General features: G+C 33.4%; 117 protein-coding genes and 2 pseudogenes (1 of these 119 running past the window's edge). 56 read left to right on the forward strand and 63 right to left on the reverse strand.

The window, feature by feature from the left end; genetic code table 11:
* Positions 1-281 precede the first annotated feature (281 nt).
* From secA to ACIQ2J_RS03295, 4 genes are all read right to left on the reverse strand, one after another.
* Positions 282-3623 carry a preprotein translocase subunit SecA gene (gene secA / locus ACIQ2J_RS03280; protein ID WP_396166671.1) on the reverse strand — a complete coding sequence of 1114 codons (3342 nt, stop codon included), beginning with the start codon at positions 3621-3623 and terminating at the stop codon, positions 282-284.
* A 115-nt stretch (positions 3624-3738) separates the two neighbouring features.
* Positions 3739-3960, reverse strand: coding sequence for a DUF2795 domain-containing protein (locus tag ACIQ2J_RS03285; RefSeq protein WP_022828503.1), 222 nt, complete (start codon positions 3958-3960; stop codon positions 3739-3741).
* A gap of 215 nt (positions 3961-4175) precedes the next feature.
* Positions 4176-4745 (reverse strand): cob(I)yrinic acid a,c-diamide adenosyltransferase, encoded by a 570-nt coding sequence (locus ACIQ2J_RS03290; RefSeq protein ID WP_396166673.1) that lies wholly within the window; start codon positions 4743-4745, stop codon positions 4176-4178.
* 224 nt (positions 4746-4969) lie between these two features.
* Entirely contained in the window at positions 4970-5668 is a 699-nt protein-coding gene (locus ACIQ2J_RS03295) for an ABC transporter ATP-binding protein (protein ID WP_396166675.1), read from the reverse strand.
* Positions 5669-5821: 153 nt separating this feature from the next.
* Between ACIQ2J_RS03295 and ACIQ2J_RS03300 the strand changes: the two genes are divergently transcribed.
* The gene (locus ACIQ2J_RS03300) at positions 5822-6130 is read left to right on the forward strand and encodes a nucleotidyltransferase family protein (protein ID WP_396166677.1); all 309 of its coding nucleotides are present in this window, start codon (positions 5822-5824) and stop codon (positions 6128-6130) included.
* Positions 6131-6149: 19 nt separating this feature from the next.
* The gene (locus ACIQ2J_RS03305) at positions 6150-7514 is read left to right on the forward strand and encodes a T9SS type A sorting domain-containing protein (RefSeq protein WP_396166679.1); all 1365 of its coding nucleotides are present in this window, start codon (positions 6150-6152) and stop codon (positions 7512-7514) included.
* A 2-nt stretch (positions 7515-7516) separates the two neighbouring features.
* Here ACIQ2J_RS03305 and ACIQ2J_RS03310 read toward each other — a convergent pair whose 3' ends face one another.
* The 4 genes from ACIQ2J_RS03310 to recF form a co-directional block, all read right to left on the reverse strand.
* On the reverse strand, positions 7517-8347 hold the full coding sequence (locus ACIQ2J_RS03310) for an O-methyltransferase (protein ID WP_396166682.1): 831 nt from the start codon (positions 8345-8347) through the stop codon (positions 7517-7519).
* An 11-nt stretch (positions 8348-8358) separates the two neighbouring features.
* Complete coding sequence (locus ACIQ2J_RS03315; RefSeq protein WP_396166685.1) at positions 8359-9033, reverse strand: DUF2461 domain-containing protein; 675 nt, start codon at positions 9031-9033, stop codon at positions 8359-8361.
* Positions 9034-9216: 183 nt separating this feature from the next.
* On the reverse strand, positions 9217-9912 hold the full coding sequence (locus tag ACIQ2J_RS03320) for a thioredoxin domain-containing protein (protein ID WP_396166687.1): 696 nt from the start codon (positions 9910-9912) through the stop codon (positions 9217-9219).
* A 54-nt stretch (positions 9913-9966) separates the two neighbouring features.
* Positions 9967-11046, reverse strand: coding sequence for a DNA replication/repair protein RecF (recF, locus tag ACIQ2J_RS03325; RefSeq protein ID WP_396166688.1), 1080 nt, complete (start codon positions 11044-11046; stop codon positions 9967-9969).
* Between the two features lie 144 nt (positions 11047-11190).
* On the opposite strand from recF, the gene ACIQ2J_RS03330 reads away from it, so the two are divergent.
* The 6 genes from ACIQ2J_RS03330 to ACIQ2J_RS03355 all read left to right on the forward strand — a co-directional run bounded on the left by ACIQ2J_RS03330 (position 11191) and on the right by ACIQ2J_RS03355 (position 17427).
* A complete protein-coding gene (locus ACIQ2J_RS03330) occupies positions 11191-11985 on the forward strand; it encodes a tetratricopeptide repeat protein (RefSeq protein ID WP_396166692.1) in 795 nt (264 codons plus the stop codon).
* A 77-nt stretch (positions 11986-12062) separates the two neighbouring features.
* Positions 12063-12560 carry a 6,7-dimethyl-8-ribityllumazine synthase gene (ribH, locus tag ACIQ2J_RS03335; RefSeq protein ID WP_396166695.1) on the forward strand — a complete coding sequence of 166 codons (498 nt, stop codon included), beginning with the start codon at positions 12063-12065 and terminating at the stop codon, positions 12558-12560.
* 159 nt (positions 12561-12719) lie between these two features.
* Positions 12720-14573, forward strand: a complete 1854-nt coding sequence (gene mutL / locus ACIQ2J_RS03340; protein WP_396166697.1) for a DNA mismatch repair endonuclease MutL — start codon at positions 12720-12722, stop codon at positions 14571-14573.
* A complete protein-coding gene (locus tag ACIQ2J_RS03345; protein WP_396166701.1) occupies positions 14570-15331 on the forward strand; it encodes a rhomboid family intramembrane serine protease in 762 nt (253 codons plus the stop codon). The genes mutL and ACIQ2J_RS03345 overlap by 4 nt, the downstream gene beginning before the upstream one ends.
* A 13-nt stretch (positions 15332-15344) precedes the next feature.
* Positions 15345-16208 (forward strand): rhomboid family intramembrane serine protease, encoded by an 864-nt coding sequence (locus ACIQ2J_RS03350; RefSeq protein ID WP_396166703.1) that lies wholly within the window; start codon positions 15345-15347, stop codon positions 16206-16208.
* Positions 16209-16380: 172 nt separating this feature from the next.
* The gene (locus ACIQ2J_RS03355) at positions 16381-17427 is read left to right on the forward strand and encodes an endonuclease/exonuclease/phosphatase family protein (protein WP_396166705.1); all 1047 of its coding nucleotides are present in this window, start codon (positions 16381-16383) and stop codon (positions 17425-17427) included.
* Between the two features lie 48 nt (positions 17428-17475).
* Here the strand turns inward: ACIQ2J_RS03355 and ACIQ2J_RS03360 are convergent, their stop codons facing one another.
* Together ACIQ2J_RS03360 and ACIQ2J_RS03365 are read right to left on the reverse strand one after the other, a co-directional pair.
* The gene (locus ACIQ2J_RS03360) at positions 17476-17856 is read right to left on the reverse strand and encodes a RidA family protein (protein WP_396166707.1); all 381 of its coding nucleotides are present in this window, start codon (positions 17854-17856) and stop codon (positions 17476-17478) included.
* Positions 17857-17861: 5 nt separating this feature from the next.
* The gene (locus ACIQ2J_RS03365; RefSeq protein ID WP_396166711.1) at positions 17862-20615 is read right to left on the reverse strand and encodes a putative LPS assembly protein LptD; all 2754 of its coding nucleotides are present in this window, start codon (positions 20613-20615) and stop codon (positions 17862-17864) included.
* A gap of 83 nt (positions 20616-20698) precedes the next feature.
* Between ACIQ2J_RS03365 and ACIQ2J_RS03370 the strand changes: the two genes are divergently transcribed.
* From ACIQ2J_RS03370 to ACIQ2J_RS03410, 9 genes are all read left to right on the forward strand, one after another.
* The gene (locus ACIQ2J_RS03370; RefSeq protein ID WP_396166713.1) at positions 20699-21859 is read left to right on the forward strand and encodes an N-acetylmuramoyl-L-alanine amidase; all 1161 of its coding nucleotides are present in this window, start codon (positions 20699-20701) and stop codon (positions 21857-21859) included.
* 33 nt (positions 21860-21892) lie between these two features.
* Complete coding sequence (locus ACIQ2J_RS03375; RefSeq protein WP_396166715.1) at positions 21893-22846, forward strand: MlaD family protein; 954 nt, start codon at positions 21893-21895, stop codon at positions 22844-22846.
* A 13-nt stretch (positions 22847-22859) separates the two neighbouring features.
* The gene (locus tag ACIQ2J_RS03380; protein ID WP_396166717.1) at positions 22860-24194 is read left to right on the forward strand and encodes a 4Fe-4S dicluster domain-containing protein; all 1335 of its coding nucleotides are present in this window, start codon (positions 22860-22862) and stop codon (positions 24192-24194) included.
* An 82-nt stretch (positions 24195-24276) separates the two neighbouring features.
* Positions 24277-24717, forward strand: coding sequence for a phosphoheptose isomerase (locus ACIQ2J_RS03385; protein WP_396166719.1), 441 nt, complete (start codon positions 24277-24279; stop codon positions 24715-24717).
* Between the two features lie 67 nt (positions 24718-24784).
* Entirely contained in the window at positions 24785-25576 is a 792-nt protein-coding gene (locus ACIQ2J_RS03390; RefSeq protein ID WP_396166722.1) for a (Fe-S)-binding protein, read from the forward strand.
* Between the two features lie 36 nt (positions 25577-25612).
* A complete protein-coding gene (locus tag ACIQ2J_RS03395) occupies positions 25613-26095 on the forward strand; it encodes an ABC transporter ATPase (protein ID WP_396166724.1) in 483 nt (160 codons plus the stop codon).
* A 15-nt stretch (positions 26096-26110) separates the two neighbouring features.
* Complete coding sequence (locus tag ACIQ2J_RS03400) at positions 26111-29110, forward strand: glycoside hydrolase family 3 N-terminal domain-containing protein (RefSeq protein ID WP_396166726.1); 3000 nt, start codon at positions 26111-26113, stop codon at positions 29108-29110.
* 45 nt (positions 29111-29155) lie between these two features.
* Complete coding sequence (bshA, locus tag ACIQ2J_RS03405) at positions 29156-30298, forward strand: N-acetyl-alpha-D-glucosaminyl L-malate synthase BshA (protein ID WP_396166728.1); 1143 nt, start codon at positions 29156-29158, stop codon at positions 30296-30298.
* Positions 30299-30304: 6 nt separating this feature from the next.
* Complete coding sequence (locus ACIQ2J_RS03410; RefSeq protein WP_396166730.1) at positions 30305-30724, forward strand: protease complex subunit PrcB family protein; 420 nt, start codon at positions 30305-30307, stop codon at positions 30722-30724.
* 58 nt (positions 30725-30782) lie between these two features.
* Here the strand turns inward: ACIQ2J_RS03410 and ACIQ2J_RS03415 are convergent, their stop codons facing one another.
* On the reverse strand, positions 30783-31277 hold the full coding sequence (locus ACIQ2J_RS03415) for a hypothetical protein (protein ID WP_396166732.1): 495 nt from the start codon (positions 31275-31277) through the stop codon (positions 30783-30785).
* Between the two features lie 132 nt (positions 31278-31409).
* Positions 31410-32246, reverse strand: coding sequence for a hypothetical protein (locus ACIQ2J_RS03420; protein WP_396166734.1), 837 nt, complete (start codon positions 32244-32246; stop codon positions 31410-31412).
* A 113-nt stretch (positions 32247-32359) separates the two neighbouring features.
* Here ACIQ2J_RS03420 and aroC point away from each other — a divergent pair, with 113 nt between their 5' ends.
* From aroC to fsa, 5 genes are all read left to right on the forward strand, one after another.
* Complete coding sequence (gene aroC / locus ACIQ2J_RS03425) at positions 32360-33424, forward strand: chorismate synthase (RefSeq protein ID WP_396166736.1); 1065 nt, start codon at positions 32360-32362, stop codon at positions 33422-33424.
* A complete protein-coding gene (locus tag ACIQ2J_RS03430; RefSeq protein WP_396166738.1) occupies positions 33425-34681 on the forward strand; it encodes a dicarboxylate/amino acid:cation symporter in 1257 nt (418 codons plus the stop codon).
* A gap of 64 nt (positions 34682-34745) precedes the next feature.
* A complete protein-coding gene (locus tag ACIQ2J_RS03435) occupies positions 34746-36284 on the forward strand; it encodes a T9SS type A sorting domain-containing protein (protein WP_396166741.1) in 1539 nt (512 codons plus the stop codon).
* 354 nt (positions 36285-36638) lie between these two features.
* Positions 36639-37442, forward strand: coding sequence for an SDR family oxidoreductase (locus ACIQ2J_RS03440; RefSeq protein ID WP_396166744.1), 804 nt, complete (start codon positions 36639-36641; stop codon positions 37440-37442).
* Positions 37443-37896: 454 nt separating this feature from the next.
* On the forward strand, positions 37897-38553 hold the full coding sequence (fsa, locus tag ACIQ2J_RS03445; protein WP_396166747.1) for a fructose-6-phosphate aldolase: 657 nt from the start codon (positions 37897-37899) through the stop codon (positions 38551-38553).
* Between the two features lie 133 nt (positions 38554-38686).
* Here fsa and ACIQ2J_RS03450 read toward each other — a convergent pair whose 3' ends face one another.
* The 3 genes from ACIQ2J_RS03450 to ACIQ2J_RS03460 are packed head-to-tail and all read right to left on the reverse strand — an operon-like array spanning position 38687 to position 41158.
* The gene (locus ACIQ2J_RS03450; RefSeq protein WP_396166750.1) at positions 38687-39973 is read right to left on the reverse strand and encodes a cryptochrome/photolyase family protein; all 1287 of its coding nucleotides are present in this window, start codon (positions 39971-39973) and stop codon (positions 38687-38689) included.
* Positions 39974-39985: 12 nt separating this feature from the next.
* Positions 39986-40684, reverse strand: coding sequence for an SDR family NAD(P)-dependent oxidoreductase (locus ACIQ2J_RS03455; RefSeq protein WP_396166753.1), 699 nt, complete (start codon positions 40682-40684; stop codon positions 39986-39988).
* A 6-nt stretch (positions 40685-40690) separates the two neighbouring features.
* Complete coding sequence (locus ACIQ2J_RS03460) at positions 40691-41158, reverse strand: cell division inhibitor (RefSeq protein ID WP_396166756.1); 468 nt, start codon at positions 41156-41158, stop codon at positions 40691-40693.
* A 207-nt stretch (positions 41159-41365) separates the two neighbouring features.
* On the opposite strand from ACIQ2J_RS03460, the gene ACIQ2J_RS03465 reads away from it, so the two are divergent.
* Positions 41366-41878 (forward strand): hypothetical protein, encoded by a 513-nt coding sequence (locus tag ACIQ2J_RS03465; RefSeq protein ID WP_396166758.1) that lies wholly within the window; start codon positions 41366-41368, stop codon positions 41876-41878.
* An 89-nt stretch (positions 41879-41967) separates the two neighbouring features.
* Here the strand turns inward: ACIQ2J_RS03465 and ACIQ2J_RS03470 are convergent, their stop codons facing one another.
* On the reverse strand, positions 41968-42192 hold the full coding sequence (locus tag ACIQ2J_RS03470) for a hypothetical protein (RefSeq protein ID WP_396166761.1): 225 nt from the start codon (positions 42190-42192) through the stop codon (positions 41968-41970).
* A gap of 369 nt (positions 42193-42561) precedes the next feature.
* The gene (locus tag ACIQ2J_RS03475; RefSeq protein WP_396166764.1) at positions 42562-43377 is read right to left on the reverse strand and encodes a T9SS type A sorting domain-containing protein; all 816 of its coding nucleotides are present in this window, start codon (positions 43375-43377) and stop codon (positions 42562-42564) included.
* A gap of 221 nt (positions 43378-43598) precedes the next feature.
* Between ACIQ2J_RS03475 and ACIQ2J_RS03480 the strand changes: the two genes are divergently transcribed.
* On the forward strand, positions 43599-43784 hold the full coding sequence (locus tag ACIQ2J_RS03480) for a hypothetical protein (RefSeq protein ID WP_396166766.1): 186 nt from the start codon (positions 43599-43601) through the stop codon (positions 43782-43784).
* A 299-nt stretch (positions 43785-44083) separates the two neighbouring features.
* Here the strand turns inward: ACIQ2J_RS03480 and ACIQ2J_RS03485 are convergent, their stop codons facing one another.
* From ACIQ2J_RS03485 to ACIQ2J_RS03510, 6 genes are all read right to left on the reverse strand, one after another.
* Positions 44084-45802, reverse strand: coding sequence for a sodium:solute symporter (locus ACIQ2J_RS03485; RefSeq protein ID WP_396166768.1), 1719 nt, complete (start codon positions 45800-45802; stop codon positions 44084-44086).
* Between the two features lie 164 nt (positions 45803-45966).
* Complete coding sequence (locus tag ACIQ2J_RS03490; protein WP_396166770.1) at positions 45967-46212, reverse strand: hypothetical protein; 246 nt, start codon at positions 46210-46212, stop codon at positions 45967-45969.
* Between the two features lie 36 nt (positions 46213-46248).
* The gene (locus ACIQ2J_RS03495) at positions 46249-46836 is read right to left on the reverse strand and encodes a Maf-like protein (protein WP_396166772.1); all 588 of its coding nucleotides are present in this window, start codon (positions 46834-46836) and stop codon (positions 46249-46251) included.
* Positions 46829-47755 carry a geranylgeranylglycerol-phosphate geranylgeranyltransferase gene (locus ACIQ2J_RS03500; protein ID WP_396166774.1) on the reverse strand — a complete coding sequence of 309 codons (927 nt, stop codon included), beginning with the start codon at positions 47753-47755 and terminating at the stop codon, positions 46829-46831. Before ACIQ2J_RS03500 ends, ACIQ2J_RS03495 begins: the two co-directional genes overlap by 8 nt.
* A 192-nt stretch (positions 47756-47947) precedes the next feature.
* On the reverse strand, positions 47948-48475 hold the full coding sequence (locus ACIQ2J_RS03505) for a KdsC family phosphatase (protein ID WP_396167149.1): 528 nt from the start codon (positions 48473-48475) through the stop codon (positions 47948-47950).
* A complete protein-coding gene (locus ACIQ2J_RS03510) occupies positions 48459-49217 on the reverse strand; it encodes a Rossmann-like and DUF2520 domain-containing protein (RefSeq protein WP_396166777.1) in 759 nt (252 codons plus the stop codon). The genes ACIQ2J_RS03505 and ACIQ2J_RS03510 overlap by 17 nt, the downstream gene beginning before the upstream one ends.
* Before the next feature lie 438 nt (positions 49218-49655).
* Here ACIQ2J_RS03510 and ccsA point away from each other — a divergent pair, with 438 nt between their 5' ends.
* From ccsA to ACIQ2J_RS03590, 16 genes are all read left to right on the forward strand, one after another.
* Entirely contained in the window at positions 49656-52793 is a 3138-nt protein-coding gene (gene ccsA, locus ACIQ2J_RS03515; protein WP_396166779.1) for a cytochrome c biogenesis protein CcsA, read from the forward strand.
* A 2-nt stretch (positions 52794-52795) separates the two neighbouring features.
* Complete coding sequence (locus ACIQ2J_RS03520) at positions 52796-53383, forward strand: glutathione peroxidase (RefSeq protein ID WP_396166781.1); 588 nt, start codon at positions 52796-52798, stop codon at positions 53381-53383.
* A gap of 240 nt (positions 53384-53623) precedes the next feature.
* On the forward strand, positions 53624-54163 hold the full coding sequence (pyrR, locus tag ACIQ2J_RS03525) for a bifunctional pyr operon transcriptional regulator/uracil phosphoribosyltransferase PyrR (RefSeq protein ID WP_396166785.1): 540 nt from the start codon (positions 53624-53626) through the stop codon (positions 54161-54163).
* A gap of 32 nt (positions 54164-54195) precedes the next feature.
* Complete coding sequence (locus ACIQ2J_RS03530) at positions 54196-55125, forward strand: aspartate carbamoyltransferase catalytic subunit (RefSeq protein ID WP_396166788.1); 930 nt, start codon at positions 54196-54198, stop codon at positions 55123-55125.
* Between the two features lie 467 nt (positions 55126-55592).
* A complete protein-coding gene (locus tag ACIQ2J_RS03535) occupies positions 55593-55925 on the forward strand; it encodes a ribonuclease Z (protein WP_396166789.1) in 333 nt (110 codons plus the stop codon).
* A gap of 9 nt (positions 55926-55934) precedes the next feature.
* Positions 55935-56138 (forward strand): hypothetical protein, encoded by a 204-nt coding sequence (locus ACIQ2J_RS03540; protein WP_396166791.1) that lies wholly within the window; start codon positions 55935-55937, stop codon positions 56136-56138.
* 245 nt (positions 56139-56383) lie between these two features.
* Complete coding sequence (locus ACIQ2J_RS03545; RefSeq protein ID WP_396166793.1) at positions 56384-57292, forward strand: ribonuclease Z; 909 nt, start codon at positions 56384-56386, stop codon at positions 57290-57292.
* Positions 57293-57825: 533 nt separating this feature from the next.
* Positions 57826-57987: a hypothetical protein gene (locus tag ACIQ2J_RS03550; RefSeq protein ID WP_396166795.1), complete on the forward strand. Its 162-nt coding sequence runs from the start codon at positions 57826-57828 to the stop codon at positions 57985-57987.
* 296 nt (positions 57988-58283) lie between these two features.
* Positions 58284-58847: a hypothetical protein gene (locus tag ACIQ2J_RS03555; protein WP_396166797.1), complete on the forward strand. Its 564-nt coding sequence runs from the start codon at positions 58284-58286 to the stop codon at positions 58845-58847.
* A 138-nt stretch (positions 58848-58985) separates the two neighbouring features.
* A complete protein-coding gene (locus tag ACIQ2J_RS03560; RefSeq protein ID WP_396166800.1) occupies positions 58986-59486 on the forward strand; it encodes a hypothetical protein in 501 nt (166 codons plus the stop codon).
* A gap of 118 nt (positions 59487-59604) precedes the next feature.
* Entirely contained in the window at positions 59605-60249 is a 645-nt protein-coding gene (pdxH, locus tag ACIQ2J_RS03565) for a pyridoxamine 5'-phosphate oxidase (protein ID WP_396166802.1), read from the forward strand.
* 171 nt (positions 60250-60420) lie between these two features.
* Positions 60421-60918 (forward strand): CAP domain-containing protein, encoded by a 498-nt coding sequence (locus ACIQ2J_RS03570; protein ID WP_396166804.1) that lies wholly within the window; start codon positions 60421-60423, stop codon positions 60916-60918.
* A gap of 200 nt (positions 60919-61118) precedes the next feature.
* The gene (locus tag ACIQ2J_RS03575; protein WP_396166806.1) at positions 61119-61601 is read left to right on the forward strand and encodes a SixA phosphatase family protein; all 483 of its coding nucleotides are present in this window, start codon (positions 61119-61121) and stop codon (positions 61599-61601) included.
* Between the two features lie 2 nt (positions 61602-61603).
* Complete coding sequence (gene ppk1, locus ACIQ2J_RS03580) at positions 61604-63724, forward strand: polyphosphate kinase 1 (RefSeq protein ID WP_396166809.1); 2121 nt, start codon at positions 61604-61606, stop codon at positions 63722-63724.
* A 25-nt stretch (positions 63725-63749) separates the two neighbouring features.
* Entirely contained in the window at positions 63750-64640 is an 891-nt protein-coding gene (locus ACIQ2J_RS03585) for a Ppx/GppA phosphatase family protein (protein WP_396166811.1), read from the forward strand.
* A gap of 97 nt (positions 64641-64737) precedes the next feature.
* On the forward strand, positions 64738-65727 hold the full coding sequence (locus ACIQ2J_RS03590; protein WP_396166813.1) for a proline iminopeptidase-family hydrolase: 990 nt from the start codon (positions 64738-64740) through the stop codon (positions 65725-65727).
* A 122-nt stretch (positions 65728-65849) separates the two neighbouring features.
* On the opposite strand, the gene ACIQ2J_RS03595 is transcribed toward ACIQ2J_RS03590, so the two are convergent.
* The 13 genes from ACIQ2J_RS03595 to ACIQ2J_RS03655 all read right to left on the reverse strand — a co-directional run bounded on the left by ACIQ2J_RS03595 (position 65850) and on the right by ACIQ2J_RS03655 (position 75640).
* Entirely contained in the window at positions 65850-66575 is a 726-nt protein-coding gene (locus ACIQ2J_RS03595; protein ID WP_396166815.1) for an acyl-[acyl-carrier-protein] thioesterase, read from the reverse strand.
* 9 nt (positions 66576-66584) lie between these two features.
* A complete protein-coding gene (locus ACIQ2J_RS03600; protein WP_396166817.1) occupies positions 66585-67178 on the reverse strand; it encodes a hypothetical protein in 594 nt (197 codons plus the stop codon).
* 2 nt (positions 67179-67180) lie between these two features.
* Complete coding sequence (locus ACIQ2J_RS03605) at positions 67181-67855, reverse strand: hypothetical protein (protein WP_396166819.1); 675 nt, start codon at positions 67853-67855, stop codon at positions 67181-67183.
* Between the two features lie 65 nt (positions 67856-67920).
* Entirely contained in the window at positions 67921-68853 is a 933-nt protein-coding gene (miaA, locus tag ACIQ2J_RS03610) for a tRNA (adenosine(37)-N6)-dimethylallyltransferase MiaA (RefSeq protein WP_396166820.1), read from the reverse strand.
* Between the two features lie 208 nt (positions 68854-69061).
* Complete coding sequence (locus tag ACIQ2J_RS03615; protein ID WP_396166822.1) at positions 69062-70423, reverse strand: exonuclease domain-containing protein; 1362 nt, start codon at positions 70421-70423, stop codon at positions 69062-69064.
* Positions 70424-70540: 117 nt separating this feature from the next.
* Positions 70541-71209, reverse strand: coding sequence for a YggS family pyridoxal phosphate-dependent enzyme (locus ACIQ2J_RS03620; protein ID WP_396166824.1), 669 nt, complete (start codon positions 71207-71209; stop codon positions 70541-70543).
* A gap of 160 nt (positions 71210-71369) precedes the next feature.
* The gene (locus ACIQ2J_RS03625) at positions 71370-71552 is read right to left on the reverse strand and encodes a hypothetical protein (RefSeq protein ID WP_396166826.1); all 183 of its coding nucleotides are present in this window, start codon (positions 71550-71552) and stop codon (positions 71370-71372) included.
* A 90-nt stretch (positions 71553-71642) separates the two neighbouring features.
* Positions 71643-71948: a thioredoxin gene (gene trxA, locus ACIQ2J_RS03630; RefSeq protein ID WP_396167150.1), complete on the reverse strand. Its 306-nt coding sequence runs from the start codon at positions 71946-71948 to the stop codon at positions 71643-71645.
* A 4-nt stretch (positions 71949-71952) separates the two neighbouring features.
* Positions 71953-72141, reverse strand: a complete 189-nt coding sequence (locus ACIQ2J_RS03635; RefSeq protein WP_396166828.1) for a hypothetical protein — start codon at positions 72139-72141, stop codon at positions 71953-71955.
* Positions 72141-73547, reverse strand: coding sequence for a rhodanese-like domain-containing protein (locus tag ACIQ2J_RS03640; RefSeq protein ID WP_396166829.1), 1407 nt, complete (start codon positions 73545-73547; stop codon positions 72141-72143). Before ACIQ2J_RS03640 ends, ACIQ2J_RS03635 begins: the two co-directional genes overlap by 1 nt.
* Positions 73548-73677: 130 nt before the next feature.
* A complete protein-coding gene (locus ACIQ2J_RS03645; protein WP_396166831.1) occupies positions 73678-74481 on the reverse strand; it encodes a sulfite exporter TauE/SafE family protein in 804 nt (267 codons plus the stop codon).
* A 65-nt stretch (positions 74482-74546) separates the two neighbouring features.
* Complete coding sequence (locus ACIQ2J_RS03650) at positions 74547-75182, reverse strand: Crp/Fnr family transcriptional regulator (protein WP_396166833.1); 636 nt, start codon at positions 75180-75182, stop codon at positions 74547-74549.
* Positions 75179-75640, reverse strand: a complete 462-nt coding sequence (locus ACIQ2J_RS03655; protein ID WP_396166836.1) for a DUF1801 domain-containing protein — start codon at positions 75638-75640, stop codon at positions 75179-75181. The genes ACIQ2J_RS03650 and ACIQ2J_RS03655 overlap by 4 nt, the downstream gene beginning before the upstream one ends.
* 110 nt (positions 75641-75750) lie before the next feature.
* On the opposite strand from ACIQ2J_RS03655, the gene ACIQ2J_RS03660 reads away from it, so the two are divergent.
* Together ACIQ2J_RS03660 and ACIQ2J_RS03665 are read left to right on the forward strand one after the other, a co-directional pair.
* Complete coding sequence (locus ACIQ2J_RS03660) at positions 75751-76920, forward strand: DUF3667 domain-containing protein (RefSeq protein ID WP_396166839.1); 1170 nt, start codon at positions 75751-75753, stop codon at positions 76918-76920.
* Between the two features lie 3 nt (positions 76921-76923).
* Entirely contained in the window at positions 76924-77955 is a 1032-nt protein-coding gene (locus ACIQ2J_RS03665) for a M28 family metallopeptidase (protein ID WP_396166841.1), read from the forward strand.
* Positions 77956-78056: 101 nt separating this feature from the next.
* On the opposite strand, the gene ACIQ2J_RS03670 is transcribed toward ACIQ2J_RS03665, so the two are convergent.
* The 7 genes and pseudogenes from ACIQ2J_RS03670 to tpx all read right to left on the reverse strand — a co-directional run bounded on the left by ACIQ2J_RS03670 (position 78057) and on the right by tpx (position 86121).
* The gene (locus ACIQ2J_RS03670) at positions 78057-78962 is read right to left on the reverse strand and encodes a coiled-coil domain-containing protein (protein WP_396166843.1); all 906 of its coding nucleotides are present in this window, start codon (positions 78960-78962) and stop codon (positions 78057-78059) included.
* A gap of 126 nt (positions 78963-79088) precedes the next feature.
* A complete protein-coding gene (gene ribB, locus ACIQ2J_RS03675; RefSeq protein WP_396166845.1) occupies positions 79089-80219 on the reverse strand; it encodes a 3,4-dihydroxy-2-butanone-4-phosphate synthase in 1131 nt (376 codons plus the stop codon).
* A 413-nt stretch (positions 80220-80632) separates the two neighbouring features.
* A pseudogene (locus tag ACIQ2J_RS03680) lies at positions 80633-82066 on the reverse strand (LptF/LptG family permease); the annotation flags it as partial.
* Between the two features lie 5 nt (positions 82067-82071).
* A complete protein-coding gene (locus ACIQ2J_RS03685) occupies positions 82072-82716 on the reverse strand; it encodes an outer membrane lipoprotein carrier protein LolA (RefSeq protein WP_396166847.1) in 645 nt (214 codons plus the stop codon).
* Between the two features lie 4 nt (positions 82717-82720).
* Entirely contained in the window at positions 82721-85192 is a 2472-nt protein-coding gene (locus tag ACIQ2J_RS03690; RefSeq protein ID WP_396166849.1) for a DNA translocase FtsK 4TM domain-containing protein, read from the reverse strand.
* 49 nt (positions 85193-85241) lie between these two features.
* Positions 85242-85613 (reverse strand): diacylglycerol kinase family protein, encoded by a 372-nt coding sequence (locus ACIQ2J_RS03695; protein ID WP_396166851.1) that lies wholly within the window; start codon positions 85611-85613, stop codon positions 85242-85244.
* A 10-nt stretch (positions 85614-85623) separates the two neighbouring features.
* Complete coding sequence (tpx, locus tag ACIQ2J_RS03700) at positions 85624-86121, reverse strand: thiol peroxidase (protein ID WP_396166853.1); 498 nt, start codon at positions 86119-86121, stop codon at positions 85624-85626.
* A 160-nt stretch (positions 86122-86281) separates the two neighbouring features.
* On the opposite strand from tpx, the gene ACIQ2J_RS03705 reads away from it, so the two are divergent.
* The 5 genes from ACIQ2J_RS03705 (at position 86282) to arsB (ending at position 89652) form a co-directional block, all read left to right on the forward strand.
* On the forward strand, positions 86282-86605 hold the full coding sequence (locus tag ACIQ2J_RS03705; RefSeq protein WP_396166855.1) for an ArsR/SmtB family transcription factor: 324 nt from the start codon (positions 86282-86284) through the stop codon (positions 86603-86605).
* Between the two features lie 51 nt (positions 86606-86656).
* On the forward strand, positions 86657-87133 hold the full coding sequence (locus ACIQ2J_RS03710; RefSeq protein ID WP_396166858.1) for a DUF6428 family protein: 477 nt from the start codon (positions 86657-86659) through the stop codon (positions 87131-87133).
* A 200-nt stretch (positions 87134-87333) separates the two neighbouring features.
* Complete coding sequence (locus tag ACIQ2J_RS03715; RefSeq protein ID WP_396166860.1) at positions 87334-87951, forward strand: class I SAM-dependent methyltransferase; 618 nt, start codon at positions 87334-87336, stop codon at positions 87949-87951.
* A gap of 2 nt (positions 87952-87953) precedes the next feature.
* On the forward strand, positions 87954-88565 hold the full coding sequence (locus ACIQ2J_RS03720; RefSeq protein ID WP_396166862.1) for a protein-tyrosine-phosphatase: 612 nt from the start codon (positions 87954-87956) through the stop codon (positions 88563-88565).
* A 55-nt stretch (positions 88566-88620) separates the two neighbouring features.
* Complete coding sequence (arsB, locus tag ACIQ2J_RS03725) at positions 88621-89652, forward strand: ACR3 family arsenite efflux transporter (protein WP_396166864.1); 1032 nt, start codon at positions 88621-88623, stop codon at positions 89650-89652.
* Positions 89653-89786: 134 nt separating this feature from the next.
* On the opposite strand, the gene ACIQ2J_RS03730 is transcribed toward arsB, so the two are convergent.
* From ACIQ2J_RS03730 to ACIQ2J_RS03745, 4 genes are all read right to left on the reverse strand, one after another.
* On the reverse strand, positions 89787-90044 hold the full coding sequence (locus tag ACIQ2J_RS03730; RefSeq protein ID WP_396166866.1) for a DUF6952 family protein: 258 nt from the start codon (positions 90042-90044) through the stop codon (positions 89787-89789).
* 86 nt (positions 90045-90130) lie between these two features.
* Positions 90131-90439, reverse strand: coding sequence for a thioredoxin family protein (locus ACIQ2J_RS03735; RefSeq protein WP_396166868.1), 309 nt, complete (start codon positions 90437-90439; stop codon positions 90131-90133).
* Between the two features lie 73 nt (positions 90440-90512).
* Positions 90513-91148: a peroxiredoxin gene (locus ACIQ2J_RS03740; RefSeq protein ID WP_396166871.1), complete on the reverse strand. Its 636-nt coding sequence runs from the start codon at positions 91146-91148 to the stop codon at positions 90513-90515.
* A 241-nt stretch (positions 91149-91389) separates the two neighbouring features.
* Positions 91390-92586: a serine hydrolase domain-containing protein gene (locus tag ACIQ2J_RS03745; RefSeq protein ID WP_396166873.1), complete on the reverse strand. Its 1197-nt coding sequence runs from the start codon at positions 92584-92586 to the stop codon at positions 91390-91392.
* 225 nt (positions 92587-92811) lie between these two features.
* Here ACIQ2J_RS03745 and ACIQ2J_RS03750 point away from each other — a divergent pair, with 225 nt between their 5' ends.
* From ACIQ2J_RS03750 to ACIQ2J_RS03760, 3 genes are all read left to right on the forward strand, one after another.
* A complete protein-coding gene (locus ACIQ2J_RS03750; protein WP_396166876.1) occupies positions 92812-94014 on the forward strand; it encodes an NAD(P)-dependent oxidoreductase in 1203 nt (400 codons plus the stop codon).
* A 411-nt stretch (positions 94015-94425) separates the two neighbouring features.
* On the forward strand, positions 94426-96525 hold the full coding sequence (locus ACIQ2J_RS03755) for a glycoside hydrolase family 97 protein (protein ID WP_396166879.1): 2100 nt from the start codon (positions 94426-94428) through the stop codon (positions 96523-96525).
* 25 nt (positions 96526-96550) lie between these two features.
* Entirely contained in the window at positions 96551-98329 is a 1779-nt protein-coding gene (locus ACIQ2J_RS03760; protein WP_396166881.1) for an MFS transporter, read from the forward strand.
* A gap of 250 nt (positions 98330-98579) precedes the next feature.
* Here the strand turns inward: ACIQ2J_RS03760 and creD are convergent, their stop codons facing one another.
* From creD to ACIQ2J_RS03790, 6 genes are read right to left on the reverse strand one after another with little or no spacing between them, the layout of a single operon-like run.
* Positions 98580-99878, reverse strand: coding sequence for a cell envelope integrity protein CreD (gene creD, locus ACIQ2J_RS03765; protein ID WP_396166884.1), 1299 nt, complete (start codon positions 99876-99878; stop codon positions 98580-98582).
* A gap of 19 nt (positions 99879-99897) precedes the next feature.
* Positions 99898-100209 carry a hypothetical protein gene (locus ACIQ2J_RS03770; RefSeq protein WP_396166887.1) on the reverse strand — a complete coding sequence of 104 codons (312 nt, stop codon included), beginning with the start codon at positions 100207-100209 and terminating at the stop codon, positions 99898-99900.
* A gap of 1 nt (position 100210) precedes the next feature.
* The gene (locus ACIQ2J_RS03775; RefSeq protein ID WP_396166890.1) at positions 100211-100864 is read right to left on the reverse strand and encodes a DUF1361 domain-containing protein; all 654 of its coding nucleotides are present in this window, start codon (positions 100862-100864) and stop codon (positions 100211-100213) included.
* Between the two features lie 2 nt (positions 100865-100866).
* On the reverse strand, positions 100867-101322 hold the full coding sequence (locus tag ACIQ2J_RS03780) for a hypothetical protein (RefSeq protein WP_396166892.1): 456 nt from the start codon (positions 101320-101322) through the stop codon (positions 100867-100869).
* 53 nt (positions 101323-101375) lie between these two features.
* Positions 101376-101672, reverse strand: coding sequence for a winged helix-turn-helix domain-containing protein (locus tag ACIQ2J_RS03785; protein ID WP_396166894.1), 297 nt, complete (start codon positions 101670-101672; stop codon positions 101376-101378).
* A 59-nt stretch (positions 101673-101731) separates the two neighbouring features.
* Positions 101732-102355: a hypothetical protein gene (locus tag ACIQ2J_RS03790; protein WP_396166896.1), complete on the reverse strand. Its 624-nt coding sequence runs from the start codon at positions 102353-102355 to the stop codon at positions 101732-101734.
* 89 nt (positions 102356-102444) lie between these two features.
* On the opposite strand from ACIQ2J_RS03790, the gene ACIQ2J_RS03795 reads away from it, so the two are divergent.
* A complete protein-coding gene (locus ACIQ2J_RS03795) occupies positions 102445-103809 on the forward strand; it encodes a M28 family peptidase (RefSeq protein ID WP_396166898.1) in 1365 nt (454 codons plus the stop codon).
* A gap of 118 nt (positions 103810-103927) precedes the next feature.
* Here ACIQ2J_RS03795 and ACIQ2J_RS03800 read toward each other — a convergent pair whose 3' ends face one another.
* The 3 genes from ACIQ2J_RS03800 to ACIQ2J_RS03810 form a co-directional block, all read right to left on the reverse strand.
* Positions 103928-104815 (reverse strand): hypothetical protein, encoded by an 888-nt coding sequence (locus ACIQ2J_RS03800; protein ID WP_396166900.1) that lies wholly within the window; start codon positions 104813-104815, stop codon positions 103928-103930.
* Positions 104816-104826: 11 nt separating this feature from the next.
* The gene (kdsA, locus tag ACIQ2J_RS03805) at positions 104827-105645 is read right to left on the reverse strand and encodes a 3-deoxy-8-phosphooctulonate synthase (protein ID WP_396166902.1); all 819 of its coding nucleotides are present in this window, start codon (positions 105643-105645) and stop codon (positions 104827-104829) included.
* An 81-nt stretch (positions 105646-105726) separates the two neighbouring features.
* Positions 105727-106191 (reverse strand): 2-dehydro-3-deoxyphosphooctonate aldolase, encoded by a 465-nt coding sequence (locus tag ACIQ2J_RS03810; RefSeq protein WP_396166904.1) that lies wholly within the window; start codon positions 106189-106191, stop codon positions 105727-105729.
* Between the two features lie 90 nt (positions 106192-106281).
* Between ACIQ2J_RS03810 and ACIQ2J_RS03815 the strand changes: the two genes are divergently transcribed.
* From ACIQ2J_RS03815 to ACIQ2J_RS03825, 3 genes are all read left to right on the forward strand, one after another.
* Positions 106282-106839: a YeeE/YedE family protein gene (locus ACIQ2J_RS03815; RefSeq protein WP_396166906.1), complete on the forward strand. Its 558-nt coding sequence runs from the start codon at positions 106282-106284 to the stop codon at positions 106837-106839.
* Positions 106840-106849: 10 nt separating this feature from the next.
* Positions 106850-107263: a DUF6691 family protein gene (locus ACIQ2J_RS03820; protein WP_396166908.1), complete on the forward strand. Its 414-nt coding sequence runs from the start codon at positions 106850-106852 to the stop codon at positions 107261-107263.
* A gap of 75 nt (positions 107264-107338) precedes the next feature.
* Positions 107339-107605, forward strand: coding sequence for a heavy-metal-associated domain-containing protein (locus ACIQ2J_RS03825; RefSeq protein ID WP_396166910.1), 267 nt, complete (start codon positions 107339-107341; stop codon positions 107603-107605).
* A gap of 50 nt (positions 107606-107655) precedes the next feature.
* Here the strand turns inward: ACIQ2J_RS03825 and ACIQ2J_RS03830 are convergent, their stop codons facing one another.
* From ACIQ2J_RS03830 to panB, 5 genes are all read right to left on the reverse strand, one after another.
* Positions 107656-107931 carry an ATP-dependent Clp protease adaptor ClpS gene (locus tag ACIQ2J_RS03830; RefSeq protein ID WP_396166912.1) on the reverse strand — a complete coding sequence of 92 codons (276 nt, stop codon included), beginning with the start codon at positions 107929-107931 and terminating at the stop codon, positions 107656-107658.
* Positions 107932-107956: 25 nt separating this feature from the next.
* Positions 107957-108790 (reverse strand): 50S ribosomal protein L11 methyltransferase, encoded by an 834-nt coding sequence (gene prmA / locus ACIQ2J_RS03835; protein ID WP_396166914.1) that lies wholly within the window; start codon positions 108788-108790, stop codon positions 107957-107959.
* An 84-nt stretch (positions 108791-108874) separates the two neighbouring features.
* Positions 108875-109270, reverse strand: a complete 396-nt coding sequence (locus ACIQ2J_RS03840; protein ID WP_396166917.1) for a hypothetical protein — start codon at positions 109268-109270, stop codon at positions 108875-108877.
* A gap of 209 nt (positions 109271-109479) precedes the next feature.
* Complete coding sequence (locus tag ACIQ2J_RS03845) at positions 109480-110169, reverse strand: RluA family pseudouridine synthase (RefSeq protein WP_396166919.1); 690 nt, start codon at positions 110167-110169, stop codon at positions 109480-109482.
* 29 nt (positions 110170-110198) lie between these two features.
* Positions 110199-111017, reverse strand: a complete 819-nt coding sequence (gene panB, locus ACIQ2J_RS03850; protein WP_396166921.1) for a 3-methyl-2-oxobutanoate hydroxymethyltransferase — start codon at positions 111015-111017, stop codon at positions 110199-110201.
* Between the two features lie 269 nt (positions 111018-111286).
* Between panB and ACIQ2J_RS03855 the strand changes: the two are divergent.
* A pseudogene (locus ACIQ2J_RS03855) lies at positions 111287-112349 on the forward strand (outer membrane beta-barrel protein).
* Here the strand turns inward: ACIQ2J_RS03855 and ACIQ2J_RS03860 are convergent.
* Both ACIQ2J_RS03860 and ACIQ2J_RS03865 read right to left on the reverse strand, forming a co-directional pair.
* Positions 112327-112707 carry a DUF2809 domain-containing protein gene (locus ACIQ2J_RS03860; RefSeq protein ID WP_396166924.1) on the reverse strand — a complete coding sequence of 127 codons (381 nt, stop codon included), beginning with the start codon at positions 112705-112707 and terminating at the stop codon, positions 112327-112329. The pseudogene ACIQ2J_RS03855 and the gene ACIQ2J_RS03860 sit on opposite strands and share 23 nt — an antisense overlap.
* A gap of 5 nt (positions 112708-112712) precedes the next feature.
* Entirely contained in the window at positions 112713-114140 is a 1428-nt protein-coding gene (locus ACIQ2J_RS03865; RefSeq protein ID WP_396166927.1) for an L-serine ammonia-lyase, read from the reverse strand.
* A gap of 256 nt (positions 114141-114396) precedes the next feature.
* On the opposite strand from ACIQ2J_RS03865, the gene dnaK reads away from it, so the two are divergent.
* Positions 114397-115343: the 5' portion of a molecular chaperone DnaK gene (gene dnaK / locus ACIQ2J_RS03870; protein ID WP_396166930.1), read on the forward strand. It continues 940 nt past the right edge of the window; only the first 947 of its 1887 coding nucleotides appear in the window; the start codon lies at positions 114397-114399; its stop codon lies beyond the right edge, outside the window.

Genomic DNA, 115343 nt, shown 5'->3' on the forward strand with positions numbered 1-115343 from the left:
TTTTAGCAGGAATTACCATAGCATCTTCTAGCATAAATCCTTTAGTTGCCTGAATATATTCATCCTCTTCGGGTAAGGAAGCAACTAAACTTTCAACTAGTTTATAAATATACATGCCTTTTTGATACAAAGGTAAGTCTTGGGTTTTATCTGATTTTGCCATATTTAAGGTTTTAAATTAATTAATCCTTTAATTATTAGATTATAAGAGAGTTAAAGTTAACAAAAAATCCCCAACTGCTTCACACAATTGGGGATTTAAAACTTATTTTAGAAAATTCTTATACTAAAACCCATTCGCCATTAGCAATCATGCTTTCGGCTTTTTTGAATTTCATAGTTTCGGTTTTTCCACTCATTACATGTTTGATAGTAACGGTATCGTTTCTATTAATTTTTGGTTGGTCGCGAACAATCGTTTCGGTTACTTGACGTTGTTGCGTTTGCCCAGCCTCTCTATTTTGCTCTGCAGCCGATTCACTATTTTGAATTTCTTCTTTAGATTCGGTATAGTTTTCTTTTCTTTTTACATCTTTAGCTTCCTGAATTGTATTTTGCTGCGGTAAATCGCCTTTGAACAAGAAAGAAATCACTTCTTTATTTACGCCATCCAACATGTTTCTAAACAATTTAAAAGCTTCTAATTTGTAAATAAGCAAAGGATCTTTTTGTTCGTGTACCGCCAACTGAACTGAAGTTTTCAATTCGTCCATTTTGCGTAAGTGTTTTTTCCAAGCTTCATCTACAATGGCTAAAGTGATGTTTTTCTCAAAATCAGCTACTAATTGAGTACCTTCACTATCGTAAGCTTTCTTTAAATCGGTAACTACATTCAACGATTTTATTCCATCGGTAAACGGAACAACAATTCGTTCGTATTGGTTGTTTGGATTTTTATAAACATCAGTAATGATTGGCATGGCCTCACGAGCACTACGAGCAGTTTTCTCAGAATAGTATTCCATTGCTGCTTTATACACTTTTCCAGTCAATTCCGTTTCGTTCATTTTATCGAAATCCGTGTAGGAAACAGGAGAGGTTATAGAGAAATAACGAATCAATTCAAATTCGAAATTCTTGAAATCATTAGTTGCTTTATTGTCGCCAACGATAACTTCACAAGTGTCGTACATCATATTGGCAATATCCAGTTTCAAACGTTCTCCATGTAAAGCATGACGACGACGTTTGTACACTACTTCTCTTTGGGCGTTCATAACGTCATCGTATTCTAACAAACGTTTACGAGTTCCAAAGTTATTTTCTTCTACTTTTTTCTGTGCTCTTTCAATAGATTTGGTCATCATCGAATGCTGAATTACTTCACCTTCTTTCAATCCCATTCGATCCATCACTTTGGCAACTCGTTCAGAACCAAAAAGACGCATCAAGTTATCTTCTAGAGACACATAAAATTGCGAACTTCCAGGATCTCCTTGACGACCTGCACGACCACGTAACTGACGGTCTACACGACGGGAATCGTGACGTTCGGTACCAATAATTGCTAAACCACCTGCTGCTTTCACTTCGGGAGTTAACTTGATATCGGTTCCACGACCAGCCATATTGGTTGCGATAGTTACTACTCCAGGTTTCCCTGCTTCGGCAACGATATCGGCTTCTTTTTTGTGCATTTTTGCATTCAATACGTTGTGTGCAACACCACGCATTTTCAACATTCGACTTAATAATTCCGAAATTTCCACCGATGTTGTACCAATTAAAACCGGTCTTCCAGATGCCGAAAGTTGTGTTACATCTTCAATAACAGCATTAAATTTTTCACGTACCGAACGGTAAATTAAATCTTCTTTATCGTGACGTGACATTCCTCTGTTGGTTGGAATTTCAACAACATCTAATTTATAAATTTCCCAAAGTTCTCCTGCTTCCGTTACGGCTGTTCCCGTCATACCGGCAAGTTTGCTGTACATACGGAAGTAATTTTGTAAGGTAATTGTTGCAAAAGTTTGAGTAGCAGCCTCAATAGTAACTTGCTCTTTGGCTTCAATAGCTTGGTGCAAACCGTCCGAATAACGACGACCATCCATGATACGACCCGTTTGCTCATCAACAATCATAATTTTGTTGTCCATGATTACATATTCCACATCTTTTTCAAAAAGGGTATAAGCTTTTAATAACTGCGTAAGGGTGTGAATACGTTCCGATTTGATTCCGAAATCTTGAAACAAATGTTCTTTGGCTTCCGCCTCAGCATCTTTATCTAATTTTTGTTTTTCGATGTTTGCAATTTCAGTTCCAATATCTGGAAGCACGAAAAATGTTGCATCGGTATCTTGCGACAAGAATTGAATTCCGTTATCGGTTAATTCCACTTGGTTGTTTTTTTCTTCAATTACAAAATACAAAGCTTCGTCAACAAGAGGCATTTTACGGTTGTTGTCGGTCATGTATTCGTTTTCCGTTTTTTGCAAAAGTTGCTTAATACCTTCTTCACTCAAGAATTTAATTAACGCTTTGTTTTTAGGTAAAGAACGGTAGGCTCTCAATAATTGGAATCCACCATCTTTAGAATTGCCTTCTTTGATTAATTTTCTAGCTTCCGATAAAAATCCGTTAGCCAATTGGCGTTGCAAGTTGTACAGATTTTCAATTTTAGGTTTCAATTCGTTAAATTCATGACGATCGCCATCTGGAACTGGACCAGAAATAATTAATGGTGTTCTTGCATCATCAATCAATACCGAATCGACCTCATCTACAATCGCATAATTGTGTTTGCGTTGCACTAAATCTTCTGGCGAATGCGCCATGTTATCTCTTAGGTAATCAAAACCAAATTCGTTGTTGGTTCCGTAAGTAATGTCGGCTTCGTAGGCTTTTCTTCGTGCTTCGGTATTTGGTGAATGGTTGTCAATACAATCTACTAGCATTCCGTGGAATTCAAATAAAGGTGCTTTCCAGGTACTATCCCTTTTAGCAAGATAGTCGTTCACGGTTACTAAATGCACTCCGTTACCGGTTAAGGCATTCAAATACAATGGAAGTGTAGCAACCAACGTTTTTCCTTCCCCAGTTTGCATTTCGGCAATTTTACCTTCGTGAAGTACAATACCACCAATTAACTGAACGTCGTAGTGAATCATGTCCCAAGTGATTTCTTTTCCGGCTGCATTCCATTGGTTAGCCCAATTAACTTGGTCGCCAACTAAAGTAATATAAGGCTTAGTAGCCGAAAGTTCTCTATCTTTTTCGGTAGCAGTAACGGTAATGATTGAATTGTCTTTAAAACGTCTTGCAGTTTCTTTAACCACAGCAAAAGCTTCTGGAAGAATTTCTAGCAATATTTTTTCTGAAATTTCGTAAGCTTCTTTTTCTAAAGTATCAATAGCATTATAAATATCTTCTCTTAAATCAATATCGGAAGTGTTTTCGGCTTCTTGTCTTTTGGACGCAATTTCGGCATCTTTACTGGCACGTGCTTGTTTTATCTTCGCTTTGAATTCGGCAGTTTTACCACGTAATTCATCGTGAGACAAAGCCATTAACGCAGGCTCTAATGCTTTAATTTTGGCTATATAAGGTTGTGTAGCTTTTACATCTTTTTCAGATTTATCGCCTACAAATGCTTTAAGTATGCTATTTATGAAACTCATAATTGGGTTTGTTTTATTTTTAATATTCCGAATCTTCAGAATTGGGCTAGGAATGCAAATTTAAACAAAAAAAAAGCCCCGAAGGAGACTTTTTTTCTGTGGTATTAATTATTTTTTAATATTCATCCTCGTTCCAAAGATAATCTTCGTCGGTGGGATAATCCGGCCATATTTCTTCCATTGATTCATATATTTCACCTTCGTCTTCAATAGACTGAAGGTTTTCTACAACTTCCAGGGGGGCACCTGCTCTAATAGCGTAGTCAATAAGTTCATCTTTGGTAGCTGGCCACGGTGCATCGCTTAAATAAGATGCTAATTCTAATGTCCAATACATCTGCTTTCGATTTTATAATTTATGCAAAAATAATTTTTTAACTGAAATAGTCAAGAAAAAAATGATTTATTTTTAATTAAAAGTTAAGAACGTGTGTTTTTAAATTCCAATTTTTAAGTTCCAAATTACAAAACACTTGATTTTACAAGGATTTATAACTGCTAGACATTGGAATTTGGAATTTTATTTTTTTTTTTGATTTTATTCAGAAAATTCTATTTTCTAGGTATCCATTGTACTTCGTCTGCTTGTAGGTCATGAGACAATTTCCGTGCCAAGACAAAAAGGTAGTCAGAAAGTCGGTTGAGGTACTTAATTACTAGTTCTTCGGTAGGTTCGATGTCATTAAGATGCACTGCTAAACGTTCGGCTCTACGGCATACGCAACGGGCAATGTGACAATATGACACAATAGTATGACCACCAGGAAGCACAAAATGTGTCATAACCGGCAAGGATTCTTCCATGGTATCCATTTCTTTCTCAAGATATTCTACATCCGATTCTAAAATGCCAAGGTTTTTCAATCTTCTTTCGCCACTTTTTAGTTTTTCATCTTCGGGTGGCGTTGCAAGAATGGCACCAACGGTAAAAAGTCGGTCTTGTACTTCTACTAATACATTTTTGTATAAGGGATTAATGTCTTGATCGCGAATTAAGCCAATGTGGGAGTTTAATTCATCAACGGTTCCGTAGCTTTCTATTCGGATATGGTGTTTGGAAACTCGGGTGCCACCATAAAGTGCTGTGGTTCCGGTATCGCCAGTTTTAGTGTATATTTTCATTTTAAGGTTCTAAGGTTCTAAGGTTCTAAGGTTCTAAGGTTCTAAGGTTGAAAGGTGCTAAGATACTTCCTTTTTTTGGAGATAACAAGTAAGCGAAATGCTGCCTAATTAGCCCCGATTGAGCCGATATCCTTGCGTAGTTTACGGAGCAAGATAAAGGCGAAAGCGGGAATTGCCTTTACGGATAAAGCCCTAACGATTCGCTCCTGAATATAACAATACTATTATAAATGGTTGGTATTTTGGGTGTCGCTTTCAATCATTCCATCGCGTAAACGGATGATTCTGTGGGCGTATTTGGCAATATCCTCTTCGTGAGTTACCAAAATTACGGTGTTTCCGGCAGCGTGAATGTCGCCAAAAAGTTTCATGATTTCTTCGGAGGTTTTACTATCAAGATTTCCCGTTGGTTCGTCGGCAAGGATGATGGAAGGCTTGTTGACCAAGGCTCGAGCCACGGCAACTCGCTGGCGTTGCCCTCCCGAAAGTTGGTTGGGTTGGTGGTCCATACGGTCGTCAAGCCCAACTTGTGTTAGCACTTCGGTGGCTCTTTTATTTCGGTCGGTTTTGGAATAACCTGCATAAATCATTGGCAGAGCAACGTTGTCTAAAGCGGTGGTTCTTGGCAAAAGGTTGAAGGTTTGAAAAACGAAACCTATTTCTTTGTTTCGGATTTCGGCTAGATCGTCGTCGTGCATTTGGGAAACGTCATTCCCGTTAAGGATGTAAGTTCCCGAGGTAGGTGTGTCCAAGCAGCCTAAAAGGTTCATAAGGGTAGATTTTCCGGAACCGGAAGGTCCCATTAATGCAACATATTCGCCTTTGTTGATTTGTAAATCGATGCCTTTTAAAACGTTGATAATTTCGCTACCTAAAACGAAGTCACGCTTGATGTTGGTTATGTTGATTAATGGATTTGCCATTGGGAATTGCGAAGTTTAAATTACGAAATAGGATTTCAGACTATAAAATTACAAAATGAAAGTTTAATTATGGTATAAGTAGGATTAAAATGATTTTTGTTACAATTTTTTTTATTCGACATAAATATTTAAATTTGGATAAAATTGCTTTGTATGCTAAATTCTAAAATAAAGAAACAATTGCCAATGGTTATTGAACTTTTAAAAAAGCACAAAATTAAGAGTGCTTTTGTTTTTGGTTCGGTACTAACTGATGCATTTAACGATGCTAGCGATATTGATTTTTTAGTAAATCTTGAGGATGGAATTGACCCAGTTGAAGCAGGAGGTCATCTGTGGGATTTAGAATATGAATTGCAAGATTTATTTGATAGAAAAATTGATTTATTGACCGAAAGATCTTTGAAAAACCCCTATTTTATTGCGGAATTAAATAAAACTAAATTTTCTATTTATGGATAATCGGTTAAATCAATCTAATATGAAAAAACATATCCTTTTAATAGTGCTTTTGAATTTATTTTATATTGGTAATGCGCAATGTTGGCAATCTGTTTCAGCGGGTATTTATACAACTTTAGGTATAAAAACGGATGGCACTTTATGGGCATGCGGAATTAATTGGAATGGACAATTAGGAGATGGCACCACAACGGATAAAAATTATTTTGTTCAGGTAGGCACAGATACTAATTGGAAGATGGTATCTTCTGGACAAAGTCATACCTTGGCAATAAAAATGGATGGGACTTTGTGGGCATGGGGTGGTAATATAACATGGCAACTGGGTGATGGTACTAATATAGATAAATTGATTCCAATCCAAATTGGTACTGCAAATGATTGGAAATTAATTTCTGCAACTTCATGGTCTAATTTAGCATTAAAGAATAATGGCACTTTGTGGGCATGGGGTTTTAATTCAGATTATGGACAATTGGGTGATGGAACTTTAATTAGTAAAAGTGTTCCTACACAAATAGGAGCAGCTACTGATTGGAAAAATATATCTGCTGGTTCAACCCATTCCTTAGCAATAAAAAATAATGGTACTTTGTGGGCTTGGGGAAATAATATTTATGGCCAATTTGGAAATGGGAATAATAGTAATTCTTATGTTCCAACTCAAGTTGGAACTGATACTAATTGGAATACTGCAACACAAGGTCAATATCATACGTTAGCTTTAAAAACAAATGGTACAATTTATTCTTCTGGGACTGGATATTTTGGCGCCTTAGCAAATGGCTCAACAATAAATTTGAATTTATTAACACAAATTGGAAATCAAAATGATTGGGTAAGTATAGGTGCTGGAGGTAATAATTCATTAGCAATAAAAAATAATGGTACTTTGTGGACTTGTGGTGAAAATATTTTTGGAATGATTGGTGATGGAACAACTATTCAAAGAGATGTTTTAACACAAGTAGGAAATTTAACTAATTGGCAATTTGCATCTACAGGTGCATACCATACTATTGGTTTAAAAACGGATGGTTCCTTATCTAGTTGGGGTTATAATTTTTATGGTGAATTAGGAGTCGGGAATAATTCAATCTCTTTAATTCCAATTTCTACTGCTTGCTTAACTATGGGTACCGTTAAAAATGAAATGGATAAATCATTTACGATTTATCCAAATCCGTCTAATTCTGTATTAAATATTATTTCAAATGAAAATGAAATAGAGAATTGTACTGTTATTGATTTGATGGGTAAAGTGATACTGCATCAAAAAAATAATTTCACTCAAATTAACGTTCAGAATTTGGAATCCGGGATTTATTTTGTTTCCGTAACTATTAATGGAATTACAAATTTTCAAAAGTTTATAAAGGAATAAAATCAAACCCGAATCACAAAATGCTCTTTCTTTTGTTCGATTCTAAAGAAAACAATTCCCCATTGAAAAGTGTCAATAGTTACGGTAACTTTGGGATGATTTTGAATAATTTCCCAAGTTTCCTCCATGTCTTTACTCCAATGTATATCATCAAAAATCCAAATGGAATCGTTGGTGATTGTTGGTAGTAAAAGTTCAAAATACTTTAGGGTTGCTTTTTTAGAATGGTTGCCGTCGAAGTATACGAGGTTGTAGGTTGTGGGTTGTGGGTTGTAGGATGTAGGTTGTAGGTTTTGGGTGGTGAGGTAACTTGAAAATTCCGTGTTTATAAAATCAATGTTGTTTAGATTTTGTATTTGACATTGATTTTTTGCAATTGCCATTGTTTTTGTACATCCTTCTAATGTGGTGATTTTTGCATTTTTATTTAGCTTCGCTCTGTTCGTCTTCGCCTCGAGTCCTAACGATAGGGCAGAAGTGGCTAATCCTAAAGAAGTTCCTATTTCTAAAATGGAGTTGGGTTGTAAATAGTTTGTAATTCTAAATAATAATTTGGCTCTTTTGGAGGAAATTCCTGCTGTTTTAGCAATTTGAGAAATTATTCTGGTAGTACTTTTGAACACCTTAGATCCAGCACCAAAATCGATAACTTCAATCGTTTCGTTATTTGCTAAAAGTGAATTTCTATAGGCTTTTAAAGTTGAATATTCGGTATATTTAGCAGTGTCATAAAAGCATTTCGTAACCAAATTATATACAAATGGCGAATGCACTCCGTGTTGGTTCTTGGAGTTCCATAAAAAGTTAAAATAAGATTTTAATGGGTGCAACATGCAATTGTAGGTTAATCTTCTGTTTCTAGCGCTCTACTTAAAAAGTCGTTTAGCGGTTTCAAGGCTATTAATTTTCTTGCAATTTTCTTGCTAAAATCGGTTTCCGAGAAAATAGTTTCTGAAATTTTATGGGAAGCCGTAAAACTTTTTAGTTTTAATAACTCAATTGCGGGATGGTTGGGATCAAAGTCTTTCGGGGCTTTCTTCAAAACATTATTTTCGCCACGATCCAATTGATTGAATTCTTTTTGGAAGTTTTTATTGGATACAATAGCCTCTAAATCATCATGAAAAAATTCAATTTCCTTACGGATTTGTTTAAGTTCACCTGCTTCCGGACACCAAACACCACCAGCTATGAAGCAGTTTCCGGTTTCAAAATGGATGTAATACCCAGGAGCATTTTTTCGGTTTTTGTCTTGCGACATCCAAACGCCCATATTGGTTTTGTAAGGCGATTTATCTTTAGAAAAACGAATATCCCGATTGATTCGAAAAGTGCAATTTTTCACTTCTAATGCCTCTAACGATTTGTCCAAAGGTTTCATTTCGGACAAAATAGAAGTAATAAAATTATGGTAGTCTTTTTTATAACTTTCGTACCGCTTTTTATTGGCATGCATCCACTCGGTATTGTTATTTGCAATTAATTCAGATAGGAATTGCAATGCTTCTTTTGTTATCATTTTTTTAATAAGTTTATGAGTTTAGAAGTTTATGAGTTTAGATAATTAACTTCAATTCGTTTTTTTAATATTAATGCTTTGAGTTTCCTACCTGAACTTCCGACTCCCATCTCCCATCTTCCATCTTCCATCTCCCATCTTCCATCTTCCATCTTCCATCTCCCATCTTCCCGCTTCCATCTTTTAAATCTTTTTCCTCAAATCTTCTTCCGATAAATATCCAAGGTGTCGCCAAACTTCTTTTCCATTTTCATAGATCAAGATTACGGGTAATCCGTCGATTTTCATTTCGTCTATCATCGATTTATTGGCATCGGCATCCAAACGTTCTATTTTTATTTTTCCTTTAAATTCTTCTTGCATTTGGATGAGGTAAGGCTCCATTTTTTTGCAAGGGCCACACCATTCGGCATAGAAATTAACGACTACTTTTTTATCGGAGTGTATTAGTTTGTCATAATCGGTAGCGGATATTCCAATTCGTTCGGTATTGGAAACACTAGTTTTTTCGCCCGTCCATTTCATGATACCGCCATCCAAATTGTAGATTTCTGTAAAGCCCAATTCTTTTAATTTAGATGCTGCTTCACTGCTTCTTCCACCAGCTTTGCAATATACAAAAATGGGTTTCGATTTGTCGTATTTCCCAGCGTCCGCGACAAAGGAATCGCCATTCCAATTACTATTTACCGCATTTTTTAAATGTTCTGCGCTGAATTCTTCTGGAGTTCTAACGTCTATTAATTGTGGGTTTTCCGTTGTTTTTAGTTTTTCTTCAAAAACTTTAGAATCCACAGTTTGAATTTCTTTGGAATTTTCTTTTTGACATCCTATTAATAGGAATAGCATTGCGACTAAAGAAACGATTTTTGTTTTCATGTGTAATTTTTTTGTCAAAATTAATTAAGTAAAAATAGAACAATGTAGCAAAAGTTACAAGTTAAATATTTTATAACTCTGGTGGGTTGTTTTTACAATGTTTTCAGTCCGTTCCGGATGGGTGTCCGATATAAATAATTGCCCAAATTCTTCCTGATTTACCATTTCTACAATTTTACTCACTCGGGTTTCATCCAATTTATCAAAGATATCATCCAAAAGTAAAATTGGTTTTTCTCCCGATTGTTTTTTTACAAATTCAAATTGCGCCAATTTTAAAGCAATTAAAAAAGACTTTTGTTGCCCTTGCGACCCAAATTTCTTAATTGGATAATTATCAATTTGAAACGCCAAATCGTCTTTGTGAATTCCAACCGAAGTATATTGTAAAGCTCGGTCTTTCGCCAAATTTTGTTCTAATAACGTTAAGGTGTCGTGTTCTAACAAATGGCTCTCATAAACTAATTGCACCGTTTCGCTAGAATCGGTAATGGTTTGGTGGTGCTTGTTAAAAATGGGTACAAATGCTTCAATGAATTGTTTTCTTTTTTCGAAAATAGTTTGCCCTAAACCATTCAATTGTTCGTTATAAATAGATAAAGTATCGTTATCAAAGACATGATTTAATGCAAAATATTTTAGTAAGGCATTGCGTTGGCTAAGGATTTTTTGGTACTGAATCAATCCTTGTAAATAGGAGGAATCCAATTGCGAAATCACGTTATCCATAAACTTTCTTCGGGTTTCGCTTCCTTCAATGATCAAATCATTATCGGCAGGGGAAATAATCACTAACGGAATAAATCCGATATGATCCGAAAATTTCTCATAAGGTTTGCTGTTTCGTTTTAGGATTTTCTTTTGTCCTTTTTTAAAACTGCTCACAATTTGTTCGATTCGTTCTGCTTTTTCAAATTCGCCATCGATGACAAAAAACTCCTCTTGGTGTTTAATATTTTGAACTGCAAGCGGATTAAAATAACTTTTTCCGTTGGCTAAATGATAGATTGCATCGAGCACATTTGTCTTTCCAACACCGTTTTTTCCAACAAAACAATTGATTTTGGAGTCAAATTCGAAGGTTGCTTCCGAAAAATTTTTATAATTGAATAAAGAAATTTTTTTTAAAAACATGTGTGATGGCTTACAAATACTACGAAAAGCAAAATTAATTTTCTACTTTTTTTAAGAGCGTGCAAATTATTGAAAAATATCGACAAAAATCGCTTTTAATTATCAATAAAAATTTTATTTTTGCACACACTAAATCAAAATTAAATGGCAACTTATAATAAAAGAGGTTACAAAGCACCAAAAGAAAAAGAAGAGAGATTAGATAATAATTTCATCGAAGATACACCAAATGTAGATGCAAAAGATAGTGTTACCGCTAAAGCTTTCGATACGTTAGATGAAAGTGCTTCTAAAATTGAAGACTGGGTTGCTGCAAACCAAAAATACATATTAGGTGCATTGACTGCTATAGTTGTAGTAACTGTTGGTTATTTGTCTTATCAAAAATTTGTTGCAGAGCCTAAAGAAGAAGAAGCTACTTCTGATTTATTTGTTGCACAACAAAATTTCCAATTGGCTGCAGATGCTACTAATCCTAAATCACAAGATTCATTATATACTTTAGTATTGAAAGGATCGGAAGGAAAACAAGGAGCAGTAGGTATTGCTGATCAATATGCTGGAACCGATTCTGGTAATGTTGCTAGTTATTATGCAGGTATTGCTAATTTGAATTTGAAAAAATACGATGTTGCAATTCAATACTTAGAGAAATTTACCTCTAAAGATTTTTTCTTGAGTGCAATTGCTACAGGTGCAATTGGTGATGCTTGGTCTCAGAAAAACGATGCTAAAAAAGCATTAGAATTCTACGAAAAAGCAGCAAGAATGAATACCAATGAATTTACAACTCCTAGATATTTATTCAAAGCAGGTCAAACTGCAATGGAATTAGGAAATAAAGCAGACGCTTTAAAATATTTCACAGAAATTAAAGATAAATACGAAGCAACTCCAGAAGCACAAAATATTGATGCTTTAATTGGAATGGCACAGTAATTAGTATTCAGTATTCAATTCTGTTAGCAATTTAATTGTTACTGAACACTGTAAACTGATCACTGAACACTATAAAAATGGCTACAGCGAATAAGAATTTATCCAATTACGATAAAAACACAATCCCAAATGCGAAAGATTTTCGGTTTGGGATTGTTGTTTCAGAATGGAACGACCACATCACCGAAGGGCTTTACAACGGAACTCTTGCAGCACTTTTAGATTGTGGTGCAGTACAAGAGAATATCATTCGTTGGAACGTTCCCGGAAGTTTTGAATTGGTTTATGGTGCGCAACGCATGATTGTTACTCAAAATGTTGATGTTGTAATCACTATAGGTTGTGTAATAAAGGGCGAAACGATGCACTTTGAATTTGTATGCGAAGGGGTAACCCAAGGTATTAAAGATTTGAATGTACAAACCGATGTGCCTGTGATATTTTGTTTGTTAACCGATAATAACGAACAACAATCTATTGACAGAAGTGGAGGAATCCACGGTAATAAAGGAACCGAAGCCGCCATTGCTGCTATTAAAATGGCAGAGTTGAGACGGGTTTCCGAAAAAGAGTAACGTTTTAAAACTTCAAAATATAAAACCTATTCCTAATCGAATAGGTTTTTCTTTTTTAGTACCTTCTTAACTATATTTACCAATAGTTTTTACTTAAATTTGCTAACTTTGTTTTCCTAGTACCCAAAACCCAGAACCTAAAACCCAGAACCTAAAAAAATGTCAAGCATAATTCAATTACTTCCCGATCACGTTGCTAACCAGATTGCTGCTGGTGAAGTAGTACAAAGACCTGCCTCGGTAGTTAAAGAATTATTAGAAAATGCGGTGGATGCTAAAGCAACCGATATTAAATTGATTATTAAAGATGCAGGAAAAGCATTGGTTCAAGTTATTGATAACGGACTAGGAATGAGTGTTACCGATGCGCGTTTGTGTTTTGAACGCCATGCAACTTCTAAAATTAGGCAAGCAGAAGATTTATTTTCGTTACATACGAAAGGGTTTCGTGGAGAAGCATTGGCTTCTATTGCTGCGATTGCCCATGTAGAGATGAAAACCAAGCAAGATCAAGAAGAACTAGGAAACCACATTATTATTGAAGGCAGTAAATTTGTCTCGCAAGAACCTGCAGTTTTACCTAAAGGAACTTCTTTTGCAGTGAAAAATCTTTTTTATAATATTCCGGCACGACGTAATTTCCTTAAATCCGAAACGGTGGAGTTTCGTCATGTTGTGGATGAATTCCAAAGGGTGGCTTTGGCGCATCCCAATATTTATTTCACGATGTACCACAACGGAAGTGAAATGTTTAATTTGCCAAATTCCAATTTCCGACAACGAATTGTAACTATTTTTTCAGGTAAAACCAATGAAAAATTAGTTCCGGTACAGGAGGAAACCGAAATTGTAACTATTCAAGGATTTGTAGGCAAACCAGAATTTGCTAAGAAAAATAAATCGGAGCAGTTCTTTTTTGTCAATGATAGATACATAAAAAGCGGCTATTTGCACCATGCGGTAATGAATGCCTACGACGGTTTGTTGCCTAATGGCGCACAACCTAGTTATTTTATTTATTTAAATGTGCCGCCCAATACTATAGATATTAATATTCATCCGACTAAAACGGAGATTAAGTTTGACGATGAGCAAGCCTTATATGCCATTTTGCGATCGGCTATAAAACATAGTTTAGGGCAGTTCAATGTTGCTCCAGCATTAGATTTTGATAGAGATCCAAATTTGGATACGCCATACGATTACCAAAATAAAAATGCCGAATATCCAACAGTTCAGGTGGATAGAACCTACAATCCTTTTTCGGATGAAAAACAATCAAGTCCTTTTTCGGGTGGCAGTTCTTCTTATAAAAAAGCAGAAACTACGCAAAGTTGGGAGAGTTTGTATGTTGGATTGAAACAAGATACCTTGGAAGTGGAGAATTTTACTTTTGAAAATGAAGAAGTAACTGCATCTTTTTTTGATGAAAAAGAAGAAGAACAAGTTGCTAAACATACGTATCAAATTCAGAAAAAATATATTGTAAGCCCAATAAAATCGGGTATGGTAATTATTAACCAGCATCGTGCGCACCAACGTGTTTTGTACGAGCAGTTTTTAACTAACATGACGGTACACCAAGCATCTAGCCAACAATTATTGTTTCCGTTGCAGTTTCATTTTTCTGCAAATGAGATGAAAATTATAACCGAATTACAACCAGCATTAGAAAACACTGGCTTTGTTTTTGAAACTTTGAATGAAGAATACCTTCAAATTTCAGGTATTCCAGCAAATACTTCCGAAAGTGAAGTTGCTTCGGTTTTAGAACAATTAATTAGTGATTTGCAAGACGGAATTCCAGATAGCAGTTTTAGTCAAAACGACACCATTGCCAAATCGATGGCTAAGAGTTTGGCGGTAAAAACGGGAATCTATTTGACCGAAAAAGAACAAGAAAATTTGGTAAATAATTTATTTGCTTGTAAAGATCCTAACGTTTCGCCTTTTCAAAAACCCACTTTCATCACCATGCGGGTGGAAGATATTGATAAAAGATTTGCCTTATGATGAAAATAACACCAGTTGTAAAACAACTATTGATATTGAATATTATTTTTTTTATTGGTTCTCAGATACCAGGAACTAATGCTTATCCATTGTTTTCTGAATTTTATATACAGAATCCTAATTTTAAAATATGGCAACCTTTAACGAGTATGTTTATGCATGCTCCTATGCCAAATTTCACACATATTTTATTTAATATGTTTGCTTTGTATTCTTTTGGAAGTGCTTTAGAACATTTTTGGGGAGGTACTAAGTTCTTGTTTTTCTATATTTCCTGTGGTTTAGGAGCAATTTTATTAAACGAAGGAATTCATTATTACCAATACCAACATGTACTTTCATTATTGCAAGAAGCCAATGTTTCGCATCAAGATATCATGACTTTATTGACTGAGGGTAAATACAATTCAGGGTTATTGAATTCCGTTCCGCAATCTACTTTAGAAGACATGTATGTTGCATATAACTCACAAACCTTAGGCGCTTCGGGGGCTATATACGGATTGTTAGTTGCATTTGCTTTTATGTTTCCAACTGCCGAATTGGGAATTATGTTCATTCCGATTCCAATAAAAGCCAAATATTTTGTACCAGGATTATTAGCCGTCGATTTATTTTTAGGATTTAAAGGACAATCTATTTTTGGTGCAGGAAGTACCGGTATTGCGCACTTCGCCCACATTGGTGGAGCCATAACTGGTTTTATTATGATGTGGTATTGGAAGAAAAAGCAATTTGATCATAAACGTTGGAATTAATCGTTACAGAAATATGAATATTATAGACGATATAAAATTACAGTATAAAATTGGTGGTGTTGCCAATAGAGTTATCTATTGGAATGTAGCAGCCTTCTTGCTTTCGTTGATTTTTTTCTACCATTATCGAGAAGGTATTTTCCAATTTCCTAATTGGATTTGTTTGTCCTCCAATCCTAATGACGTACTATATTTTCCTTATACCTTATTAACTTATGCTTTTCTTCATAGCGGATTTTGGCATTTGTTTTTTAATATGACTGTATTAAATTTTTCTAGTCGATTATTTTTAACCTTTTTTACCCAAAAACAATTTTTAGGATTGTACTTATTAAGTGCTATTTTCGCAGGATTGGCATTTGTGTTGGGGTATTATTTTTTAAATTTAAATTCTACATTGGTCGGTGCTTCTGCAGCAGTAATGGCAATTTTGGTTGCCACAACTACCTATCAACCCTTGATGGAAGTTCGATTGTTATTAATCGGAAACGTGAAATTATGGCATTTAACGGCAGTAATACTTTTGTTGGATGCAATGCAATTTTTATCCGATAATACCGGAGGGCATATTACCCATTTGGCAGGTGCTGTTTTTGGTGTGATTTACATAAAATTACTTCAAAACGGAACCGATTTAAGCAACATAGTGTCCACCGTAATTGATTTTTTTGTTAATTTGTTTCAACCTAGCAAGAAAACACCGTTCAAAAAAGTACATGTTAATCCGAAAAAGCCTTTTACTAAAAGCACTAGTAAGATTGTAGTAAAAGATAAATCGCAACAACAAATAGACGAAATTCTTGATAAAATTAGTCAATCGGGTTACGATGCATTAACAGCCGAAGAAAAAGAATTTCTTTTTAAAGCGGGGAAATAGAATAAAGAAAATAGAATAGAGAAAATAGACTTTGCGCCTTCAGTCTGTGAAGTAATAAAAACGAAGTTTAAAATTTGTGAAATTTAAAAGATTTTAATTTGTGAAAATTTGTGAAATTCGTGTCAAAAAAACTTAGAAACTAGTGTCTTATAAACTAGCATCTTAAAAAAAAATGAAAAAACTATCGTGGTTTAATAAAGTAATGTTCTCCTTTAATATAGTGCTCACTGTATTGACGTTCCTTGCTTATGTTTTGCCATTTTTAGCACCAACATTTTTTCCGTTTTTATCGGTTTTAACCTTGGTTCTTCCTTTGTTTTTAATAATGAATGGGTTGTTTTTTATTTATTGGATATTCCAATTGAAACGGCAAATGATCCTTTCCGGAATTGTATTAATCATCGGAATTACCTTTGTAAATAAGTTTTATAAATTTGCTTCCAATCCGCAGCCAGAAGAAGATAAAGATTTTATTGTGATGAGTTACAACGTAAGGTTGTTTAATCTTTTCAATTGGCTTCCGCAGGAGCATGTGGGGGATACCATTCGTCAGTTTATTAATGATCAAAACCCAGACATTCTTTGTATTCAAGAATATTCCAAAACGGCCAAAGTAAATTTGCGTGTGTACAAACACCGATTTATTTTTATGCAAGGCAAAAATATTAAAACCGGGCAAGCCATATTTTCTAAATATCCTATTGTAGATCAAGGGAATATTGAGTTTCCAGAATCGGATAATTTAATTGTGTATGCCGATATCCGAAAAGGAAAAGATACTATTCGAGTTTATAATATGCACTTGCAGTCGATAAAAATTTCTCCAGATGTTAATGAAATACAAGATAATGTAGATTCTATTAGCCAGCAAAAATCGCAACTGATGGTACGACGAATTAGCCAAGCATTTAAAAAGCAACAACTACAAGCCGAAATTTTACGGAACCATAAAAAGGAGTGTCATTACCCAATGATAATCTGTGGCGATATGAATAATAGTGCTTTCTCGTATGTGTACCGAAGTATTAAAGGAAACCTAAGCGATTGCTTTGAAGAGGCTGGAAATGGCTTTGGAGAAACCTATAATTTTAAATATTACCCAGCACGAATTGACTATATTTTTGTAGACAAACGAATGAAAGTTAAAAGTTTTCAGAACTTTCCGTTATTTAAAAATTCCGATCATTTTCCAATCTTAACTAGGTTGATGATGGAGTGATTATGGTATTTTATTTTTTTAATAATCCTTGATTTAATTAGTTGATAGCTAATTAATAGCAATCATTGAAATTTCTACATTTACCCCTTTTGGTAAACCAGCAACTTGGACAGTTTCTCTTGCAGGAGCCGTTTTTTCATCAAAATAACTTCCGTAAACCGAATTGATTAGCGCAAAATTATTCATATCCATGATGAAAATAGTTGATTTTACTACATTTTCAAAAGTCATACCAGTTGCTTCTAGAACGGCTTTTATATTTTCCATTACTTGTGTGGTTTCAGCCTCGATTGTTTCGAGTACCAATTCCATAGTTTGAGGGTTTAGTGCTATTTGTCCGGAAGTATATAAGGTGTTTCCAACTAATACTGCTTGGTTGTATGGACCAATTGGAGCAGGTGCTTTATCCGTAATAATGATTTTTTTCATAAATTTTATTTTAATATTCGATCGGCTTGGGTTCTTTTGTCCCATTTAATATCTTTAAGTACACTTGCTTTAATACCGATGAAGAATCCCCAATACGATTGTCCAAAAGGAGACCAGTTAAAGCTCATATTCCAACTCAATAAATCTCGATTTAAACGAATTTGCGTAAATGTTACCCCTTTTTGCACAAAGTCATATCCTGTTGAAACACCAACTTTCCATTTTGGAGTTAAGTCAGTATTTACAGAAATCATTACCGAATTACTAGAAATTTTTCTTTCGTTTAGTGAATTTGAATAAGTAATTGAATAGGCAAAAGTCATATCCCAAGGTATTTTAGCATTATAAAATCCTGTGAAGCCATCTTTTCCATTATCGTTATTAGCAAATTGGCTATCCCTATTATCATTTATTTCAGTATTTGACCCAAATAAATCATCATTTCTTCCACCATTTTTAGAGCCCTGTTCATTCTTCTTGGTCTTGTCTTCATTAGAACTAGAAACCGAATAGTTAATTGTCATATTAGCACTAGTCATTCTAAACAAACTTCCACCTTCATCAATATTAAATATATTTATTCGGGTTTTGTTGTCTTTTCCTAAAGCATAAGGATCTAATGTTGTAGCAAAATTAATGTTCATTTTTTGTTTAAACAATGCAGTTCCGCCACTTAATCGCATAGGTGCCCAACGCAAAGAATCGGCCGAAACATCATAACTAGTGGATAGGTTTAAATTGTTCAATAACATTATTTTTTTAGGCTCTGTTTTGGTTGAATCCCGGTCTCTAACTTTTGCTTCAAATGTATTGTTCAAATTAAATCCCATATTATTGGAATAGTTTTTACCTGGAATACCATAAATACCATTCTCGAATCGAGTATATTGAGCAGTTTTTCCACTAGCATCCATTGCATAGGTATCGTAGTATTTTTCAAAACTTGGAGTATACGTATGTGAAACGGATGGGTGCATTACGTGTCGAATAGATTGTATTCTGTTATTTTTTCCAAAATTAAAAGTTCCATAGATTGTTGTAGTAAGACTATTTGAAAACGAGTACGTTCTAAAAGAATCAAAACCACTTAAATTAGTAGTTACTATTGAACCATTAGGTAATAATGGTGGCAAAGACGTTGTCACGAAATCTTTTCGGACGGTATTTAAAGTCCAAACTTCATTATAATTAATAGAAGTGGAAGCGCTAAAATATTTAAATACTTTAAAGTTGGTACTTAATGGAATGCTATGCTGGAATCCAACTTTTGCAGTAGAAAACATCTCTTTTTTAAAGAAAAATTCATCTGTTGTAAGTATTTGATTTTCACCTCTTAAATTATATTGTAAATTGATATTTTTAATAAATCCTTTTTTAAGCCCATCTTTTCCTACAAATGGGTAAATCCTATCCATACTAGCCTGTAAGGTTGGCAAAGTCATATTGATTGCTTTTGTTTGGGTGTTTTGCGAATGCGTAGCCGATAAAGCAAAGTTAACTTGCGGTATGGTGTTAATAGTTTTTGAATACGATATAGAAGAACTTAATGTATTATTTAAGGTAGACCCAAGGTTAGCAAGATTAACAGATTGTTGAAAATACTGACTACTTCCCAAATTTACAGAAGCAGAAAATCTAGAATTTGGGTTCGATTTCGAATCCTTTGAATGGGACCATTGAATGTTATAAATTTTACTTTTAGCATAATCTGGGTAACCACGTTCACTAGTAATTAGGTTTTCAAAACGGATATTTACTCTTCCACTATACTTGTATTTATTTGCATAACTAGATTCAAATCGGGTGGCATAACTTCCATTAGTATAATAATCTCCCAGTACAGCTAGGTCAATTTTGTCGCTTAATGCAAAATAATAGCCGCCATTTTGTAAGGCATACCCTCTTTCATTATTTTGTCCAAAACTTGGTGGTATAATTCCAGAATGGTTTTTTTCGGTTATCGGAAAAAAGGCAAATGGTAATGCAATAGGAGTAGGAACATTTTCAATCCATAAATTAGTGGTGCCAATAACTACTTTTTTACCTGGGACAAATTTCATTTTATTCACCAAAAAATAATATTCTGGGTCATCAATATCTTGAGAGGTGGTTAAACGAGCTCCTTTCATAAAGTAAATGGAGTCATTTTCTTTTTTCGATATTTTAGCTTTAATGTTTAATTCTTGTTGGGTTGTTCTAGAATTCCAAATTAAAGCCTTTTTTGTTTTAAAATTAAAACGAATAGAATCTGGTTCTATAATATTAGATCCTTGCTTAAAATTAGGTAGTTGTATGTAATTCCCAACAGAATCTTTTAATCTACCGGCATAAACTTCATTCTTTTCATAATCAAAAACAATAATTCCAGCTTTTAAATTATAATCTAAATAGTTTAATTCCGCTTCGTCATATAGTGTGATAAGCTTTTTCTTTTGATCAAACTTGGCATATTTCTTAGCATGATATTTTACTTTTCCTTCTAATATTGATTTGAAATTTTTATCCGTTTTAACCATATTAGAATCAACTATTTTTAAAGTTGAATTTTCTTTTGACGGAAGTATTTCAGTATCTTTTTGTGGGTTAAACTTTTGATTATTAGCAGGGAATGACTTTGGTTTTTTAGGTGTTTCTTGGGCAAATAGAGAGGAACTTCCTATTGTTAGGAAATATGCTGATAAAACGATATAAAATAAGTTTGTACGCAAAGGTTTAAATGCTATTTTTGTAAAAATATGGCTTGATTTTTGACAAGCCAAACTTACATATAAATTTTGGTCAAAAATAGAGAAATAATAATTTTATAACCTTGCAGTTTTAATTAAAATTAACTTTTATAACAATGATTAACATAATTTCCCCCAAATATACTCTTGCTATACTAATGGTTCTTGGTTCAACCATGCTTTTTGCACAATCTAAATTTAAGGTAACCTTAGATGCCGGTCATGGTGCTCATGATTTTGGTGCTGTTTACAATGGGCATATTGAAAAAAACATAAACCTAGCAATCACTCTTAAAGTTGGTAAGATATTAGAAAAAAATTCTAGTATTGATGTTATTTATACTCGGAAGACTGATGTTTTTATCGATTTAATAGAAAGAGCTAACATAGCAAATAGAGCCGATGCTACTATTTTTGTTTCTATACATTGTAATGCAAATAAAAATACAGTTGCCGATGGAACCGAAACCTATGTTATGGGTATGTCTAAAAATGCTTCCAATTTAGAAGCTGCTAAACGAGAAAACTCGGTAGTAACTTTAGAGAAAGACTACAAGCAAAAATACCAAGGATTTGACCCGAATAAGCCTGAAACCATGTTAGGTATGACCATCATGCAAGAAGAGTTTATTGAAAATAGTATTGCTCTTGCAGGTAAAATTCAAGATCGTTTTGTACAAGATTTGGGTAAAAAAAGCAGAGGCGGAGGGGTAAAACAAGCGCCTTACATGGTTTTGCATAAAGCCTACATGCCTAGAGTTTTAATAGAAACTGGGTTTATTTCTAATCCTATTGAAGGAGCTAAATTAGATTCGGAAGAAGGCCAGCAAGAAATTGCAGAAGCTATTGCACAAGCTATTGTAAGTTATAAAAAAGATTTTTTTGATGGTGATGCAAGTGATATTCCTGCAGAAAAACCTTCGGAGAGAATAGAAGAAAAACCAATTAAAATTTCTCCTGAAATAAAAAAAACCGATACTGTATCGAAGAAAAAAGAACCTAAAATAGTGGATAAAAAACCAGAAAAAGGAATTATTTTTAAAATTCAAATTTCGGCTAGTCCAACTAAATTAGATTTGACACCTAGCAATTTTAAAGGATTGAAAAATATTACAAGTAGCCACACTTCAATATATAAATATATGTATGGCGAAACCTCTAATTATGAAGAAGCAAAAAAATTATTGAAAGAAGCAACTTCTAAAGGTTATGATTCTGCCTTTATTATTGCATTTAAAGACGGGAAAAGTATCGATGTGAAAGATGCTATCAAATAATACGTTATTTTTGCACCATTAAAAAACACTATTTTGAAATTATCTAAAGAAATTAAAACAGCCGTATTAGTAATAGCTTCCATTGCACTATTCATTTGGGGATACAGCTATTTAAAAGGAACAGATTTATTAACCAATTACAAAATTCTTCATGTTCAGTATGATAACGTTGAAGGACTAGCCGTTTCCTCACCAATAACAATTAGTGGAATGATTGTAGGAAAAGTTAGTAAAATTTCTATTGACAATACTACCGGAAAAGTAAATGTGGAAATGCAAATTAAAAGTGATTTTCCAATAAAAAAATCAAGTGTTGCCGAAATATATGCTCCAAGTCCTATTGGTGGTAAACAAATTGCAATCCTGCCTAGTAAAGATGGTGCAAATGCAGTTACAGGGGATACCTTAATTTCTTCCAGTAAATTGGGTTTAACCGATGAAGTTGCAAGACAAATTGTTCCTTTAAAGGATAAAATCACGAAACTATTGGACAATGCCAATGTCATGTTGGAAAACGTGAACCAAGTATTGGATGCTAAAACCAAGGAAAATCTTAAAAATAGTCTAGCTAATTTAAATGAAACGATAGCGCAATTCAAAGAAGCCTCTACAAAAGTGAATTCTTTGTTGGCAGATAACAAGTCGAAAATCAACGGAACGATGACCAATATGGAAAAAGCAACTGCTAATTTTTCAAAGGTTTCGGATTCTTTAGCTAAAGTTAACATCGGGCCAACCGTTAAAAATCTTCAAAAAACTTTGGAGAATGTAGATAAAATGATGGCCGATATGCAATCTGGTAAAGGTACAATGGGTAAATTAATGAAAGACGAATCGTTATACAATAACTTCAATAAAACTTCTAAAGAACTAGAATTGTTGTTACAAGATTTGCGATTGAACCCAACGCGTTATGTAAATGTTTCCCTTTTCGGAAAGAAAAACAAACCATATACAGCTCCAGTAAACGATAGTATTAAGAAGTAAAAACGAAATAAACATGAATATATATAGCTATTTAGAGTCTATTTTCTTTGCAATTTTACTTGTTGCAGGTTTTGGCTATTTTACTATAAATGTAAAAAAAATCCTCCGAAATATTAAATTAGGAAAAGATATAGATCGTTCGGACAATCCATCAGCACGCTGGAAAAACATGGCGATGATTGCTTTAGGACAATCTAAAATGGTGAAACGACCTGTTGCAGGAATACTCCATATTGTTGTTTATGCGGGTTTTATTATCATCAACTTAGAGTTATTAGAAATAATTATCGATGGCCTTTTTGGCACCCACAGAGTTTTTTCATTCCTAGGAAGCTTTTATAATTTTTTAATTGGTTCTTTTGAAATATTGGCATTATTGGTTTTAGTTGCTGTTTTAGTTTTCTGGACACGTAGAAATATTGTTAGATTAAAAAGATTCATTAGCCCCGATTTGAATGGTAGCCCTAAAAAAGATGCTAATATTATACTGTACATAGAGGTAGTATTGATGTCATTATTCTTGTTGATGAATGCCTCCGACTTTTGGTTACAGCAGGCAGGAATAGGTCATTATACTTCCGTTGGTTCTTTTCCAGTGAGTCATTTTATATCTCCTTTTTTTAACGGAATGAATGAAAGTGCCGTTATGATGTTGGAAAGAACATTTTGGTGGCTACACATTATCGGAATTTTGATGTTTATGAATTACTTATATTTTTCAAAACATTTACATATTTTACTAGCATTCCCTAATACCTATTATGCCGATTTAAATGCAAAAGGTAAATTAGATAATCTAGAAAGCGTTACCAACGAAGTGAAATTAATGATGGATCCCAATGCTGATCCATTTGCTGCGCCACCTGCAGATGCTTCAGCAGTTCCTAGCAAATTTGGTGCTTCCGATGTGATGGATTTGAATTGGGTACAATTATTAAATGCTTATACCTGTACCGAATGTGGTAGATGTACTTCGGTATGTCCTGCAAATCAAACGGGTAAAAAATTATCCCCACGAAAAATAATGATGGATACCCGCGACCGATTAGAAGAAGTGGGAAGAAATATCGATAAAAATAAAGGAGTTTTCATTCCAGATAATGTATCGTTATTGAATGACTATATCACCACCGAAGAACTTTGGGCTTGCACCTCGTGTAACGCTTGTGTAGAAGAATGTCCAGTAAATATTAGTCCGTTATCCATAATTATTGACATGCGTCGTTATTTGGTAATGGAACAAAGTGCAGCGCCACAATCGCTTAATGCCATGATGGCAAATATTGAAAATAATGGTGCGCCATGGCAGTACAACCAAATGGATCGTTTGAACTGGAAAGAAGAATAGAAAAATAACACTAAATAACTTCCCTTTGTGAGGCTTGGGAATTTGTTAAACTATATGTAACTACTAAATTATAAATATTGAAATGGAAGACCTTAACAAAACCTTACAAGCAGTAACTGAAAACGGACAACATTTAAGTCCAATTTTAAACGAAGGCATAAAGAATTATTTAATTGATATTGATGGCACTGTTTGCGATGATATTCCAAACGAAGAACCAGAACGAATGCTTACTGCAGAAGTGTATCCAGATGCTTTAATTACGTTAAACAAATGGTACGATGAAGGACATATTATTTTCTTCTTCACTTCAAGAACCGAAGCACATCGCGATTATACCGAACGTTGGTTAAAACAACACGGATTTAAATACCACGGAATTTTATTCGGAAAACCACGTGGTGGAAATTACCACTGGATTGACAACCACTTAGTGAAAGCGACTCGTTACAGAGGAAAATTCACCGATTTAATTGAAAAAGAAGTAACCATCGAAGTATTTGACGATGGACAACATGAATAAAAATTCGATTGTTGCATTTTAAAATATCTAATATTCTAAAAATCTAATGATCTAAAAATCTAATTAAATGTCAGAAGTATTGAATGTGCCAACAATGGCCGAAATGTTAGCCCAAGGCAAGCAACCCGAAGTATTATTTTGGGTTGGTTGTGCAGGAAGTTTTGACGACAGAGCCAAACGTATTACCAAAGCTTTAGTAAAGATTTTGAATCGTGCTAAAGTTGAATTTGCAGTTTTAGGTACTGAAGAAAGTTGTACTGGTGATCCTGCAAAACGCGCTGGAAATGAATTTCTTTTTCAAATGCAAGCCATTATGAACATTGAAGTTCTCAATGCTTACGAAGCTAAGAAAATTGTTACGGCTTGCCCACATTGTTTCAATACACTAAAAAATGAGTATCCTGAACTAGGCGGAAAATACGAAGTGGTGCACCATACCGAATTTTTAAAATCACTTTTAGATGCAGGTAGGCTAACTATAGAAGGTGGTCAATTTAAAGGTAAACGTATTACTTTTCACGATCCTTGTTATCTTGGGAGAGCTAATAATGTGTATGAAGCACCAAGAGAATTAATTCAAAAATTAGATGCCGAATTGGTGGAAATGAAACGTTCTAAAGCCAACGGATTGTGTTGTGGAGCAGGTGGTGCACAAATGTTTAAAGATGCTGAAAAAGGAAATAAAGAAGTTAACGTTGAACGCACCGAAGATGCATTAGAAACTAAATCGGAAATCATTGCAACAGGTTGTCCGTTTTGCAATACCATGATGACCGATGGCGTTAAAGTTAAAGAAAGCGAAGCACAAGTAAAAGTTCTGGATATAGCCGAATTAATTGCTAACGCTCAAGATTTATAAATTATACTATTTGATATTTAATATCTAAAAAATACTATGTACGTACCATTTGAAAATTTACCCGAAGAATCCAGAATTTGGATTTACCCCTCTAATAGAAAATTTTCCGAAGAGGAAGTTGCTGAAATAGAAAATGATTTAGGCGAATTTCTAACTAATTGGTCGGCTCATGGTAGTGCTTTAGAGGCTTCCTTTGTAATAAAATACAACCGCTTTATTATTATTGCTTTAAACCAAGAAGTACATCCTGCAACAGGTTGTTCTATAGACTCTTCGGTGGCTTTTATTCAAAATTTAGAACAAAAATATTCGATAGATTTATTAGATAAAATGAACGTTTCCTTCAAGCAAGGCGAATTCATTACCTATAAAACCTTATTAGATTTTAAAAAACTTGCAAAAGATAAATCGGTGTCCGAGCATACTATTGTATTCAACAATCTCGTTAATACTATAGAAGAATGGAAAGAAAACTGGGAAGTTCCTGCTAATGAAAGCTGGCACAGTCGTTTCTTTTAATCGTTTATCTTATTTATGAAAAAAATAATTCAATTAGCATTTATACTAGTGATCCTTACTTTTGTTACCAATTGTGGTGTTTCAAGAGGAAAAACTTCTGTTGGCAAAATTGTAAAACCAGAATTTTCTTATGATGATGAAGTCTATGTTCCTGTTTTAAAATCCGAAAGAAAAAACTTCTTTAAAGATTCGGAACCCGAAACTAAATGGGTGGATAGTATTTACACACAAATGACTTTTGAAGAAAAAGTGGGACAGCTTTTTATGGTTGCTGCTTATTCTAATAAAGATACGGTGCATGTTAATTCAATTGATAAATTAATTAAAGAAAACAAAATTGGCGGATTGATCTTTTTTCAAGGTGGACCTGGTCGTCAAGCTAATTTAACTAATAGATTCCAATTGAAGTCCAAAGTACCATTGTTTATTGGTATTGATGCCGAGTGGGGGTTAAGCATGCGATTGGATTCTACTTACAAATACCCTTGGAATACTACTTTGGGTGCTATTAGAGATTTAAAACTAATAGAAGAAGTAGGAAAAAATATGGCGCAAGAAGCCAAAAGAATTGGAGCGCAATTTAATTTTGCCCCAGTTATTGATATCAATACCAATCCAAAAAATCCTATTATTGGCAATCGATCTTTTGGGGAAGACAAAATGAATGTAACCGATCATGCAGTTGCTTTAATGAAGGGAGTTCAAAGCCAAGGTGTTTTCTGCACGGGTAAGCATTTTCCTGGTCATGGCGATACCGCTTTAGATTCGCATTACGCACTGCCATTGGTTTCTTTTTCCAAAGACAGGATAGAAAAAGTGGAATTATACCCTTACAAACGCATGTTTGACGAAGGATTGGTTTCGGTTATGGTTGCCCATTTGAACATCCCTAGTTTAGAGCCAAGAGAAAATTACCCAACATCGGTTTCCTATAATGTGGTAACCGATTTGCTTCAAAACGAATTGGGTTTTGATGGTTTGATATTTACCGATGCTTTAAATATGAAAGCTGCCAGTAAGTTTTTAAAACCTGGAGATATTGATTTGGAAGCGTTTTTGGCAGGAAATGATATTTTGCTTTTTGCAGAAAATGTGCCTTTGGCAGTTCAAAAAATTACCGAAGCCTACCAAACAGGATTAATTACCGACGATAGAATAGCAAAATCGGTAAAGAAAATTTTGCATTACAAATTCAAAGCAGGTTTGAACCATTACAAACCTATTGATACTAAGAATTTATCTAATGATTTGAATACTACTTTCAAAGATGCCTTGCAATACCAATTGTACGAACATGCCACAACAGTTTTAAAAAATAAAGATAATATTCTTCCTATTAAGAACTTAGATCAAAAGATCGCTTATGTGAAATTTGGAGATGATACCAATTCTTCTTTTGTTACCACTTTAAAAAAATATATGGAAGTTACAGAGGTTTCCGATACCAACTTAGATTCATTAGAAGTAAAACTTAAAGAATTTAAAACGGTGATTGTTGGCTATCATAAATCCGATAAAGCTTGGAAAAAACACGATTTTTCGGAAACCGAATTAGTATGGATCCAAGATATTGCCAAAAAAAATACCGTTATTTTAGATGCTTTTACGAAGCCTTATTCGTTATCTGCAATTCCTAATTTTGAGGATTTTGAAGGCGTAGTAATGTCCTATCAAAATAGTGATATTGCACAAATAGTTGGAGCCGAATTACTTTTTGGAGCAATAGAGCCTCAAGGAAAATTGCCGGTTTCTATTAACGAAGAATTTAAAGATGGCTTTGGTTTAACCACAGAAAAATTAAACCGTCTTGGCTTTACAGCTCCCGAAAATGTGGGTATGAGTCCGAAGGTATTATCCCAAATTGATGTCCTTGCTAAAAAAGCTATTGATGGCAAAATGACTCCCGGAATTCAAGTTCTAGTAGCGCGAAGAGGAAAAGTACTATTTCAAAAATCCTACGGGTATCAAACTTACGAACCTATTACTAAGGTACAAAATTCCGATATTTACGATATGGCATCCGTTACCAAAATGGTTGCTACTTTGCCAAATGTGATGCAACTTTTGGAACAAGGAAAAGTAACTTTAGATTCTAAGCTAGGGGATATGCTTCCGATATTAAAAGGAAGCAATAAACAAGATATTTCTTTTAAGAATTTACTTTCCCATTATGCAGGTTTGCAAGCGTGGATTCCTTTTTACAAAGCAACATTAAATGCAGATAAATCTCCATCGGATAAATATTATAGTTTAAATTTAAAAGAGGGATTTACCACACGAGTAGCTGAGAATTTATACCTTCGAAACGATTACCAAGATAGTATTATGAAGCAAATAGCCGATAGCAAACTATTGGAGAAAAAAGAATATAAATACAGCGATTTTACATTTATACTTTTAAAAGAATATCTTGAAAAAACCACTGGTAAAACGTTGGATGTATTGAGTTCCGAGAATTTCTACAAATCGTTAGGAATGAATAATACGATGTACAATCCGTTGCGAAAATTGGATGTTAGTGTTATTGCACCAACCGAAATAGACACCTATTTTCGTCAAGCCTTAGTGCAAGGTTATGTGCACGATATGGCTGCTGCCATGCAGGGTGGAGTGGCAGGGCACGCTGGAATATTTTCCAATGCTATGGATATTGCCAAAATGATGCAGATGTATCTTCAAAAAGGAAATTACGGAAACATACAATATTTTAAACCTTCTACTTTTGATATTTTCAATACCTGTTATTTTTGTTCGGAAGGTAATAGAAGAGGTTTAGGATTTGACAAACCCCAATTAGGTAAAGAAGGACCTACTTGTGGTTGTGTTTCTAAATCGAGTTTTGGGCATACCGGCTTTACTGGGACTATGGCTTGGGCCGATCCCGAAACAGAAATAGTATATGTCTTTTTATCCAATAGAACCTTCCCCGATTCTAATGTAGAAAATAAATTATCTAAAGAAAATATTCGAGAAGACATTCAAAAAGTGATTCAAGAAGCAATTTTAGATAAATAAAATTCAAAATAATATTTAGTACCTTAGTACTGTTAAAACACAACCATGAAAATAGCAATTGTTTGTTATCCTACTTTTGGTGGAAGTGGCGTTGTCGCTACCGAATTAGGAATTGAATTGGCCAATCGCGGACATGAAATTCATTTCATCACCTACCGACAACCAGTGCGATTAGCCCTATTAAATTCGAATGTGCATTACCATGAAGTGAATGTTCCCGAATATCCTTTATTTCATTACCAACCCTATGAATTAGCGCTTTCTAGCAAATTAGTAGACATGGTAAAGTTGTATAAAATAGAATTATTGCACGTGCATTATGCCATTCCGCATGCCTACGCAGGGTATATGGCAAAGCAAATGCTGAAAGACGAAGGAATTTCTATTCCGATGGTCACCACGCTTCACGGGACCGATATTACTTTGGTAGGAAACCATCCCAACTATAAAACAGCAGTAAGTTTTAGTATCAACAAATCGGATGTGGTGACTTCGGTTTCCCAAAGTTTAAAAGATGCTACTTACAATCTATTCAATATAAAAAACGACATTCACGTTATTCCGAATTTCATCGAATTGGATAAACACCGCAACGAATCTTTAATTTCTTGCCAACGATCCATTATGGCAAAACCAGAGGAGCGCATTGTAACGCACATTAGTAATTTTAGAAAAGTAAAAAGAATTCCAGATGTAATTAAGATTTTTTATAAAATCCAACAAGCACTACCTGCCAAATTAATGATGGTAGGGGATGGCCCCGAAAAAGTAAAAGCCGAAGGCTTGTGTGAGGAATTAGGAATTTCAGACAAAGTTATTTTCTTCGGAAACAGTAACGAAATTGACAGCATTCTTTCGTATTCGGATTTGTTTTTATTGCCATCCGAAACCGAAAGCTTTGGTTTAGCTGCTTTAGAGGCTATGGCTTGGAGTGTCCCTGTAATTTCTAGTAATTCAGGTGGTTTACCCGAAGTAAATTTTGAAGGAGTTTCTGGCTATTTGAGCGATGTTGGAAATGTAGATGAAATGGCTGAAAATGCAATTAAAATTTTAAGCAATAAAGAAACACTTACTGCGTTTAAAGAAAATGCTTTATCGGTTGCAAAACAATTTGATATAAAAAATATTTTGCCATTGTATGAATCTATTTACCAAAAAGCATTAGATAAGTCAAATCAAACTGTTTAAAATTAGATGAAAAAAATAATTATTGTTTCTTTTGTGTTTTTATTATTCTCCTGTGGCTCTAGTAAGCCACCAATGCTTTCTAAACCTATGTACGATGTCCTTTTTGGAAGTGATTTTGGAGGAGCCTCTTTTCAGTTTTATGAAATTATTTCGGAAGAAAAGGAGTTCAACATGCTCTTAAAGGACAAAATGATTAAGCCTTATGTAAAGAAAGAAGATATTGAAACTTGTAATTTCATTCTAGTTAACTTAGGCGAAAAACAAAAAAAAGGATATACAATTGAACTGAAAAGCATCGAAGAATTATCCGATAAAATAATAGTTTCGATAAAAGAAATAGAACCAAAAGGCGCTCCTGATGAAAACACAACCAATCCGTGTTTTGTGGTTAAAATAAAATCCAAAAAAACGATTGAAATAAAATAAAAAAATCCCGATTACTAAATTTAGCAATCGGGATTTTTTTGTGGAAATTAATTTGGAATTAATCGAATTTATATCGAATTCCCAAAGCAATATCTGGACCAAAATTGTTGTCTCTATATGCACTGGAGTTAAAGTATAACTCCGGTCTCAAATCTAATGATAATTGAATAGGAGCTTCTTTAAAAGTATATTCAATACCTATATCGCCAGCAGCAAAAAGGAAGCTACCATTGTTTTTTGTGCCATTGTAGTTGTAATTCCAGCTTCCAAATCCAGCACCAACTCCAGCATACCAATTAAAACCATTATCAATATTCCAAATCCATTGGTATAAGCCCGCAAGTTTTAAAGCATCTAGATTATTGCTATTGCGCCATCCTAAATCCAATTCCAATCTATTGTTTTTAGATAAGCCTCTTTGGTAAGAAATTTCTCCACCAAATCCATCGTTATCCCCTAAACGTAATCCTAAAGCATTCTTAGATATATCTTGAGCTTGGGTGTTCAACACTAAACCTAGCAGCATTACTACAAATAAAATTATTTTTTTCATGTTTGTATTTATTTAAATTTTATTCAACAAATAACCCTCTTTAAAGGACAATAAAAGTTACATATCTAACGGAAATTGTTACATATATATATATTGTTTTTAAAAAGCGGTATTTAATAATTTATTAATTTATTAATTTAAATGGTAAGTAGTAACAGATTCTTGTTGTGTTAAGTTACCTGAAACTGGTACAGTTGAAGGAAGATTCAAACTTGAAGCAGCAGCCGGATTTAAAGCATATTGAATGGTCGTGTCGTTATAAATAACTCCAATGTTTTTTGCGTAGTATTGTGTAGATACAATGATATCCTGAGCAGGTAATACAGTTAAATTAGTAGAAATTCCGCTTATTACCGTAGGGTAAGTCACGGTTAAGTTTAAAACTAATTTTGTTTTTTTTACATTAGTATAAATTTGTCCGTTAGTGGTGTAGGTAGCTAGATTTTCATCTGAAACAGATTTAAATGTATAACTAAAATTTAAAAGATAAGTTTCTATTGTTCTTGAAAAATCACCAGAAACAGAACTTAATTCAATTCCAGCCGAAGCATTTTCTTTTAAAATTGTAAAATCATTTAAATTTATAGTAATAGGATCTGAAATTAATGTTGGTAAATTAACAGTTCCTGTTAGTTTTAATCTTGCACCATCTATTCGAATACTATTGTTATGCATAATTGAAGAATAAAAACCTGTTGAAGGACCGTAAGGATCTTGTCCAACACTTTTCATTTTTTTATTAGTTATAGTGTTGATTATGGTGTCATTTGATACATATAATGAGTCTTTACTGGGAGTGATAGTTCCATTGTAAGTGCTAGCAACATTATATTTCCAAAAATTATTTATTTTTAAAGGCATGTATACTGTAGGAATTCCATCGGATAAATCTACTTCTTCCGAAGTATTATGTGAACAAGAAGCTAAAATTACTACAAGTAAAGAGGCTAAAATTAATTTGATTTTCATGAGTATCGGTTTTTTTTCGATTGCTAATGTAATAAAACTTTTTGTTTAAAAAAATATCTCCCAATGGATAGTACTAAACTATAAAATCCTATTTTTGTGGAAAACAATAAACTATGGCTGGAAATAGCTACGGAACACTTTTTAGATTAACTACTTTTGGTGAATCTCATGGAGCATCTTTAGGTGGAGTTATTGATGGTTGTCCTCCAGGTATTGAATTAGATTTTAATTTAATTCAAATGGAAATGCAACGTCGTAAACCAGGACAATCTGCTATTGTAACCCAAAGAAAAGAAGAAGATGAGGTGCAATTTCTTTCTGGAATTTTTGAAGGAAAAACAACCGGAACTCCTATAGGATTTCTTATTCCTAATACCAATCAAAAATCGGAAGATTATTCGGAAATAAAAAATTCGTACCGACCAAGCCATGCCGATTATGTGTATGAAAAAAAATACGGCATAAGAGATTATCGCGGCGGTGGCAGAAGTTCTGCACGTGAAACTGCAAGCCGAGTTGTTGCAGGTGCTATTGCAAAACAAGTTTTAAAAGATATTAAAATAACTGCGTTTGTTTCGTCTGTAGGATCTATTTTTATTGATAAACCCTATCAAGATTTAGACTTTTCTAAAATTGAAAGCAATGCCGTTAGGTGTCCCGATTTGGCTACTGCCGAAAAAATGGAAAACTATATTAAGGAGATTAAAAAACAAGGTGATACCGTTGGAGGAACTATTACATGTGTGATTCAAAATGTACCTATCGGACTTGGAGAGCCAGTTTTTGATAAACTACACGCCGAACTAGGAAAGGCAATGCTTTCTATTAATGCTGTAAAAGGTTTTGAATACGGAAGCGGTTTTTGTGGTGCGCAAATGAAAGGAAGTGAACATAATGATTTGTATAATTCGGATGGAACTACAAAATCCAATCTTTCTGGCGGAATTCAAGGTGGCATTTCAAACGGAATGGATATTTATTTTAGAGTAGCTTTCAAGCCTGTGTCCACATTAATTCAAAAACAAGACGTTCTTACCAATGATAATAACATTATAGAGCAACAAGGCAAGGGTCGTCATGATCCTTGTGTGGTTCCAAGAGCGGTGCCAATTGTAGAAGCAATGGCAGCAATCGTTCTAGCCGATTTTTATTTACTAAACAAAACCTACCAATATTAAATGACAACTACCGAAACTACCAAGAAATCTATTTTTAGCAATCTTACTTTTCAAATTTTAATTGCAATGCTTTTAGGAGCTTTGTTAGGAATTATTATTCATAAAAATTATATAGCCGACGATGCTAAAAATTTTAGTGATAAAATAAAAATGTTAGCTACTGTTTTTATTCGATTGGTTCAAATGATAATTGCACCCTTAGTTTTTACCACTTTAGTAGTGGGAATAGCTAAATTAGGAGATGTAAAATCGGTAGGACGAATAGGAGGAAAGGCCCTAGGTTGGTTTTTTTCTGCCTCTTTTATTTCTTTATTAATTGGTCTTTTTTGGGTAAACACCTTGCAACCAGGAGTTGGATTACATTTAGGAAAAGTAGATGTTTCTGCAGCTACCGAACTTACTGAAAAAGTAGATGGTTTTTCGGCTCAAAACTTTGTGGAACATATTATTCCGAAAAGTATTGTAGAAGCTATGGCTAACAATGAAATACTTCAAATAGTAATTTTTTCTATTTTCTTCGGATTAGCAGCGGCCTCTATAGGAGTTCATGCCAAACCTGTTGTAAATGCTTTTGATAAAATATCGCACATCATTTTGAAAATGGTAAATTATGTAATGAAATTTGCGCCAATCGGAGTTTTTGGAGCTATAGCAGGAGTTTTTGCTATAAAAGATGTGAATGATTTATTAGTTACTTACGCCAAATTTTTTAGTTCTTTTTTGGTTGGAATAGCATCCCTTTGGTTCTTCTTGTTAGTTGTTGGATATATTTTCTTAAAATCACAAATGACTACTCTACTAAAGAGAATTGTAAGCCCTTTAATTATTGCATTCGGAACAACTAGTAGTGAAGCAGTTTTTCCAAAATTAACCGAAGAATTGGAACGATTTGGAGTGAAAGATAAAATTGTTTCCTTCATGCTTCCTTTAGGATATTCGTTTAATTTAGATGGCAGTATGATGTACATGACTTTTGCTAGTATTTTTATCGCTCAAGTTTATGGAGTACATCTCGATTTAGGAACTCAAATGACAATGCTTTTAGTTTTAATGCTTACCAGTAAAGGAATTGCGGGAGTGCCTAGAGCAAGTTTAGTTGTAGTTGCAGCAACCTGTGGCATGTTTAAAATTCCAATTGAAGGTATAGCTTTAATACTTCCAATAGATCATTTTTGTGATATGTTTAGAAGTGCAACTAATGTTTTAGGAAATGCTTTAGCTACATCTGTTGTAGGAAAATGGGAAAAAGAGGATTAAAATAATTGTAAGAAAAAAAAAACAATTACATTTGTAACTTAAATTTAACCAAATCTACATAATTATGAAAAAACTTTTACTTTTTACTATTTCATTATTTGGAGTATTGAACATGTCTGCACAAACAGATTGCGCTACTGCTACTCCTATTACAACAAATGGAATTATTACTTCGGATGCATTCACTGGAGGTACTTTTCAGTCGGGTTGTTTGTCAAATGTTACAGGTGTTAAAACAAATTGGTACTCTTTCACTCCAGCTTCTAATGGAGAGATTACTATTTCTTCAGATTTACCTGATAATGATGGGGTAAGTTACACGAATGATACAAGAATTTCTATTTTTTCAGGAGATTGTACAACAATGACATGTATGGGATATAATGATGATATATCTTCTACAAATTATTTGTCTACAATTACAGTTCCTGTAGCTGCTGGAGTTACTTATTATATTCAATGGGATAATTATTGGTACGTTGGAGACACAACTGGATTAGAAGATCTAGGATTTGTTTTTGACTTTACTTTTGATGCAGTAAGTTGTGTTAGACCATCTGCTTTCGATTTTTATAGACCATCAAATTACACAACTACAAGTGCTACTTTAGCATGGGATAATGCAGTTGGAGCTCCTTCTAACTATGATATTGATTGGAGTACCAATTTTGCTTCACTTGCTGGTGCTGGAACTATTGTTTCTGTTCCTGCAGCAACAACTACAACACCTGGGCCAATTTCAGGACTTCCTAATGGTAACAATTTTAGATATTTTGTTAGATCTAGCTGCGACACTGCTAATCAAAGTGCTTGGCAAGGTCCTTTTTATGGATATTTAGCCAAAACTTTACCATATTCTAACTCTTTCAATAGTAGTGCAAACAATTATACAGATGGTTTTATAGGTTTTGCAAGATTAGCTAACGCAGCAGCTACAGCTACTCAAGCTGCCATTACTGCTGATGGTAGTACAGGAAGTTTAATGTATACCTTCAATAGTACTTCTGCTGTATCAAATGTATGGGCTTACTCTAGAGCTTTAAGTTTAGCTGCTGGTGAAGTTGTTACTCTTACTTTTAAAACTAGATTGTGGACTCCTACAGCAGCAACTGCAGCAAGTGCAATGAAACTTGATGTTACAGTTGGAACTACTCAAAGTTCAACTGCTCAAACAACAGTATTGGCAAGTATTACCGAAACTCTTAAAACATTATATACAACAAGAACTGCAACTTACACTGCACCTACTGCTGGAATTTATTATTTTGGTTTCCACAATAATTCAGCTGTTGGTACTAATCAAACGTTTTTGTTTTTTGACACTTTAAATATGACTTCTACATTATCTGTAGATGCATTTGATGAGTCAACTATTTCTATTGCTCCAAATCCTGCAACTGAATTTATTAACGTTACAAATTCAAGTAATGATTCAATCTTAAATATTGTATTAACAGATTTAAATGGTAGAATTGTTAAAAACATTAAAGTTGAAAATGAAAATGACAATCAAATTAATATTTCTGATTTATCTTCAGGTATTTATATGATGAAAATAGTTTCTGATAAAGGAACTTCAACTAAAAAAGTTATTAAAGAATAATTATTTTATATTGTTGGATTCTTTTTAGATTCAAAAAAATATAATAGATATAAAAGTAGTAAGCATTTGTTTACTACTTTTTTATTTATACTAATTTTCAAAATACATTACGCTACTATTTTAATTTATTATAGATCAAAATTCAGAATTATATTATATAACTTCTAAAGTACTATATTTACAATTTCTAAAGCTACTATCTTAATTTTGAAATTTCAACCAATAGTTACAGTTAGGAAGAAGATTTTTGCAGAGAATAGATTGCAGAGAATAGATAATAGATAATAGAGTTTAACACGGTTACAACTGATTAATATTCTTACATCTTTCTTTATTCTAAAAATAAATAAATAAATGAGCAAAGTAGTTTTAATAACAGGTGCATCCTCAGGAATAGGAAAATCTATTGGCGAATTTTTGCACGCCAAAGGTTTTACCGTTTACGGCACTAGCAGAAATCCAGAGCGAATAACTAATTCCGTTTTTCCGTTGCTAGCATTAGACGTTCGCAATAAAGAAACCATCCAAAAAGCAGTAGCCGATTTAATCCAAAAATCGGGTAGGGTTGATGTAGTTATTAATAATGCTGGGGTTGGAATTACAGGCCCAATTGAAGAAATTCCCACCGAAGAAATTAAAAACAATTTCGAAACTAACCTTTTTGGACCAATTGAAGTAATGAAAGCCGTTTTGCCTACCATGCGTTCGCAAAATTCGGGTTTGATTATCAACATTACCTCCATTGCTGGCTATATGGGATTGCCTTATCGTGGAATTTACTCTGCCTCCAAAGGTGCTTTAGAACTTGTTACCGAGGCCTTACGAATGGAAGTTAAATCCTTTGGGATTCATATTACCAACGTAGCCCCTGGCGATTTTGCTACTAATATTGCATCCGGAAGATTTCACGCTCCTTTGGTAAAAGGATCTGCTTATGAAATTCCATACGGCACTACACTTAGCATGATGAACGAACACGTGGATAGTGGCAATAATCCCAACGAAATGGCAGAGGCTATTTATAAAATTATCCAAACTCCAAACCCAAAAGGCCATTACAAAATTGGTGCTTTTATGCAAAAATTTTCCATCGTCTTAAAACGTATTTTACCCGATAAAGTCTATGAGAAAATGCTTATGAACCACTATAAAATTTAAAACATCAAAAATCAATTTCAAAAATCAATTTCAAAAATCAATTTCAAAAATCAATTTCAAAAATCAATTTCAAAAATCAATTTCAAAAATCAATTTCAAAAATCAATTTCAAAAATCAATTTCAAAAATCAATTTCAAAAATTAATTTCAAAAATCAATTTCAAAAATCAATTTCAAAAATCAATTTCAAAAATCAATTTCAAAAATCAATTTCAAAAATTAATTTCAAAAATCAATTTCAAAAATCAATTTCAAAAATCAATTTCAAAATCAATTTCAAAAATCAATTTCAAAAACCAATTTCAAAAATCAATTTCAAATTTCTATTGACTTTTGCCATTGAAATTGACTTTTGCCATTGATATTGATTTTTGAAATTCCCATTGATTTTTGATATTGAAATTCGTAATTTCGCCTCATAAATATATAAACACAACTTTTTAACATACAAACTATGAAATTTTTTATCGACACTGCCAATCTAAACGACATTAAAGAAGCACAATCTCTAGGGATTTTAGATGGTGTTACCACCAATCCTTCCTTGATGGCCAAAGAAGGAATTACTGGGAAAAACAACATCCTTAAGCACTACGTAGACATTTGCAACATTGTAGAAGGCGAAGTTAGTGCCGAAGTCAACGCTATAGATTACGATGGAATGGTTAAAGAAGGCGAAGAATTAGCCGATTTACACGACCAAATCGTAGTGAAATTGCCAATGACCAAAGAAGGAATCAAAGCCTGTAAATATTTTTCAGATAAAGGGATAAAAACCAATGTAACCCTAGTTTTCTCTGCAGGTCAAGCATTATTGGCTGCCAAAGCTGGTGCTACTTTTGTTTCACCATTTATTGGCCGTTTGGATGATGTTTCCACTGATGGTTTGAACTTGATTCAAGAAATCCGAGAAATCTACGACAACTACGGTTACGAAACCCAAATCCTTGCTGCATCCGTGCGCCATACCATGCACATTGTAAACTGTGCTAAAATTGGAGCCGATGTAATGACAGGTCCATTATCTGCAATTTTAGGGCTATTAAAGCACCCCTTAACCGATATAGGTTTGGCGCAATTCATTGCCGATTTCGAAAAAGGAAATAAATAATTTCTAATTAATAGATTTATTAAAAAAGCGATTTTCATCCGAAAATCGCTTTTTTTATCTTTAAACTTATTCTATTTTTATTTAGTAGTGAGTTTTAATAATAGTAATTCGGGCCATTTGTGGCTAATTTAAACTATCCCACTGCTTCTTTATAAACTCGTAAGCAGCGTTCTCTAGATTCTTTATGATCTACAATTGGTTGGGGGTAGTATTGGGTTTCCAATTCGGGAATCCATTTTTTGATGTATTTTAAGTCTTTGTCGAACTTTTTTATTTGCTCGGATGGATTGAAAATCCTAAAATAGGGTGCTGCATCTACACCACTTCCGGCGGCCCATTGCCAATTTCCAACGTTGCTGGATTGGTCGTAATCTAAAAGTTTGGTAGCAAAATAAGTTTCGCCCCATCGCCAATCGATTAATAAATGTTTGCACAGAAAACTAGCTACAATCATTCGTACTCGATTTTGCATGTGTCCGGTTGCATTTAGTTCGCGCATTCCGGCATCTACAAATGGGTAGCCTGTTTTTCCGTTACACCATTTTTGGAATAATTCTTCGTTGTTGTCCCATTGAATGGCATCGTATTTTGGTCGGAAACAAGATTTTGCAGTATGAGGAAAGTGCCATAAAATTTGCATAAAAAATTCCCTCCAAATGAGTTCTTTAAAGAAGGTTTCGTTGTTGCTTTTTATTGCTTTTGCTACCATTTTCCGAATGGAAACGGCTCCAAATCGGAGGTAAATTCCAAGAAAAGAAGTTTTATTTAAAGCAGGGAAATTGCGTGTAGCTTCGTAATTATCGATTAAGTCATTGGAAATATCGTACGGAGTTATTTTTATAGCTGAAGTTTCAAACCCAATGTTGTTCAAACTTAAAAACGGGTAGGAGTGAAGTGTGATTTTATCGAGCAACCCTTCGGAATTATAATGAATTAATGGAGTGTTCTTGAAAGTTGTTTTCCATTTATTGGAGAAAGGGGTATAGACTACATAAGGGGTTCCATCGTCTTTGACTACTTCACTTTTTTCGAAAATTACTTGGTCTTTGCTGGTTTTGAATTCAATGTTGTGCTCTTTGAAAAGATGGAACAACTCTAAATCGCGTTTTCTGGCATAAGGCTCGTAATCGTGGTTGGTGAAGACTGCTTTAATTTTATTTTCGGCAATTAATTTCGGGAATACTTCAGAAGGTTTTCCGTGAAAAATGGCTACTGATTTTCCGATGGTTTGCAATTGGCTTTGCATTTTCTCCAGTTGTTGGTGGATGAACGTTACGCGTGCATCGTCTTTGGGTAGTTGCGAAAGTATCGCATCATCAAAAATGAAAATAGGAAGTACTTCTTCACCACTATTTAAAGCATGAAAAAGGCCAACATTATCCTCTAAACGTAAATCGCGACGGAACCAAAAAATAGTCATTTATAATTTTATTTATCCATTAACTAATAGGGTAGACATTCCGCCATCTACATGGAAGATTTGTCCGGAAATCCAACTACTTTTTTCACTTAATAGGAAACTAGCCATGTTTGCCATATCGTTAGTAGTTCCTACACGTTTTAGAGGGTGTCTTTCTGCTGATTTTTCTTTTTTTACATCATTGTTCAAGAACTTGTCTGCCAATGGTGTATCGGTTAAAGAAGGTGCAATGACATTCACTCTTATTTTAGGTGCATATTCGGCTGCTAATGCTTTGGCAAATCCTTCGATAGCGCCTTTTGCAGCAGCAACACTAGTGTGAAAAGGCATTCCCATGCTTGCGGCAACGGAGCTAAACAATACAATACTGGATTGATTGGCAGCTGTTAAATTGGGCAAGACGGTTTGAATAACTTTCACCAAACTTATGAAATTTATTTGCAAATCGGCTTCGAAACTTTCAGGTTTTAATCCGCGAAAGGGTCTTAAGTTGATGCTTCCTGGGCAATATACTAATCCATCTATAACTTCGGGAAGTTGAGTGGTGTCTAGTGTATCGGTTAAAGCGTCAAAGGGGATGTGGGTGATGTGTAAATCGGTTAGGTTTTCATTGGTTCTTGAGGCAACGAATACTTTGTTTTCGTATTGTAATTCTTTGGCAATTGCCAATCCAATTCCGTAGGAACCGCCTACTAGTAGTATGTTTTTCATGATTATTTATCCTTTAAATTCTCCAAAAAGTTCGATTAGTTTTTTTGTTCGGAAATCAAATATTTCCTTAAGTTTTGGTGCTACTAAAAAGGGGTGCACTAGTTGCCCAAGAATTCCCATGGGAACTTTGTAATCTACAATGTCTTCCATCTCTACGCCACCGGGAATTTCTTTTAGGAAGTGTTTGTGGTGCCAAAGGGCATAAGGTCCGAAGCGTTGTTCGTCTACAAAATATTTTTTGTCTTGTACGTGGGTGATTTCGGTAACCCATTTCATTGGAATTCCTAATACTGGGGTTACAATGTATTGTATTATTTGCCCTGCAAACATAGGTCTATCATCACCGGAAAGGGTTTTGAAACCCATATAGGGTGGTGTGATTGTTTTAAGGTTCTTGGGGTTGGAAAGAAATTCCCAGGCCTCATCTAGAGAAATGGGTAAATTTTGTTTGCTATGTAAGGTGTAGATTTTCATTGTAAATTTTTTACAAAGTTACTAAATGTTTAATGATTTATATTGTAAGTTAAACAAAATAAATAATTAGTTTGATAAAACTATAAAAAGAAACGTAATAATTCTTTATGGTTTGTTGTTGTTTATTGAGTTGGAATTGTGATTTTAAAAAATGTAGCTTCTAGTACTTTGGTTTTTTTTGTTTTTATAAAAGAGGTTTGTTATAAATTGGAAACGATAAGGAGAAACAGTTGTAGGTCTTTGATTTCTGGTATTGGAGTTGTTTTATTGGATTGCGTAAAGGCTTGTTTTTATTTGGATGTTGACTTGTTTACTTTGGTGGGTGTCTTGTTTACTTTGGTGGGTGTCTTGTTTACTTTGGCGGGTGTCTTGTTTACTTTGGCGGATGGCTTGTTTATTTTAGCGGATGTCTTGTTTACTTTGGAGGATGTCTTGTTTATTTTAGCGGATGTCTTGTTTACTTTGGATGATGTCTTGTTTACTTTGGAGTATGCCTTGTTTACTTTGGATGATGGCTTGTTTATTTTAGCGGATGTCTTGTTTACTTTGGAGGATGTCTTGTTTACTTTGGATGATGTCTTGTTTACTTTGGAGTATGCCTTGTTTACTTTGGAGTATGCCTTGTTTACTTTGGAGGATGTCTTGTTTACTTTGGATGATGTCTTGTTTACTTTAGTGGGCACGAAGTCAGAGACTTCGCGCAGCGGGGCACAAGCGTGACGCTTGCGCTAGCGAGGGATGTCTTGTTTACTTTGGAGAATGCCTTGTTTACTTTGGAGAATATCTTGTTTACTTTAGTGGGCACGAAGTCAGAGACTTCGCGCAGCGGGGTTCTTTTCAATAGTTTCAAAATCATATATATATTTTGGATAAAACCCTTCACCAGTTTCTAAATTATAGCTTTCTTGATATATGAAATTTGTAGTAGTTTCATTATTAGATACTACCTCATTGATTTTGAAATAATGAACTTTTCGGTTTTTATAATCATATAGTTTTGCTTCCGAGTAGTCAGTATATATAAATATTCTCAAAGAGTATGTGTTAATTTTAGAATTTGTGTAGTTTAATATTCTAGACTCAAGCTGTTTAAATTTTGTAGAATATAAAGTCATACTGTCAAATTCGTATTCTTGACAATTTATATTTAATGAAGTAATAAAAAATAATGTAATTAATATTTTTCTCATGTATTAAGTAAATTTAATTGGGTTCAAATCTTAGTTGACGTTTGCTGTTTTTGTTCCTTGTCTATTTTCACTCACTGAAAAACGAGTATATCGAAAACTTTTTAGTATAAATCATGATTAGACAATAAAAAAAAGACAAAGCTTCTGAAAAAAAAACCAATCATAACAATTATATAAAAACCGTTTTATGCCAAGTATTTATATTTTTTAATGTTAGTCGATAATTATTAATTTCTCTACTGCGATGATTTTATTTTCTTCTGTTAGCCTAATGAAATATAGTCCACTTGTAAGATTTTCACGGGCTAAAGTAACATTATTCCCTGAAATATTAGTCACCTGTTTTACCATCTTCCCGAAGGAGTTGTAAATTGTTAGGGTTGCATTGTTAAGATTTTCAATTGTTTGTATCGTTGTTGAGGAAATAAAAGGATTTGGAAAGACAGAAAAAATGGGCTTAGCGGTATTTTCAGTACTACCTAAGGTGGTTCGTCCTGCTTGAATGCAAGCATTTGGGGTACTCTCGTAGGCATAATCTTTTATGGTGAACGATCCGGACATTTCTAAAAAATCTAGACGTGCCCAACCATAATAGGTGTTGGTTCCCACTATAAGTTTTAGTGCTAAATATTTATTTGTTGCCCCCGGCCAGTAACCTGAGCTTGCTCCCCAACCCATTGTGCCAGGATTACTAGAATCATACCATGTTGCTAGTGAGGCACAAATAGGACTAGATGTTGATAATGCCCACGGTAAATAGGTGCCACTAACAAATTCTCCCGAATAAGCATTGTTGTTTTGTGGGTTACATATAACTCCAATTGTTCCGGCACTTCCACCAAAATGAATAATGAAATCATCAATAGTATCATTATTCAAGTCTAAAGGATAAGTTGCGTTTGGTGTTTCGTCAGTTATGTCAGTATATATAATTTGTGAGTATAATTTATTATTGAAAATAATAAGAGCAATAAGCAGCATAAGGATGCCACTTTTTTTAGAAATATATTTTTTGTTTTCAATTTTCATCGTTAGTGATTATCGTGTTACTTATGCACTTTCAATTGTAAAGTTACTACTAATTTTTAGGGTTGGTATTTTTAGCATTAAATAAATCATGCTGCCGCTTCACGAAGTTGCAGATTTTCAACACAGTTGATTACAAATATAGATAAAATTTAGTTTCAAAAATTACCAATTCTTTAGCTTTTAATTTTCTGTTAAGTGCCTATTTTACTCGTGCGGATGCCTTGTTCACTTTGGCGGATGTCTTGTTCATTTTAGTGGATGCTTGTTTCACTTTGGAGGATGCTTGTTTCACTTTGGAGGATGCCTTGTTCACTTTGGTAGTTGCCTTGTTCATTTTGGTGGATGCTTATTTCACTTTGGTAGTTGCCTTGTTTACTTTGGCGGAAGGCTTATGCAGTTTTGCATAACAGGTTGGTCAATGGCTCGCGGATGACGCGGATAGTGCTGATGGTGACGGATTTTTAGATGGATTACTATTTCTTATTCATTTTGAGATTCCTATCTGGATGACAAGATGGTGGATTTTTTTTTGAAAAACTATTTTCACAAAAGACATAACCTAGTTAGCCCTGACAGAAGTGGAAATCCTGGCATTGCGAACCTAAATAGTTGTAGGAAATTGCTTCGTTCCTCGCAATGCCAGATTGCAACGGATGGCAGGAATGACGTTTACTAAAATGCCTACTGTTTCGCTCCTAAAAAAAAATTAAAGGCTCTTTTTTCTTAAATTTAATAGGAATTGGAAGATGCTGGATAACACCAATGTTAATAGTGCTCCGATGAAGTTGAGCCATAAATAACCTAGTTTTTCTTGACCGCTTGGGTAGATGTGGATGAAATAGTAGTAGATGAAAAAGATGGAAATTTGACTGATGGCGGCGCTGTAGAATATGGATTTTCCTTTGACGAATTTTACTAAAAATCCTACTAAGAAAATACCGAGTACGGTGCCGTAAAATATGGATCCTAGTATGTTTACTAACTGGATTAGATTTTCGAAAAGGGTACAAACGCAGGCAAAAAGGATGGCGATAATTCCCCAACCGAGGGTGAAAAATTGGGTGGCGTAAACGAAATGTTTTTCGGATTTTTCGGTTTTAATGTTTCGTTTGTAGATGTCTATGGCTGTGGTGGAGGCAAGTGCGGTTAGTTCGGATGCCGAGGACGACATGGCTGCCGAGATGATTACGGCAAGTAGTAGTCCGATGAGGCCTTTGGGAAGATAGTGCAAAATGAAGTGCAGGAACACATAATCTTTGTCGTTGGTTTCGGCTTTTACATCTACTTTTTCGATTAGTTCTTTGGCTTGATCGCGCAGGTCTTTTTCTCTTCCTGCCAATTCTTTAAGTTTGTTTCGGAGAATTGGATTATCGAAATTTTGGTTTAAATGGTCAATATAGAGTAAGTTGTATTCTTTTTTTTCTTCGGCTAAGGCGGTTAATTTAGTTTCGAGTTTGTTGTAATCGTCTTTGAATTTGGAGTTTTCAATTAGAGTTTTGTTATTGGGATTGAAATTTAACGGCACTGGATTGAATTGGAAAAACACAAAAACCATTACTCCTGTTAGCAGGATAAAAAACTGCATAGGAACTTTTAAAAATCCGTTCATGATTAAACCGAGTTGGCTTTCGCGGTCGGTTTTGCCAGAAAGATAGCGACCTACTTGGGTTTGGTCGGTTCCAAAATAGGAAAGCATTAAGAAGAATCCACCGGTGATTCCACTCCAAAACGTGTATCGGGTTTCAGTATCAAGTGAGAAATCTAGAATGTTCATTTTGTCGTTGGCTCCTGCAATGTGAAGCGCATTGGAAAAGGTCATCTCGTTGGGCAATAGGTGCAGGATAAGGTAGAACGTGACAAACATTCCCGAAAGGATGACAAACATTTGTTGTTTTTGGGTGACATTTACGGCTTTGGTTCCGCCAATGAAAGTGTAGAATATTACGGATATTCCGATGATGATGTTGAGTAAGGTTAAATTCCAACCTAGTAGGGTGGAGAGGATTATGGATGGCGCATAGATGGTGATTCCGGCTGCCAACCCACGTTGGATTAGGAATAAAATTGCCGCTAGGGATCGGGTTTTTAAATCGAATCGTTGTTCTAGATATTGGTACGCGGTAAAGACTTTGTATTTGTGGTAAATAGGAATAAATACGATACAAATAACGATCATGGCTATGGGTAGTCCAAAATAGAATTGGATAAAACCCATTCCGTCGTGGTAGGCTTGCCCAGGAGTGGAAAGAAAGGTAATAGCACTGGCTTGGGTTGCCATAACGGATAGTCCAACAATCCACCAAGGGGTTTCTTTGTTGGCTAAGATATATTCTTCTACATTTTTACTGCCGCGTGTTTTGTAAACGCCATATAAAATGATGAACAATAAAGTTACGGAAAGTATTATCCAATCGAGTTGCTGCATGTTTAGGCGAATATTTGCATTAAAACATAAAACAAAACAATAAAAACGGCATTGGTTATTAATAACCAAGTGTAATTAATTTTCCAATTGTGGGGTTTAGGCATTTAAAAAGGTATTATTAATTTATTATAATTTTAATTTCTTCTAAATGTACTCAATATATTTTATAAATGACCAGTGCCCGATCGTTGGTTGATATAGTTCAATTGGTGTTCGGCTACATAGTTTCGGAACAATCCAACAAGGGTTTCGTAGTATTTTTGAAGATTTTGCACGTTCACTTCAGGACGACTGTCAATAGGAATAGTAATCGGCATTTCGTTGAGATACTTTGATAATTCAGGATAGTTTTCTTGAATAACCATAGTGACTTTTAGAATTTTTTCGTTTATTTCTTTTTCAGTTTCCATTTTTTCTTCATTAAAAGTTTTGTAAAACTACAAATTCTAAAGGAATGTTCGTGTTAAATAATTATATACTTTTTCGGTAGGCAATCCTACCACATTTGTATACGATCCATCAATTTTGGAAATACCAATTAGACCAATCCATTCTTGAATTCCGTAGGCTCCGGCTTTATCAAATGGTTTGTAATTGTCTAGATAATATCGAATGGATTCCTCACTTAAGGTGTTGAAAGTGACTTTGGTTACATCAAATATAGTTTCGGTTGTAGTAGCAGTTTTAAAACAAACGGAGGTAATTACTTCGTGCGTAGCATTCGATAAAGATTTTAGAATTTCAACTGCATCGTCGTAATCTTTTGGTTTACCCAATGCTTTGTCATTTAACCACACCAGAGTGTCGCTGGTTACTAAGATTTCATTTTCTAAAAGTTCTCCGTCAAAGGCCTTTGCTTTTAGTTCTGCCAAATAGTTGGTTATTTCTTCGGCTTTAAGCGAATCGGGATAAATTTCGTCTACTTCTTTTAATCGAATTTCAAAATCAAAACGATCCCATAAATCGAAATCTTTAAAAAACTGTTGGCGTCTTGGCGATCCTGAGGCTAGGATTATTTTATGGTTTTTAGGCATGGTGTTTAATATTATAGGTAATTACCCAGATGGATAGTATTCCGAAGAAAATAATCCATTTTAAAAGTGTACTTATTTGTTTATAATCCTTTTTTTCTTTGGCATTCCAGATACGAACCAAACCGAAAATCATAGGTGCAATTACAAAAACCATTAGGTAAAAAATGCTGTAATACAAGTTATTCGGAAAAAGATAATTATTAAGATAATAGAATAAATATAGCGTAGGAAGAAGTAAAAGTACAAATGCAATATTGGTTGTTTTATAAGTTCCTATACGGATAGGTAATGTTTTCATTTCTTCAAGTCTATCGCCTTCTATGTCTTGAATGTCTTTGATTATTTCTCTAACTAGGTTTAGGATAAAAGCAAATTTAGCGTAGTCGAATAATATCGAAAAAGCCAATGCCATTTGCTGTTGGTTGCTTTCAAAAGTATTCGGGAAAATGTCAAATATTCCGATGATAATTACACTAAAAGCAAGCAAGGCGGCAATTAGAATATTTCCAACAATTGCAATTTGTTTTAAGGTGCTTGCATACAAATAGAGTAGGGTTGCAACCAATACAAATAGTATGGCAAAATTAGGATGCAAAATAGAATTAGCCAAAACAAATCCGCAGGCAACCCCAGTAATAGTTAGCCCTGCATAAATAGTATAAGCAGTAGATTCTGAAATGTAAGTCCCAATAATTACTTTATTGGGTTTGTTATGTTGGTCGGTTTCTTGATCGAAAATATCGTTTATGACATAACCTCCAGCGGCAATAAGTACCGTTGCCAGTACCAATAAAGTATATTGCCAATAAAAAAGCGATAACGGAATGTTTATTTGTTCTAAATAGCCAAACCTAATAATTAACTGCATTAGGGCTAGTAGAAGTAGGTTTTTGTAACGTATTAATTGTAGGAATTTCATTGTTATTAGTATTAAGAATTAAGTACAAGTAGTAAGATTAACTAATTTTTATAATGTTCTCGCCAAGTCGCAGAGTCGCAAAGAAATTATTATAAATTGCGTCTTTGCGACTTGGCGAGGCTAAATTTATTACATTATTTTTAATCTGAAAATTTTGAGTTATCCAAACTTAATAAGGTTAATCACTGAATACTAATCATGCTTTCCATTATAATACAAATGCCACTTCCCCTGTACTTTCATGACTTGTTCAATCACGTCTCTGACGGCACCTTTACCGCCATTTTTGTGGGAAATGTACTTGGATATTTCTTTGATTTCCGGACTAGAATCTTGCGGACAAGTTGGCAAACCTACCAATTGCATAACGTGATAATCCGGGATGTCATCCCCCATATACAATACATTTTCAGGATTTATATTGTATAATTCGATGTATTCTTTAAAGGTTTCCACTTTGTTTGGAGAAGCCAAATGAATGTCGTGAATACCAAGATTTCGCAAGCGAATGCGAACGCCTTCATTATTTCCGCCCGAAATGATGCATACATTATAACCGCTTTCTAAGGCTGCTTTCATGGCAAAACCATCGCGAATATTCATTATTCGAAGCATTTCTCCAGTTGGAGTAACATGCACCGAACTATCGGTTAATACACCATCCACATCCAAAATGAAGGTGGTAATGTTGTTCATTAATTCTTTATAATTTGCCATTATCAATAATAGATTTTGTTAGGATTTTGTAAATTTCTTTCTGGTTTGCATCAGTTAATGTTGCAAGGTGTTTGGTAATTGTAGTAGTGTCTTTTCGTTTTGCAGGTCCGGTTTGGGCTTGCTCCGGCGAAAGAGTAGTTATTTTATTGGCCGTTTCTGCGATTAAAGGTTGTAAAATTTCAAATGGAACTTCATGTTCTTTGCAAATGTCGTTTCCTATTTGATACAAATGATTCACAAAATTATTTACAAAAACTGCTGCCACATGAAGGGATTTTCGTTGTTCGGATGTAATTTCAAATACTTTGTCTGAAATTGCCATCGCCACTTTTTTTAGCAATTGAAAATCGGCTTCGTTTTCTGCTTCCAAGCAAAGCGGAATTTCCTTAAAATTCACTTCTTTATTTTTTGTAAATGTTTGAAGCGGATAAAAAACGCCTTTTCTATTTGTTGCACTCAAGTCTTCTAGAGCAACGCTTCCTGAGGTATGCACTATTAATTTATTTTTAAAAGGGATTTGGCTAGAAACTATTGCAATAGCATCATCGGAAACCGCAATTATACATACATCTACTTCTTTTAGTTGCTTGTAATCACTTACAATTTTAGTAGCATCCACAAACTGTGAAAGGGTATTTGGATTTCGGGAATACACCTGAACCAACTCTAAATTTTCTGCTTTTAAGAAAGCTGAAATTAAATGTTGGGCTACATTTCCGGAACCAATTATGCTTATGGATATCATTCGGTAAAAATATTCTTTTTTTTTGAATTGATATAGTATTGACTTTTTAATGTAAAATTTAAAAGGTTAGACACGAATTGCACGAATTTTCACTAATTATAATGGTTGTTATTAGATTTCACGAATTCTTTAATTAGTGAAATTTAAAACGAAATGAAGATTCGTGAAAATTCGTGCAATTCGTGTTAAAAATATACTTTTAAACGTTAGAGACGAATTCTAAGATTAGTGAAATTAAAAATGAAATAAAGATATGTGCAAATTCGTGCAATTCGTGTTGAAAATAATTCGCATTGAAAATAAATTTACATTAGTTTCATTTTCTCCAATAAACAGCTCTTAAAAATGACTTAAAACCTTATTTAATTCAATTAATAATCCACAATTTTAATTTACTTTTGTAATCCCTAAATTTAGGTGTACTAATAAAATTTTCTAATGAATACAAAAATATTTTCTTTCCTGTTTTCCACTCGATTAATGGCGGTTTTATTTTTAACTTTTGCATTAACAATGGGAATCGGAACCTTTATTGAGAGTTATTACAATACCGATACTGCACGGGTTTGGATCTATAATGCATGGTGGTTTGAGGCAATTATGGTGTTCTTCATGATTAATTTTGCGGGCAATATTAAACGCTACCAGTTATACAAAAAAGAAAAATGGGCAACCTTATTGCTGCACGTTTCTTTTGTGTTCATAATATTTGGTGCTTTTATTACTAGATATATTAGTTACGAAGGAATGATGCCAATTCGCGAGGGCGCTACTTCTAACCAATTTTTTTCCGATAAAAATTACCTTACTTTTTTTGTAGATGGACAACATAATGGCGAGTTGAAAAGAAGAATCTTTGAAAAACCTCTTATATTATCTCCAGCGGTTTATCCTCCATTTGCAAGTAACTATTTTTCTGTATCCGATAAATTTGATGCTATTCCTTTTAAAATTAGTTACAAAAATTTTATTATTGATGCTAAAGACACTATTAAGCAATCCCAAAACGGAACTTTGTATCTGAAAATGGTCGAATCAGGTGGTGGCTCTCGACACGAACATTATCTTAAATCAGGTGTTATTAAAGACATTCATAACGTGCTTTTTGCATTTAACAAGCCTACCAAAGGCGCAATCAATATTACTACCACAGCTACAGGAACTACTATTGACGCACCATTTGATGGGCAATTTATGCGAATGGCAGATAAATTTCAGGGAACTTTAGCTAAAGAGGTAATACAACCCTTAATGTTTCGTTCCTTGTATAAAGTTGGTGGCGCACAATTTGTTTTTCCGGATCAACCCATTAAAGGTATCCAAGATGTGGTTTCGGGTAATAATTTAAAGTCAAAAAAATCTAGCGATGCATTGGTTTTAACGATAGAATCGGAAGGAAAGTCGGAAGACGTAACCCTTATGGGTTCTAAAGGCTCTATTGGCGAACCTCAAGTAGTGAAAATTGGCAAATTAGAATACACACTTTATTTTGGAAGCAAAGTATATACCTTACCGTTTACTATTACTTTGAATGACTTTGTTGCAAAAAAATATCCTGGTACCGAAAAGAGTTATTCTTCTTATGAAAGTAAAGTTACAGTTACCGAAAATGGAAAGAAATACGATGCCGATATCTACATGAACCATATATTAGACCATGGCGGCTATCGATTTTTTCAATCTTCTTTTGACCCCGATGAAAAAGGAACCGTTCTTTCGGTAAACCATGATTACTGGGGAACTTTAATAACTTACATTGGATATTTCATGTTGTTCTTTGCTATGTTATGCATTCTATTTGTAAAAAACACCCGTTTTGCCGATGTGAAACGAAAATTAGAAGATGTAAAAGTGAAAAAGTCCAAATTGTTGTCGGTGCTTATTTTGTTGTTGTCTTTAAATGGTTTTGCACAACACCAACCTCATTCAGCAAAATTCAATTATTTAGATTCGATTTTAAAATATAAAGTTCCCGAAGCGCAAGCCGAAAAATTTGGTCGTTTGGTAATTCAAGACGATGGCGGAAGGATGAAACCGATTAATACTTTTTCGTCGGAATTACTTCGTAAAGTGAGTAAAAAAGATACCTATGAGGGAATGAATTCCGATCAGGTTTTTATTTCGATGTCGCAATTTCCAACCGCTTGGTTTGAGTTGCCTTTGATTTATATCAAAATTGGAAACGATAGTATCCGCAAAATTATCGGAGTAAATCCAGAAGATAAGTACGTTACTTTTAGATCTTTATTTGATGCAAAAGGGAATTACAAATTAGGTTCTTATTTAGAAGAAGCTTATAAAACCAATACACCTGATCAGTTTCAAAAAGACTTTATTGAAGTAGATAAAAAAGTCAATTTGATGAACGCGGCTTTAAGCGGAAATATTTTAAAATTATTTCCAATTCCGAATGAAAAAAATAATAAATGGTTGTCGTTTTTAGAAATTAACCATCCAATGGGAAATGATTTGGATGCTATAAAAAATGCCTTGCCCTATTATTTTGATGCTTTGGCAAAAGCTTCTAAAACTAAAGATTATACCTTGGCAAATACCATGTTGCTAGGTTTAGAAAATTATCAAAAGAAATACGGAAAAGCAGTTCGACCTTCCGACCAACAAATATCTTCCGAGATTTTGTTAAACAAATACGATGTTTTTAAAAACTTATTTTGGTTGTACATGCTTGCCGGTAGTTTGATGTTGATTATGGTTGTTGTAAGTATTTTTTCTAATAAAAAAGCAATACGAATTGCCATTAACCTATTTCATATTGCAGTAGGAGTTTTATTCGCCATGCATACCGCTGGATTAATTGCGCGTTGGTATGTTTCTGGGCATGCGCCTTGGAGTAACGCTTACGAAAGTATGATTTATGTGGCTTGGGCCACGATGTTCTTTACCTTGGCATTTGATAGAAAATCCAAACTTACCGTAGCATCTGGAACTTTTGTAGCTTCTATGATATTAATGGTAGCACATTTAAATTGGTTGGATCCATCTATTGCCAATTTGCAGCCGGTATTGAATTCCTATTGGTTAATGATTCACGTTGCCGTTATTGTAGGAAGTTACGGGCCATTAACATTAGGAATGGTGCTTGGGTTGGTAGCATTGCTATTAATGTTGTTCACCAATGAAAAGAACAAAGCGGCTATGACATTGCACATTAAAGAAATAACCTACATCAACGAATTGGCTTTAACCATTGGACTTGTAATGCTTACCATTGGAAACTTCCTTGGAGGGCAATGGGCCAACGAAAGTTGGGGTCGTTACTGGGGATGGGATCCAAAAGAAACTTGGGCATTAATTAGTATCATGGTGTATGCATTTGTAATTCATGCCCGATTTGTGCCAGCATTAAGAGGTTTATTCTCTTTTAATTTCATGAGTGTATTGGCATTTGCATCCATATTAATGACCTATTTTGGAGTGAATTTTCACTTATCTGGAATGCACTCGTATGCTTCTGGAGAAAAACAAAACGTAACTATTTACCTTTATATCTTTGTTGTATACATGATTTTTTCAGCCGTTGTGTATTGGAGATATAGAAAAACATTTAAAAAATAATCATGAAAAAAATCACTTTATTATTACTAAGTCTTAGTTTTTTTACGAGTTGTAAAAATCAAGCACAAGAAACCCCAGTTGCATTAATTTCTAATACCCAATCCATGACTAAAGAAACTATTTATTCGTTTAAAGTAAAAGATTTAAGCGGAAATGAATTTGATTTTGCATCCTTAAAAGGAAAGAAAATCCTGATTGTAAACACTGCTTCCAAATGTGGATTAACCCCACAATACAAAGACTTGGAGGCTATTTATAAAAAATACAAAGCCAATAATTTTGTTATTGTAGGATTTCCTGCTAACAATTTTGCATCGCAAGAACCAGGAACCAGTAAAGAAATTAGCGAATTTTGCCAACTTAATTACGGCGTAACTTTTCCTATGATGGAGAAGGTTTCGGTTAAAGGTGATGACATGTGTGAAGTCTATAAATTCTTAACTCAAAAATCTAAAAATGGTTTGCAAGACAGTGAAGTAGAATGGAACTTTCAGAAATATTTAATCAACGAAAAAGGAGAATTAGAAAAAGTTATTGCACCACAAGTGCTTCCAACGGATGCTTCTATTGTAGATTGGATTACAAAATAAGGATGTAAAAGCAGACACGAATTGCACGAATTTTCACAAATTAGAACTCCATAATATTCCACGAATCTGCCAAAGGCAGATTTAATTTGTGTAATTTTTAGAATCAATATAATTTGTGAAAATTTGTGCAATTCGTGTTTAAAAAAATAATTATTGCATTTGCACTATTTAGGAGTTTTTCTTTTTTAAATAAAATTCCAATATTTTTATTTACTTTTACACTCCAAACAGCACTTCATTATGAGTCAAAAAATATTGCTCACTGCCAAAGAAGTTACTATCATTTTAAATCGTTTGGCCTGTCAGTTAATCGAGAAGCATCTTGATTTTTCGAATACGGTATTGATTGGGTTGCAACCACGAGGTAAATTCTTAGCACAACGTATCCAACATATTCTGGAAACAGAATACCAACTTCAAAATATTCCTCTTGGATTTTTAGACATCACTTTTTTTAGAGATGATTTCCGCAGAGGCGACAAACCATTGGAAGCCAATAAAACCCAAATAGATTTCTTAGTTGAAAATAAAAAAGTAGTTTTTATTGACGATGTATTGTACACCGGAAGAAGTATCAATGCCGCGTTAACCGCTATTCAATCTTTTGGAAGACCTTCCGAAGTAGAACTTTTAACTTTAATTGATAGACGTTTTAGTCGTCATTTACCCATTCAACCCGATTATAGAGGTCGTCAAGTAGATGCCATCAATGGCGAAAAAGTAAAAGTTTGCTGGCTAGAAAATGAAGGAGAAGATGCAGTTTATTTAATTACGAATTAAGAATTTACAACAAAACAACACCTACTATATAAATGAAAGAACTGAGTGTAAACCATTTATTAGGAATTAAATACCTAGTTAAAGAAGACATCGATTTAATTTTTGAAACGGCAGATCATTTTAAAGAAGTCATCAATCGCCCAATTAAAAAAGTCCCTTCTTTAAGAGACATAACCATTGCTAATATCTTTTTTGAAAACAGTACCCGAACCAAATTATCTTTTGAATTGGCACAAAAAAGACTTTCGGCAGATGTCATTAGTTTTTCGGCAGCACAATCCTCGGTTAAAAAAGGGGAGACCCTTATTGATACTGTGAACAATATTCTATCAATGAAAGTCGATATGGTAGTGATGCGTCATGCCAATCCGGGTGCGGCTTACTTTCTTTCGCAAAATGTAAAAGCAAGTATTGTTAATGCTGGAGATGGTGCTCACGAACATCCAACCCAGGCTTTATTAGATAGTTTTTCCATCCGAGAAAAATTAGGTGAAGTGGCAGGTAAAAAAGTGGTAATCGTTGGCGATGTGTTGCATTCCCGTGTAGCACTTTCTAATATTTATGCTTTGCAAATGCAAGGTGCCGAAGTAAAAGTATGCGGACCTAAAACTTTAATTCCGAAGTACATTGAAAGCCTCGGAGTTACGGTAGAACCCAATTTAAGAAAAGCACTAGAATGGTGCGATGTTGCCAACATGCTTCGCGTGCAAAACGAACGAATGGATGTGAATTATTTTCCCTCCACTAGAGAATACGCCCAACAATATGGGGTAGATAAAGCCTTATTAGATTCTCTAAATAAAGAAATCATTATCATGCACCCAGGACCAATCAATCGTGGAGTAGAAATTACTTCCGATGTTGCCGATTCCCAACAATCGGTGATTTTAGACCAAGTTGAAAACGGAGTAGCAATTAGAATGGCAGTTATTTATTTATTGGCTTCTAAAATTAAACAGTAAAGAAATTATTTTATATATTTGATAACATTATTTTGGGATTGAATATTTACAAATGTCAAAATAATTTATATTTAGTCTCGCAAAGGAGCGAAGGAGCAGTTTATTACTAAATCCTTTGCGACTCTGCGTCTTTGCGAGAATTAGGTTGATTCTTTTTTTTAAATATAAGTGGCTTAACAATGTAAATAGTTAGTTTTAAATGATGATATTGATTTGTTAATAAAAGCAATCCATTATGACTGTTGTAATAAATAAATCTAACTCTAAAAATATAGAGAAAATATTAACCTCCAGAATAAAAAAAGTTTCCAAAACAGGAAATTTAACTAGTCATTTTGGAAAGTTGAAGAGAAACTTAGATGGATTGAAGTATCAGTTCGAATTAAGAAATAATTAGATTTAATAGTAATTGAATTATAAAAGGAATTCGTTTTTCAATCGATTCTTTTAATTCCAATTTAACCCCAATGAAAGTAGAACAAAAAGGCCACACCACCATCATTAAAGATACCCAAGGAAATACTCAAAATTTCTTGGAGAAACTTACCCAACAACATGCTACTTTTAAAAATCAAAATTTAATTCTAGATGTTACCCACGATAAGAATGTGGAATTAAAAGACATTAAATTATTCTCCGACTTATCTAAAGCACATTGCAAAGGAAAAAAATCCTTTGTTTTAGTGGCTTCCGATATTGATTTTAATGCCATTCCAACCCAATTAACAGTCGTTCCATCCATTCAAGAAGCACATGATATTATCGAAATGGAAGAAATAGAACGCGATTTAGGATTTTAAAACCACCCCATGAAAATAAATAACAAAGCATTTCTATACATCTACGTAGTCTTTTTATTCGTCTTGGCTTATTTACTTGCTAGTCGCCTGTTTATTGGAATTAAAACCCAAGAATTCGATTATTTAAAGATCGCTGTAAATAGCGTAATCTTGATTTATGTTGCCTTTCAAGTCAATCGATTGGGCAAAATTGAAAACGATAAATCGGAATAATTATTTAATAGGGCAGTTAGTTTTTAAATAGGAATAAAAATTTCGTCGAAATTCGGCCATTAAAATAATTCAGCCACGAATTTCACGAAATGCACAAATCATGTTTCAAATAATATAAATTTCACTAATTTTCATTTCTTAGAAATTCTATTTGTGAAATATTTATAAATAAAATTAGTGATTTTCGTGAAATTCGTGGCAAAAAAATCATTGGCTGATTAGTTAAAAAAATCCCAAACGCAATAATGAAACTAACCATACTTGGCTGCTATGCCGCAACACCCAGAACCTTCTCCAATCCAACCTCTCAAATTTTAGAAATAAAAAACAGAGTCTTCCTAATTGATTGTGCCGAAGGAACCCAAGTGCAATTGCGCAAAAGCAAAATCAAGTTTTCCAAGATCAACCACATTTTCATTTCCCATCTTCATGGCGATCATTTTTACGGATTGATTGGGTTAATTTCCACCTTCATGTTGCTCAATCGCGAAAACGATTTGCACGTTTACGGCCCAAAAGGAATCAAAGAAATTATACTATTGCAATTAAAAGCTTCGGGTTCCTACACCGGTTACAACCTCTATTTCCACGAACTAGAATCTACCGAATCGGTTACGGTTTTTGAAGACGAAAAAGTAATTGTAAAAACCATCCCATTAAGCCATCGCATCTATACCAATGGCTTTCTTTTCCAAGAAAAAAATACCGAACGTAAACTCAATATTGAAACCATTGAAAATTACAACATCGATAAAGTTTACTTTAACAAGATAAAATTTGGTGGCGATGTCACCCTCGACAACGGCACCGTTATCCCCAATTCCGAGTTGTCCTTCCCGCCACTGCCGGTAAAAACCTATGCCTATTGCAGCGATACCAAGTACGACGAAAGCATCATTCCTATCATTCAAAATGCCGATTACCTTTACCACGAAAGCACTTTTCTAGAAAGCGAAGCACCACTTTCCGAAAAAACCATGCACTCCACCGCCAAGCAAGCCGCAACTATTGCCCTAAAAGCCAAGGTTAAAAACCTTATTTTAGGTCATTATTCTACGCGGTACAGCAGCATCGAAATGTTTAAAAACGAAGCCCAAACCATTTTCCCCAACGTGCATCTAGCCGAAGACGGAAAAGAATTCTCTTTAGATTAGTAGAAGCGAAACAGTTGGCATTTTAGCAATGGTAATTCCTGCCATCCGTTGCAATCTGTCATTGCGAGGCACGAAGCAATCTCCTAAACTATTTAGGTTCGCAATGCCAGGATTTCCACTTCTGTCAGGGCTATACAGGTTATGTTTTTTGTGAAATTAGAATTTAAAAGGAATTAATCAGCATACATTCCCCTCCTTTGGATAGCTTGTCCCGAACTTTTCGGGAGGCGCCCTAAGAGCGGGGTGGTTCTTCTTAAAAAAAGCAAACAATAAATAATAATAACTATATTTGAAAAACAAAACAAACATTCACTTATACCTGAAAAGGTTAAGATTAGTAAATGTTTGTAGCGCAAATATACAAGTTATGCGCAAATTGTAGAAGACCTTAAAGCAGAAGACAATTTTAAATGTAAAGCAAAAGCAAAAATATTCATAAAGGTATTCAGTATAACTATGATAAGAAAAGATCGACGAATGTTGAATTTGACGTTCTTGTAGAGAATGGGAAGAAAGTAGTAAAGAATATTACATTGACATCCAATTGGCGAGTTTATTACCCTAAGAATCCACAAATAAGTTTAAATTCTCAAGGCGAATATGGTTTTTTTGAGAATGGTATTTTAATTACTAATGGTGATATACAACAAATGATAAAACGAATTCATCAGATTGCCGAAGAAACCAAAGATTGAGAAAACTCTTTAATTTTTTTAAAGGATTAGAGTGGTCGAAGCAAATAGAATATTAAAAATAAATAGGCAATCTGCGCATAACACACCCTACAAGCAATTTGGGCATTAGGCTTAATTTAAAAATGGTTTTGTATTTGGTAGATTTTGCAAATCCGAAGAATGGGCTTAATTTAGTCCCAAACCCGCTGTAGTTACAAAATATTGTGCGATATTTTACCAAAAAAATAGAAAACTAAACAAAAAATAACATCTTAAAAATAGCAAATAAAATGAAAAGAATAATCGCTTTTGTAATCTTGGGATTTACAATTAATATTAACGCCCAAATCGCAAGTGTTGAGAAAACATTTTTTGGAATTCAAACTGGTTTTGCAGGTATTTGGTTAAATAACGAAACTAAACTTACAAAAAATATCGCTCTAAGAAGTGAAATTGGAATTGAAAATGATTTTGCAGTTGGAGACCATTACAGTGGTACAGGATTTATTCTACAACCAGTTCTAAATGTTGAACCACGATTTTATTATAACTTAGAAAAAAGAAATTCAAACGGTAAAAAAACTTCAAAAAATAGTGGTAATTATTTATCAATAAAAACAAGCTATCACCCTAATTGGTTTGTAATAAATTTAGATGAAAATATTACAAAGATTGCTGATTTGTCTATTATACCAACTTGGGGAATAAAGCGACAAATTGGTAATCATTTTAACTTTGAAACCGGAATTGGATTAGGTTATCGAATTGTATATTTAAAACCTTATTACCGAACTGCGAATTCACAAAACATTGATAATTTTGCAGTAAATAGAAATCAATATACCCCATATATACATTTAAGAATTGGATATACTTTTTAAATAAATAAATCCCCCTTGCTAGCGCAAGCGTCACGCTTGTGCCCCAGAACGTTGGCAACAAGCAACTGACAACAGCCATATATAACAGAAAATAAGAATATTAACATCAATAAAAAAAAATAACTAAAAACTAAAAAAATGAATTATTTTAAAATTGTACTATTAACCATTTGCCTTACTTCAAATTTTATTTTTTGTCAAACCGAGAAGGAATTTACAACTTTAAAAACAAATACAAGCGACGTAAAAATTCCAGGAATTTGGGAACAGTTAAATAAAATGAACGATTCCGGACAAACTTATATGGAAAATAAAGAAGGAATAATTATTGCAGTAGCTCAAAATCCAAAAAAAGCATATCCAACGTTTATAAAAACGAAATCTGATTACGAAAATGTAAACTTATTTTACAAATGGGATTCGGATTATTACGCTGAAAATAAATTTAAAACAAAACTACTTAAAGAAAATAGTAATCAAGAATATGTAATTTGGAAATACAACGATAATAAACTTGATAATGTATTTTTGTTTGGTTCATCAAAAGATAATTTTCTAAATCTACTTGTGTACACCGACAAATGGAGTGAAGAACAAAAAATTACTTTTTTAGAAGAACTTTATCGACTAAATAAATAACTACAGTTCCCCCTTGCTAGCGAAAGCGTTACGCTTGTGCTCACAATCTTAAAATCCATTGTATTTTTTTGAAAATTATCCCAAAAACTTTGCGAACTTTGCTTTTTAAAATCCTCCCATGAAAGACCTAAGTAATTATAGAAAATCCTACGAAAAAAGCGAACTACTTGAAAATAACATTCCCGAAGATCCTATCAATTTATTCAATAGATGGTTTCATGAAACCGAAGATTTTGGCGGAGTAGACGAAGTTAATGCCATGACGGTTGCAACTATAGGTTTGGATCGTTTTCCTAAATCGAGAGTAGTACTACTTAAGAAATTCAACGAAGAAGGTTTTATCTTTTATACCAATTACAATTCCGAAAAAGGAAAAGCAATAGAACACAACCCTCACATTTGTCTTTCTTTTTTTTGGACAAGTCTTGAACGACAAGTCATCATAAAAGGAATTGCCGAGAAAACTTTAGAGGTTATTTCCGATAACTATTTTGCATCCAGACCAGATGGAAGTAAATTAGGTGCAATTGTTTCCCCACAAAGTGAAATTATCCCCAATAGAGAATACCTTGAATCCAATTTAGTTCTCTTAGAGCAAGAGTATCAAGGTCTTGAGATTATTCGTCCAAAGAATTGGGGTGGGTATTTAGTACGACCACAAGAAGTAGAATTTTGGCAAGGTCGAGCAAATAGATTACACGACAGAATTCGCTACCAACTGCAATCGGACTTCAGTTGGAAAATAGACAGACTCTCTCCTTAAATGTAGGAAAATTACAAAGCTTTTTTAGTAAATTATGTATTTCATCGGTTTTATTTTGTATTTTATCGGTTAAGTGTTAGTTTTGAAGAATCAAATTACGATTTACGTTCTTACATTTCTAACCCGAAGATAGTTGCCCCACATCTGCCTTCAAACTTAACCTATTTTATTATGAAACTAAAATTACTAAATGTGTTTATGCCAATGGTATTGGTGTTTGCAATGAGTTCGTGTTCTAAAAGTTCTAATGATCAAGCAGTATTCGAAAAGACAATTGTTACTAAATTTGATTATTCTCCAGGAGAGATCCAATTAATGCAAATGATTAATGATTATAGGGTTAGTCAAGGAATGCCTAAATTTCAAGTTATTAATCATATTTCGCATAAATCATTAGAGCACAATAATTATATGATTACCAATAATACATTAACTCATGATTTATTTAATGAGAGATCACAAAATTTAATGGATGTTTTAGGAGCATATAAAGTTGGCGAAAATTTAGCATATAACTTTTCAAATTCCACTACGGTATTAAATGCTTGGAAAAACAGTCCAGGGCATAAAGCTAATTTAGATAGTGATTATACTCATTTTGGTCTTTCAATTACAGTAAGTCCTACAACTGGAAAAAAATATTATACAAACATGTTCATTAAAAAATAAACTTTTTTGCCCTAAATAGTTTTTTCAATGTTGTTAAGTCTCCTGTATATTTCAGGAGACTTTTTTGTTTGTTGAAAATTGTATTACTTCAGTATTATTTTTTTTAAACCAATTGTAGGATAATAATTTCGAGTATATTTGTGTGATTTGAATCTTTTTAATATGAAATTAGTCTGATTTCCCATTCCTTAATTCAAAAAATGAAAAACATTATCCTAATCCGACATGCAAAATCTAACTGGGATTTACCTCTTCCAGACAAAGAACGAACTATAATTAAAAGCGGAATAAAAAAGTCTATAAAAGTTGCTGATAAAGCGGTTAATTGCATTAATCCTTCCGCAATAATTTGGTGCAGTAGTGCCAAACGAACCCTACTTACAGCTGAAATATTTCTTAAAGTCTGGAATTTAGATCAAAAAAATATAGTAGTTATTGACAATTTATACACCTTTGATTGTCTCCAACTTGAAGAAATTGTTAAATCGTGCCCAAATCAATGCGAAAACTTAATTCTTTTCGGACATAATAGTGCTATTACCGATTTTGTTAATAAATTTGGAAATAAATTTGTGACTAACGTACCAACATCTGGATTTGTATCTATTAATTTTGATACTACTAGTTGGGCTACAATTACAAAAGGAACAACCCAAAACATTATATTTCCAAGCGAGAATTAGATATGAATACAGAAACCAATTATAGATATATTGATCGAGATAAAAGCTGGCTATCCTTTAATGCTAGAGTATTACAAGAGGCAGCAGATGAATCAGTCCCTTTATTAGATAGGCTTCGTTTTTTAGGTATTTTTTCAAATAATTTAGATGAGTTTTTTAGAGTTCGATTTGCTGCTATCCGAAGATTGAGCTTATCTGGTGAAACAGGTGAAAAAATCTTAGGTGGTATTACAGCACAACAATTAGTAAAAGATATCACTGCAATTGTTATACAGCAGCAATCGGAAAGTTTGCGAATACTTAGTATCATTGAAAAACAATTAGAAAAAGAAAATATCTTAATTGTCAATGAAAATGAACTATGTCAAGAACATCAAGACTTTGTTCATGACTTATTTATTGAAAAAGTAAGTCCAGAATTAGTTACCATTATCTTAAATGATTTAGCAGAATTTCCTTTATTAAAAGATACTGCTGGATATTTGGCAATTAAATTGGTAATGAAAACGAATGAAAAATCAAAAGTTCTAGGTCTTGTTAAACCGAAGAAAGAAGTTCGTTATGCCATTATTGAAATCCCTAAAAACATTAATAGGATTGTTGTACTACCAACTATTGGTGAAAAGAAATATATAATGTTGTTAGACGATGTAATTCGTTATAATTTAACCAATATTTTTAACATCTTTGATTACGAAAGTATCTCAGCTCACATGATAAAAATTACTCGCGATGCCCAATTAGACATCGATAGTGATATGCGTAAAAGTATGATGCAAAAGATAGCAACTTCGGTAAAAGAGCGTCGAATTGGAGAACCTGTTCGTTTTATTTATGACGAAACAATAGAAAAAGACACCCTTGCTTTTTTCTTAAACCGAATGAAAATCGAATCTACAGATAGTATTATTCCGGGTGGTCGCTACCATAACCGTCGCGATTATATGGATTTTCCCAACTTAGGAAGATTCGATTTATTATACCATCAAAAAAAACCATTAGAAGTAGTAGGTTTATCTTTTGAAGGCAGTATTTTGCAACGTATAGCCCAAAAAGATTTCTTGATATTTGCTCCTTATCAATCCTATTCGTATGTAATTAAATTTTTGCGGGAGGCAGCTCTAGATCCTAAAGTAACTACCATAAAAATAACTTTATATCGATTAGCCAAAAACTCTCAAATTATTAGTTCCTTAGTCAATGCTGCTAAGAATGGAAAACGTGTAGTGGTTCAAATTGAGCTTCAAGCTCGTTTTGATGAGGCAAATAATATCTCGTATGCCGAACAAATGCAACAAGAAGGGATTGAGCTTATATTTGGAATTAAAGGTCTTAAAGTGCACAGTAAAATATGTGTGATAGAGCGACTTGAAGATAATAAAATTAAACGTTATGGATTTATTTCTACAGGAAACTTCAATGAGTCTACAGCTAAAGTCTATACCGATGTAACCTTGCTTACTAGTCATCAAAGAATATTAAAAGATGTAACCAAAATATTTGATTTTTTCGATATAAATTACCGTTTACACCGTTACAAACATTTGATTGTTTCCCCACACTATTCTAGATCCAAATTTTATAAGCTCATAGATAGAGAAATTCATAATGCCCAAGCGGAGCGCCCAGCATATATTAATTTAAAAATGAATAGTTTGTCCGACTTTGCTATGATTGACAAACTTTATGACGCAAGTAATGCTGGCGTGAAAATTAAATTGCAAATCCGTGGAATTTGTTCTTTAATCCCCGGTATAAAAGGGATGAGTGAAAATATAGAAGCAATTAGTATAGTAGATAATTTTCTAGAACACACTAGAGTTTTTATTTTTTGTAATGATGATAACCCCGATGTATTTATTTCGTCTGCCGATTTTATGACTAGAAATCTAGATGGAAGGGTAGAGGTTACTTGCCCTATTTATCAAGAAGATATCAAAAAACAATTGATTGATACCTTTGAAGTTGGTTGGAAAGGAAATGTAAAAGCTAGATTCCATTCCGAAAAACTAGATAATAAATACCGTATCCGAAAAGAAAACGAACCGGTTTTTAGAGCACAGCAAGAAACCTATAATTATTACAAAAACCAACAAGAGACTACCAATGAAAATATGTTTTAAATATACAGTAAGCAACAAAATATAAATGATTTCAATAAAAAAATATGCAGCAATAGATATTGGTTCCAATGCCATGAGGTTGCTTATTACTAACGTAGTTGAACAAAAAGGAAAAGAAACCCAGTTTAACAAATCGGCACTAATAAGGGTGCCAATTCGATTGGGTCAGGATGCTTTTACTGTTGGAGAAATCACAACGGAAAATATCGATAGAATGGTAGATGCCATGGAAGCATTTCGACTTTTGATGAAAGTATATAAGGTAGATAAATATAAAGCTTGTGCAACTTCAGCCATGCGCGAAGCCTATAATGGCAAAGAAGTAGCGGCTATTATTCAAGAAAAATCTGAAATTGAAATTGAAATAATTGACGGAAAACAAGAAGCAGCCATTATTGCTAGTTCTGATTTACATAATTTTATTGCCACTGATAAAACCTATTTGTATGTGGATGTTGGTGGTGGAAGTACTGAATTTTCACTTTTTGCAGACGCTAAAATTGTAGCGTCCAAATCGTTTAAAAATGGAACTGTTCGTTTGTTAAACGATATGGTAAATGAAGTGGTCTGGCAAGAAATTGAAAAATGGATTACTACCAATTGCGAACCATATGAAAACATTACACTTATAGGTTCAGGAGGAAATATTAATAAACTATTCAAACTTTCAGGTAAACAACAGGACAAACCATTATCCTTCTTGTATTTGAATTCGCAATACCAATATTTAAATTCTCTAACTTATGAGCAAAGAATAGCCGAACTAGGCTTAAATACCGACCGTGCAGATGTTATCATTCCTGCTACTAGAATTTACCTAAATGCTATGAAATGGAGTGGTGCTCGACAAATATATGTGCCTAAAATAGGACTTTCCGATGGAATCGTGAAAGCTTTATATTATGGGACTATTTAAAAACCCAAAACCCAAAACCCAAATTCCAAAATCCAAATCCCAAAATCCAAATTTCAAATTCCAAAACCCAATACTACAACCTAAAAAACAGCCAATTATGAAAAAAATAATTATGTTTTGCGCCTTACTTTCTTTAATATCTTGTAAGCAAGAAAAACCATCTACTTACTTCCTATCGGAAGAAACAGAAATTCAAAATGGCGGAGTTAAAATGATTGCAATTGAAACTCCAAAAGGTAAGTTTAAGGTTTGGACCAAACGTTTCGGAAACAATCCTAAAATAAAAGTGCTTTTGCTTAATGGCGGACCAGGAATGTCGCACGAATATTTTGAATGTATGGAAAGTTTTCTTCCAAATGAAGGCATCGAATTTATTTATTACGACCAATTAGGAACAGGTTTTTCAGACAATCCTAACGATACCACTATGTGGGATTTACCTCGATATGTTGAGGAAGTAGAGCAAGTTCGTGTGGCATTACATCTTAATAAAGACAATTTTTATTTGTTAGGACATTCTTGGGGTGGAATTTTAGCCATGCAATATGCCTTGAAATATCAAAATAATTTAAAAGGATTAGTAGTTTCTAATATGATGGCTAGTTGCCCTAAATATGGTGAATATTCTAAAGTACTTGAAAAACAATTGAATCCAGAAGTCTTAAAAACGATTAAAGATTTGGAAGCAAAAAAAGATTACGCCAATCCTAAATACATGGAGTTATTGATGGCGAATTTCTATAATCAGCATATACTAAGAAAGCCAGTTAGCGAATGGCCGGAACCGGTAACAAGATCTATGGGTAGATTGAATAGCTCACTTTATATAACCATGCAAGGACCAAGTGAATTAGGACTTTCTGGTAAATTAACTAATTGGGATGTTTCTAAAGAATTGAAAAATATAACCATACCATCTTTAGTTATTGGAGGGAAATATGACACTATGGATCCCGAATACATGAAATGGATGGCTACTCAATTCCCAAAAGGTACTTATTTATATTGCGCTAACGGAAGCCACATGAGTATGTATGACGACCAACAAATATATATGAAGGGATTGATTGATTTCTTGAAAAAATAAAATATATTTTTTATTAGTTACGTTTCTAATAAATTTACATAAATAAGTAATTAGATTTTTGCTGCGAAAAGCTTTCCATTTCTATCTGGGCTAGGGCTGTAGAATATAAAAGTACTTTAATTTTAAAATTCTAATTCCAACGCAAAACAAGTTTTTCCTTCTTTATGAATGGTAAAAAGATTTGAATTTCTTGCGATTTCGATGGCATCTAAATTGGATACTTCTTTCAAGAAATTCATTTCAAAACTCTTCAAACTACGGTTTAAAAGCAGTTTTGGGTTCATGCAATCCAAGCACCATTCTAAATATTTCACGCTATTGGCGTGATTCACTATATCCAAGTCGGATAATTGCACCACTCTTTGGTGCACTACATCCAATTCTTGAGCAATATTTATTTTAGAAAAAGGTTTCTCAATGGAAATATGATTTGGATATTTTTCAAAATGTTCGTGGGGTAAAGCCAAAGCCTCAGGTCTTCGAGTAGTAGTATTGAACACCGCCCAAAAGGTTTCGCAACCCACTATTTTTTCCTCTCCAATATACAATTCTAAACAACGAGTTGAACGCGAATTCTCTAACGAATTTATCCAAGTTTTTACCGTTACCGTGTCTTTCCATTTGGGTAGTCTATAAATTTCTACCCGCATCTTACTCAATACCCATGCCTGATTGTATTCTTGCATGTCGCTAAAACTTATACCTCCAATTTCCGAATGCGTTGCGGCAGTCAACTGAAAAAGATTACACAATTCGGTATATTTTAAATAGCCGTTAGGGTAACATTGCAAAAAATTAATTTCCCAATCTCTAGTTAATATCGAAGTGAAGTTAGGTGCTATTGCCATTTTTAATTATCAAAAGAATTTACACCCCAAAGATAAACTTAAACAATTACTAGAGTTAAAATAATTTTCAAATTCTTGTGTGGTATTTGCAGTAAGAAAATAATGACTAAAAGCAATGTCCGAATAAGCTTGAATAGATTTATTTAATTTGTATTTAATGCAAACTCCTATTCCTAAATCGTTACCATCTTGAACACCATAATTTTTGCTGCCATTTTTTTGTTTGATAAATAATTGACCATAAAAAATAGTTGGCTCAAATGACAGTTTATTAGTTGTAGGGATTTGGTAGCTAAGATTAGAATTGTAAACCGTAATATTGGACTTATCAATATTGCCACCAATAGAATAACCTTCCACGTGAAGGGTACTCTTTTCAAAGGAAAAACCAAGTCTTATTTTTTTATATTCTATAAAATTAAAATTAAAGTTAGCGCCCATTGCAGGATTTTTATGCCCTTTGGCCAAATAATTATCTCCAAAAAAATAATTTGATTTTACTGCTAATCTTAAATCAGCAACAAATTCAATTCTATTACTCTCTTTATTTTGTCCAAAACCTAGTTGAAAAACTATTATTAATACTAGATATATTCGTTTCATAATTAATAGTTTAGAGTGTAATTTACGGAATTGGAGTTGTCAATAGTTATGTTTACTTGGTTTGTGGTAGTGACATTAGTTAAATGATTAATAGTTTTATATTGTAAAATAACCGTTTGATTTTTTGCAACATTAATATTTTGAATAAAATTTGGGTAATCTTCCACCAAAGGATTTATTAATTCAATTTCATTTGGAATATTGCCAATATATTCTAGTTTTAATAATTCGGTTGTGGAATTTATATTGTTAAGATTGACAGTTAAACTTGCTAAATTTGATTTCAAATATAGTTTGGAAGTTGGAGCAGTAAACTGGAAATTAGTAAAATTAGAAAGGTTAATATTTCTAAATTGTTTACCATTTAGTTGGTTGCTTTCGTCATTGGTTTCCACAATAATTTCTGAAAAATTGGTGGGTTGCGGAATAACCATTACATAATCCCCGTTGCTGTCTGTGGTTGCTTTACCTATATAATTAGTTTCCGACGGAATATATAAAATAAAAGGGATAGAACCTCCATTTCTCGAAACATATAGATTTACAGCCTTATTAATAATCGGATTATTATTTCTATCTACAACCGAACCTTTAATTACCAATTTTGTGTTACCATCATATTGAATGTCACATCCAGTTAATAGCGGAATAAGTATTATTAGGAGTAGTTTTTTCATAAGATCGTTTCTATTAGGATTAAAATTTATTGAAAAGGTTGCGTCGAATTAAGATTAATTACGAATTACGAATTATCAATTATCAATTGTAAATTATCCATTATCTCTTTTCTATCGGTTAAATAATCAAACCAAATTGCGTTTTCGGTTCGTTTAAACCAAGTTAATTGTCTTTTAGAAAAGCGTCGGGTGTTTTTCTTGATTTCTTCTATGGCAAAATCTAAAGTGATTTTTCCTTCAAAATAATCAAACAATTCTCTGTAACCAACTGTTTGCAGAGCATTCAATTCTTTGTTTTGGAACAAGCTTTCGGCTTCTTGCAGTTGCCCTTCGTTGAGCATTATATCTACTCTTTGGTTGATTCTGCTGTACATTATTTCTCTTTCGGCTTCTAAACCAATAACAATAGGAGTGAAGTTGCGGTTGTCTTCTTTTTTGTTAATAAAAGAAGAATAGGGTTTTCCAGATCCCAAACAAACTTCTACAAAACGCATCATTCGTTGCGGATTTAAAAGTGTTTGCGGATTGGTTTCTAGTAAAGATTGGTAATAGGTTACATCCAAATCTTGCAAAGTAGTTTGAAGGTAATCCAATCCTTTTTCTTCATAAGTAGTTCTTACTTCTTCACGAATTTCTGGAGCAATATCTGGGAAAGAATCCAATCCTTTTAATATGGCATCGACATACAATCCTGAGCCACCAACCATAATTTGAATGTTATTTTTTAAGAATAATTCGTCCAGTTTAGCAATTGCTTCTTTCTCGAAATCGCCAACGGTATAGTTTTCAAAAATGGATTTGTTTTGAATAAAATGATGATTAGCACTCGCCAATTCTTCATCGCTAGGAACTGCGGTTCCAATTTTCATTTCCTTAAAAAACTGCCTACTATCGCAGGAAATTATATCGCAACCAAAATGTTGTGCCAAGGCAATACTTAAGGAAGTTTTACCGATTGCGGTGGGCCCGATGATGGTTATTAAAATATTTTTTTTCAAAACTTCAGTTTGTTTTTATCTCTAGCATTTTTGAAAATGTCCAATGATTGGTTGGTGTAGCCCTGATAGTAGCGAAAAGCCTTTTGCAGTTGAAAACCAATTTTTGTTTTTATAAAAAAGCGACCAACGGAAGCTCTTTTTATAAATTACAAAAATGGTTTGAAACAAGAAAGCTTGCAGCGGATAGCAGGAAATAGCTCCTAAAAAATTAAAACTTCATAATTTTCATTACTTTATTTTTTCGCAAATAACTTTGAATAATAGTTCGTGTATCTCGGTTATTTTGCATCGGGATAAGGATGTTTTTTAAGACTTCCATATTCGTGATTTGGTAATTCAAATCGTAAAAACAATAGCCTTTATAGATGCCGTTTTCTATTAATATAGCGCTTCGTTCACTCACTTTTCTGCCTCGATCTACTACAACCATATTTTGGTTTTCAAAAGACATGTCGTGAAGAAATTCTTCGACTCTTTGGTTGTATTCCTCGGGAGTTTCTTTGCCTAAACATGCACCGTTGCATTCGTTTATTTTATGCTGAAAACAACCGTTTTGGGTTTCGTATAATCCGTTTAATTTTTGGCACAAATTGTATTTTTCGGTAATGCGAAAAAGGGCATTTTTTCCTTCTTGAACGGTGGTGTAGGAAGTTATTTCTTTCTTGCGGCCATCGGCTTTAAGGAGTTTTAAGTTTAAATAACCATTTTCATCGAGTACTTCATACAACGCCCACTGAAAAATGCTTTTTCGTTGCGCCCGATTGTGAATGGGTTTGTTGATTTTTATTTCTTCGCTTTCCTTTAAAAGTGCCACCAATTCGCTACCCGTTTCTTCGTAAGTAACGGTAAAAACTTCGACTTGTAACTTTTTGCTTTTGGTATTTTTACCTGTAAAATGCTGGTTGACTCTTTTCTTAATATTTTTGCTTTTTCCGATGTAAATTAAATCGCCTTTTTCATTATGGATATAATAAATTCCGGTTTTGCTTGGAAGACTTTCTACGATATCCAATAATTTAGGCGAAAGACCGCTTTTTATTTCGGCTTTTATCAATCCGATTAAAATTTCTTTCTCGGTATCTTTTGCCAAAAGCATTTGAAATAATTTTACTGTAGCAAGCGCATCGCCACTGGCGCGATGCCTATCGGACATTGGGATTCCGAGGGCACGAACCAATTTCCCTAAGCTATACGAAGGTTGTTCGGGGATTAATTTTTTGGATAATTCTACCGTGCATAGAGTTGGTTTTACAAAATCATAGCCTAATCGGTTGAATTCGGTTCGCATGATGCGATAGTCAAATGAGGTGTTGTGTGCCACTAAAATACAGCCTTCGGTAATTTCGATAATGCGTTTGGCAATTTCATAAAACTTAGGCGCCGACCTCAACATAGCATTATTGATCCCCGTTAAATTAACTACAAAAGGTTGAATGGGTTTTTCGGGATTCACCAAACTGATGAATTGGTCCACGATTTCGCTACCATCAAATTTGTAGATAGCGATTTCGGTAATTCCTTCTTCGTTGAATTGCCCTCCGGTAGTTTCTATGTCTATTATTGCGTACAAATGCTAGTGTTCAGGGTTCAGTGATCAGTGTTCAGTGATTAGGGTTCAGTGTTCAGTGTTCAGTTTTCAGTTTTCAGTTTGTCATTCCGTAGGAATCTCAATGCTTTACCAAATGGATTAGTTATAATTTCTGTTGCCAAAGATACTACTTCCTATCCGAACCATAGTACTTCCGCATTCCATTGCGAGTTTATAATCGCCAGACATACCCATGGAAAGAGTTTCGAGTTTCAGGTTTAAGGTTTCAAGTTTGCTTGTATTGTCGAAAATCTCTTTCAAATGTTGAAATTCTTTTTGGATTTGGTTTTGATTATTTGTAAAGGTAGCCATTCCCATCAAGCCAACAATTCGAATGTTTTTTAATTGTTGGAATTCTTCCGAGGATAGTAATTCGTTCAATTCTTTTTCGTCTAAACCAAATTTAGTTACTTCATCGGCGATATACATTTGCAATAAACAATCAATTATGCGATTATGTTTTAAAGCTTGCTTGTTGATTTCTTGTAGTAATTTCAAACTATCCACACCATGAATCAAACTCACGTATTCTGCCATGAATTTCACTTTATTGGTTTGAACATGCCCAATCATGTGCCATTGGATGTCTTTGGGCATTTGTTCCCATTTGTCCGTCATTTCTTGGATTTTGTTTTCTCCGAAAATACGCTGACCAGCGTTGTAGGCTTCCATCAAGTCGGCAACCGGTTTGGTTTTAGAAACGGCTACTAATGTTACGTTTTCTGGAAGTTGGGATTTTATTTGGAGTAGGTTTTGGGCTATTGACATTGAAATTAATTATATATAGAATCGTAATCACACTAATAGTTGTGATTTACGGTTTAGAATTAGTAATTACAAAAATAGTTAAAACTATACGTTTATTGTGGATTAACACAAAAAAAAGTGCCTGATTTCTCAAGCACTTAAAATTGATATAAATCTTTAATTAAGATTTTTTTTCTGCTGCTTTTTTACCAGCGCAACATCCAGCTTTTTTCTCTTTATCACAAGATTTCATTTCTTTTTTGCTACACTCTTTTTTTTCTTCTTTTGGTTTTTGCTCTTGAGCATTTACATTAGCAGCAAATAAGAAAGCTGCAACCGCCATAACTGAAAGTACTTTTTTCATTGTTTATTGTTTTAAATTGATTTGATTTAATATTTATTATTCAAATGTAAAAAAAATATTTTAATTGCGTTGCTAAATTTTTCATAATAATTAGGAAATATTATTAGCTTTAATGTTTTGAATAATTTCGGTTTTAGGTACAACTCCTGATTGCCGCCAAACTACTTTTCCGTTTTGAAATAAAATCATTGTTGGAACACTTCGAACTTGATATAAAGCTGCAATTTCTTGGTTTTTATCAACATCAATTTTAATGATAGATATTTGATCCTCTAAAGTATCTTTAACCTCTTTCAATATAGGAAAAAGCATTTTACAAGGACCACACCAAGTTGCATAGAAATCTATTAATACTGGTTTATCGGAATCTATTAGGTCTTGAAAGGAACTATTCATCATCTTACTTTTTAGGAATTGCACATCCATTGGCACCGCATCCAAAATTAAATAGTGCTTGAATCAGAAAAAACAATCCGAATATAACTAAATACCATTCGAACTTTTGTGCGGCTTGAACGAATAATATAATTGCAAAAGCTAAACGAATAATTCGCATTATATTCCAATTTGTAAATAATATATTTTTCATTATTTTAAAGTGGATGGACAAACAAAATTTGTTGTTTTAATTCCGGTTTTTTTGATGGCAGTAAATCCACCATTTACATTTATGACATTATCGTATCCTCTTGCTTTAAGGATGGAAGCCGCAATCATGGAGCGGTATCCGCCAGCGCAAAAAAGATAAAATTCTTTCTCTTTTGGAAATTCCGATAAATGATCGTTTAAAAAATCTAAAGGAGTAGAAGGCGCTTCGTTAAGATGTTCGGCTGAATATTCGCCTGGTTTTCTAACATCAAAAACGTTTATGTCTTCGTTTATTTTTTCTTCTAAAGTTTCTGCAGAAATACAATTTATGGTATCTAATTCAAATCCTGCATTTTTCCAAGTTTCCAATCCACCTTCCAAATATCCAATGGTGGCATCATATCCAACACGGGCTAATCTTTTTATGGTTTCTGCTTCTTTTCCAACAGGAGTTACTAAAAGAATAGGTTGTTTTACATCTAAAATTAAAGCACCAACCCAAGGAGCAAAAGCACCATTAATTCCGATAAAAATAGAATTTGGAATATGTCCTTTAGCAAATTCATCCTCACTACGAACATCCAAAATTAAGGCATTGGTTTCATTAGCTAAAAGTTCAAAATCTTTCGCATTTAGCGCTTTGGCATTGCTTATGATGTCTTCTACATTGCCATAACCTTCTTTATTTAATTTCACATTCATCGGAAAATAGGCAGGTGGGGGTAATAAGCCATCGGTAACTTCAGCAATAAATTCTTCCCGAGTCATATTGGCTCGAAGCGCATAATTAGTGGCTTTTTGATCGCCAATGGTTCCAACTGTTTCTTTACTTAAATTTTTTCCACAAGCGCTACCGGCACCATGTGCTGGGTATATAATCACATCGTCTGCTAAGGGCATTATTTTGGTTCGGATGCTATCAAATAATAATCCAGCCAATTGCTCTTGAGTCATATGAGCTGCTTTTTGGGCTAAATCGGGTCTTCCTACATCGCCTAAAAACACCGTATCTCCACTAAACAAAGCATAATCTTTTCCGTCTTTATCTTTCAATAAATAACAAGCACTTTCCATGGTATGTCCAGGAGTGTGCAAGCAAGTGATAGTTATATCTCCTAGCGGAAAAACTTGTCCGTCAGTGGCTACAACCGCATCGTAACTTGGACTTGCATTCGGACCAAAAACAATCGGAGCCTTAGTTTTTTCTGCTAAAGTAACATGACCGCTAACAAAATCGGCATGAAAATGGGTTTCGAAAATATATTTTATAGTTGCATTATCGGCATTAGCTTTATCGATATAGGGTTGTACTTCCCGCAAAGGGTCAATAATTGCAACTTCGCCATTGCTTTCAATATAATAAGCACCTTGTGCTAAACATCCCGTATAAATTTGTTCTATTTTCATAATCTTGGAAATTAAAAAGTAAAAATAATAAAGTTACTGGGTAAAGTAAGTAACAGTTGTTACAAAGTTACTAAATAAAACAAGGAACTTTAATAGCAACGTCCTAAAATAAACATAAACTTTTAGAGACTTATTTTAAAATTAATTCTTTCAAAATAATATAAATTCCCATGGCTAAAACAAACCATCCAAATCCGGTTTTTAGTTTTTCGCCTTCTATTTTTTTGGATAAATAACTTCCTATAAATACCCCTATTATAGAACACATTGTAAAGGTTAGAAGCAATTTCCAATCGAGAATTTGCTCGGGTCTTAAATCTCCTAGAAACCCAATTAATGATTGTGCTGCAACAATAAAAAGTGAGGTTCCTACCGCCATTTTCATTGGCGTTTTGGCAAGAAATAACAAAGCAGGAATAATTAAAAAACCACCGCCAGCACCTACAAATCCTGCAACTAAACCAATTAATACTCCTTGAATAAAGATTTTAGTGTAATTTAGTTTTACTTCTCCTTCTTCAATTTTTACTTGCAAAGGTTTTATCATTCGGATAGATGCAAAAATCATGACTATTGCAAAAACAATCATGATGAAAACCGATTTATGTAAAGTGAAAACCGAAGTTGTAAACAGTATTTCGGGAATTTGAGGAACAATAATTTTTCGAGTTACAAATACCGAAAGCACGGTTGGAATTCCGAATAAAACTACTTTTCGAAAATCGACAAGTTTTTGTTTGGCCTTTTGAAAACCACCAAATAGGGCAGTAGTTCCAACAATGAAAAGAGAATAGGCTGTAGCCAAAATTGGTTCTACACCCATAATATATACTAATATTGGAACCGATAAAATGGATCCGCCACTACCGATTAATCCTAAAGTGATTCCAACGACTACGGCAAAAATATATCCAATAATAAGATTAAATTCCATTTAGGTTATTTGGGTTTATTTCAATGTAAATTTACAATTATTTATAGTACTCTTTGCTACAAATGTTACTTTCTGCTTGTTAAGGTTATTGATCCATGGTGCAATTGCAGGCTACCTTTATTTTCTAATACTTTCAGCATTCTAGAAATTACTACCCTAGAACTGTGTAAATCATAAGCAATTTCTTGATGGGTACTATTAATTTCTCGTGAATGATTAATTTTTGCTTTATCAATTAAGTAATGTAATAAGCGTTCTTCCATATTCATAAAAGCAAGATTATCAATAGCTGAGAGCATTTCTTTTAAACGGTTATTATAACTATTAAAAATAAAATCACGCCAACTTAAATAGTTGCCTAACCACTGCTGCATATTTTCAAGAGGAATCATCACTAACTGCACATTTGTTTCTGCAGTTGCACGAATTTCACTTTTTGTTTGGTTGATGCAACTAGTCAAGGTTATAGCACAAGTATCTCCTTTTTCAATAAAATATAATAGCAATTCGCCTTCCTCAAAATCTTCTCTTAAAATCTTCACTGCACCATTAACTAATAAGGGCATTTGTTTTATGGGATTTCCAAAATCAATGATGATATCTCCTGCTTCAAATTGGTGTAATGTTGAAACTAAAGCCAATTCTTCAATTAGTTTTTCTTCAAAAACGGCACTGTAAATTTGTGTCAGTAATTCTTTCATTTCTGTTTTTTAATCGTTTTTTCATACATTTCAATCCATTCTTCCACGGAAACTTTCGAGATTAATTCCCCTATTAATTCATACGGAATAGCCTCTAGTTTTTTAAATCGGATGCAACCTTTACCCATGTCAAGTTTGTATTTACTATGTTTTGGATATTCGGATACAAACCAATCGTGAATTTCTTTATTTCCGTAAATAACTAAATTGTAGATATTTACTGAATTTTTTTGGGAAGCGATATTGAAAAATGGCAAAGGCAACTTGGGAGTGCAATGATAACCATCTGGGTAAATTTCATGAGGAACTACATATCCCAACATCCCATAAGAAATTACTTCTTTAAAGCCATTGGGTAAATTTTGTAACACTACTTCTCGAAGTTTTTGAATAACAATTTTTCTGTCTTCTGGAAGTTCGTTTATGTATTCTTCTGGAGTGCTTGCTTTGGATTGCATGAAATAGGATTGTTTTTGTAATTAGTATTAAATTTGAAACTAAAGTCAATAAACAAAAGTAGTAATAATTTTTTTTAATAAATTTACAACAAAATATATAATATCTATTTATGTCCAAACCTAATTCTTTACGCAAAGACAAAACCTGTTTGAACTGCAATTATGTAGTTGATAAAAGATTTTGCCCTAATTGTGGACAAGAAAATACCGAATCCAGAAAGACTTTCTTTCATTTATTTGTGCATTTTTTTGAAGATTTAACCCATTATGAGAATGCTTTTTGGAAAACCATAAAATATTTAATTTTCCGCCCAGCTTATTTAAGTAAAGAATATTTATCAGGAAAACGAATGTCTTATTTGGCTCCAGTTCGACTGTATATTTTTGTAAGTTTTGTTACTTTCTTTTTGATAAGTACTATTCCAAATGAGGAGAGTAAGAGTGATGAAAAACTAAATAGGTATATTTCCATTGAAGACAATAGAGGCACTAATGCTGAAGGAGTCCTTTATTATAAAAAAAATTCGGATAACCAAGATACTCCTGTTAAAAATTCGATTAAATCGAAACCAAAAAAAGACTCCATTGTAAATAAAATCAATCTGTTGAGAAAAAAGGGAGTAATCTCTAAAAATGAAGCAGACTCCTTACGCAATTATATAAAACTAGCAAAGAAAAGAAAGTCTATTGAAAAAGAAAAAAAGGAAGTTACCTTTATTAAGACAAAATATAAGTCGGTTAATGCATTGGATTCTATTCAAAAATTTGGTAAACCATCCGAAAAATTAAGTCCAATTAAATATTGGTTTGTTTACAAAATACTTTTAGTACAAGAAAAATATTCTAAAGAAGAAATAAAAGAAAAATTTATAGAATCCTTTCTTCATAATTTGCCAAAATCGCTTTTTATCTATATGCCGTTATTTGCTTTTATATTATTTCTTTTTCAAGATAAAAAGAAATGGTATTATTTTGATCACGGAATATTCACTCTACATTATTTTTCCTTTTTACTTTTGGGAATTCTACTTATAAAAGTATTTGGTTATATTTTCGGATTTCTGGATAACTTCCTTATTTTTATGATATTAGAATATATATTTACCACCGTAGCGATACTATATATGCTCTATTATTTTTTTCCAGCACACCATCGTTTTTATGGTGATAGCCGTGCGCTAACTATTATAAAAGGAATTTTAATCTTCTTTATCAATATATTTTTCATCTTTATAATTTTAACTTTGATTGTAATGTACACCTTTATCAATATCCATTAACCTATGAAAAAAATCACATCCTTAGGGATATTAACGCTATTAATTGCTTCCTATTCTAGTGCTCAAACTACCCAGGGAACTCCTGTTAATGAGCTTAACGAAGTTAAATACATTAATTCCATTACTTCGGCAGAACTAAAAGCACATTTAACTATTGTTGCTTCCGATGCAATGGAAGGCAGAGATACCGGCAGTGAAGGCCAAAAAAAGGCTGGTCGCTATTTAATAGAACAATATAAAAAAGAGGCAATTCCTTTTCCAATAGGAGCAGATAGCTATTATCAAAAAGTGCCAGCTGCCTTTATGAACCAAGATTCTGGAGAAAATCTTCCGGATTCTGCCAATATTTGGGCGTTTATTGAAGGTTCTGAAAAACCAAACGAAATTGTGGTAGTTTCCGCTCATTACGACCACGTGGGCATTAAAAACGGACAAGTTTATAACGGAGCCGATGATGATGGCTCGGGTACCGTTTCCTTATTAGAAATTGCGCAAGCATTTGAACTAGCTAAAAAAGAAGGTCACGGACCAAAACGTTCCATATTAATTCTACACATGACCGGTGAGGAGCACGGATTGTATGGTTCTAGTTATTATTCGCAAAATCCATTGTTTCCTATTGCTAATACTGTTGCCGATGTAAATATTGACATGATAGGACGCCGGGATGAAGCACATAAAGACAGTAATAATTATGTATATTTAATTGGCTCGGATTATTTATCTACCGATTTATTTAATATTTGCGAAGAAGTAAATTCTAAATTTACCCAACTTAAACTAGATTATAAATACAACGACCGAAATGATCCAAATCGTTTTTATTACCGTTCCGATCATTATAATTTTGCGAAATTTGGTATTCCGGTTGTGTTTTTATTTAATGGTGTTCATGCTGATTATCATAAAGCTACAGATGAAGTAGATAAAATAGAATTTGATGCTTTAACCAAAAGAGCCCAACTAGGTTTTTCTATCGCTTGGGAATTAGCCAATCGCGATGCTAGAATTGTAGTAGATAAAGACGGAAAATAATTAAAGTATCTTCCAATAAAAAACCGAAAATTCGCAAATTAAGTCACTTTATAAGTGTTTAATTTGCGAATTTTCGGTTTAAAATTTTGAATGAGTTTTGATTAAGCTTTTTGCGTTTTTACTTTAACTTTTGATTTTTCTAATTCTTTTCGTGCTTTTTCCAATTCGTCTTTGGCTTTAATCATTTCCTCTTTGGCTTTCAACATTTCTTCTTTGGTAGAATCCATTTCTGATTTGGATTTATCTAACGAATTTGGCATTAATTTATTCATTTCTTTTTTGAAATTGTCCAATCCTTCTTGGTTTCTAAAGTCAAACTCGTTAGAGTTCCCATCTTCATTTGAAAAGCCAAAATGTTCTACTTTGTTTTCACTTTTTATTTTATCTAATTCTTCGGGAGAATAATCTTCACCACCCTCTATTACTTTGCCATCTTCAATAACCAAAGGTTTTTTGCCGTCTTTTTGAATTTGAATTCTCGATTTCGATTGTCCAAAACTCTCCCCATCTTTAGGAAAACTAAAACTAAACGATTGCGAATTATCTTTATCGTTTCCTAACTGAAATTGTTTCAGTAATTCTTGCGGATTGGAAAAACCATTCATAAAGTCATTGCTGGCTATTCCGTTAGAATTGTTAGGTTCTCCAAAGCCAACTTCCTCGCCATTTTTATAAAAAGTAATCGTTCCAATGGGTTTTTGGTTGTCGTATTCTAGATTTCCTTTGTTGCCTTTTCGATCTGAATATTCCACACGAATACCTGTGATTTCCTCTTTACTGTTTCGCTTTATATCCGAATATTTAATGGTAATTCCTTTTTCAGACAAAGCTTTACAATCGTCTTTCATTTCTTGCTCAGGAGTGTTTTTCTTCCAAGTCATTACAATATCATCTTTATGAATATTGTTGTCGGTTAATACATACTTATCGCTTTGCGCAAAAGAAAAAACAGGTAAAATCATCGCCAATAGAAACGAATAATTCCAATAATTTTTATTTGGAAACATAACAATTTAATTTAGGGTTTAAGTATTTTTTTAAATTCCAAACAAAATTAAAAAGAGATTTTTTTGTAAAAAACAGTTTTACAAATTTTTAACAAAAAAAAATTACATATTTTATAATTAGAATAATTAATATTTTACATATTCTATTATTTCAAGGCCGTAACCTATCATTCCAACCCTTTTGGTTTGCTCGGCATTGGAAATTAATCGTATTTTAGAAATGTCAATATCGTGTAGAATTTGTGCTCCAATACCAAAATCTTTACTGTCGATGATGATTTTTGGGGCTTTCATTTCCCCTTGTTCTTGTAAGGATTTTAGTTCGGTAATTCGGTTTAATAAATTCACCGATTGCATGTCTTGGTTGATAAAAATCACGGCACCTTGTCCTTTTTCGTTGATGATGGTGAAAATATCGTCTAGCTGTTGGTCGGCATTATTGGTTAAAGTTCCCAATAAATCGTTATTTACTTGGGTAGAGTTTATTTTAGTTAAAACAGTTTCTCCTAAATTCCAAGTTCCTTTGGTTAACGCAATGTGAATTTGTTTATTAGTTGTTTGTTGGTAAGCACGCAATCTAAAATTTCCGAAGCGAGTTTGTACCTCAAAGTCTTCTTTTTTAACGATAAGGCTGTCGTGTTGCATTCGGTATGCCACCAAATCTTCAATAGAAACCAATTTTAAATTGAATTTTTGAGCTACTTCATACAATTGTGGAAGTCTGGCCATGGTGCCATCTTCGTTCATTATTTCAACAATAACGCCTGCCGATTTAAAACCTGCAAGTCTAGCAAAATCAATTGCTGCTTCGGTATGCCCGGTTCTTCTTAATACGCCTCCTTGTTTAGCTACTAACGGGAAAATGTGTCCTGGTCGCGCTAAATCGTATGGTTTAGTGGTAGAATCTACTAAGGCTAATATAGTTTTGGCTCTATCTGCTGCGGAAATTCCGGTAGTTACGCCATTTCCTTTTAAATCTACAGATACCGTAAAAGCAGTTTCCATGTGATCGGTATTGTTACTAACCATAGGGCGTAGTTCTAATTCTTTACAACGACTTTCGGTAAGTGGCGCGCAGATTAATCCGCGTCCGTGGGTAGCCATAAAGTTAATCATTTCAGGAGTTACTTTTTCGGCTGCAGCCAAAAAATCGCCTTCGTTTTCCCGATCCTCATCATCCACTACAATGATAACTTTTCCTTGTCGGATGTCTTCAATTGCTTCTTCTATGGTATTGAGTTGTATGGATTGTGACATTATTAGGGTATTGTTAATTAGTTATTTGTAGTTAGCAATTTGCTGAGCTCTTTCTTAGTATATAAATAAAGAATTATATAAAACGGAAATGCAACCAAAAGGCTAATCCATATTCCGGGCTCTATTTTTTTATGTATTTGAATTTCAATTTCTTCTAATTTTTTTTGAGCTTTAAATATGAAATATAAAAAGGCAAGTAGCGCTATAGCTCCAAGAATTAAAACTAAAACAGTATTTATTTTTATCAGAAGTAACGCTATTGCTAAAGTAACAGCATAAAGTGCCAAAGCAAATTTTGTTATTTTTTGATATTCTGCAATTAATTCTTTGGGGTAAACTACAGTAAATTTTTCTGCAACAGCAATAGATTCGTCAGTAATTTCTTCCTTTTCGGAAGAATTAATGAAAAGACTTTTAATTTTTTGAAAAACCAATGTCTTTTTAAGTGGATCTAGTATTCCGTCAAAACTAACCATTCCACCAATGTCATTAATAGCTCTATAGGTTAATAGAATTGCAAGTGGTGTGAGAATCAATGAAGACATCCAAACACCCATAAATGCTGACATTTCATTTTCTTGAGCAACTCTTTTTCCGAAAGTATTGATGAAGTGGAATACAATAAAAATAGAAACGGCAAATACTATTGGCAATCCAAGGCCTCCTTTACGAATGATGGATCCAAGGGGTGCTCCTATAAAAAACATTAGCAAACAAGAAAAGGCAATCATGAATTTATCATAAAAGGCAATCCAATGGCTGTTAATGTTTTTTTCTTTTGCTTCCATTTCAAATTGGGAACTACTAATAGTAAACGTAGTATTTTCAATGTTATTAATAGCAATTTTATAGATTTCTTGTTGTTCCATTTTTGGAAGTTTTTTTAAGAAATCAGTATCTGTAATTTTCTTTAATTTTAAAGTAGTAGGCGGAACATAAAAAGTATTGGCTACACTAGTTCGCAAATAAATATTATCGGCATACGATATTAAATCTTTCTTATAATTTTTATTTAATGAATCTAAGGTAAAACGCAATTCATGAATATTTAACATGGTTGTGTTATTGGAAATATCTACACTTGCCATACTCGATTGGTTCAGTTTAGATAAGTCAATATTAATAACATCTCTTTTAAAAGTGCCTTTGGCGAACGGAACTTTATTGCGTTGTGCATAATCAGTTGGGATCACATCTTCATAATAATTCCCATTTGTTAGCACTAATTTAAGGGTGTTGGAGGTTTCACTACTTACCAATTCTCCTTTTTCGGCTTTAATTACAGTTGTATTTCCTTCGCCATTATCCAATTTTTTATGAATTGTAACGCCTGTTAAATAGTTTCCTTTGTCACCTGATTTTTTATCGACTTTAATGGTGTAATTTCCAACTTCACTAAATTGCCCTTCGGCTATAGCCATAGCTGGTTTTACTTGAGCAATGTTTCTTCGGAAATTAATGAATTTATATTCGGCATACGGAATAACATTGTTGGCAAAGAAAAACGAAATTACACTTAGTAAAATAATAAATGCAGTAGTGCTTCTAAGGGTTCTTTGAAAAGAAATCCCCGATGATTTCATTGCGGCAAATTCGTAGTTTTCAGATAAACTACCAAAAGTCATGATGGAAGCTAATAGCACAGAAAGTGGCAATACTAACGGAATTAATCGTGGCATTGCAAAAAGCAAGAATTTAAGAATCATAATAACATCTAATCCTTTTCCTGTAAGCTCGGAGATAAACAACCAAACGGTTTGGAGTATAAATATAAAAAACAAGATTACAAATACCGTGGTAAATGTAATCAAGAAGGTTTTTAATAAATACTTATCTAATATTTTCACAAAGACTAATCTAATTTATTGATGTAGTAGTTTGGATATTTACTAGCTACAAAGGTAAATTGATTTTTTGACAACGGCTGATTGGTTTTGAAAGAATTAACAGTCAAAGTTGTTTTTGTTCCATTTTTTCCAATTTCAATAAGGTTATAGATGGTTTTAGTTTGCACATCAACACCTAAAAGGATTTCTTTGCGTTGGTCTTTAGTACTGTTTGGAGTTAATTTTATGTATTGAATTTTACGGCCATTAATATTTTGAGGGATGTCCCAAGCAAATTTATAACCCGTATTAAAAAATGTCAACATTTTAGAGGGGGTAATTGCTTTTTCATCATTATCATTAACGCTAGAAATTGTTACCTCTTCATCTTCTGGAACAATAGTGTAGGTTTTTTTACCATCAAATACTTTAGTAACACCCATAAAATTCAAAACATATTTATTGCCTTGTAGTGTTACATTGCCTTTGCTATTTTGATTGATATTTTCTTTTGCATTATTTAAAGTATATTTAAAGTCAATAACAATATTGTTATAACTTTTAATTTTGGAGGTCACTTCGTCAAGTAAAGATTTAGCTTTTTTGTCTTGCGCATTTGTAATCACACTAAAACCTAATAGTAGTAGGACTATAGTAAGGAATTTGTTCATTTTATTAATTATTTTGTTCATCGTTTAAAAAGTGATCTAGAGCAACCAAATCAGGAACGTTAACACTTCGTGCTTTACTTCCTTCAAAAGGGCCTACAATTCCCGCTGCTTCCAATTGATCAATCAATCTTCCAGCACGATTGTAGCCTAGTTTCAATTTCCTTTGCAATAATGATGCCGAACCTTGTTGGGCAGTAACAATTATTTCAGCAGCCTCTCTAAACATGTTGTCTCTTTCGGATGCATCAATGTCTAATTTAATGTTGCTTTCTTCTCCAACATATTCCGGAAGGAGGTAAGCTGTAGCATACGCTTTTTGGGATCCAATATAGTCTACAATTTTTTCCACTTCGGGAGTATCTACAAAGGCACATTGCACCCTAACCAAATCATTTCCATTGGTGTAAAGCATGTCTCCACGTCCTATTAATTGATCGGCTCCACCCGTATCTAAAATAGTTCTCGAATCAATTTTAGAAGTTACTCTAAAGGCAATTCTAGCCGGAAAGTTGGCCTTAATCATACCTGTAATGACATTCACCGAAGGTCTTTGCGTAGCGATAATTAAGTGAATTCCGATAGCACGAGCCAATTGAGCTAAACGAGCAATTGGAGTTTCTACTTCTTTACCAGCGGTCATAATTAAGTCGGCAAACTCATCTACAACCAAAACAATATAAGGTAAAAAGCGATGACCGTTCTCAGGATTTAATTTTCTAGATTTAAATTTGTCGTTGTATTCTTTAATGTTTCTGACCATCGCATCCTTTAATAAAGAATACCGGTTGTCCATTTCAATACAAAGTGAATTTAAGGTATTGATAACCTTACTATTGTCGGTTATGATAGCATCCTCTGAATCCGGAAGTTTGGCTAAATAATGTCTTTCAATTTTATTAAACAATGTAAGTTCTACTTTCTTTGGATCTACCAAAACAAACTTAACTTCAGCTGGATGTTTTTTGTATAATAAAGAAGTTAAAACGGCATTCAATCCAACGGATTTTCCTTGCCCAGTGGCACCTGCCATCAATAAGTGAGGCATTTTAGCTAAATCAACAACAAAGGTTTCATTAGAGATTGTTTTTCCTAATGCAATTGGCAATTCCATTTCGGCTTCTTGGAATTTTGCCGAACCGATAACCGTTTTCATCGGAACCATTGTAGGATTCTTATTTGGAACCTCAATACCGATTGTTCCTTTACCCGGAATTGGCGCAATAATACGAATACCTAGTGCAGCTAAAGAAAGCGCAATATCGTCTTCTAAACTTTTGATTTTTGAAATACGAATACCAGCCTCAGGCACAATTTCATATAAAGTTACCGACGGACCAACAGTTGCTTTAATTTGCGCAATTTCAATTTTATAATTACGAAGCGTTTCTACAATGTTGTTTTTATTTTCTTCTAATTCGGCTTGGTTGATGGTAATTCCAACCGAAGTATATTCTTTTAACAAATCAATAGTAGGGAATTTATAATTAGAAAGTTCTAAAGTTGGATCGAATAAACCAAAATCGGCAACCAATCTTGAGGCTAAATTTTCTTCTATAATATCTTCTTCTTGAGCTTTTTCAATTACAAAAACTTCTTCAGCTATAGGTTTTTCTTCGGGTTCAATGATTTGTAAAGTAGGTCCGGAAGCGTTAGTAGTTGGCTCTGATTTTAAAGTGGGTTCCAATTCAATTTCCGAATAACTGGAGATAGTTGGTTTTAAAGCTTCTTTATTTAATTCAAATTGAGAAACCGGTTTTATATAAGGAGTTTCCATTATATCATCCAAATCATCATTGGCATCTTCAACAGCATATTCTTCTAAATTATAAGCAGAGGAGTTGGAATCATTAGATTGCATTTCTGCCAAACCTTCGCTCATCTGTTTTTGTTTGCTTTCAAAATATGTTTTAATTCCATCTGGAGAAACTTTGACTTTGAAAAACAAATAAATTAGTACTCCAAAGGATAACAATAAAACGGTTCCTATATTCCCAATAAAAATTCTTAGAAAATCATTTAATTCAAAACCTAAAGTTCCTCCAAGGTCGGGTATGGAACTAGCAAAGAATCCTAGTGCAACCGATAGAATTAGTAAGGCATATAAATCCCAAAACCAAATATTTTTTAATTTTTTCAAACGCAAATCCATTACCAAGTAAAGTCCTGTTAAGAAAAATATCTTAACAAAAATAAAGGAGGCAATTCCAAAACCATTATGAATAAAAAAATGCGACAATTGAAAACCAATCCAACCAGCCCAATTACCCGATTCGGTTTTTAAACTTGGCGATTGGCTATAATTACTCATATCTTCATTACCATATTTAAACGAAGATAAGAATGCAACAAATAGACCAATAGATAGAAGAATTAGTAAGAATCCAATAATAACTTTGTATTGCCTTTTTATTTGCCAAGGAAGTTTTTCTTCTGGAAGATCTGATTTGGAATTTACTTTCTTTGTTGTTTTTGCCATTTTTTATTTGAAATAGATGCTATAAATATAGAAATTTATATTTAAATGCTTATATTTTAGGTATATATATCATGCAGCCAATTGCAATTGCGGTCATGGCAGCAAAAAATACTGCGCCAGCAGCGATGTCTTTTATAAATCCAATTTTTTGATGAAATTCGGGGTGAATAAAATCGGCAACTTTTTCAACGGCAGTGTTAAGTCCTTCAATTCCTAGAACCAACCCTATAGCTAGAGTTTGAATCATCCATTCTTCGTGAGAAATATGAAAATAAAATCCTGCAATAATCATTAAAATTCCAATTGAAGTTTGCACCATCACGCTGTGCTCAGTAGTAATCAGCTTTATTGCTCCTTTTAGTGCAAAGCCCATACTTTTAAATCTTCCCGTAAAAAAATTCTTGTCTCTTTCAAATTCCATAATGCATTTATTATAGTGCTGCTAAAGCCGCTTCGTAATTTGGTTCGTCAGCAATTTCACCAACTTGTTCAGAATATTTAACTGTTCCGTTTTCGTCTAAAACAATAACCACTCTAGAATGTAAACCAGCCAATGGGCCATCTACAATTTCTAAACCATAGTCTTTTCCGAAGCTACCCGTATTAAAATCAGATAAATTCACAACATTTTCTAATCCTTCAGCGCCACAAAAACGTTTTTGAGCAAAAGGTAAATCTCTAGAAATACACAAAACTTTAGTGTTTTCTAACGCACTTGCTTGCGCATTAAAAGTTCTTACTGATGTAGCACAAGTGCCAGTGTCAATACTTGGAAAAATGTTTAAAACTAATTTACTTCCTTTAAAATCATTTAAAGAAGCTATAGATAAATCGTTTTTTACTAATTGAAAATCTGGTGCTGTAGAACCAGTTGTTGGTAATGTACCGTTAGTGTTTATTGGGTTTCCGCCTAAAGTTATTGCTGCCATTTTTGATTATGTTTTTAAGAGTTCAAAAGTAGTGAAAATAATTAGGAATTAGGAATTAGAAATTAGGAATTTTTATCGTCAGCTATAAATGTATTTTTTCATTAAATTAGTTTCATATAATCTTTTATCGTAATATTGCAATATAATAATTAATAAAATTATGGGAGCATCCAAATCCGAATCCTTTTCTGCAGAGCATAACGAAATGGCAACTTTATTCAAGGCTATGTCGCATCCAGCACGAGTAGCAATTGTAGAGTATTTATTGTCGGTAGATACCTGTATTTGCGGGGATATCGTAAACGAATTACCTTTAGCGCAGCCTACAATTTCGCAACATTTAAAGGAATTAAAAAATGCCAACATCATTAAAGGAACCATTGAGGGAACAGCAATTTGCTATTGCATCAATCCAGAAACTATTCAAAAAATTGAAAAGCATTTCAGTTCCATTACCTTTAAATTAAAAAATAAATGTTGCTAATAATTTCAAAAAATCTTAATACTTAATACTTTCATCTTAATACTTTAAACCATGAAACTATCCGAAATCAAATCCGAATTAAAAAAACTTTCTCAAATTGCATTTCAATTGCCTAATGGCGAATTGGTGCCGAGTCATTTTCACGTTACCGAAGTGGGTAAAATAACCAAACATTTCATCGATTGCGGCGGAGTGGTTAGAACCGAAGAAATGGCGAATTTTCAACTATGGGAAGCCAACGATTTTGACCACCGTTTGCATCCCGAAAAATTGCTTCACATCATCGAACTATCCGAAGAGAAATTGCAAATCCCCGATTTAGAAATTGAAGTTGAATACCAAATGAAAGAAACAATCGGTAAATTTGAACTGCAATTTGACGGAACCAACTTTCAATTGCTGTCCAAATTAACCGATTGTTTGGCTAAAGATAAATGTGGTATTCCACCAGAAAAACTCAAAGTCAAAATAGGTGAGTGGAAGGTAAAAGAAAACTCTTGTTGTACTCCAAATTCGGATTGTTGTTAATTTTTTTTCGGAAGCTATTCCTGCTTTTCATTACAAGTTTTTGCCAAGAAAACTGTTTTTGTAATCTAAAAAAAGAGCTTCCGTTGGTCGCTTTTTTTTAGAAACAAAAACTAGTTTTCTTTAACAAAAGGCTTTCCATTTCAATCAGGGCTAAAAATTAAGAAACCAAGACATAGTAATTTAAATTTTAAAATTCAGGTATGAATACTTACAAAAAACAACATTGGGAAAACGTTTTTGCTAACAAGCAAGAAACCGAAGTGAGTTGGTACCAATCCAAACCACAAACATCCATAAACTTTTTCATAGAAAATGCTATTCCCAAAGATGCTAAAGTAATAGATGTAGGTGGTGGGGATAGTTATTTGATTGATAATTTATTAGAATTAGGATATACTAATTTATTTCTGTTGGATATTTCCGAAAATGCCATAAACAGAATCAAAAATAGGCTAGGAGCCAATGCCGAAAAAGTGACCTTTATTGTTTCGGATATTTTAGATTTTCTGCCAGAAACCACTTTTGATGTTTGGCACGACAGAGCAAGTTTCCATTTCTTAACTACCGAAAAAGATATAGTCAATTATCAAAAATTAGTATCCAATTCGGTTGCCGAAAATGGTTTTCTATTTCTAGGAACGTTTTCTGAAAACGGACCTTTAAAATGTAGTGGACTTGAAATCACACAATATTCGGAATCTAAATTAGAAAGAATATTTGCAACTGATTTCACTAAACTAAATTGTTTTACAGAAGACCATCCCACACCATTTAATACTATTCAAAATTTTATTTTTTGCACCTTTAAAAAGAACTAAATATGTACCCAGATTTACTAAAAACAATAGAAATAATTTCTAACATCTCCGTTTCCAATCAACGAAAAGAAGTACTACGACCTTTAATGGATTACATCCAAAACAAAGTAACTACCAATCAAGAAATTCGATTGAATTTTATTTGTACCCACAATTCTCGAAGAAGTCATTTGTCTCAAATATGGGCGCAAACAATAGCTTTTCAATTCGGAATATCAAGAGTTTTTTGTTATTCTGGAGGTACTGAGGCTACAGCTATGTTTCCAAAAGTTGCTGAAACTTTAGTTAATCAAGGATTTCAAATTCAGAAATTAAGTCAAGAAAACAATCCAGTTTACGCTGTGAAATTCGATGCAAATCAACATCCAATTATCTGTTTTTCTAAAACGTATAGTGATGATTTTAATCCGAAAAACAACTTTGGTGCCATCCTAACTTGTAACAATGCCGACGAAGGTTGTTCTATGGTTTTTGGTGCTGAATCCCGATTTCCAATAAAATATAACGATCCTAAAGCATTTGATGGTACCGATTTAATGAACGAAAAATATGCCGAACGCAGTTTAGAAATTGCATCCGAAATGTATTTTGTATTTTCTCAAATAAATTTATAAATTTTAAAAACTTTGCGAACTTTGTGAATTCTTCGTGCCTTTGCGGTTAATCAATATGAAAAAACACCTTAATTTCCTCGACCGATTTTTAACTATTTGGATATTTCTAGCAATGCTTCTTGGAGTTGGAATTGGTTATTTTATTCCAAATTCGGCTAATTTTATCAACTCATTTTCTTCTGGAACTACTAATATTCCGTTGGCAATTGGTTTAATTTTAATGATGTATCCGCCATTAACTAAAGTTGACTTTAGTAAAATTCCGTTAATGTTTAAGAAACCGAAAATTCTTTTGGCTTCCTTTATTATCACCTGGATTGTGGGTCCTTTTTTAATGTTTTTACTTTCTATTTTCTTCCTAAAAGACTATCCCGAATACATGACTGGACTAATCATTATTGGTTTGGCACCTTGTATCGCAATGGTAATCGTTTGGAACGAACTAGCCGAAGGAAACCGAGAGTTAACTGCAGGTTTGGTTGGAATAAATAGTTTATTACAAGTATTATTTTTTAGTTTATATGCCTATTTTTATCTAGAAATCATGTTGCCGTTATTCGGAATTAAAGGATTAGCATTAAACATAACGATTTCTCAAATAGCAACTACGGTTGGAATTTACCTCGGAATACCATTTGCTTTAGCAGTAACCAGCCGATTTTTAATAAAGAAATTCTTAGGAGATAAATGGTTCAACCAAAAGTTTTTACCATTTGTTTCGCCAATAACTTTAATTGCGTTACTGTTTACCATCGTGGTGATGTTCAGTTTAAAAGGTAAAATGATAGTGCAACTACCATTGGATGTTATTCGAATTGCTATTCCATTAGTGATTTTCTTCGCTATAATGTTTTTACTTATGTTTTTTGTAGGTAAAAAAGTAGGTGCAGATTATCGCGATAATGCTGCTATTTCGTTTACCGCTTCGGGTAATAATTTTGAGTTGGCGATTGCGGTTTCTATAGGAGTTTTCGGCATCAATAGCGGACAAGCATTTGCTGGAGTGATTGGGCCTTTAGTAGAAGTTCCAGCATTAATTACCTTGGTTAATGTGGCTTTTTGGCTTCGAAAAAAATATTATAAATAGATTTTTTAAAACCATTAAGGAATTAAGAAAAATTAAGTTTAGTACTTAATGAACTTTGTATTAATGGTTTAAATAAAAAAATTCGCAAATAAAATAAATCTATTTGCGAATTTCTTTTTATAACATTTTTGAATCTATTTATCAATGGAGCCTAAAACCCTTTTCATAAAATCGTTCAAAGCCTCTTTTTTGTCTTTACCTTCTTTGATCATTTTGTTTACTTCTAAAGCGCCGTACATATTAGAAATTAACTCTCCAATTACTTCTAGTTCTTCGTCCTTTAAAGAAGAAACTTCACAAAGGTTTTCAAGAACTTCAATAGTTTCCACTAAATAATCTTGATCGTTATTCTCAATAAATTGAGTTAAGTGTTTTATTACAGGTAATTTCATTTCTGTTGTTTGTTGTTTATTGTTTGTGGTTTTTGTTTACAGATATTTGTTTAAATAACAAACCCTAAACTATAAACCGAAAACAGTTATACTACCTCGTTAACTAATTCTGTCAAAACTTCTACTTTGGTAGTTTGGCTTTGGTTTACTAAAGCGCCATTTTTGAATGTTGCAAAAGTTGGTAGATTATCTACTTTGGCTAATTTTCTAGATTCTGGAAATTTCTCAGCATCTACAATTAAAAACGGAATTCCTTCATTTTGCGAAGCCAACATTTTGAATTTTGGTTTCATAATTCGACAGTTGCCACACCAGGATGCAGCATATTGTACCACAACCACATCATTTGATGCAATAATTTCTGCTAAATTATCTTGTTCTATTTCTGAAAACATTTTTTTTAGTTTAAGGTTAAAGTTTAAAGTTTCAAGTTAGTAGAACTTGAAACTTTAAATCTGAAACAAATTATTAATGAGAAGCTAAATAAGAAGCAGTACCTTCTCTATCAGGACTCATAGCATCTTTTCCTTCTTCCCAGTTAGCGGGACAAACTTCACCTTTAGTTTGTACGTGAGTATATGCATCTACTAAACGAATATATTCATGAACGTTTCTTCCTAATGGCATGTCGTTTACGCTTTCGTGGAAAATTTTACCATCTTCATCAATTAAATAGGTAGCTCTGAAAGTAACATTAGAACCTTCTAATATTTCGTCGTTTAATTCTTCATCATAAACCCATTCTGCATCCAAAATATCTAATGCAGCAGATAAGTTACGAGTTGTATCGGCTAAAATAGGGTAGGTAACTCCTTCAATTCCACCATTGTTTTTAGGTGTATTTAACCAAGCAAAATGCACTTCGTTAGTATCACAAGAAGCACCAATAACCATTGTGTTTCTTTTTTCAAATTCTTGCAAAGCGGCTTGAAAAGCATGTAATTCTGTTGGGCAAACAAAAGTAAAATCTTTTGGATACCAGAACAAAACTACTTTTTTCTTGTTTTTAGTTGCTTCTTCAAGAACGTTAATTTTTAAGTTATCCCCCATAAAAGAGATAGCATCTACTGTAATGTTTGGGAATTGTTTTCCTACTAAAGACATAATATATAATTTTAGTTAATAATTTATTTTCTGAATACAAATTTACAAAATGTATTACCAGTACAATTTAGTTTTTATGATTTATTCTTATCTTATAATAGAAAAAACTTATGCTAAGCTTAATTTCAAGAAGTTTTAACTATTGCTAATTTTTAGTAAAATTTATTAAAAAAACTAAACCATCAAAAAATGATGGTTTAGGTATGAAGTAGGTCAACTCGTTAGGATTATTTTGTATCCATTATTCTCCTTTTCCCTCTATAGTTTTAAAAGGATAATCTCCAAATAAAGGTGCCAATTGCTTTGTCTTATAGGTTTTGTGGGTATATTTGTTAGATATTACAAACATAGTTACCTTCTCTTTTTTTAAGTAAATATAACAAGAGGTATTGCCATGCCACCAGCCATTATGGTAATAAAAAGGTTCTCCTTCTTCAAATTCTAACATTCGAATTCCCAATCCATAATTACGTTTCCCTTTCTTTTCATTACTATAACCATGGTAGACTTTTTTTAGTAATTCCGGATTTAGATAGGAAGGTGAATAGCGCGCCACATCAAACTTTAATAAATCTCTTGGAGTAGAGTAAATATTTTTATCTCCATAAACACCATCTAGATATTCAACAGCCAAGTCCATGTTACCTTTATAAGATAAAGATACGTTGCCTTTATGTTTAGAAGTTTCATAAACAAAGGTATGTGTCATGCCAAGTGGTTTGAAAATCATTTCCTTCAGTGCTTCTGGGTATTTTAATTTGGTAACTTTTTCAATAATTAGTGCCAACATGGCATAATTAGTGTTGCAATAACCAAAGCGTGTATCTGTTTTTGACTCTAACGGTATGTTTTTATCCTTCATTACTGAAATTATATCTTGGTTGGAAAGTTCTTTTTTTCTATCCCAATTGCCATCATCATAAGTAAAATAAGCATAATTTTTCATGCCGCTTCGGTGGTTTAACAATGTTAAAACCGTAACATCTGGATAAGGAAAATCAGGTAAAAATTCAGTAACTTTTTGTTCTAATTTAATTTTTCCTGCATCCACAAGCATCAAAACTGCTGCAGATGTAAGTACTTTCGTTACCGAAGCAATATGTAATGGAGTATCCGCAGTGATTAATTCCTTTTTGCTTCTATTGGCAAATCCATTGTAATTTTCGTATAAAACTTGTCCATTTTGAGCCACTAAAAAACTAACATTATCTTCCTTATTCCATACTTTATGGAAAAATGCATCTATACGTAACTTCTTATCGTTGCAGTAATTTGGATCCAAAGTAGGCATTACTTCTTGTAAAGGATTCAAAACTGGAAGTCCATTTTCATTGACTTTAACTACTTTTTCGGCAATTCTTTCCTTTTTTTTACAAGCAGTAAAGGAAGTGCCAATAGAAATAAGTAGGAGGCTATATAATATAATTCTTTTTTTCATTAATTTGGGAGATAAAAAGCAAATATAGGTAAACCAATTCCTTGTCAAAACACTTTTCAAGAAAGGTATTAACATGTTTTTCACATTCTTGTAGGGCGAAAATGTAATCCTTTGTTTTTCAATAAATAGTACTATTCCTGTATTTGTAATTATTATCTAAAATGTTTTGAAAACGATTTCGTTAATGGTATTTTTGCCACACAAACAAACAAGAACACCCTACAAATGAAATTTGGAATAGTTAAAGAAAGAAAAAACCCACCCGATAGAAGAGTAGTTTTCACCCCCGAAGAATTAGTTAGATTACAAGCCGAACATCCAGATGCCGTTGTTAAAGTGGAAGCATCGGATATTAGAGTTTTTACAGATGAAGAATATACCAATTTAGGTATTGAAGTTGCAACTGATTTAAGTGATTGCGATGTGCTTTTTGGAGTGAAAGAAATTCCAGTGGAAGCATTGATTCCAAATAAAAAGTATTTTTTCTTTTCGCATACGATAAAAAAACAGCCTTACAATAGAAAATTATTGCAAGCAGTTTTAGAAAAAAATATTGAACTTTACGATCACGAAACGATAGTAGATGCAAACAATAGACGATTAATTGGTTTTGGAAGATATGCAGGAATTGTTGGTGCTTACAATGGTTTTAGAGGTTTCGGAATTAAATACGATTTATTCAATTTGCCCAAAGCAGAAACTTTAAAAAACCAAGAAGACTTAATTGTTCGATTGAAAAGACAAACGCTTCCTAATCTTAAAATTGTAGTTACAGGTTTTGGGAAAGTAGGCATGGGAATTAAAGAAATGCTGGACGGCATGAAGATAAAAGAGGTTTCTGTAGCCGATTTTTTAAATAAAAAATATTCTTCTCCAGTCTATACTCAAATTGATGTTTTAGATTATAATAAACGTTTGGACGGAAAAGTTTTAGACAATAAAGATTTCTATCAAAATCCACAAGAATACACTTCCGACTTTGAGCGTTTCACTAAAGTTGCCGATATTTATATGGCAGGTCATTTTCACGGAAATGGCGCTCCAGATATTTTAACTAATGAAATGCTAAAAGCATCCGATTGCAAAATTAAAGTCGTTGCCGATATTTCATGTGATGTTGATGGCCCTGTAGCTTGTACCCTTAAAGCATCTACCATTGCAGATCCTTTCTTTGGGTATTTGGCTTCCGAAAACAAAGAAGTTCCGTACACGCATCCAGGTTCTATATTGGTAATGTCGGTAGATAATTTGCCTTGCGAATTGCCAAAAGATGCCAGTGAAGGCTTTGGAGAAATGTTTATGCAGCACGTAATTCCTGCTTTTTTTAATGGGGATAAAGACGGCATTTTACAACGAGCCAAAATGACCGAAAACGGAAAACTAACCGAACGATTCGCTTACCTACAAGATTATGTAGACGGAAAGTAAAAAACCAATCCCGACTAAAATCGGGATTTTTTTTATAGAAATTGTTAACAAGAAAACGTTTGCGTAAACTTTTTTTATAGGTAATTTTAGTCCGCATTGTTTATAAATGTATTTTTATGAAAAATTGATTGTTTTTTAGAGTAATACTTTAATTTTCATTGTTGTCCGATAAAACTAACTATTTGCTTTGTTAAGTCTTACAAATATTATGAAATTTTAGACTCAACTTAATTTTTAATATATTCTCGCTAAGACACAAAGTCGCAAAGAACTCAGATATAAACTGCGCCTTCGCGCCTCTGCGAGAAAAAACATATAATGTATTTAGCAATAAATATTTTAATCGGACAATAATGTTTAATTTTAATTTAAAACCCAATTTTATTTAGCTCTATCACCTCTTATCCTATTATGAAAAAACTACCCTTATTAATCTTATTGTTTTGTGTTACCATTGGTAATTCCCAAAACCTTCTTTCACCCTCCCAAAAGTTAAGCCTTACTTTTAGTCTTTCCAAAGAAGGAAAACCAACGTATTCCATAAATTACAAAAACCAATCTATTGTAAAGGAAAGTACTTTAGCAATTCTATTAAAAGGATTACCCGCTTTAGATGCTAATTTCCGCATAGACAGTATTGGTCAATATAAAGTTAACGAAACGTGGCAACCTGTTTTGGGCGAACAGTTGAATATAAAAAACAGCTATAACCAAATGACGGTTGCGCTTTCACAATTGTCAACCAACAGAAAGATAAATATCATTTTTAGAGTTTTTGACGAAGGTGTTGCTTTTAGATATGAATTTCCAAAGCAAAAAAATCTGAATTATTTTATTATTTCCGATGAAATATCGCAATTTAATTTGACAGGTAATCATAAAACTTTTTGGATTCCAGGAGATTATGATAGTCAAGAATACGCTTATAATGAAACCAATTTATCCGCTATAGACAATTCTAAATTAGATTTGAATAATGGAATAGGAGTGAAGTCCATTGCAAGTTCGTTTCGTGTGCAATCGCCTTTAATGATGAAATCTTCGGAAGGTATTTATATCAATATTTTTGAAGCTGCTGTAGTTAATTATCCATTAATGCATCTAGATGTAGATACTAAAAATTTCGCGTTGACTTCTAATTTAGTTCCGAATGCCATTGGCGATAAAGCTTATCTTCAAACGCCTTGTGTCTCACCTTGGAGAACTATTATGATGAGTGATGATGCACGTGATATTGTAGGTTCAAAAATGATATTAAACTTAAACGAACCTTGTAAAATAGACGACACTTCATTCATTAAACCAATGAAATATGTTGGGGTTTGGTGGGAAATGCATGTAGGTAGATCTACTTGGGATTATGCAGGTTCTCAAAATGCACAAAACGCTGCTGATGGAAGTTTAAAACCATCCGGAAAACACGGAGCAACTACTGAAAACACTAAAAGATACATCGATTTTGCAGCCAAAAATGGTTTTGATGGTGTTCTTGTAGAAGGTTGGAATGTAGGTTGGGAAGATTGGTTTGGAAACTGGAAAGAAGAAGTTTTCGATTTTACGACTCCTTATCCGGATTATAATTTGAAAGAGGTAAATGATTATGCTAAATCGAAAGGGATTAAAATGATTATGCACCATGAAACATCAGGTTCGGTAGCAAATTACGAAAGACATTTGGATAGAGCTTTGAATTTGATGAAAGATTACGGATATCCTGCAGCAAAATCAGGTTATGTAGGAAGAATTATTCCTCGTGGTGAATTTCACGATGGTCAAACTATGGTCAACCATTTTAACTTTGTTGCTAGAAGATTTGCCGATTATAAATTGATGGTCAATTCGCACGAAAGTTCCCGTCCAACAGGATATTCAAGAACTTATCCTAACTATATTGCGGCAGAAGCAGCTCGTGGAAATGAGTTTAACGCTTGGTCAGTTGGAAACCCGCCAATGCACGAAACCATTTTGCCATTCACCAGATTATTAGGTGGACCAATGGATTACACGCCTGGAATTTTTGAAATCAAAATGAGTTATTACGATAAAACCAAAACCGAGCAAGTGCATACTACATTGGCAAAACAATTGGCGTTATACTTAACTATGTATTCGCCTTTGCAAATGGCGGCCGATTTACCAGAAAATTATGAGCGTTATCCAGATGCATTTCAATTCATTAAAGACGTTGCTGTAGATTGGCAAGAGTCTAAATATTTAGAAGCAGAACCAGGCGATTATTTAACTGTTGCAAGAAAAGAAAAAAACGGTGAACGTTGGTTTTTAGGAGCCATTACCGATGAAAATGCTCGTAAAACAGAAATTAAGTTGGATTTCTTATCACCAAATAAAAAGTACCAAGCTATTATTTATCAGGATGGTACCGATGCCGATTGGAAAAATAATCCAAAATCGTATGCTATAAAAACCGTCGAAGTTACCTCTAAGTCAAAAATTAAATTATATTTGGCTAATGGTGGTGGAACTGCTATAAGTTTCAAACCAATAAACTAAAACCAAACCAAATAAACTATAACTTATGAGTTCAGAACAAATCAAAACCAATTATCCTGCTTTATATACGCTGATTACAGTGTTTTTTTTCTGGGGATTTATTGCTGCTGGGAACAGTATTTTTATTCCATTTTGTAAAAGTTATTTTTCGTTAGATCAATTTCAATCGCAATTGGTTGATTTTGCTTTTTACACCGCTTATTACGTTGGAGCTTTATTACTGTTTGCCTTAGGCGATATTTCAGGAAAAGATATTGTAGGAAAATGGGGTTACAAGAAAAGTATCGTTTACGGATTATTATTTTCAGCACTTGGAGCGGGTGCTATGATTATTGCTGTTGAAGCAAGCCTTTATGCCGGAATGTTGGTAGGCTTATTTATTGTTGCTTTGGGATTTTCATTGCAACAAACTGCTGCCAACCCTTTTGCTATTTTATTAGGTGATCCAAAAACGGGTGCTAGTAGAGTAAATCTTGGTGGCGGAATCAACTCTTTTGGAACTACAATTGGTCCAATTGTGGTGGCTTTGGCTTTATTTGGAACGGCAAAATCTATTTCAGATGAGCAAATAAAAGCTTTAGAATTAAGTAAAGTAGTGATTTTATATATTGGTGTTGGATTGTTGTTCATTGCAGCAGCAGCTTTGTTTTACTTCTCTAAAAAAGTACCAAGTGGCATTGCAAATGAGCCAATGGAAAAAGCAAATAAAGCATTGAGAACACTTGTTGTAATGACTGTTTTGCTTGGCGTTATGTTTACTCCAGTTTTTCAAAGTTATAAAAGCGATGAAGCCATTAAAATAGAGTCTTTGAATAAAGAAGTTGAAGATATAAAGAAGGATTTGATAGTTACAACTTATGTTGCAAATTCACCTGAACTTCTTGAAATTGATAAAAAGATTACAGATAATGAAGCTCAGGTAACATTATTAAAACAAGGCTTAGAAAAAAATAGAATGTTATGGCTTTCTGGAGCATTATTAGTTGTTCTTGGTGGAATTTTATTTTCTTATACATCAGCTAGAAAGAATTCTGAAGGTTGGGGTGCCATGCAATATCCACAATTAGTATTGGGAATGTTGGCTATTTTTACTTATGTTGGAGTAGAAGTTGCAATTGGAAGTAATCTTGGTGAGCTTTTAAAATTAAAAGAGTTTGGAAGTTTACAATCGTCAGATATTGCCCCTTATATTTCAATGTATTGGGGAAGTTTAATGATTGGTCGTTGGGCTGGAGCTATTAGTGTTTTTAATCTTCAAGGAAGTAAAAAAACAATAGCTTTAATCATAGTTCCATTGATTGCTTTTGGAATTATTTTAGGTGTTAACATTCTTTCTGGTAAAGATATGAAACCGCTTTATTATTATGTAGTTTGTGTTTTAATTCAAATAGGAGCTTTCTTTTTGAGTAAAGATAAACCTGCAAGAACTTTAATGATTTTTGGAAGTTTCGGAATTATTGCCATGTTAGTTGGTTTGTTTACTACTGGAACTGTGGCAATTTATGCTTTCCTTGCCGGAGGGTTAGCTTGCAGCATTATGTGGCCATCCATTTTTAGTTTATCAATTATTGGATTAGGAAAATATACTTCTCAAGGTTCAGCATTTTTAATTATGATGATTTTGGGTGGAGGAATTATTCCGCCAATTCAAGGTAAATTATCTGATATTATTGGAATTCATCAATCGTATATTATTGCAGTAGTTTGTTTTGGATATCTGACTTTATTTGCTGTTTTAGTAAAAGGTCTTTTGAAAAAACAAAACATTGATGTTGATGCTATTGAGGTAGAAGGAAGTCATTAGTTAGTTGTCAGTTGTCAGTTGACAGTCTTGACTAATTTTAAAAATATAACTCCGAAGGAAAGTAAAATTTCTTTCGGAGTTTATATTTATATCAAATGGTTGGCTGTCTAGCCCTGATTGCAGTGGAAATCCTTTTTTAACTCCGACAGAGTTTTGAACTCTGTCGGAGTTGAAAAAGATTGCAACGGAAAGCAGGAATTGCCTTTACAGATAGGCCGCAAGCCGTTCGCTCCTGATTTTAAAATAATTATTACTGCTTATTCCATTCTATTTTTCGAGAGAAATACATCACCGCTGAAAGAATTAAGAATAATCCGACACTTCCTACCAATAGCGCGTAATCTTCGAGTTGGATGATGACGTAAATGAAGGTGTAGAGCACCGAAAGTGCGATAAAGATGAAACTTGGAAATTTTCTATCTTTTAGGATGGAAATGGAATAAAGTGCGATTAATACTACAACCGAGGTTCCTGCTATGGCGTAAGCAAAACTAAAACTACTGTGCTCGGTGATGGAAATTAGCAAGGTGTAAAACATGATAAGGGCAATTCCAATCATGGTATATTGAAAAATATGGATGCTAATTTTGCTAATGGATTGGATGAGGAAGAAGATTAAAAAGGTCAATCCGATTACTAAAAACCCGTATTTTGAGGCACGTTCGTTTTGTTGGTATTCGTCTACAGGAGTAATGAAATCGACTGCAAAAGCATATTTACTTAGTTCTGGCAGTACTTCAAAATTTTCTTGGGCAAACGGGCGATTGAAATGTAGAATTTTCCAAGTGGCATCGAAACCTTTGTTGGTGATTTTTTTGTCGTTTGGAATAAAACTTCCGTTGAAATTTGGCGATCCCCAATTGGAGGTCATTCGGGCATCGGTGGTTTTACCAATAGGTACAATACTAATGCGCTTGCTTCCGTTATAGGTAATATGGATTTTAAACGGCGCATTTTTAAGGGTATTGTAATTGAAATATCCTGTTTCTAAAGATTCAATAGAATCGTTGGCTTGGGAGTTGTGAATGGGTTCGAAAGTAAAATTGGATGCTCCAAATTTTATTTTCACTTCGTCGTTAACACTTTTTAAGTTGGTCGTTCTAATTACGATAGAGGCTTTATCCCAATACACATTTTCAGTAGGAATATTCTTTTTGCTAAAGTTGGGTTGCACATAATTTCCAGAAAATTGCATCTTAGTAGTGAACACATTCGACTTGTAGATGCTGCGTTGCAAAGGTGTTTTGATTTCGGTAGTGGAACTGTTTGTAAGTTGTTCGGGAAAGAAAAAGGCATTTTCTATCCGCAAGGTAATGGGATCTTTGTAAGGGATTTTTAAAATTGGTCCGTAAAAATAGACACTTTCTCCCCATTTGGATGTGGTTTCGGCTACGACTTCTTTTTGGCGTTGGCTGCGTTCGGTTATTAAACTTTGTACATAACTCAGCGGAAGCAATAATGCTAAGGTTAGTAAACCTACCATAATCATTTTGGCAGTGGTGGTTTGAAAGAACGATTTTTGTTCGTTTTCTGAATTTGAAATTTCCATGATTTTAATTATTTAGTTATTAATTTTTGAATTGTATTAGTACGAATAGATATAGTGCTGCAATTGGAATATTAGCAAGGAGGATTAACATTTGAAAAGCAATTTCTTCCCGTTCTTTCCAGTTAAAAACTACTTGCAGTAAAAGAACAGCGAAACAAATTCCATTTAAAAAAAATGCAAGTAGCACATATATTAATCCACTAATTAGTATATCTTCTTCTTTTGGAAAAAGAAAGGCTAGTAGCAGAAAAAGGCTTCCAATTAGGAACGACCAAAAGGCCAATTGCGCTGGAAAATATCCTTGAACGTCTTTTATTTGTAGTTGTTTCATATTATTTATCAGAATTAAATTGGATGTAAATACTATTGACTATTAGAATTAAAGTTCCTAATTCTAAAGAAAAAACTATAGTTTCTACCTTAAAAATAGAATCTAATATTGATTTTATTAGGGAGATAGGATTGCTAATAATATCCCAACTGTTGAATCGCAGCACTCTTCCTATATAAATTCCAAAGGCACATAAATAACTAATGGAAATAAGGAATATTCTTGAAGTTGTATTGGAATAGAAAAATTGAATTTGTTTGTAGATGGTATCAATGGAAAGTATTCCAAAATAAAAACCTGCAATTGTAAAACTGGTTAGAAGCGCAAAATCAAAAATATACTGTCTTAAATTGTAATGGTTTAAATGCACAAAATCGGTTATTAGATAAAATGTATTTGGAAGGAATAATAACCATATAATTATAATGCCTAAATTCTTCAGATTGCTTTTTCTAAGCCTAAAATCAGTTTTGATGCTTGTAGATAATGCGAAGGGGATTGCCGCTAGAAATAGATTCCATAATAGAAACAATAAATAAATGGAATGGGTTATTTTTACTCGCAATAAAAGTAATGTTATGGCTATTAAGGAGCTGATAATTAAATAATTATTTTGTTTTTTGTTTAAAATGTAAAGACTAATTAAGTTGTTCATATTTAGTTGATATTAAAGGTTTCTTGAATTTTTTTTAAAGGAATTGGAAGCATTTTATAAAAATCTAAATAATAAAAGGCATGTGCATTTTTCCCTTTTTGGAAGGATATTAAAAAGTTTTTTAATTCAAATGGATAGAAGAGCAAACCTGTTGCTATAACTATAAACACAAACGGACTTCGTTTGCCATTTCCTAGTAAATAAAATTGCATAACCACTTCATCTTTAACCGTGATTCCAGTATTGGTGAGCACATGATACGCATCGTGTTCTTCTAAACTACTTTGGATGTTAAAATTGTATTTCAATAAAAAACAACCATAATGAAACGCCAAACTTTCCTGCGGATATTGTAATAATTCCTTTGTAGTTATGCTCCAAGGATTACTATTCTTAAAGAAGAATTGGTAGGGAACTTTAATAATTCTGTAGAGTGATTCGATAATTATTTCTTTCATTTTAATATTTAAAAGTACTTTGAATTTCAAAGTAAATGGTTAAAAAAATAGGATTAACTTTTGGCAATCAATTTTTCAAGCGCTTCAATATGAGCAGAAAATGCTTTTTTTCCTGCTTGGGTTGCGATGTATTTTGTATTTGGTTTTTTGCCAATAAATTGTTTTTCAATTTGAATGTAATTTTCGGTTTCTAGAGCTTTTGTATGGGAGGCAAGATTGCCGTCAGTAACCCCAAGAAGTTCTTTCAGCATATTGAAATCGGCACTTTCATTGACCATCAATATCGACATGATCCCCAAACGAATTCGGTGATCAAAGGCTTTGTTTATATTTTGTAAGATGGTTTTCAATTTATTGGTATCTATTTTTTAAATCTGTAATCTAACTTCTATAATCTGCAATCTTAAAATTAATTTCTATCGTATTTAAAATACATTACACTTCCGTAAAGAATATGGCAAACTCCAAATCCGAGAGCCCAAAATAATAATCCGTATCCTAAAAACCAGGTGGAAAGTAATCCTAAAAGAATCATAGTAATTCCTAAATAGCGTACATCACCAATAGTATATTTGCTAGCATTCACACACCCTAAACCATAGAATATCAAGGTTAAAGGTGCTATTAATCCTAGAATTTCTTTTTCAATTAGAAATAAAATAAAAAATCCACCAGTTACTAATGGAATTGCAAAGTTAATCACCAATCGTTTGGAGGAAACATTCCATATTTTCTCATTACTTTTTTTGGCCTTATTTTTACTTAAAACAACTCCAGTTATTATAGATAATAGTATTACAGAGGTTGCAATAATAAAAAGGCGTTCTATTTGGGATTGGTTAATGATTAAGTTGGAATAATTCCCCAGGGTGGTGGTATCAAAATAAATTGTAGTATAGGTCAACCATGCTCCAATAAGGCAATAGATTCCTGCTAATACTCCGGATAGTCCTGATAGAGAAATAAAACGGGATGATTGATGCATCATGTTTTTTATTTCAGTAATGTCATTAAGATATTTTTCGTTTTCCATTTTAAAGTACTTTGAATTGCAAAGTAAATAAAATATAATTGTGAAACCAAATGTTTTTTAATTTATTTTTGATGCAAATTATACGCACCATGAAAAAAGCCCTATTTATAGTACTTCTACAATCTACCTTATGCTTCTCGCAAAATGCCGACGAAGCCATGTTAAAACAAATTTACAAATCGGCATTAACTGAAAGTCATTGCTATGGCTGGTTAGACGATTTGTCTAATAAAATTGGACATCGATTATCGGGTTCGGCTGGTGCCGAAAAAGGAGTTTTGTATACCAAGCAACAAATGGAAACTCTTGGTTTGGATAAAGTCTATTTGCAAGAAGTGATGGTGCCTAAGTGGGTGCGTGGTGAAAAAGAAGTGGCTTATGTTACCGTTGGAAAAAATAAAATAACGTTCCCAATTTGTGCTTTAGGGTTATCGGTTGCTACTCCCAAAACGGGTTTGAACGCTCCGATTCTAGAAGTAAAAAGCATAGAAGAATTAAAAGCCTTGGGTGCCGAAAAAGTGAAAGGCAAAATTATTTTCTTTAACCGACCTATGAATCCCGAATTTATTGAAACTTTTCACGCTTATGGAAGTTGCGTTGACCAACGATCTTCAGGTGCAAGAGAAGCCGGAGAATTGGGTGCTGTTGGGGTAATTGTACGCTCAATGAACCTTCGTCTAGACGATTTACCGCATACTGGAATGACCAATTACAAAGATACTCCCATAGAAAAACGAATTCCTGCTGCTGCAATTTCTACCAATGGGGCAGAGGCTTTGAGTAAACTTTTGAAAACAAATTCCAATCTTTCGTTATATTTCAAACAATCGTGTGAAATTTTTGCCGACGTAAAATCGTATAATGTTATTGGCGAAATTAAAGGTTCAGAACATCCAGAACGCATTATGGTGGTTGGAGGACATTTAGATTCTTGGGATCTTGGAGATGGATCACAAGATGATGGTGCAGGTTGTGTGCAAAGTATGGCCGTTTTAGAGTTGTTTAAAAAATTGGATTACCATCCTAAAAATACCATTCGCGTGGTGCTATTTATGAATGAAGAAAACGGAGTGAAAGGCGGAACAAAATATGGGGAGGAAGCTACTAAGAATATAGAGAATCACATTTTTGCAATGGAAAGCGACTCGGGTGGATTTTCCCCAAGAGGATTTTCTATTGATTCGGATGAAATAAATTTCACTAAAATTGCTAGTTGGAAGAATTTATTTGAACCTTATTTGATTCATATCTTTGCTAAAGGCCATTCGGGAACCGATATTGAACCCATTAAATCGGAAAATATCGTAAAAGTAGGATTACATCCCGATTCACAACGTTATTTTGATTACCATCATGCCGCTAACGATACATTTGATGCTGTAAACAAACGTGAATTAGAACTCGGAGCCGCAACGATGGCTTCCTTGATGTATTTATTTGATAAGTATAATTAGGAAAATTTATATCAAGTATTTAGTTTTTAAACCATTAAGGTATTAAGTTTCATTAAGACTAGATCTTAAATTTTTCTTAATACCTTAATGGTTTGAAATAAATTTAATTGTTATTAATCTAAAGGCTGAAAATACCTCCAAAAGAAATTATTCTTTGTAAAAACATAAAATGCTGTCTAGCGGTATCATTAGTTACTGCAGTAGTTCGGATGTCGTTCATATTGATATAACCTCCTTTAAGTTCGCCTTGTACAAAGAAGTGTTTGAAAACAGTTACATTAATTCCAACTTTAGCAGAAACACCAACTCCAGAAACATGAAAATCATCGTGTCTTTCTTTTCCTAAAACTTTAGCATTTGTTTTTGGATATAAAAATCCACCACCAATACCTTCGGTAAGGTTTATTTGAATTTTATCGGTATTGGTAATTCCAAATAGTTTAGAAAAATCATCTACACGAGAAATTTCCGAATTGATATAATTTAATCCATCGGTATGTTCAAAAGTTAAAAATGGAGTCCCAGTATCGTAATCGGTATAATTCATTAAAAAATTAACGGGAGTGTTATTGTAAACTCCATTATATATAGATCCAGCATCACTCAATGGAAGATTTACATTTCCAGTAACATTTGCTATTTGATCTTGTCGCATAACATATTTCATGTGGTCTAAACCTAGTGAAATATTATAATGATCGTTGATAAAATACCCCATTCGGAAGTTCGTTTGTGGGATAGTCATTCTTCCAGGGTTTACGTAATCGGCATGCCAGCCTTTTGGTTTGTCATCTGCTATAGCATCGATAACGGTAAAATCGTAATTATCTCCTTTAAAATGTATATCCGATTTGGAAAAGTTTTCTCTATTCCCGCCCCAAAAAATATAAAATTTTCCCTTGTTATGTGCTGTGTATTTAACAGGATTTGGAGTTTCTTGTGCGAACATATTGTTTACAAAAACTCCTAATACTAAAACGGCCAGAATTCTTAATCTTGGTAACATTTTTTGTGTTATTAAAATTGATTTATGGTTTTTCTTATAGACACCAATTTGGTCATTAAATCTTCAAAATAGTCAAGGTGTAACATATTAGCACCATCGCTTTTTGCATTTGCAGGATCAAAATGGGTTTCAATAAATATTCCATCTACACCAACAGCAATTCCAGCTTTGGCAACGGTTTCAATCATATCGGGTCTTCCACCAGTTACACCAATAGTTTGGTTGGGTTGTTGCAGGGAATGGGTAACATCCAGAACCGTAGTTGCATATTGTTGCATGGTTGGAATACCTCTATAATCTACAATCATGTCTTGGTAGCCAAACATTGTTCCTCTGTCGGTTACCATCACGTTTTCATTATGGCAATCTAAAACTTTTTGAACGGCATGTTTCATACTTTCCGGACTCATAAATTGTCCTTTTTTCAAATTCACCGTTTTTCCAGTATTTGCAGCAGCAACCACTAAATCGGTTTGGCGCACTAAAAAAGCAGGAATTTGAAGAACGTCTACATATTCGGCAGCCATTGCAGCATCTTCATTAGTATGAATATCGGTTACGGTTGGAACATGAAAAGTTTCTGAAATTTTTCTCAAAATTTTCAATGCTTTTTCATCGCCAATTCCAGAAAAACTATCAATTCTAGAACGATTGGCTTTTTTGAATGAACCTTTAAAAACAAATGGAATTTCCAATTTATCGGTAATGGTCATTAATTTTTCTGCAATACGAAAAGCCATTTCTTCTCCTTCAATAGCGCACGGCCCTGCTAGAAGAAAGAAGTTGCCACTTTCGGTATGCTTTATTTGGGGAATATTTGTTAAATTCATGTGTTGAAAATTTTTGCAAAGATAATAAGAAAAAACCTTCTAATAGTTCAATTTAGAAGGTTTCTATATGTTAATTAAAAGTTATTCTTGAATGTGTTTTTTTATTTTTAAACCTTTCGGGCAAAGTACTTTTCCTTTTTCATATATATTTAAATACAAATTTAATTTTGTATCGTTTCCTTCCATAGTAATTACATAAACTTCCAAGGTTCCTGCCCCCATTACGCTTTTAATGGTAGGGAATGGACAACAGTTATCTATTTTAGTGTAAGTTATTTTTTCGCCCTTAGGTCCTTCCAAAGCATTAAAAAAATAAACAATATTCTTTGGGGAATATTTCTCGTTTTCAAAACCTAAATTGATGGGATAGTCTTTATCAAATCCATATTTTCCATCCGAAGCATATTCATTTATAATAAATTGATTATTTCTCACAGGAGGTTTTATTGCGTTGTTATCTACATTTTTAAGGGTAGATTTTACGCTTCCGCAAGAGGTGAAAAAGGCTGTGAATAGCAGTAAAATTAGTAATTGATAGGTTTTCATTTTAATAAACAGAATTATTTTTATTCAAATATGTTAATTAATTATCAAAAATCAAACCACTCTCTCTATTTTTGTAAAAAATAATACGAAATGAATTTCTTATCTCAAACCTGGCATTGGTCTATTTCTGGTTTCCTAATCGGAATGGTAATGCTAACCTTAATATATTTTGGAAAATCTTTTGGAATGTCAACCAATCTCCGAAGTTTATGTTCGTTAACCGGAATTGGCAAACGAGTTTCTTTTTTTAATTGGGACTGGAAATCACAACGATGGAATTTAGTCGTAGTGCTTGGCGCGATGATGGGCGGCTATTTTGCAACACATTTTTTATCCGATGCAAATAATGTTTCTATTAATCCAGCCACTATTTTGAAATTACAAAAATTAGGAATTGATGCTCCAAATGGTAAGTTAATTCCGGATGCTATTTTTGGATTGGATGTTTTTCATTCTCTAAAAAAGATTTTTGTATTGGTTTTCGGAGGATTTCTTATTGGATTTGGATCTCGATATGCTGGAGGATGCACCTCAGGGCATGCCATATCCGGCTTAAGTAATTTTCAATTACCTTCTTTAAAAGCCGTGATTGGTTTTTTTATTGGTGGTTTAATTATGGTTAACTTTATTTTCCCATTAATTTTTTAAAAAAAACAAAATGAATTTAATAAAATATTTATTGGTAGGATTTGTATTTGGAGTAGTTTTAACCAAAACAGAAGCCGTTTCTTGGTATCGAATTTTTGAAATGTTCCAGTTTGATTCGTTTCACATGTATGGAATTATTATGACTGCAATTGCTACGGGAGTTGTTGGAATTCAAATAATAAAAAGAAATAATATTAAAGATATCAAAGGATTACCTATTGAAATTTTAGATAAAGAACGTGGTACTTTTAGGTACTGGATTGGCGGATTAATTTTCGGACTAGGTTGGGCATTGGTTGGGTCTTGTCCTGGACCAATTTTTATTTTAATTGGCGCTGGATTTATGACTATTGGTTTTGTGTTATTTGGAGCCTTATTTGGAACTTTTATTTATGGTTATTTTAAGGATAAATTACCGCATTAATTATTAGTTTATGTAACTTTTGTTACATAAAAAGTTTTGTTATTACTTTAACTTTGTTTTATAAATAGTAAAATTATGACAAAAACTTTGAACATACAAAATTTGAAATGTAGCGGTTGTGCCAATACCATTTTGACTAAATTAAGCAATTTGGATAAAGTTTCTGGAGTAACGGTAGATGTTGAAAACAATTCGGTTACCTTTGATTATCAAGACGATTTTGCTCTGCATGAAGTGAAAGAAACCTTGAAATCTAATGGATATCCCGAAGAAGGAGAAAATAATCCTTTGGTAACGAAAGCAAAATCTTTTGTGAGTTGCGCTATCGGAAAAATGAATTAATATTTCAAATGAAATACCCCAAAAACTAAATTAGTGTTTGGGGTATTTTTTTATTCTATTTCAGCACTTAATCCTGCTTCTAGTAATTGGGTGCAAAGTGGTTTTAGTTCGTCAAACGAACCTGTTTTCACGGTGCATCTTCCTTTATAATGCACTAAAATAGCGCATTGTTCGGCTTGTTCGGAAGTGTGTTTGCAAACTTTAATCAAAGTATCAATAACATGATCAAAAGTATTGACATCGTCGTTATAAAGCACAATTTCATGGTTGATGCCCAATTGCTCTTCTACTAAAACCTCTTCTTGGACTTTTTCAATGGTACTCATAAATTTTCAAATATAAAGAATACTACTAATTTACATATTTTAAAGAAACCCAATTGTTTCGTTCGAATTTTTTAACGTAAGTCAATCCTTTTTCAGTGCACGAAGCGTCAATAAAAGGAATGTCTTCGTTGTAAAACCCACTCAATAATAGGATTCCGCCTTTATTTAAACAATCTACATAGGTTTGCATATCGTACAATAAAATATTTCGGTTGATGTTGGCAATGATTAAATCATAATTTTTACCTTTTAGCATTGCAGCTTCCCCTTCATAAACCGTTATTTCATGACAGTTATTACGTTCGGCATTTTCAACCGAATTCAAATAACACCAGTTGTCAATGTCAATAGCATCAATAGGTTTGGCTCCTTTCATTTCGGCAAGAATTGCAAGAATTGCGGTTCCGCAGCCCATGTCTAGGGTTTTCATTCCGGTAACATCTGTTTCTAATAAATGTTGGATCATCATGTGAGTTGTTTCGTGGTGTCCTGTACCAAAACTCATTTTTGGTTCGATAACGATATCAAATTCGGCAGCTGTTTTTGGATGGAATGGTGCGCGAACATGGCAATTTCCATCTACATCAATCGGCTCAAAATTCTTTTCCCATTCTTCATTCCAGTTCACGGGTGCTATTTCTTCTACAGTGTGGGTGATAGTAAATTCTAGAGAAGATAATATATGAATATCGTTTAAAACATCTGTAGTACAAAGATCTTTTTGGATGTAAGCTACAATTCCTAAATCGGTTTCAATGAAACTTTCAAAGGCTTTTTCGCCCAATTCTGCAATTAAAATTTCCGACCCAGATTCTTTGGGTGTTATAGTAAAATGATAGCCTAAATATATATTTGACATGGATTATTTTTTGCAAAGGTAAGAATCCAAAATCAAATCAAAGAGTAGAATAAAAAAAACCTAGCTTTCGGCTAGGTTGGATACTTATTTTTTTAGGTTGTTACATACATAAACAACTCTGTTGTAGATGTCGTGAACATTTTCAAATTCCCTCATTATTTCTGAATCAGGGGCTTTGGATTTTACTAATTCGTTAAGTAATTTAGTATGGCTTTTTAATACTGTAAGAACAGATTCTAATCTTGGAGATTTTAATTCTTGTGGTATTGTAGTAATATCTAAAGCGTCTACTTTGGTAACTAATTCCTGAGAATTAAGTTTTATTGGTTTGAAATCTCCTTCCTCTGAAGGTTTAAAAGAATTAGACATCAATTCGTGAAAACTCCCTAATTGTTTCCATTTATCGGTAACAGATTGAGCTGAAATAGTATTGATTGCCAAAAATAATGCAATAGCGAATAGAGATTTTAATAGTTTCATTTTTCGATTTATTAATACTACAATAATACAATTTTTATTTTTAATGAATAGTCTAAAAGTATAAATTATTGTTTGTTAAATGTTTTTTTTTTAAAACTACACGCTTTTCCTATTATTAAGAGCAAACTTTTTAATTTGTAAATAAACTCAAACGTGTTATTTGTATTTTTTGTAGTATTAAATTTATTTTAAAACCAGATAATATTATTTTAAATGGCACTCCAAATTACTTCCTCTGGAGTAGGAGCAAGGATGGTTAGTACTTCCTTAGAAACGGGATGAATAAAAACTAATTTTCTTGCATGCAAATGAATGCCTCCGTCCGGATTACTTCTATCAAAACCATATTTCAAATCGCCTTTTATCGGACTTCCAATTATAGATAATTGTGCTCTAATTTGATGGTGTCTTCCGGTATGAAGATTTATTTCTAAAGCAAAATAGTTGTTTAATTCTTTGATGATTTTATAATCTAAAGAGGCTTTTTTACTATCGGGAACTTCTTTAAGATGGGCTTTGGAAGTATTATTTTTTTCATTTCTTTTGATAAAATGAACCAAATTATCTTCATTTTTAGGTGGTTTATTTTTCACCACAGCCCAATAGGTTTTCTGGGTTTCGCGATTGCTGAAAAGTTCGTTCAATCTAGTTAATGCTTTGCTTGTTTTAGCAAAAACCACTATTCCTGTAGTAGGTCGATCCAATCGATGCACAACGCCCAAGAAGACTTCCCCAGGTTTATTATATTTTTCTTTAAGGTATTCTTTAACGACTTCCGAAAGCGGTTTATCGCCCGTTTTATCTCCTTGCACAATATCGCCTACGAGTTTGTTAATCACAATGATATGATTGTCTTCGTGAAGTACTTGAAGGTTGGATTTATTGGAAATGATTTTCATGATAATTCCCCCTTTGGGGGTTAGGGGGCTTAATACTGCTCATTAGCATTCGGGAAATCTTTACTTTTCACATCGGTAACATAATTTCCTATGGCTTGTGTCATTTGTTCGTAAAGGTTTAAGTATCTTCTTAAAAAACGAGGACTAAATTCATTATTCATTCCTAACATATCGTGAATTACCAAAACTTGACCGTCAACACCACCTCCAGCACCAATTCCGATTACGGGAATAGAGATGCTTTTTGCTACTTTTTCGGCTAAGTGAGCAGGTATTTTTTCTAAAACTAATGCAAAACAACCAAGTTTTTCTAATAATTTAGCATCTTCAATAAGTTTTTCTGCTTCTTCATCTTCTTTAGCACGAACAGTATAACTTCCAAATTTATAAATAGATTGAGGTGTTAAACCTAAATGTCCCATTACAGGAATTCCAGCATTTAATATTTTCTTGATAGATTCTTTAATTTCTCTTCCACCTTCTAGTTTTACTGCATGACCGCCACTTTCTTTCATAATTCGAATAGAAGAACGAAGCGCTTCTTTAGGATCCGATTGGTAGCTTCCAAAAGGTAAATCCACCACAACCAAAGCTCTTTGCACTGCTCTTACTACCGAAGACGCATGGTAAATCATGTGATCTAATGTAATAGGTAAAGTAGTTTCATAACCCGCCATAACATTACTGGCAGAATCTCCTACTAAAATTACATCAACCCCAGCGGTATCCACAATTTTAGCCATGGTATAATCGTAAGCTGTTAACATGGATATTTTTTCTCCATTGGCTTTCATTTCAATTAAGGACTTTGTAGTAATTCTTTTGTAATCTTTTTTTGCTACTGACATGAATAATGGAATATTATATATTAAATTTCTGATATTAAATTTAGAATGTAAAAGTAGTAAAACCTATTTGTTTAGTTGTGTTAATAGACGTAAAAAAATAGTATCAAATTTGAAAATACATTTTGTTTGACAAAAGCGATTTTAAAGTAGAAGATTATTCAATGGTTTATTCACCAATTTTAAATGTTCCGTTACATAGAAAAAATGGGTAAATTTGCCAATATTAATTTCGGATATAATTTAATATCCCTTTATAAAATTCAATTACAATGAAGTTTAATTGTTTTTATTTGATTCTATTTTTAAGTAGTACTTTCTGTCTTTTTTCTCAGGAAAATAAAGAAGTAAAAATTACCTTTTCTGGTTTTTTGGAAACCTATTATACCAATGATTTTCAAAATTCCAATACAGAAAAAAAGTTGCTTTTTATGTACAATTACAACCGTCAAAATGAAGGTAATCTAAATATTGGATTGCTTCGTGCGAAGGTTGCATTTGAAAATGGATACGGAAGTTTTGCTTTACATTCGGGTACGTATGTGGATGATAATTATGCTAATGAGAAAATCAAATACATTAGCGAAGCCTACTTAGGATTGTATTTGGATACCGCTAAAAAACAAACTTTAGAAGCAGGAATTATGCCCAGTTATATTGGTTTTGAATCGGCAACTACGGCTTCCAATTTAACACTTACACGTTCTATCTTGGCAGAAAATTCGCCTTATTTTATGACAGTAGTAAAATACAATTTTGCACCTTCTGCAAAATGGAATTTTTCAACTTTACTAACCAACGGATGGCAACGGATTAATAAGCCCAACAAAAAAGCATTGCCGAGTTTTGGTTATCAAATAGTCTATAAACCTTCGGATAATGCTACTTTAAATTGGAGTGTTTTTATTGGAGATGAACCTATAGAAACCGATTTGCGGACTCGATATTTTAGCAATCTATACTACGATTTCAAATGGAAAAATAAATTCCGAACTATTGCGGGATTTGATTTCGGATTGCAAAAAAAACTTGGAGGGCACAAGTTATTCCAATTGGTTTAGTCCAGTTGTTATAACCCAATATACTATAAATGCTAAATGGCAAACTGCCTTGAGAGGCGAGTATTATCAGGATGTAAAAAATGTTATGATAGCAAGTGCCAATAAATTTAAAACGTTTGGAACGTCACTTAATTTCGATTATTCGCCAAATTCTAAAATGAAAATTCGTACCGAAGCTCGGTATTTTAATTCTAAAGAAGGCGTTTTTTTAAGAAATGAAACTGCAGTTACGTCTAATTTTTTCGGAACTATTAGTTGGAGTTATGAGTTTTAAATAAAACGCTATCCATTAAATAAGCAATTGCAACGCCAATAGTATAAAATCCTAAATCGCTCCAAAGAAATCCTTGTCCAAGGATATAATGTCCTATGGTAGAGTTTCTTAGATTCAATATCCAATCGGCTCGATACAGTTGTTGGAATTCAATGCTGTAGCAAAAAAGTAAAGCAATGAAAATAGATTTTATAGGAGATAAAGAAAGAAACAGAAAACGCAATCCAAAGTAAATCATTATGGCATATAAAGTATCACCTATGAAAGTTGGAATGCCATTAATTTTTCGGGATACTATTCCCAAAAAGAGTACCATTAATATAATAAGGAAATACGAAATGCGTTTTTTTGGTAACATTGGTTTTAACAATCGGCTAAATTAACAGCTACAGCCAAACCACCTTCAGAAGTTTCTTTGTATTTCGAATTCATGTCTTTGGCGGTTTGCCACATGGTATCAATTACTTTATCCAATGGAACTTTTGCATTTTTGGCATCGGTTTCTAATGCTAATTCTGCGGCATTAATTGCCTTGATTGCACCCATAGTATTTCGTTCAATACACGGAATTTGAACCAAACCACCAATAGGGTCACAGGTCAAACCGAGGTGGTGTTCCATAGCAATTTCGGCTGCCATTTGCACTTGAGCAGGAGTGCCGCCCATTAATTCGCAAAGTGCTGCTGCAGCCATTGCCGAGGAAACGCCTATTTCCGCCTGACAGCCACCCATTGCTGCTGAAATAGTAGATCCTTTTTTGAAAATACTTCCAATTTCTCCAGCAACCATTAAAAATTGTTTGATTTCTTTTTCACCAGCTTGGTGGTTTTCAATAACCAAATAATACATCAGTACTGCAGGAATAACTCCAGCACTTCCGTTAGTTGGCGCGGTAACTACGCGACCTAAAGCAGCATTTACCTCGTTAACTGCCAAGGCAAAGCACGAAACCCATTTTAGTATTTGACGAAATTTCACTTCGGTTTTTCGAATGCATTGCATCCATTCTTGTGGATTGGAATAATTGGATAGCCCAATTAAATTTTGATGCATGTCAAATGCTCGTCTTCTTACGTTCAATCCACCAGGAAGTATACCCTCGCTATGACAACCTATGTACATACACTCGAGCATGGTATCCCAAATGCGCATTAATTCGGTGTGAATAACTTCTTCCGAACGCATCGATTTTTCATTTTCGAAAACTACTTCTGAAATAGATCTATTTTGAGTTGTGCAATATTCCAATAAATCCTTAGCATTTTGGACGGGATAAGGGAAAGCACATTTTATAGCCTGTTTCTTTTGGGCATTGACACGTTCTTCTTTCACCACAAATCCGCCACCAATTGAGTAGAAAGTAGAGGAATATTCAGTATTATCAAAAAAGGAAGCAGTAAAGGTCATTCCGTTGGCATGAAACGGCAAGAAATTTTTATTAAATTTAATATCTTCTTCTACATAAAAAGGAATTTCAAATGTGTTTCCTAAAAGTAGAATATTGGTATCTTTTATTTCTTTTATAATTTTAGCAATATTTTCCACCGGAATATATTCAGGATCTTGACCACTTAATCCTAGCATTACTGCTAAATCTGTAGCATGCCCGGTTCCTGTTAATGAAAGAGAACCATATAAATCGACTTTAATAAAATGGACTATTTCCAATTTATTAATCTCTCGAAGTTCTGCTAGAAAACGTTCGGCAGCACGCCAAGGTCCAAGAGTGTGCGAACTTGATGGGCCTACGCCAATTTTTAGCATGTCAAAAATCGAGATACATTCTTCCATAAGAAAAGTTTAGTTTGAAGGACAAATATAATCGAATAACTCAAAAAACAGAGTTTTAATGCGTCTTTAATTGCGAATTTGATAAACAAAAACCTTATTTCAATGTCATTTGTGTCATGTTGTCATATCTATTTACGCCAATTTTAACAAAAACTGACAATTCCCACTGTTTTTTCTATTGGCACAAAGATTGATTATTGCAACTCGAGTTGTTAAAACAAGTATACAATATAATTAAATATAAATATAAATAAAAATGGGTAAAATAATCGGAATTGATTTAGGTACAACAAACTCTTGTGTTTCTGTAATGGAAGGTAATGAAGCAGTAGTTATCCCTAATGCTGAAGGAAAAAGAACAACACCATCTATCATCGCTTTTGTAGAAGGTGGAGAAATTAAAGTAGGTGATCCTGCTAAGAGACAAGCAGTAACTAATCCAACTAAGACTATTGCTTCTATCAAACGTTTTATGGGACATACTTTTTCTGAAGTTTCGGCTGAAGCAAAAAGAGTTCCTTATTCTGTGGTAAAAGGGGACAACAATACACCACGTGTGGATATTGACGGTCGTTTGTATACTGCACAAGAATTGTCAGCTATGACACTTCAAAAAATGAAAAAAACTGCTGAAGACTATTTAGGTCAAACAGTTACAGAAGCAGTTATTACTGTTCCTGCTTACTTTAATGATGCACAACGTCAAGCTACAAAAGAAGCTGGTGAAATTGCAGGTCTTAAAGTTATGCGTATTATCAACGAACCTACAGCTGCAGCTTTAGCTTATGGTTTAGATAAAAAAGGTAAAGATCAAAAAATTGCTGTTTACGATTTAGGTGGAGGTACATTTGATATTTCTGTTCTTGAATTAGGAGATGGAGTTTTTGAAGTATTATCTACAGATGGAGATACGCACTTAGGAGGAGATGATTTTGACCACGAAATTATTGACTGGTTAGCTGACGAATTTAAAGCGGAAGAAGGTATTGATTTACGTTTAGATCCAATGTCTTTGCAACGTATTAAAGAAGCTGCTGAGAAAGCAAAAATTGAATTGTCTTCTTCTGCTGAAACTGAAATCAACTTACCTTATGTAACTGCTACAGCTTCAGGACCAAAACACTTAGTTAAAAAATTATCTAGAGCTAAATTTGAGCAATTGACTGATTCATTAGTAAAACGTTCTATGGCACCAGTTGCTAA

The sequence above is a fragment of the Flavobacterium sp. genome, assembly GCF_044357305.1.
GTDB lineage: Bacteria > Bacteroidota > Bacteroidia > Flavobacteriales > Flavobacteriaceae > Flavobacterium.

Coding starts and splice junctions, on each gene's coding strand:
- ACIQ2J_RS03450 (WP_396166750.1), bottom strand. CDS start 39,973: ATGACTATTTTTTGGTTCCGTCGCGATTTACGTTTAGAGGATAATGTT.
- aroC (WP_396166736.1), top strand. CDS start 32,360: ATGGCTGGAAATAGCTACGGAACACTTTTTAGATTAACTACTTTTGGT.
- ACIQ2J_RS03475 (WP_396166764.1), bottom strand. CDS start 43,377: ATGAAAATTGAAAACAAAAAATATATTTCTAAAAAAAGTGGCATCCTT.
- ACIQ2J_RS03350 (WP_396166703.1), top strand. CDS start 15,345: ATGAATATTATAGACGATATAAAATTACAGTATAAAATTGGTGGTGTT.
- secA (WP_396166671.1), bottom strand. CDS start 3,623: ATGAGTTTCATAAATAGCATACTTAAAGCATTTGTAGGCGATAAATCT.
- ACIQ2J_RS03720 (WP_396166862.1), top strand. CDS start 87,954: ATGTACCCAGATTTACTAAAAACAATAGAAATAATTTCTAACATCTCC.
- ACIQ2J_RS03685 (WP_396166847.1), bottom strand. CDS start 82,716: ATGAACAAATTCCTTACTATAGTCCTACTACTATTAGGTTTTAGTGTG.
- ACIQ2J_RS03485 (WP_396166768.1), bottom strand. CDS start 45,802: ATGCAGCAACTCGATTGGATAATACTTTCCGTAACTTTATTGTTCATC.
- ACIQ2J_RS03715 (WP_396166860.1), top strand. CDS start 87,334: ATGAATACTTACAAAAAACAACATTGGGAAAACGTTTTTGCTAACAAG.
- ACIQ2J_RS03695 (WP_396166851.1), bottom strand. CDS start 85,613: ATGGAATTTGAAAGAGACAAGAATTTTTTTACGGGAAGATTTAAAAGT.
- ACIQ2J_RS03825 (WP_396166910.1), top strand. CDS start 107,339: ATGACAAAAACTTTGAACATACAAAATTTGAAATGTAGCGGTTGTGCC.
- ACIQ2J_RS03370 (WP_396166713.1), top strand. CDS start 20,699: ATGATTAACATAATTTCCCCCAAATATACTCTTGCTATACTAATGGTT.
- ACIQ2J_RS03310 (WP_396166682.1), bottom strand. CDS start 8,347: ATGTTGCACCCATTAAAATCTTATTTTAACTTTTTATGGAACTCCAAG.
- ACIQ2J_RS03535 (WP_396166789.1), top strand. CDS start 55,593: ATGAAAGTAGAACAAAAAGGCCACACCACCATCATTAAAGATACCCAA.
- recF (WP_396166688.1), bottom strand. CDS start 11,046: ATGTTTTTAAAAAAAATTTCTTTATTCAATTATAAAAATTTTTCGGAA.
- panB (WP_396166921.1), bottom strand. CDS start 111,017: ATGTCAGTAGCAAAAAAAGATTACAAAAGAATTACTACAAAGTCCTTA.
- ACIQ2J_RS03495 (WP_396166772.1), bottom strand. CDS start 46,836: ATGCCTAAAAACCATAAAATAATCCTAGCCTCAGGATCGCCAAGACGC.
- fsa (WP_396166747.1), top strand. CDS start 37,897: ATGAAATTTTTTATCGACACTGCCAATCTAAACGACATTAAAGAAGCA.
- ACIQ2J_RS03640 (WP_396166829.1), bottom strand. CDS start 73,547: ATGAAAATAGAACAAATTTATACGGGATGTTTAGCACAAGGTGCTTAT.
- ACIQ2J_RS03790 (WP_396166896.1), bottom strand. CDS start 102,355: ATGGAAAACGAAAAATATCTTAATGACATTACTGAAATAAAAAACATG.
- ACIQ2J_RS03665 (WP_396166841.1), top strand. CDS start 76,924: ATGAAAAAAATCACATCCTTAGGGATATTAACGCTATTAATTGCTTCC.
- ACIQ2J_RS03520 (WP_396166781.1), top strand. CDS start 52,796: ATGAAAAAAATCACTTTATTATTACTAAGTCTTAGTTTTTTTACGAGT.
- ACIQ2J_RS03435 (WP_396166741.1), top strand. CDS start 34,746: ATGAAAAAACTTTTACTTTTTACTATTTCATTATTTGGAGTATTGAAC.
- kdsA (WP_396166902.1), bottom strand. CDS start 105,645: ATGAATTTAACAAATATTCCCCAAATAAAGCATACCGAAAGTGGCAAC.
- ACIQ2J_RS03605 (WP_396166819.1), bottom strand. CDS start 67,855: ATGAAAAAACTACTCCTAATAATACTTATTCCGCTATTAACTGGATGT.
- ccsA (WP_396166779.1), top strand. CDS start 49,656: ATGAATACAAAAATATTTTCTTTCCTGTTTTCCACTCGATTAATGGCG.
- ACIQ2J_RS03745 (WP_396166873.1), bottom strand. CDS start 92,586: ATGAAAAAAAGAATTATATTATATAGCCTCCTACTTATTTCTATTGGC.
- ACIQ2J_RS03730 (WP_396166866.1), bottom strand. CDS start 90,044: ATGAAATTACCTGTAATAAAACACTTAACTCAATTTATTGAGAATAAC.
- ACIQ2J_RS03380 (WP_396166717.1), top strand. CDS start 22,860: ATGAATATATATAGCTATTTAGAGTCTATTTTCTTTGCAATTTTACTT.
- ACIQ2J_RS03430 (WP_396166738.1), top strand. CDS start 33,425: ATGACAACTACCGAAACTACCAAGAAATCTATTTTTAGCAATCTTACT.
- ACIQ2J_RS03410 (WP_396166730.1), top strand. CDS start 30,305: ATGAAAAAAATAATTATTGTTTCTTTTGTGTTTTTATTATTCTCCTGT.
- ACIQ2J_RS03355 (WP_396166705.1), top strand. CDS start 16,381: ATGAAAAAACTATCGTGGTTTAATAAAGTAATGTTCTCCTTTAATATA.
- ACIQ2J_RS03305 (WP_396166679.1), top strand. CDS start 6,150: ATGAAAAAACATATCCTTTTAATAGTGCTTTTGAATTTATTTTATATT.
- ACIQ2J_RS03285 (WP_022828503.1), bottom strand. CDS start 3,960: ATGTATTGGACATTAGAATTAGCATCTTATTTAAGCGATGCACCGTGG.
- ACIQ2J_RS03385 (WP_396166719.1), top strand. CDS start 24,277: ATGGAAGACCTTAACAAAACCTTACAAGCAGTAACTGAAAACGGACAA.
- tpx (WP_396166853.1), bottom strand. CDS start 86,121: ATGGCAGCAATAACTTTAGGCGGAAACCCAATAAACACTAACGGTACA.
- ACIQ2J_RS03530 (WP_396166788.1), top strand. CDS start 54,196: ATGAAAGAACTGAGTGTAAACCATTTATTAGGAATTAAATACCTAGTT.
- ACIQ2J_RS03455 (WP_396166753.1), bottom strand. CDS start 40,684: ATGAAAAACATACTACTAGTAGGCGGTTCCTACGGAATTGGATTGGCA.
- ACIQ2J_RS03795 (WP_396166898.1), top strand. CDS start 102,445: ATGAAAAAAGCCCTATTTATAGTACTTCTACAATCTACCTTATGCTTC.
- ACIQ2J_RS03315 (WP_396166685.1), bottom strand. CDS start 9,033: ATGATAACAAAAGAAGCATTGCAATTCCTATCTGAATTAATTGCAAAT.
- ACIQ2J_RS03420 (WP_396166734.1), bottom strand. CDS start 32,246: ATGAAAATCAAATTAATTTTAGCCTCTTTACTTGTAGTAATTTTAGCT.
- ACIQ2J_RS03705 (WP_396166855.1), top strand. CDS start 86,282: ATGGGAGCATCCAAATCCGAATCCTTTTCTGCAGAGCATAACGAAATG.
- ACIQ2J_RS03800 (WP_396166900.1), bottom strand. CDS start 104,815: ATGTTACCAAGATTAAGAATTCTGGCCGTTTTAGTATTAGGAGTTTTT.
- ACIQ2J_RS03590 (WP_396166813.1), top strand. CDS start 64,738: ATGAAAAAAATAATTATGTTTTGCGCCTTACTTTCTTTAATATCTTGT.
- pdxH (WP_396166802.1), top strand. CDS start 59,605: ATGAAAGACCTAAGTAATTATAGAAAATCCTACGAAAAAAGCGAACTA.
- ACIQ2J_RS03400 (WP_396166726.1), top strand. CDS start 26,111: ATGAAAAAAATAATTCAATTAGCATTTATACTAGTGATCCTTACTTTT.
- ACIQ2J_RS03820 (WP_396166908.1), top strand. CDS start 106,850: ATGAATTTAATAAAATATTTATTGGTAGGATTTGTATTTGGAGTAGTT.
- ACIQ2J_RS03860 (WP_396166924.1), bottom strand. CDS start 112,707: ATGTTACCAAAAAAACGCATTTCGTATTTCCTTATTATATTAATGGTA.
- ACIQ2J_RS03740 (WP_396166871.1), bottom strand. CDS start 91,148: ATGTCTTTAGTAGGAAAACAATTCCCAAACATTACAGTAGATGCTATC.
- ACIQ2J_RS03620 (WP_396166824.1), bottom strand. CDS start 71,209: ATGTCAATAGCCCAAAACCTACTCCAAATAAAATCCCAACTTCCAGAA.
- ACIQ2J_RS03585 (WP_396166811.1), top strand. CDS start 63,750: ATGATTTCAATAAAAAAATATGCAGCAATAGATATTGGTTCCAATGCC.
- ACIQ2J_RS03845 (WP_396166919.1), bottom strand. CDS start 110,169: ATGAAAATCATTTCCAATAAATCCAACCTTCAAGTACTTCACGAAGAC.
- ACIQ2J_RS03460 (WP_396166756.1), bottom strand. CDS start 41,158: ATGAAAATCTACACCTTACATAGCAAACAAAATTTACCCATTTCTCTA.
- ACIQ2J_RS03735 (WP_396166868.1), bottom strand. CDS start 90,439: ATGTTTTCAGAAATAGAACAAGATAATTTAGCAGAAATTATTGCATCA.
- ribB (WP_396166845.1), bottom strand. CDS start 80,219: ATGTCACAATCCATACAACTCAATACCATAGAAGAAGCAATTGAAGAC.
- ACIQ2J_RS03575 (WP_396166806.1), top strand. CDS start 61,119: ATGAAAAACATTATCCTAATCCGACATGCAAAATCTAACTGGGATTTA.
- ACIQ2J_RS03655 (WP_396166836.1), bottom strand. CDS start 75,640: ATGCAATCCAAAGCAAGCACTCCAGAAGAATACATAAACGAACTTCCA.
- ACIQ2J_RS03775 (WP_396166890.1), bottom strand. CDS start 100,864: ATGAACAACTTAATTAGTCTTTACATTTTAAACAAAAAACAAAATAAT.
- ACIQ2J_RS03415 (WP_396166732.1), bottom strand. CDS start 31,277: ATGAAAAAAATAATTTTATTTGTAGTAATGCTGCTAGGTTTAGTGTTG.
- ACIQ2J_RS03595 (WP_396166815.1), bottom strand. CDS start 66,575: ATGGCAATAGCACCTAACTTCACTTCGATATTAACTAGAGATTGGGAA.
- ACIQ2J_RS03635 (WP_396166828.1), bottom strand. CDS start 72,141: ATGAAAAATATATTATTTACAAATTGGAATATAATGCGAATTATTCGT.
- ACIQ2J_RS03395 (WP_396166724.1), top strand. CDS start 25,613: ATGTACGTACCATTTGAAAATTTACCCGAAGAATCCAGAATTTGGATT.
- ACIQ2J_RS03540 (WP_396166791.1), top strand. CDS start 55,935: ATGAAAATAAATAACAAAGCATTTCTATACATCTACGTAGTCTTTTTA.
- mutL (WP_396166697.1), top strand. CDS start 12,720: ATGTCAAGCATAATTCAATTACTTCCCGATCACGTTGCTAACCAGATT.
- ACIQ2J_RS03500 (WP_396166774.1), bottom strand. CDS start 47,755: ATGAAATTCCTACAATTAATACGTTACAAAAACCTACTTCTACTAGCC.
- ACIQ2J_RS03345 (WP_396166701.1), top strand. CDS start 14,570: ATGATGAAAATAACACCAGTTGTAAAACAACTATTGATATTGAATATT.
- arsB (WP_396166864.1), top strand. CDS start 88,621: ATGAAAAAACACCTTAATTTCCTCGACCGATTTTTAACTATTTGGATA.
- ACIQ2J_RS03710 (WP_396166858.1), top strand. CDS start 86,657: ATGAAACTATCCGAAATCAAATCCGAATTAAAAAAACTTTCTCAAATT.
- ACIQ2J_RS03625 (WP_396166826.1), bottom strand. CDS start 71,552: ATGAAAAAAGTACTTTCAGTTATGGCGGTTGCAGCTTTCTTATTTGCT.
- ACIQ2J_RS03360 (WP_396166707.1), bottom strand. CDS start 17,856: ATGAAAAAAATCATTATTACGGATAAAGCACCTGCTCCAATTGGTCCA.
- ACIQ2J_RS03320 (WP_396166687.1), bottom strand. CDS start 9,912: ATGAAAACAAAAATCGTTTCTTTAGTCGCAATGCTATTCCTATTAATA.
- ACIQ2J_RS03815 (WP_396166906.1), top strand. CDS start 106,282: ATGAATTTCTTATCTCAAACCTGGCATTGGTCTATTTCTGGTTTCCTA.
- trxA (WP_396167150.1), bottom strand. CDS start 71,948: ATGAATAGTTCCTTTCAAGACCTAATAGATTCCGATAAACCAGTATTA.
- ACIQ2J_RS03865 (WP_396166927.1), bottom strand. CDS start 114,140: ATGGAAGAATGTATCTCGATTTTTGACATGCTAAAAATTGGCGTAGGC.
- ACIQ2J_RS03690 (WP_396166849.1), bottom strand. CDS start 85,192: ATGGCAAAAACAACAAAGAAAGTAAATTCCAAATCAGATCTTCCAGAA.
- ACIQ2J_RS03440 (WP_396166744.1), top strand. CDS start 36,639: ATGAGCAAAGTAGTTTTAATAACAGGTGCATCCTCAGGAATAGGAAAA.
- ACIQ2J_RS03600 (WP_396166817.1), bottom strand. CDS start 67,178: ATGAAACGAATATATCTAGTATTAATAATAGTTTTTCAACTAGGTTTT.
- prmA (WP_396166914.1), bottom strand. CDS start 108,790: ATGTCAAATATATATTTAGGCTATCATTTTACTATAACACCCAAAGAA.
- ACIQ2J_RS03560 (WP_396166800.1), top strand. CDS start 58,986: ATGAATTATTTTAAAATTGTACTATTAACCATTTGCCTTACTTCAAAT.
- ACIQ2J_RS03545 (WP_396166793.1), top strand. CDS start 56,384: ATGAAACTAACCATACTTGGCTGCTATGCCGCAACACCCAGAACCTTC.
- ACIQ2J_RS03810 (WP_396166904.1), bottom strand. CDS start 106,191: ATGAAAACCTATCAATTACTAATTTTACTGCTATTCACAGCCTTTTTC.
- ACIQ2J_RS03755 (WP_396166879.1), top strand. CDS start 94,426: ATGAAAAAACTACCCTTATTAATCTTATTGTTTTGTGTTACCATTGGT.
- ACIQ2J_RS03490 (WP_396166770.1), bottom strand. CDS start 46,212: ATGGAAACTGAAAAAGAAATAAACGAAAAAATTCTAAAAGTCACTATG.
- ACIQ2J_RS03330 (WP_396166692.1), top strand. CDS start 11,191: ATGGCAACTTATAATAAAAGAGGTTACAAAGCACCAAAAGAAAAAGAA.
- creD (WP_396166884.1), bottom strand. CDS start 99,878: ATGGAAATTTCAAATTCAGAAAACGAACAAAAATCGTTCTTTCAAACC.
- ACIQ2J_RS03780 (WP_396166892.1), bottom strand. CDS start 101,322: ATGAAAGAAATAATTATCGAATCACTCTACAGAATTATTAAAGTTCCC.
- ACIQ2J_RS03510 (WP_396166777.1), bottom strand. CDS start 49,217: ATGATATCCATAAGCATAATTGGTTCCGGAAATGTAGCCCAACATTTA.
- ACIQ2J_RS03300 (WP_396166677.1), top strand. CDS start 5,822: ATGCTAAATTCTAAAATAAAGAAACAATTGCCAATGGTTATTGAACTT.
- pyrR (WP_396166785.1), top strand. CDS start 53,624: ATGAGTCAAAAAATATTGCTCACTGCCAAAGAAGTTACTATCATTTTA.
- ACIQ2J_RS03750 (WP_396166876.1), top strand. CDS start 92,812: ATGAAATTTGGAATAGTTAAAGAAAGAAAAAACCCACCCGATAGAAGA.
- ACIQ2J_RS03760 (WP_396166881.1), top strand. CDS start 96,551: ATGAGTTCAGAACAAATCAAAACCAATTATCCTGCTTTATATACGCTG.
- ACIQ2J_RS03645 (WP_396166831.1), bottom strand. CDS start 74,481: ATGGAATTTAATCTTATTATTGGATATATTTTTGCCGTAGTCGTTGGA.
- ppk1 (WP_396166809.1), top strand. CDS start 61,604: ATGAATACAGAAACCAATTATAGATATATTGATCGAGATAAAAGCTGG.
- ribH (WP_396166695.1), top strand. CDS start 12,063: ATGGCTACAGCGAATAAGAATTTATCCAATTACGATAAAAACACAATC.
- ACIQ2J_RS03840 (WP_396166917.1), bottom strand. CDS start 109,270: ATGAAACTATTAAAATCTCTATTCGCTATTGCATTATTTTTGGCAATC.
- ACIQ2J_RS03830 (WP_396166912.1), bottom strand. CDS start 107,931: ATGAGTACCATTGAAAAAGTCCAAGAAGAGGTTTTAGTAGAAGAGCAA.
- ACIQ2J_RS03770 (WP_396166887.1), bottom strand. CDS start 100,209: ATGAAACAACTACAAATAAAAGACGTTCAAGGATATTTTCCAGCGCAA.
- ACIQ2J_RS03390 (WP_396166722.1), top strand. CDS start 24,785: ATGTCAGAAGTATTGAATGTGCCAACAATGGCCGAAATGTTAGCCCAA.
- ACIQ2J_RS03295 (WP_396166675.1), bottom strand. CDS start 5,668: ATGGCAAATCCATTAATCAACATAACCAACATCAAGCGTGACTTCGTT.
- ACIQ2J_RS03670 (WP_396166843.1), bottom strand. CDS start 78,962: ATGTTTCCAAATAAAAATTATTGGAATTATTCGTTTCTATTGGCGATG.
- ACIQ2J_RS03290 (WP_396166673.1), bottom strand. CDS start 4,745: ATGAAAATATACACTAAAACTGGCGATACCGGAACCACAGCACTTTAT.
- bshA (WP_396166728.1), top strand. CDS start 29,156: ATGAAAATAGCAATTGTTTGTTATCCTACTTTTGGTGGAAGTGGCGTT.
- ACIQ2J_RS03660 (WP_396166839.1), top strand. CDS start 75,751: ATGTCCAAACCTAATTCTTTACGCAAAGACAAAACCTGTTTGAACTGC.
- ACIQ2J_RS03650 (WP_396166833.1), bottom strand. CDS start 75,182: ATGAAAGAATTACTGACACAAATTTACAGTGCCGTTTTTGAAGAAAAA.
- ACIQ2J_RS03570 (WP_396166804.1), top strand. CDS start 60,421: ATGAAACTAAAATTACTAAATGTGTTTATGCCAATGGTATTGGTGTTT.